General features: G+C 56.6%; 107 protein-coding genes and 1 pseudogene (2 of these 108 only partly in view). 15 read left to right on the forward strand and 93 right to left on the reverse strand.

Annotated features, from left to right (window positions below; genetic code table 11):
• Positions 1-24, reverse strand: partial view of an aminotransferase-like domain-containing protein gene (locus tag ACTJJ1_RS08440; protein WP_006325985.1) — the 5' end (the start) only. The gene continues 1,395 nt to the left of window position 1, outside the view; the window shows 24 of its 1,419 coding nt (coding positions 1-24); its start codon is at positions 22-24; its stop codon lies off the left edge, out of view.
• A 144-nt stretch (positions 25-168) separates the two neighbouring features.
• Between ACTJJ1_RS08440 and ACTJJ1_RS08445 the strand changes: the two genes are divergently transcribed.
• Genes ACTJJ1_RS08445 through ACTJJ1_RS08455 form a run of 3 tightly spaced genes read left to right on the forward strand, consistent with a single transcriptional unit; the run spans position 169 to position 2,743 of the window.
• Positions 169-1,569, forward strand: a complete 1,401-nt coding sequence (locus ACTJJ1_RS08445) for a cytochrome ubiquinol oxidase subunit I (protein WP_440833105.1) — start codon at positions 169-171, stop codon at positions 1,567-1,569.
• A gap of 2 nt (positions 1,570-1,571) precedes the next feature.
• Positions 1,572-2,579, forward strand: coding sequence for a cytochrome d ubiquinol oxidase subunit II (gene cydB / locus ACTJJ1_RS08450; RefSeq protein ID WP_004945747.1), 1,008 nt, complete (start codon positions 1,572-1,574; stop codon positions 2,577-2,579).
• A gap of 14 nt (positions 2,580-2,593) precedes the next feature.
• Positions 2,594-2,743 (forward strand): DUF2474 domain-containing protein, encoded by a 150-nt coding sequence (locus tag ACTJJ1_RS08455; RefSeq protein ID WP_071824724.1) that lies wholly within the window; start codon positions 2,594-2,596, stop codon positions 2,741-2,743.
• A 10-nt stretch (positions 2,744-2,753) separates the two neighbouring features.
• Here the strand turns inward: ACTJJ1_RS08455 and ACTJJ1_RS08460 are convergent.
• The 29 genes and pseudogenes from ACTJJ1_RS08460 to ACTJJ1_RS08600 all read right to left on the reverse strand — a co-directional run bounded on the left by ACTJJ1_RS08460 (position 2,754) and on the right by ACTJJ1_RS08600 (position 37,681).
• Positions 2,754-3,021 (reverse strand): annotated as a pseudogene (locus tag ACTJJ1_RS08460) (hypothetical protein).
• Entirely contained in the window at positions 3,018-3,242 is a 225-nt protein-coding gene (locus ACTJJ1_RS08465; protein WP_004945754.1) for a hypothetical protein, read from the reverse strand. Before ACTJJ1_RS08465 ends, ACTJJ1_RS08460 begins: the two are co-directional and overlap by 4 nt.
• A 122-nt stretch (positions 3,243-3,364) precedes the next feature.
• The gene (locus tag ACTJJ1_RS08470) at positions 3,365-4,456 is read right to left on the reverse strand and encodes a fatty acid desaturase family protein (protein WP_409442707.1); all 1,092 of its coding nucleotides are present in this window, start codon (positions 4,454-4,456) and stop codon (positions 3,365-3,367) included.
• Positions 4,453-5,535, reverse strand: coding sequence for an acyl-CoA desaturase (locus ACTJJ1_RS08475; protein ID WP_440833108.1), 1,083 nt, complete (start codon positions 5,533-5,535; stop codon positions 4,453-4,455). The genes ACTJJ1_RS08470 and ACTJJ1_RS08475 overlap by 4 nt, the downstream gene beginning before the upstream one ends.
• Positions 5,528-6,661, reverse strand: coding sequence for a sterol desaturase family protein (locus tag ACTJJ1_RS08480; RefSeq protein ID WP_440833110.1), 1,134 nt, complete (start codon positions 6,659-6,661; stop codon positions 5,528-5,530). The genes ACTJJ1_RS08475 and ACTJJ1_RS08480 overlap by 8 nt, the downstream gene beginning before the upstream one ends.
• Positions 6,658-7,275, reverse strand: a complete 618-nt coding sequence (locus ACTJJ1_RS08485) for a phosphatase PAP2 family protein (protein ID WP_440833112.1) — start codon at positions 7,273-7,275, stop codon at positions 6,658-6,660. The genes ACTJJ1_RS08480 and ACTJJ1_RS08485 overlap by 4 nt, the downstream gene beginning before the upstream one ends.
• Positions 7,272-8,558 carry a F390 synthetase-related protein gene (locus ACTJJ1_RS08490; protein ID WP_421412774.1) on the reverse strand — a complete coding sequence of 429 codons (1,287 nt, stop codon included), beginning with the start codon at positions 8,556-8,558 and terminating at the stop codon, positions 7,272-7,274. Before ACTJJ1_RS08490 ends, ACTJJ1_RS08485 begins: the two co-directional genes overlap by 4 nt.
• Positions 8,555-9,361, reverse strand: coding sequence for an MBL fold metallo-hydrolase (locus tag ACTJJ1_RS08495; RefSeq protein WP_440833114.1), 807 nt, complete (start codon positions 9,359-9,361; stop codon positions 8,555-8,557). Before ACTJJ1_RS08495 ends, ACTJJ1_RS08490 begins: the two co-directional genes overlap by 4 nt.
• A complete protein-coding gene (locus tag ACTJJ1_RS08500) occupies positions 9,354-10,370 on the reverse strand; it encodes an NAD-dependent epimerase/dehydratase family protein (protein WP_440833116.1) in 1,017 nt (338 codons plus the stop codon). Before ACTJJ1_RS08500 ends, ACTJJ1_RS08495 begins: the two co-directional genes overlap by 8 nt.
• Complete coding sequence (locus ACTJJ1_RS08505) at positions 10,367-11,374, reverse strand: 3-oxoacyl-[acyl-carrier-protein] synthase III C-terminal domain-containing protein (RefSeq protein WP_440833118.1); 1,008 nt, start codon at positions 11,372-11,374, stop codon at positions 10,367-10,369. Before ACTJJ1_RS08505 ends, ACTJJ1_RS08500 begins: the two co-directional genes overlap by 4 nt.
• Before the next feature lie 283 nt (positions 11,375-11,657).
• The gene (gene narI, locus ACTJJ1_RS08510; RefSeq protein ID WP_440833120.1) at positions 11,658-12,335 is read right to left on the reverse strand and encodes a respiratory nitrate reductase subunit gamma; all 678 of its coding nucleotides are present in this window, start codon (positions 12,333-12,335) and stop codon (positions 11,658-11,660) included.
• A gap of 2 nt (positions 12,336-12,337) precedes the next feature.
• On the reverse strand, positions 12,338-13,075 hold the full coding sequence (gene narJ / locus ACTJJ1_RS08515; RefSeq protein ID WP_440833122.1) for a nitrate reductase molybdenum cofactor assembly chaperone: 738 nt from the start codon (positions 13,073-13,075) through the stop codon (positions 12,338-12,340).
• On the reverse strand, positions 13,072-14,616 hold the full coding sequence (narH, locus tag ACTJJ1_RS08520) for a nitrate reductase subunit beta (protein WP_004945784.1): 1,545 nt from the start codon (positions 14,614-14,616) through the stop codon (positions 13,072-13,074). The genes narJ and narH overlap by 4 nt, the downstream gene beginning before the upstream one ends.
• A complete protein-coding gene (locus ACTJJ1_RS08525; RefSeq protein ID WP_409442711.1) occupies positions 14,613-18,380 on the reverse strand; it encodes a nitrate reductase subunit alpha in 3,768 nt (1,255 codons plus the stop codon). Before ACTJJ1_RS08525 ends, narH begins: the two co-directional genes overlap by 4 nt.
• Before the next feature lie 336 nt (positions 18,381-18,716).
• Positions 18,717-19,970 (reverse strand): EpsG family protein, encoded by a 1,254-nt coding sequence (locus ACTJJ1_RS08530; protein WP_110605841.1) that lies wholly within the window; start codon positions 19,968-19,970, stop codon positions 18,717-18,719.
• A 50-nt stretch (positions 19,971-20,020) separates the two neighbouring features.
• Positions 20,021-20,923, reverse strand: a complete 903-nt coding sequence (locus tag ACTJJ1_RS08535; protein WP_440833125.1) for a glycosyltransferase family 2 protein — start codon at positions 20,921-20,923, stop codon at positions 20,021-20,023.
• Between the two features lie 102 nt (positions 20,924-21,025).
• Entirely contained in the window at positions 21,026-22,012 is a 987-nt protein-coding gene (locus tag ACTJJ1_RS08540) for a glycosyltransferase family 2 protein (RefSeq protein WP_440833127.1), read from the reverse strand.
• A gap of 6 nt (positions 22,013-22,018) precedes the next feature.
• Entirely contained in the window at positions 22,019-23,905 is a 1,887-nt protein-coding gene (locus ACTJJ1_RS08545) for a carbohydrate-binding protein CenC (RefSeq protein ID WP_440833129.1), read from the reverse strand.
• Positions 23,902-24,645 (reverse strand): glycosyltransferase family 2 protein, encoded by a 744-nt coding sequence (locus ACTJJ1_RS08550; protein ID WP_004945805.1) that lies wholly within the window; start codon positions 24,643-24,645, stop codon positions 23,902-23,904. Before ACTJJ1_RS08550 ends, ACTJJ1_RS08545 begins: the two co-directional genes overlap by 4 nt.
• Position 24,646: 1 nt before the next feature.
• Entirely contained in the window at positions 24,647-25,705 is a 1,059-nt protein-coding gene (locus tag ACTJJ1_RS08555; RefSeq protein WP_004945808.1) for a glycosyltransferase family 4 protein, read from the reverse strand.
• Between the two features lies 1 nt (position 25,706).
• Positions 25,707-26,612, reverse strand: coding sequence for a glycosyltransferase family 2 protein (locus ACTJJ1_RS08560; RefSeq protein WP_440833132.1), 906 nt, complete (start codon positions 26,610-26,612; stop codon positions 25,707-25,709).
• A gap of 141 nt (positions 26,613-26,753) precedes the next feature.
• Positions 26,754-27,602, reverse strand: a complete 849-nt coding sequence (locus tag ACTJJ1_RS08565) for an ATP-grasp fold amidoligase family protein (RefSeq protein WP_004945820.1) — start codon at positions 27,600-27,602, stop codon at positions 26,754-26,756.
• The gene (locus tag ACTJJ1_RS08570; RefSeq protein WP_004945822.1) at positions 27,592-28,881 is read right to left on the reverse strand and encodes a flippase; all 1,290 of its coding nucleotides are present in this window, start codon (positions 28,879-28,881) and stop codon (positions 27,592-27,594) included. The genes ACTJJ1_RS08565 and ACTJJ1_RS08570 overlap by 11 nt, the downstream gene beginning before the upstream one ends.
• 6 nt (positions 28,882-28,887) lie before the next feature.
• Entirely contained in the window at positions 28,888-31,065 is a 2,178-nt protein-coding gene (locus ACTJJ1_RS08575) for a polysaccharide biosynthesis tyrosine autokinase (RefSeq protein WP_440833135.1), read from the reverse strand.
• Between the two features lie 28 nt (positions 31,066-31,093).
• On the reverse strand, positions 31,094-32,227 hold the full coding sequence (locus ACTJJ1_RS08580; protein WP_020439216.1) for a polysaccharide export protein: 1,134 nt from the start codon (positions 32,225-32,227) through the stop codon (positions 31,094-31,096).
• A 46-nt stretch (positions 32,228-32,273) separates the two neighbouring features.
• The gene (gene wecA / locus ACTJJ1_RS08585) at positions 32,274-33,323 is read right to left on the reverse strand and encodes a UDP-N-acetylglucosamine--undecaprenyl-phosphate N-acetylglucosaminephosphotransferase (protein ID WP_004945831.1); all 1,050 of its coding nucleotides are present in this window, start codon (positions 33,321-33,323) and stop codon (positions 32,274-32,276) included.
• A 167-nt stretch (positions 33,324-33,490) separates the two neighbouring features.
• Positions 33,491-34,447, reverse strand: coding sequence for an NAD-dependent epimerase/dehydratase family protein (locus ACTJJ1_RS08590; RefSeq protein WP_004945832.1), 957 nt, complete (start codon positions 34,445-34,447; stop codon positions 33,491-33,493).
• Positions 34,448-34,629: 182 nt separating this feature from the next.
• The gene (locus tag ACTJJ1_RS08595) at positions 34,630-35,535 is read right to left on the reverse strand and encodes a transcriptional regulator (protein WP_202290972.1); all 906 of its coding nucleotides are present in this window, start codon (positions 35,533-35,535) and stop codon (positions 34,630-34,632) included.
• A gap of 751 nt (positions 35,536-36,286) precedes the next feature.
• Positions 36,287-37,681 carry a NarK family nitrate/nitrite MFS transporter gene (locus tag ACTJJ1_RS08600; protein ID WP_020439220.1) on the reverse strand — a complete coding sequence of 465 codons (1,395 nt, stop codon included), beginning with the start codon at positions 37,679-37,681 and terminating at the stop codon, positions 36,287-36,289.
• A gap of 363 nt (positions 37,682-38,044) precedes the next feature.
• Here ACTJJ1_RS08600 and narX point away from each other — a divergent pair, with 363 nt between their 5' ends.
• Positions 38,045-39,829, forward strand: coding sequence for a nitrate/nitrite two-component system sensor histidine kinase NarX (narX, locus tag ACTJJ1_RS08605; protein ID WP_440833139.1), 1,785 nt, complete (start codon positions 38,045-38,047; stop codon positions 39,827-39,829).
• 11 nt (positions 39,830-39,840) lie between these two features.
• Complete coding sequence (narL, locus tag ACTJJ1_RS08610) at positions 39,841-40,491, forward strand: two-component system response regulator NarL (RefSeq protein WP_006326049.1); 651 nt, start codon at positions 39,841-39,843, stop codon at positions 40,489-40,491.
• Here the strand turns inward: narL and ACTJJ1_RS08615 are convergent.
• Positions 40,488-42,002, reverse strand: a complete 1,515-nt coding sequence (locus ACTJJ1_RS08615; protein WP_440833141.1) for a YchO/YchP family invasin — start codon at positions 42,000-42,002, stop codon at positions 40,488-40,490. The two genes, narL and ACTJJ1_RS08615, sit on opposite strands and share 4 nt — an antisense overlap.
• A 526-nt stretch (positions 42,003-42,528) precedes the next feature.
• Here ACTJJ1_RS08615 and ACTJJ1_RS08620 point away from each other — a divergent pair.
• Positions 42,529-43,236, forward strand: coding sequence for a prepilin peptidase (locus ACTJJ1_RS08620; protein ID WP_122289644.1), 708 nt, complete (start codon positions 42,529-42,531; stop codon positions 43,234-43,236).
• 130 nt (positions 43,237-43,366) lie between these two features.
• Entirely contained in the window at positions 43,367-43,933 is a 567-nt protein-coding gene (locus ACTJJ1_RS08625; protein ID WP_064798946.1) for a YbhB/YbcL family Raf kinase inhibitor-like protein, read from the forward strand.
• A gap of 4 nt (positions 43,934-43,937) precedes the next feature.
• On the opposite strand, the gene cobA is transcribed toward ACTJJ1_RS08625, so the two are convergent.
• The 16 genes from cobA to chaB form a co-directional block, all read right to left on the reverse strand.
• A complete protein-coding gene (gene cobA, locus ACTJJ1_RS08630) occupies positions 43,938-44,762 on the reverse strand; it encodes a uroporphyrinogen-III C-methyltransferase (RefSeq protein WP_440833143.1) in 825 nt (274 codons plus the stop codon).
• Between the two features lie 13 nt (positions 44,763-44,775).
• Positions 44,776-47,427, reverse strand: a complete 2,652-nt coding sequence (locus ACTJJ1_RS08635) for a nitrate reductase (RefSeq protein WP_440833145.1) — start codon at positions 47,425-47,427, stop codon at positions 44,776-44,778.
• The gene (gene nirB, locus ACTJJ1_RS08640; protein ID WP_440833624.1) at positions 47,424-51,569 is read right to left on the reverse strand and encodes a nitrite reductase large subunit NirB; all 4,146 of its coding nucleotides are present in this window, start codon (positions 51,567-51,569) and stop codon (positions 47,424-47,426) included. The genes ACTJJ1_RS08635 and nirB overlap by 4 nt, the downstream gene beginning before the upstream one ends.
• Positions 51,570-51,579: 10 nt before the next feature.
• The gene (locus tag ACTJJ1_RS08645; RefSeq protein ID WP_006326063.1) at positions 51,580-52,368 is read right to left on the reverse strand and encodes an ABC transporter ATP-binding protein; all 789 of its coding nucleotides are present in this window, start codon (positions 52,366-52,368) and stop codon (positions 51,580-51,582) included.
• A 10-nt stretch (positions 52,369-52,378) separates the two neighbouring features.
• Entirely contained in the window at positions 52,379-53,263 is an 885-nt protein-coding gene (gene ntrB / locus ACTJJ1_RS08650) for a nitrate ABC transporter permease (RefSeq protein ID WP_440833148.1), read from the reverse strand.
• Positions 53,264-53,271: 8 nt separating this feature from the next.
• The gene (locus ACTJJ1_RS08655) at positions 53,272-54,531 is read right to left on the reverse strand and encodes a CmpA/NrtA family ABC transporter substrate-binding protein (protein ID WP_004945856.1); all 1,260 of its coding nucleotides are present in this window, start codon (positions 54,529-54,531) and stop codon (positions 53,272-53,274) included.
• Between the two features lie 328 nt (positions 54,532-54,859).
• Positions 54,860-56,140: a nitrate regulatory protein gene (locus ACTJJ1_RS08660; RefSeq protein WP_004945858.1), complete on the reverse strand. Its 1,281-nt coding sequence runs from the start codon at positions 56,138-56,140 to the stop codon at positions 54,860-54,862.
• Positions 56,141-56,195: 55 nt separating this feature from the next.
• A complete protein-coding gene (locus tag ACTJJ1_RS08665) occupies positions 56,196-57,770 on the reverse strand; it encodes an ABC transporter substrate-binding protein (RefSeq protein WP_421412801.1) in 1,575 nt (524 codons plus the stop codon).
• Between the two features lie 136 nt (positions 57,771-57,906).
• Entirely contained in the window at positions 57,907-58,578 is a 672-nt protein-coding gene (locus tag ACTJJ1_RS08670) for an ABC transporter ATP-binding protein (RefSeq protein ID WP_004945867.1), read from the reverse strand.
• Positions 58,575-59,417 (reverse strand): ABC transporter ATP-binding protein, encoded by an 843-nt coding sequence (locus ACTJJ1_RS08675; RefSeq protein WP_006326077.1) that lies wholly within the window; start codon positions 59,415-59,417, stop codon positions 58,575-58,577. The genes ACTJJ1_RS08670 and ACTJJ1_RS08675 overlap by 4 nt, the downstream gene beginning before the upstream one ends.
• On the reverse strand, positions 59,407-60,276 hold the full coding sequence (locus tag ACTJJ1_RS08680) for an ABC transporter permease (protein ID WP_004945872.1): 870 nt from the start codon (positions 60,274-60,276) through the stop codon (positions 59,407-59,409). The genes ACTJJ1_RS08675 and ACTJJ1_RS08680 overlap by 11 nt, the downstream gene beginning before the upstream one ends.
• Complete coding sequence (locus ACTJJ1_RS08685; protein ID WP_004945876.1) at positions 60,273-61,325, reverse strand: ABC transporter permease; 1,053 nt, start codon at positions 61,323-61,325, stop codon at positions 60,273-60,275. Before ACTJJ1_RS08685 ends, ACTJJ1_RS08680 begins: the two co-directional genes overlap by 4 nt.
• Positions 61,325-62,893 (reverse strand): ABC transporter substrate-binding protein, encoded by a 1,569-nt coding sequence (locus tag ACTJJ1_RS08690; protein WP_440833153.1) that lies wholly within the window; start codon positions 62,891-62,893, stop codon positions 61,325-61,327. Before ACTJJ1_RS08690 ends, ACTJJ1_RS08685 begins: the two co-directional genes overlap by 1 nt.
• Positions 62,894-63,284: 391 nt before the next feature.
• Positions 63,285-64,238 (reverse strand): HTH-type transcriptional regulator Cbl, encoded by a 954-nt coding sequence (cbl, locus tag ACTJJ1_RS08695; protein ID WP_004945885.1) that lies wholly within the window; start codon positions 64,236-64,238, stop codon positions 63,285-63,287.
• Between the two features lie 301 nt (positions 64,239-64,539).
• A complete protein-coding gene (locus ACTJJ1_RS08700; RefSeq protein ID WP_006321352.1) occupies positions 64,540-65,235 on the reverse strand; it encodes a gamma-glutamylcyclotransferase in 696 nt (231 codons plus the stop codon).
• Between the two features lie 260 nt (positions 65,236-65,495).
• Positions 65,496-65,723, reverse strand: coding sequence for a putative cation transport regulator ChaB (gene chaB, locus ACTJJ1_RS08705; protein WP_020439232.1), 228 nt, complete (start codon positions 65,721-65,723; stop codon positions 65,496-65,498).
• Positions 65,724-65,853: 130 nt separating this feature from the next.
• Here chaB and ACTJJ1_RS08710 point away from each other — a divergent pair, with 130 nt between their 5' ends.
• Both ACTJJ1_RS08710 and chaA read left to right on the forward strand, forming a co-directional pair.
• A complete protein-coding gene (locus tag ACTJJ1_RS08710; RefSeq protein WP_020439233.1) occupies positions 65,854-66,672 on the forward strand; it encodes a siderophore-interacting protein in 819 nt (272 codons plus the stop codon).
• A 372-nt stretch (positions 66,673-67,044) separates the two neighbouring features.
• On the forward strand, positions 67,045-68,145 hold the full coding sequence (gene chaA, locus ACTJJ1_RS08715) for a sodium-potassium/proton antiporter ChaA (RefSeq protein ID WP_004945895.1): 1,101 nt from the start codon (positions 67,045-67,047) through the stop codon (positions 68,143-68,145).
• A gap of 57 nt (positions 68,146-68,202) precedes the next feature.
• Here chaA and lpxO read toward each other — a convergent pair whose 3' ends face one another.
• From lpxO to ACTJJ1_RS08855, 28 genes are all read right to left on the reverse strand, one after another.
• Positions 68,203-69,105, reverse strand: a complete 903-nt coding sequence (lpxO, locus tag ACTJJ1_RS08720) for a lipid A hydroxylase LpxO (protein ID WP_004945898.1) — start codon at positions 69,103-69,105, stop codon at positions 68,203-68,205.
• Positions 69,106-69,431: 326 nt separating this feature from the next.
• Positions 69,432-69,650 (reverse strand): DNA-binding transcriptional regulator, encoded by a 219-nt coding sequence (locus ACTJJ1_RS08725; RefSeq protein WP_440833157.1) that lies wholly within the window; start codon positions 69,648-69,650, stop codon positions 69,432-69,434.
• Between the two features lie 79 nt (positions 69,651-69,729).
• On the reverse strand, positions 69,730-70,899 hold the full coding sequence (locus tag ACTJJ1_RS08730; RefSeq protein ID WP_440833159.1) for a phage late control D family protein: 1,170 nt from the start codon (positions 70,897-70,899) through the stop codon (positions 69,730-69,732).
• Positions 70,896-71,381 (reverse strand): phage tail protein, encoded by a 486-nt coding sequence (locus ACTJJ1_RS08735; protein ID WP_262245071.1) that lies wholly within the window; start codon positions 71,379-71,381, stop codon positions 70,896-70,898. Before ACTJJ1_RS08735 ends, ACTJJ1_RS08730 begins: the two co-directional genes overlap by 4 nt.
• 14 nt (positions 71,382-71,395) lie before the next feature.
• Positions 71,396-73,843 carry a phage tail tape measure protein gene (locus ACTJJ1_RS08740; RefSeq protein ID WP_440833161.1) on the reverse strand — a complete coding sequence of 816 codons (2,448 nt, stop codon included), beginning with the start codon at positions 73,841-73,843 and terminating at the stop codon, positions 71,396-71,398.
• A complete protein-coding gene (locus tag ACTJJ1_RS08745; protein ID WP_126501581.1) occupies positions 73,836-73,955 on the reverse strand; it encodes a GpE family phage tail protein in 120 nt (39 codons plus the stop codon). Before ACTJJ1_RS08745 ends, ACTJJ1_RS08740 begins: the two co-directional genes overlap by 8 nt.
• 32 nt (positions 73,956-73,987) lie before the next feature.
• Positions 73,988-74,284: a phage tail assembly protein gene (locus tag ACTJJ1_RS08750; RefSeq protein WP_440833163.1), complete on the reverse strand. Its 297-nt coding sequence runs from the start codon at positions 74,282-74,284 to the stop codon at positions 73,988-73,990.
• 57 nt (positions 74,285-74,341) lie between these two features.
• A complete protein-coding gene (locus ACTJJ1_RS08755; protein ID WP_151416101.1) occupies positions 74,342-74,860 on the reverse strand; it encodes a phage major tail tube protein in 519 nt (172 codons plus the stop codon).
• A 16-nt stretch (positions 74,861-74,876) separates the two neighbouring features.
• Positions 74,877-76,046, reverse strand: a complete 1,170-nt coding sequence (locus ACTJJ1_RS08760; RefSeq protein ID WP_440833165.1) for a phage tail sheath protein — start codon at positions 76,044-76,046, stop codon at positions 74,877-74,879.
• Positions 76,047-76,320: 274 nt separating this feature from the next.
• The gene (locus ACTJJ1_RS08765) at positions 76,321-77,484 is read right to left on the reverse strand and encodes a phage tail protein (RefSeq protein ID WP_440833167.1); all 1,164 of its coding nucleotides are present in this window, start codon (positions 77,482-77,484) and stop codon (positions 76,321-76,323) included.
• A gap of 45 nt (positions 77,485-77,529) precedes the next feature.
• A complete protein-coding gene (locus ACTJJ1_RS08770) occupies positions 77,530-78,300 on the reverse strand; it encodes a hypothetical protein (RefSeq protein ID WP_440833169.1) in 771 nt (256 codons plus the stop codon).
• Between the two features lie 11 nt (positions 78,301-78,311).
• Complete coding sequence (locus ACTJJ1_RS08775) at positions 78,312-80,039, reverse strand: SGNH/GDSL hydrolase family protein (protein ID WP_440833171.1); 1,728 nt, start codon at positions 80,037-80,039, stop codon at positions 78,312-78,314.
• 1 nt (position 80,040) lies between these two features.
• Complete coding sequence (locus ACTJJ1_RS08780; RefSeq protein WP_440833173.1) at positions 80,041-80,640, reverse strand: phage tail protein I; 600 nt, start codon at positions 80,638-80,640, stop codon at positions 80,041-80,043.
• Positions 80,633-81,541 carry a baseplate assembly protein gene (locus ACTJJ1_RS08785; protein ID WP_440833175.1) on the reverse strand — a complete coding sequence of 303 codons (909 nt, stop codon included), beginning with the start codon at positions 81,539-81,541 and terminating at the stop codon, positions 80,633-80,635. The genes ACTJJ1_RS08780 and ACTJJ1_RS08785 overlap by 8 nt, the downstream gene beginning before the upstream one ends.
• 4 nt (positions 81,542-81,545) lie before the next feature.
• Positions 81,546-81,896, reverse strand: a complete 351-nt coding sequence (locus ACTJJ1_RS08790; protein ID WP_440833177.1) for a GPW/gp25 family protein — start codon at positions 81,894-81,896, stop codon at positions 81,546-81,548.
• Positions 81,893-82,534: a phage baseplate assembly protein V gene (locus tag ACTJJ1_RS08795; RefSeq protein WP_440833179.1), complete on the reverse strand. Its 642-nt coding sequence runs from the start codon at positions 82,532-82,534 to the stop codon at positions 81,893-81,895. The genes ACTJJ1_RS08790 and ACTJJ1_RS08795 overlap by 4 nt, the downstream gene beginning before the upstream one ends.
• A gap of 86 nt (positions 82,535-82,620) precedes the next feature.
• Positions 82,621-83,652, reverse strand: a complete 1,032-nt coding sequence (locus tag ACTJJ1_RS08800; protein WP_440833181.1) for a hypothetical protein — start codon at positions 83,650-83,652, stop codon at positions 82,621-82,623.
• Between the two features lie 35 nt (positions 83,653-83,687).
• Positions 83,688-84,137 (reverse strand): phage virion morphogenesis protein, encoded by a 450-nt coding sequence (locus ACTJJ1_RS08805; protein ID WP_440833183.1) that lies wholly within the window; start codon positions 84,135-84,137, stop codon positions 83,688-83,690.
• A complete protein-coding gene (locus tag ACTJJ1_RS08810; protein ID WP_440833185.1) occupies positions 84,130-84,597 on the reverse strand; it encodes a phage tail protein in 468 nt (155 codons plus the stop codon). The genes ACTJJ1_RS08805 and ACTJJ1_RS08810 overlap by 8 nt, the downstream gene beginning before the upstream one ends.
• Entirely contained in the window at positions 84,560-84,805 is a 246-nt protein-coding gene (lysC, locus tag ACTJJ1_RS08815; RefSeq protein WP_440833187.1) for an Rz1-like lysis system protein LysC, read from the reverse strand. Before lysC ends, ACTJJ1_RS08810 begins: the two co-directional genes overlap by 38 nt.
• Positions 84,687-85,118: an Rz-like lysis system protein LysB gene (gene lysB / locus ACTJJ1_RS08820; RefSeq protein WP_440833189.1), complete on the reverse strand. Its 432-nt coding sequence runs from the start codon at positions 85,116-85,118 to the stop codon at positions 84,687-84,689. Before lysB ends, lysC begins: the two co-directional genes overlap by 119 nt.
• Complete coding sequence (locus ACTJJ1_RS08825) at positions 85,115-85,624, reverse strand: lysozyme (RefSeq protein WP_440833191.1); 510 nt, start codon at positions 85,622-85,624, stop codon at positions 85,115-85,117. The genes lysB and ACTJJ1_RS08825 overlap by 4 nt, the downstream gene beginning before the upstream one ends.
• A complete protein-coding gene (locus tag ACTJJ1_RS08830) occupies positions 85,608-85,817 on the reverse strand; it encodes an HP1 family phage holin (RefSeq protein ID WP_202291096.1) in 210 nt (69 codons plus the stop codon). Before ACTJJ1_RS08830 ends, ACTJJ1_RS08825 begins: the two co-directional genes overlap by 17 nt.
• Positions 85,818-85,819: 2 nt before the next feature.
• Positions 85,820-86,023, reverse strand: coding sequence for a tail protein X (locus ACTJJ1_RS08835; RefSeq protein WP_099061768.1), 204 nt, complete (start codon positions 86,021-86,023; stop codon positions 85,820-85,822).
• Positions 86,023-86,529, reverse strand: a complete 507-nt coding sequence (locus ACTJJ1_RS08840; RefSeq protein WP_440833193.1) for a head completion/stabilization protein — start codon at positions 86,527-86,529, stop codon at positions 86,023-86,025. Before ACTJJ1_RS08840 ends, ACTJJ1_RS08835 begins: the two co-directional genes overlap by 1 nt.
• Positions 86,530-86,623: 94 nt before the next feature.
• Positions 86,624-87,370: a phage terminase small subunit gene (gene gpM / locus ACTJJ1_RS08845; RefSeq protein WP_440833195.1), complete on the reverse strand. Its 747-nt coding sequence runs from the start codon at positions 87,368-87,370 to the stop codon at positions 86,624-86,626.
• A gap of 3 nt (positions 87,371-87,373) precedes the next feature.
• The gene (locus ACTJJ1_RS08850) at positions 87,374-88,579 is read right to left on the reverse strand and encodes a phage major capsid protein, P2 family (RefSeq protein ID WP_440833197.1); all 1,206 of its coding nucleotides are present in this window, start codon (positions 88,577-88,579) and stop codon (positions 87,374-87,376) included.
• 70 nt (positions 88,580-88,649) lie between these two features.
• Entirely contained in the window at positions 88,650-89,495 is an 846-nt protein-coding gene (locus ACTJJ1_RS08855; RefSeq protein ID WP_440833199.1) for a GPO family capsid scaffolding protein, read from the reverse strand.
• Positions 89,496-89,655: 160 nt separating this feature from the next.
• Here ACTJJ1_RS08855 and ACTJJ1_RS08860 point away from each other — a divergent pair, with 160 nt between their 5' ends.
• From ACTJJ1_RS08860 to ACTJJ1_RS08870, 3 genes are all read left to right on the forward strand, one after another.
• Complete coding sequence (locus ACTJJ1_RS08860) at positions 89,656-91,428, forward strand: terminase ATPase subunit family protein (protein WP_440833201.1); 1,773 nt, start codon at positions 89,656-89,658, stop codon at positions 91,426-91,428.
• Positions 91,425-92,456: a phage portal protein gene (locus ACTJJ1_RS08865; RefSeq protein WP_440833203.1), complete on the forward strand. Its 1,032-nt coding sequence runs from the start codon at positions 91,425-91,427 to the stop codon at positions 92,454-92,456. The genes ACTJJ1_RS08860 and ACTJJ1_RS08865 overlap by 4 nt, the downstream gene beginning before the upstream one ends.
• A 420-nt stretch (positions 92,457-92,876) precedes the next feature.
• The gene (locus ACTJJ1_RS08870; protein WP_440833205.1) at positions 92,877-93,572 is read left to right on the forward strand and encodes a hypothetical protein; all 696 of its coding nucleotides are present in this window, start codon (positions 92,877-92,879) and stop codon (positions 93,570-93,572) included.
• 79 nt (positions 93,573-93,651) lie between these two features.
• Here the strand turns inward: ACTJJ1_RS08870 and ACTJJ1_RS08875 are convergent, their stop codons facing one another.
• From ACTJJ1_RS08875 to ACTJJ1_RS08925, 11 genes are all read right to left on the reverse strand, one after another.
• A complete protein-coding gene (locus tag ACTJJ1_RS08875; protein ID WP_440833207.1) occupies positions 93,652-94,287 on the reverse strand; it encodes a hypothetical protein in 636 nt (211 codons plus the stop codon).
• A 159-nt stretch (positions 94,288-94,446) separates the two neighbouring features.
• Positions 94,447-95,175, reverse strand: a complete 729-nt coding sequence (locus ACTJJ1_RS08880) for a hypothetical protein (protein WP_440833209.1) — start codon at positions 95,173-95,175, stop codon at positions 94,447-94,449.
• A gap of 89 nt (positions 95,176-95,264) precedes the next feature.
• The gene (locus ACTJJ1_RS08885; RefSeq protein ID WP_440833211.1) at positions 95,265-97,553 is read right to left on the reverse strand and encodes a replication endonuclease; all 2,289 of its coding nucleotides are present in this window, start codon (positions 97,551-97,553) and stop codon (positions 95,265-95,267) included.
• The gene (locus ACTJJ1_RS08890) at positions 97,550-97,753 is read right to left on the reverse strand and encodes a hypothetical protein (RefSeq protein ID WP_099784753.1); all 204 of its coding nucleotides are present in this window, start codon (positions 97,751-97,753) and stop codon (positions 97,550-97,552) included. Before ACTJJ1_RS08890 ends, ACTJJ1_RS08885 begins: the two co-directional genes overlap by 4 nt.
• Positions 97,753-98,034 carry a DUF5405 family protein gene (locus ACTJJ1_RS08895; protein WP_440833213.1) on the reverse strand — a complete coding sequence of 94 codons (282 nt, stop codon included), beginning with the start codon at positions 98,032-98,034 and terminating at the stop codon, positions 97,753-97,755. The genes ACTJJ1_RS08890 and ACTJJ1_RS08895 overlap by 1 nt, the downstream gene beginning before the upstream one ends.
• A 2-nt stretch (positions 98,035-98,036) precedes the next feature.
• Positions 98,037-98,252 carry a TraR/DksA C4-type zinc finger protein gene (locus ACTJJ1_RS08900; protein ID WP_440833215.1) on the reverse strand — a complete coding sequence of 72 codons (216 nt, stop codon included), beginning with the start codon at positions 98,250-98,252 and terminating at the stop codon, positions 98,037-98,039.
• Between the two features lie 2 nt (positions 98,253-98,254).
• Positions 98,255-98,554: a DUF5405 family protein gene (locus tag ACTJJ1_RS08905; RefSeq protein ID WP_440833217.1), complete on the reverse strand. Its 300-nt coding sequence runs from the start codon at positions 98,552-98,554 to the stop codon at positions 98,255-98,257.
• Positions 98,547-98,798, reverse strand: a complete 252-nt coding sequence (locus ACTJJ1_RS08910) for a DUF2732 family protein (protein WP_237402040.1) — start codon at positions 98,796-98,798, stop codon at positions 98,547-98,549. Before ACTJJ1_RS08910 ends, ACTJJ1_RS08905 begins: the two co-directional genes overlap by 8 nt.
• A 69-nt stretch (positions 98,799-98,867) precedes the next feature.
• Positions 98,868-99,368, reverse strand: a complete 501-nt coding sequence (locus ACTJJ1_RS08915; protein WP_262245132.1) for a replication protein B — start codon at positions 99,366-99,368, stop codon at positions 98,868-98,870.
• Positions 99,365-99,535 carry a hypothetical protein gene (locus ACTJJ1_RS08920; RefSeq protein ID WP_440833220.1) on the reverse strand — a complete coding sequence of 57 codons (171 nt, stop codon included), beginning with the start codon at positions 99,533-99,535 and terminating at the stop codon, positions 99,365-99,367. Before ACTJJ1_RS08920 ends, ACTJJ1_RS08915 begins: the two co-directional genes overlap by 4 nt.
• A gap of 24 nt (positions 99,536-99,559) precedes the next feature.
• Positions 99,560-99,835: a Cox family DNA-binding protein gene (locus ACTJJ1_RS08925; RefSeq protein WP_126501523.1), complete on the reverse strand. Its 276-nt coding sequence runs from the start codon at positions 99,833-99,835 to the stop codon at positions 99,560-99,562.
• 125 nt (positions 99,836-99,960) lie between these two features.
• Between ACTJJ1_RS08925 and ACTJJ1_RS08930 the strand changes: the two genes are divergently transcribed.
• Both ACTJJ1_RS08930 and ACTJJ1_RS08935 read left to right on the forward strand, forming a co-directional pair.
• The gene (locus ACTJJ1_RS08930; protein WP_072071899.1) at positions 99,961-100,260 is read left to right on the forward strand and encodes a helix-turn-helix domain-containing protein; all 300 of its coding nucleotides are present in this window, start codon (positions 99,961-99,963) and stop codon (positions 100,258-100,260) included.
• Positions 100,261-100,347: 87 nt separating this feature from the next.
• The gene (locus ACTJJ1_RS08935; protein ID WP_440833223.1) at positions 100,348-101,331 is read left to right on the forward strand and encodes a phage integrase; all 984 of its coding nucleotides are present in this window, start codon (positions 100,348-100,350) and stop codon (positions 101,329-101,331) included.
• Positions 101,332-101,474: 143 nt separating this feature from the next.
• Here the strand turns inward: ACTJJ1_RS08935 and phoH are convergent, their stop codons facing one another.
• The 7 genes from phoH to ACTJJ1_RS08970 all read right to left on the reverse strand — a co-directional run bounded on the left by phoH (position 101,475) and on the right by ACTJJ1_RS08970 (position 110,832).
• Entirely contained in the window at positions 101,475-102,260 is a 786-nt protein-coding gene (phoH, locus tag ACTJJ1_RS08940) for a phosphate starvation-inducible protein PhoH (RefSeq protein ID WP_004945903.1), read from the reverse strand.
• A 718-nt stretch (positions 102,261-102,978) separates the two neighbouring features.
• Entirely contained in the window at positions 102,979-105,126 is a 2,148-nt protein-coding gene (gene pqqU / locus ACTJJ1_RS08945) for a TonB-dependent receptor PqqU (protein WP_440833225.1), read from the reverse strand.
• Positions 105,127-105,339: 213 nt separating this feature from the next.
• Positions 105,340-106,638, reverse strand: a complete 1,299-nt coding sequence (gene efeB, locus ACTJJ1_RS08950) for an iron uptake transporter deferrochelatase/peroxidase subunit (RefSeq protein ID WP_020453875.1) — start codon at positions 106,636-106,638, stop codon at positions 105,340-105,342.
• 10 nt (positions 106,639-106,648) lie between these two features.
• Positions 106,649-107,779 (reverse strand): iron uptake system protein EfeO, encoded by a 1,131-nt coding sequence (efeO, locus tag ACTJJ1_RS08955; RefSeq protein WP_004945914.1) that lies wholly within the window; start codon positions 107,777-107,779, stop codon positions 106,649-106,651.
• A 19-nt stretch (positions 107,780-107,798) separates the two neighbouring features.
• The gene (gene efeU, locus ACTJJ1_RS08960) at positions 107,799-108,644 is read right to left on the reverse strand and encodes an iron uptake transporter permease EfeU (protein WP_004945916.1); all 846 of its coding nucleotides are present in this window, start codon (positions 108,642-108,644) and stop codon (positions 107,799-107,801) included.
• A gap of 249 nt (positions 108,645-108,893) precedes the next feature.
• The gene (gene putP, locus ACTJJ1_RS08965) at positions 108,894-110,378 is read right to left on the reverse strand and encodes a sodium/proline symporter PutP (protein WP_004945919.1); all 1,485 of its coding nucleotides are present in this window, start codon (positions 110,376-110,378) and stop codon (positions 108,894-108,896) included.
• A 193-nt stretch (positions 110,379-110,571) separates the two neighbouring features.
• A complete protein-coding gene (locus ACTJJ1_RS08970; RefSeq protein ID WP_145917155.1) occupies positions 110,572-110,832 on the reverse strand; it encodes a hypothetical protein in 261 nt (86 codons plus the stop codon).
• Between the two features lie 102 nt (positions 110,833-110,934).
• Between ACTJJ1_RS08970 and putA the strand changes: the two genes are divergently transcribed.
• Positions 110,935-114,160, forward strand: partial view of a trifunctional transcriptional regulator/proline dehydrogenase/L-glutamate gamma-semialdehyde dehydrogenase gene (gene putA, locus ACTJJ1_RS08975; RefSeq protein ID WP_440833229.1) — the 5' portion only. The gene runs 746 nt beyond the window's last position; the window shows 3,226 of its 3,972 coding nt (coding positions 1-3,226); it begins with the start codon at positions 110,935-110,937; the stop codon falls past the right edge of the window.

The raw sequence follows: 114,160 nt of genomic DNA on the forward strand, positions 1-114,160 counted from the left end.
CGCAAGCTGTTCGTATCTGGTCATAAGCCCTAACTGTTATATAAAAAAGTGAAATAACTGTCACTATTATAGTTACTGTACTCCGTGCTTAACTTGACGCCAAGCTTTCCACAAAAAAATTACAGCTATACTGAAGAGGTTACTTTATGTCCAACCCAAGGAGGCGCCATGCTGGGTCTTGATGCACTGGAACTTGCCAGAATACAGTTCGCCTTCACCGTGTCTTTCCATATCATTTTTCCTGCGATTACCATCGGCCTGGCCAGTTATCTGGCCGTGCTGGAAGGAATGTGGCTGAAAACACGCAATGAAGCCTATCGCGACCTGTACCATTTCTGGTCCAAAATTTTCGCCGTCAACTTCGGCATGGGCGTGGTTTCCGGTCTGGTGATGGCCTACCAGTTCGGCACCAACTGGAGTTTCTTCTCCGAGTTCGCCGGCAGCATAACCGGCCCGCTGCTGACCTACGAAGTGCTGACCGCCTTCTTCCTCGAGGCCGGTTTCCTGGGGGTAATGTTGTTCGGCTGGAACCGCGTCGGCCCTGGCCTGCACTTCTTCGCTACCTGCATGGTGGCCCTCGGCACGCTGATTTCCACCTTCTGGATCCTGGCGTCCAACAGCTGGATGCAAACCCCGCAGGGGCACGAAATCATCAACGGCCAGGTGGTGCCGGTCGACTGGCTGAAGGTGATCTTCAATCCGTCATTCCCGTACCGTTTGCTGCACATGTCGACCGCCGCTTTCCTGTCCTCTGCCTTCTTCGTCGGCGCTTCCGCCGCCTGGCACCTGCTGCGCGGGCGCGACACGCCGGCAATGCGCAAAATGCTGTCGATGGCGATGTGGATGGCGCTGATCGTCGCACCGGTGCAGGCAATAATCGGTGACGCCCACGGCCTGAATACGCTGAAACATCAGCCGGCGAAGATAGCCGCCATCGAAGGCCACTGGGAAAACCCTCCGGGCGAGGCCACACCGCTGATCCTGTTCGGTTGGCCGGATATGCAGCGCGAAGAAACGCGTTTCAAGTTGGAAGTGCCCTATCTCGGTAGCCTGATCCTGACCCACAGCCTGACCGAACAGGTGCCGGCACTGAAATCCTTCCCGCCGGAGGACCGCCCGAACTCCACCGTGGTGTTCTGGTCGTTCCGCATCATGGTGGCGCTCGGGATGCTGATGATCCTCGCCGGGGTATGGAGCCTGTGGCTGCGCTGGCGCGGCGGGCTGTATCAGTCACGGCCATTCCTCTATTTCATCCTGTGGATGGGGCCTTCCGGGCTGCTGGCACTGCTGGCAGGTTGGTTCACCACCGAAATCGGCCGGCAGCCGTGGGTGGTGTATGGTCTGTTGCGCACCAAGGACGCCGTTTCTGCGCACGGCGACCTGCACATGAGCATCAGCCTGCTGGCGTTTATCGTCGTTTACTGTTCGGTGTTCGGCGTGGGGTATTCCTACATGATGCGCTTGATCCGTAAAGGACCGCAGCAGCATGAGCATAAAGAAGATGACACCGAAGGCCGGCCGGCGCGTCCGCTGTCTGCGGTGAAAGAAACTCTGGATGACAGGAGCTGAGCATGGGCATCGATCTTCCGCTGATTTGGTTTGTGATCATCGTGTTCAGCACCATGATGTACGTGGTAATGGACGGCTTTGATTTGGGTATCGGCATCCTGTTCCCGTGGGTTAAGGACAGCGGTGACCGCGATGTGATGATGAATACCGTCGCCCCGGTCTGGGACGGCAACGAAACCTGGCTGGTGTTGGGCGGCGCGGCGCTGTTCGGTGCCTTCCCGCTGGCTTACGCGGTGATCCTCGACGCGCTGGCGATCCCCCTGACGCTGATGCTGTTCGGGCTGATCTTCCGCGGCGTGGCCTTTGAGTTCCGCTTCAAAGCCAAAGAAGAAAAGCGCCATATCTGGGACAAGGCGTTTATTTGGGGTTCGATCTTCGCCACCTTCAGCCAGGGGGTCGTGGTGGGTGCCATCATCAACGGTTTCCCGGTCAGCGGCCGCAGCTATGCAGGGGGTGCGCTCGACTGGCTGACGCCTTTCGCGCTGTTCTGCGGGCTGGGGTTGGTGGTGACCTATGCCCTGCTCGGCTGCACCTGGCTGGTGATGAAAACCGCCGGTGACCTGCAAGCGCGCATGTACCGGCTGGCGACGCCGCTGCTGGCAACCCTGCTGCTGGTGCTGGCGGTGGTCAGTATCTGGACGCCGATTGCCCACCCGGAAATCGCCGGCCGCTGGTTTACCTTGCCAAACCTGTTCGTGCTGCTGCCGGTGCCGGTACTGGTGCTGCTCAGCGCCTGGGGCATCCAGCGCGGGGTAACACGCGGCGCGCACTATTCGCCGTTTATGCTGACCCTGTTGCTGGTATTCCTCGGCCTGAGCGGATTGGGCATCAGCATCTGGCCGCTGTTGATCCCGCCGTCCATCACACTGTGGGATGCCGCTGCCCCGCCGCAAAGCCTTGGCTTTATGCTGGTTGGCGCGCTGTTTATCATCCCGATTATTTTGGTTTACACCTTCTGGAGCTACTACGTGTTCCGGGGCAAGGTCAGCCATGAACATGGCTATCACTGATGAGGGAGGAGAGCATGAACGATAAAACCGCAACCGCATCCACCCCTTGGTGGAAACGCGTCGGCTGGCTGGTGATCATCTGGAGCGCCAGCGTGCTGGGGTTATTCCTGGTCGCTTCAATATTCCGCCTGCTGATGACGGCGGCGGGCATGAAGTCGCACTGACCGATAGGGTTTATCGAGTCGCGCTGTCAGGAAAGTAAAAGGAAATCACCAGCGCGACCAAAGGCAAGGCGCCGATCTTCAACAACTCGAACACTTGCCTGATAGGCTCGCTTTGATCCCAATAAGCGTGGGCAATAAAAACGCCCACGCTTATCACAAAAATCCCGCACAACACCTGTGCGCGCCAACCGCAGGCGCTCCATTTCGTCAAACACCAACACCTGTTCCAGGTAAACTCTGCCGGCCTCATCTCGCAGATTTGTGTCTTCGACGCTCATGGGAAGATCCCCACGACTTGCCCCACGGCCTCCAACTGTTCGCCCTTCTCTCGCACGATGCCAAGGGACGTCCCATCCTGTTTCATCCAGTGCTTATCGGCAATGGCGATCAGCGCAAAAGCCATCTTGATCACCTCGGTTTTCTCCATCCCATGACGGCGGGCTATATCGTTTAGATCATCATCAATCTTATTTGATAAACGAATCGGCAAACTACGCATGCGCCACCTCCTGTGGCTGTCTGTCAGTGATATGGAGTCTACTTTACCGGCCCGCATCGTTCAATTAGTGAACTGCGTAACGTCTCGCAAATTCAGCAGGTTGCGACAGCATAATCCCTCAATCATGACTGCGGCGGTTTTCGCCCCATCTCGCTGAGAAAACGCTGCTGTAACCGCAGCAACTCCCCCAGTTCAAGCACCCGATAGTCGATACCATAGCGTGGCGCCACCTCGGCAATGATGCGGCTCAACGCGGGATAATGCCGGTGGCTCCAGTGCGGGAACAGGTGATGCGTCAGATGCAGGTTCGCCCCGCCCAGCCAATACCCCAGCCAGCGCGGCCGGGTGCGCCAGTCAAAGGTGGTGGCGAACACGTGGCGATATCTGCCGTGCGGCAACGCCCCCTGCTCCGGCGCCTGATAAAATTTCGCCTTGGCCCAGTGGGTACCGATGATCAACATCACGAACAGCAGCGAAGAGAGCATCTGGCTCAACAGATACACCAGCAGGATCTCGCCGATGCCGATCTCCGGTGGCAGCAGATAACCCGGGATCGCCAGCGCCAGAAGAAAATGCGCCGCTTTGCCGGCCAGAAAAATGCCCCAGCCGCGCGCCCCTTGCTGCGCCATCCGTGCCGCCACCCGGGTTCTTCCCGCCCGATCCAGCCAGTCGAACAGCCAGATGTAGTACGGGAAAGTCATGGCCGCCACCAACGGCCAGTAATATCGCTGTGCGCGCATAAAGGGTTTCCAGCGCTGGAACGGCGTCTGCCGCAGCACGCCGTTGGCGTCGATATCGGGATCGTAGTGTTCGATATTGTTATGCGCATGATGAAAAATAACGTGCCGCACCCGCCAGCAATCAGAGTCCAGCCCGAGCGGGATACTGACCAGGCCGTTCAACCAGCGGTTGGCCCAGGGCCGTTTGAAAAACGCGTTGTGCGAGGCATCGTGCACCACGTTTACCGTCAGAAACATGCCGATAAAGATAAAGCCGAAATAGCAGGCGAAATAGGTCCAGACGTTCCGCTGCTGCAGGCCAGCAACATAACAGAGCGCGCACAGCGCCAGCAGCACCGCCACCTTCGCCAACATGCCGACATCGGCGAAGCGGTGGTCGCGATTGCCCGCCAGATAGTCATGGGCCGCCTGCATCAATGCACGATGCAGCCCGGTATCATCGCGCCGAAAAGCCAGCGGACGCAGCGGCTTCATGGCTGCCCCATGCGGCGTAAAAACTGCTGTTGTTGCGCCAGCAGCTCGCGATAGCCGATACAGCGGTATTCCATGCCGTGCTGTGCGGCCAACTGCGCCACAATGTTGGCCAGCGCCGGATAATGGCGATGATTCCAGCCGGGGAACAGATGGTGGGTCAGGTGATAATTCAGCCCACCGGTCAAATGCTGCAGCCAGCGCGGGGACGTCAGCCAGTCGCAGGCGGTGGCGAAGTTGTGACGATACCAACCGTGCGGCATGCTCGTCCCCTCAGGCGCAGGGTAAAACTCGGCCTGCGCCCAGTGGGTGCCCAGTAACAAGAACACCACCAACAGCGAGGCGCACATCTGGCTGAGCGTGTAGGTCAGCAATATCCACGGCCAGCCAATGCCATTGTGCTGGCACAGCACCAGCGGCACGCCCAGCACCAACAACAGATGTCCAATCTTGCACAGGATAAACATCGCCCAACCGCCACGCCCCGGTAAAATGTTCTTTTCATGCAGCGGGGTTTTGCCCAGGCGATCCGACCAATCAAAAATCCAGGCGATATAAGGCAAGGAGAGCGCGGCGATCAGCGGCCAGTAAAGATGCTGATAACGCATATGCTTGCGCCAGCGCTGGAACGGCGTCTGGCGGAAGAAACCGTTCTCCTCGGTGTCCAGATCGTAATGTTCAACGTTGGCGTAAACGTGGTGATACTCCACATGGCGTACCCGCCAGTAATCCGGATCCACTCCCAATGGCAGCGTCACCAGCCGCCCCACCAGACGGTTCGCCCAGGGCGCGCGCAGAAAAGCATTGTGCGAGGCGTCGTGATTCACATTCACGTTAAGCAGCATCCCCATCATCACAAACAGGAAATAGCAGCCGAAAAACGCCCACGCCTGCAGCTGCATCAGCGCCAAGGCATAAAAACCGCCGCACAACGCCAGCAGCAGTGCCGCCAACGCCAGCCGCCCAGCGTCGGCGTAGCGATGGTCATCCGCCAGATAAGCATGCGCCGCACGCTTAAGCGCGCGATGAAACGCCTGTTCCCCGGCGGCGGGGAAACTCAGCGGCGAAAGCGTGTCAGCCATCGGGTTCTTCCTCCGGTGCAGGCGCCGCTTTCCGCCCCCAGCCCAGTGCCACGCAAAGGGCATGCAGCGCGGTAGCCGCCATGGTGATGTGCCAATAGCGTTGCGGCCAGCCAAGGTACCCCATAAACAGCAGCACAATTCCCAGCGTCACCAGCAGCCAGGCGACAATCGCCCAGCCGCGCCCTTCCGACATGCCGCCCAACGCGACCGACCCCAGCGCCAGCAACGCCAGCAGCGCCATTTGCGGCCAATGAATGTCGGCGTAGCCGTAGCCATACTGGTAGACATAGCCAATCACCAGGGTAAATAACAGCATCGCGCCGCTGAACAGGCTGAATGCCGAGCAGCGGAAACGATCGTTCGCCGTGGCCGGGCGCCGCGCAAGGCGGAAATAACGCAGGAACGGCAGGTTACTGGCCCAAAACGGGTTGGCGGAGGCTTTATCCCCACCGACACCATAGGCAAACGGCGTTTCAGGCAGGCTCGGGCAAAAAGTGCCGAACAGCTTGTCCCAGAAAATAAAACTGCCGCCGAAGTTCTTGTTCGAATAGGCCGGGTCTTTGACATGATGTACCCGGTGGTGGGCCGGAGTGACCAGAATTTTCTCCAGCACGCCAAGCCGGGGCGTCAGAGCATTGTGGTTAAACAGCTGGATGCTGTAATGCAGGATCGAGACCGTGACGAACACCGTCAGCGGCACGCCCACCAGCGCCAGCAGTAAAAAGAACGGTATCGAGGTCAGCGACGAATACCAGGAGTTACGGACCCCCAGCGACAGATTGAAATGCTCGCCCTGGTGGTGCACCACGTGTACCGCCCACAGCACCCGCAGATAATGGTGCAAGCGGTGCAGCCAGTAAAAACCGAAATCCCATGCCAGCAACGCAAACAACCCCATCAACAGCGGCGGCCAGGCATCCAGCAGGCCCAAGCTGAAATGCGCGGCCACATAGCCGTAGCAGGTGATCTCCAGCCCGCGAAACAGCCACAGCATGATATGACCGGAATTCAAATTGAACACCACGTCATGCCAGTTGACCCGCTGGCGTTGCACCCACTGCAATATCCCGGCTTCGCCGACGACGACAAACAGCATGAACACTATCGGCATGGCTAAATCGCTCATCCTGCCTCTCCTTTTACCCTATCTCGCCGGGCGCCTTTAATGTGCAGGGCCAGCCAACCGGCCAGCAACGCCAATAGCGCCCCGCTCGCCAGATCGACAAACAAATGACGGCGCAGTTGCAAAATTGAAACGGCGATCGCCGCCGCCCAAACCAGCAAAAGCACCGTCCTCACCTTACGCTGCCGGTCGCTGAGCGCCCACACCGCCAGCACCGTCAGCGCCATATGCAGCGAAGGCAGGCAATTTTGCGGTGAGTCTACCCCAATCAGGGCCGCCAGCACCTCGGAGCTTAAACCGGTGCCGTGATCCACCGGATATGCCATCGTGGTCGGCCACAGCAGGTATATGGCGCCGGCCCCCAGAGCGGTCAGTTGCATGGCCGTTGCCAGCCATTTGACCCGATGAGCCGGTGCCAGCAAATACCCCAGCGGAATGAGGATAAAGAAAGACAGATACAGCCAAACGGCAGCCGGGCTGAAAGGGATCCAGCAGTCAATCGCCGCAGGCGATATCAGGTGCCCCGCCCCTTGCCACCGATCGGCGCTGGAATAAATGACCCCAACAAATCCCCAGCCCAACAACATTTGCCATAGCCGAAACAGGATTATTTTCATGCCATCCCCGCCAACCGGATGATCCGCCGTCTTTTTCTGTCAAATTCCGGCATCACCGCCTGTACCGTTAATTGCCACTCCAGCAGGTCGGTAGCAATACCCTGTTGGCCAAGCACCTCGACCAGGTGCGCCTGACAATGCGCCAACTCAGCCTGGGTGCCATCGGCAATCAATTGCAAACGCCGTGGCGCGTGTTGAATCAGCCGATAGTCGCTGGTCAGCGGCAGCGCATTGGCGATCGCCCGGCTGCACAAGTCGGCAAAGACCACCTGGGCTTGCCGCTGCCTATCCGGCAGAATCAGTTGATCGTCCCTGCGCCCTTCAATACGGGCAAGCGCCATCGTCGGCTGCCCGCACGGGCAGGCTTCGGGCCGCCTGACCAGCACGTCATCCAGCCGATAACGCACTATCGGCTGGGTGCTGCGGGTAAAGTCGGTGATTAAGGGGGTAAAACGGTGCTCATCGATCCACTGCGGTTCAATATGCAAAAACTCTTCGTTCAGATGCAGCGTACCGTGCGCGCAGGTGGCGGCCAGGAACCCCTCGGTGGCCTGATACACTTCGCCCACCGCCGGAAAAACCTGTGCCAGCAAGCGGCGATCTTGTTCCTCCAACACCTCCGCCACCGAAATCACTTTTTTCACGTTGAGGACGATCTGTTTTTTCAGCACAGCCAGCGCCAACGCGCGCAGTACCTGAGCCGGCGCCACAATCAGAGTCGGTGCTTGCTGCTCCAGGCGCGGCAACTGCGCGGAAAACGGGGCAAACAGATCGTAGAACGCCAGGCTCAACCAGCGATTATTGACGCTCTGATAGAGGTTATTGTCCGCCCGCAGAAACAGCGCGACGCGTTCGCGGGCAAACACCCCTTCCGGCAGCATCTTCGCCAACATGCCGCCCGCCCAGACTTGCTGCTCGCGCGGGCTGACGACAAATAGACCGCGCTGCCCAGAGGTGCCGGAAGACAACCCAACGCTGTATTGACCGATTTTTGGCGTGAAATCCCGCTCCGCCTCGCTGCGCTGCGCACAGGCAAGCAACGTGTCACGCTGCAATCCGGCGGTATTCATTTGGTCGAACTGCGCCATCATCAGTGCCTTGTCCATCCGCGGCCAGGCGGCGATCGGTTGCCGGCTGAAGCGCCTGAAGTAAGGGCTTCTCGCCAGCACTCGGCGGGCGAAGACCTTAAGCCGTTTAGCCTGGTGCGCCTCCAGTGCCGCGCGATCGGCAAACATTAAGCGCCGGGCGCGGAAATAGTGCCACAGCGTCATTAACGGCATCATAGATCCCCCTCGTGGCACAGAAGAATGTTCACGTTGCCGCCCGCCCACAGTTGGTTCAGCCGTTCCAGCGTGCGGTAATAGCCTTTGGGATCGTCCATCACCAGATTGGCCAGCACTGACGGCCCTCGCAGTTGCTGATAGCTCAAGGGCGACCAGGCGGCATCGCTGGCCAACAGCGTCCAGCCGCTCTCGGTGAGAATAAATGCGCCGATATGGCCCGCCGCATGACCGGGTAACGACACCAGCAGGATCTGTCCTTTGCTGCCCGGCAGCACATATCCCCGCTCAAAAGGTGCCAGCAGCGCAGGCAGACTCACCTGCGGAAAGCCCTCGATAAAGTGCAGGCCACTCTCGAAATCGTCGGGGATCAACCCGGGGATAAAAGCGCGTTTTAACGCAGCGAAGCCACGCAGCGAGCGGGTTTTCTGCCAGCCTTCACCGGAACAGATAAACTCGAGTTGGCTAAAATCGCGCAACCCGGCAATGTGGTCGGCGTGAAAGTGCGAAACAATCAGCCCCTGAATATCGTCGGCGGCATAGCCGGCGGCGCGCAACTGTTGCGCCAGCGACTCTGCGGGATCGAAATAGACCGGCGTCATATGGCGGTAAAGGCGAAAAATGCCCGACTGCGTTTGCTGCTGGAAATAGCGCGCATAGCCGGTATCCCACAGCCAGCGGCGGTTCCCCACCTCTAGCAGGTAGGCGCGCGCCGGGAATTTACACACCCGAAATCCCGCCCCGCGCAGCGCCATACAGCCAATGTGGGTGCAGTAGCCCACTTCAAAGACCCTGACCTTAGCCATGGTTCACCCCCTGCGGGTTTTTGAGCCACTCGCCGGTCAGGCGGATCCCCTCGTCCATCGAATAGCGCGGCCGATAGCCCAGCTCTTCAACGGCGCGGGCTTGGCTCAGCGTCATATCGAAATGCACCGCCGCCACGCTGTAGCGCGTCAGCAACGGTTCTTTGCCGGTAAAGCGAGCCAACAGTTCAAGCCCGCCGGCCAAGGCATAGAGTAACGGGTACGGCACCGCTTGCAGTCGGTAATTCAGCCCCAACTGCTGGTGCAACAAGGCGTGCAGCATGTCAGCCAGCCGCTGCGGCTGGTGATTGGTGATGTTGTAAATCGCGCCGGATGCCAACCGGGGCCGGCAACTGGCCAGGTCCATCGCATGCACCACGTTCAACACAAACGTCAGATCCAGCATCGCCCGCCCACCGCCGGGCAAGCGCAACACGCCGCCATCGCGTTCGAGCTGTTGCAACAACCTCGGCACAATCACCCGGTCATGCGGCCCAAACAGGCCCCTGGGGCGCAGAATAACGTAGGTAGTTTGCGGGTAGCGCGGTACCAGCGCCTGCAACCGCTGCTCGGCGGCATACTTGCTGCCTGCGTAATGGTTAGCGAAGCGTCGGGCACGGTAACCCTCATCAACATCCTGATGCGGGTGGAAATCGAAGTAAATCGCCGGGGTGGAAATATGAATAAAACGCCGGATGCCGCACTGGCCGGCCGCCTCCGCCAGTTTTTCCGTCGCGGTAGCATTGGCCTGATAGAACTCGTTTTTGGCGCCCCAGGGTGACGATTTTGCCGCGCAGTGCCAGACCCAATCGCAGTCGGCCATCAGTTGTCGGCACTGCTCCAACGTAGCCTGCGCCAAATCCAGCGGGACAAATTCGGCGCCCATCTGACGCAATTTCTGTCCAGCCTGGCTGTCGCGACCGGTGGCGCGCACCTGATGACCCGCCTCAAGCAACCACTGCGCCGCATTGCGTCCCAGGCCGCTGGTGGCCCCGGTAACCAGCACCTTCATGGCAGCAACACCATGCCGGCCAGCGACAGCCCGGCGGCGGTGCCGATCAGCATCACCGGCTTGCCGGGGTTAAAGCGGTCTTGAGTGACGGCAGCGTGCAGCGCCGTAGGAATGGATGCCGCGACCTGATTGCCGTGGTAGGGATAAATATCCACCAACACCTCGTTGGAAACGTGCAGGCGCTTGCGCATGTGTTCGAGAGAAAGATGGCTCGCCTGATGCGGCACCACGGTGGCGATTTGCGCCAGTGTCAGCCCGCTGGCCGCCAGCAAACGGGCAAGATAGCTTTCGATCAATGCCGAAGCCTGCCTGAACAGCTGTTTGCCCTGCATATGGAACAGGAAATCGCTGGCGGTCATACCGGCACGCGGGTTGCGGCGGGTACCGCCCGCGCGGATCTCGCACAGCTCGCTGCCCTCCGGATAGGTTTCCACCAGGCTCGCCAGAATGCCGCTGGCGCCGTCGCCGCGTTCGACAATGGCGCAGGCCGCGCCGTCGCCAAAGATCAGCGAGGATTCCTCGTGCTCCCAGTCGATGCCACGCGAAGCTAAATCCGCCGACACTATGGCAATGCGCCGATAGGTGCCGGCATTCAGCAGCCCGGCGGCCACCTGCAGGGCGGAGATAAAGCTCACGCAACTGCTGTTGATGTCAAAACCTGGGGTGCCTGGCGCCAGCACGGCCACCTTGAGAATGTGCGCAGCGGTGCAAGGTAGCGCCTGGACAGAAATCGCCGAGGCGGAAATCAGCAGGTCAATCGAGTGTGCGTGAAGCGAGTGGCGGGCCAAGGCGTCATGCAATGCGGCAGCGGCCAGTTCGGCCTGGCTGGCGTCGTCGGTGGCGTGAAAACGGTGAACAATCCCCGAGCGTTTTTCAACATAGCCGGCCGGTTTGCCCAACAGGCTATCGAGCGCGGAGGACGCTATACAGTTTGGCGGCAAAGCCACGCCGGTGGCGATGACTTTGAGAGGTAACAAAGCGGGTGAACCAGAGTGTATTGTCATTATTATTAATAAGTAACCTGAATATCCATAAAGCGACCTCCCGGTGCTGTCGGCATGGCGACGGCGGCAGGTCATCCCCGGTTTTAAATTTCCCAAATGCCCCTTGTTCTGGGCTAGCGATCGTAGTTATGCGGTGCAAGCAACCGGTATCCACCGGCGCAGCCATCGTAACCATACTGAGATATTGACGTCAGGGCAAGACAGCAAAAATGCACCGATTAAGGTGCATTTGTGTTGAGGGCAAGAAGGGGATCTCGCCGTGTTGATTCTGGTGTTGCGATGCTTAGCGGCGGTTGCGCACCAGTTGGTAACGGCGAGTCAGGTATTCCACCGGCACGCTCCAGATATGCACCAGGCGGCAGAACGGGAACAGCACGAACAGCGTCATGCCCAGCACCATATGCAGTTTAAAGATCGGCGCAACGCCCGCCAGGTAGTGCGACGCTCCGGCATGGAAAGTCACCACCGCCTGCGCCCAGGCCACCAGCTTCATCATTTCGCTGCCGTCCATATGTTGGGCGGAGAACGGAATAGTCAGCAGACCGAGGCATACCTGCACCACCAGCAACGTCAGGATCATGATATCGGCAAAGCTGCTGGTGGCGCGCACCCGCGGATTGGTCAGACGGCGTTTCAGCAGCAACGCGCCGCCGATCAGCGTCATCACCCCGCAGGCACCGCCGGCGATCATCGCCAGTTTCTGCTTCACATCGATAGGCAGGAAGGCTTCATACATCCAGTGCGGCGTCAGCATGCCGAGAAAGTGCCCGACGAAGATGCCCAGGATACCGATGTGAAACAGATTGGAGGCCAGACGCACGCCTTTTTTGTCCAACATCTGGCTGGAACCGGCGCGCCAGCTGTATTGCCCGTAATCGTAGCGCAGCCAACTGCCGATCAAAAAAATCGCCCCCGCCAGATAAGGGTAAATATCGAAGAAGAACAGATTCAAAAATTGCATGGTTAGCGTCCTTTGGTTCCGGTTAGCGCCGCTGTCAGGTCCAGGTACTGTGGTGCCACGGCGCCGGCAAAGCGCCGCTGGTGCGCCGTCTGCTGTGCCGAAGCGCAGCCCTGCTCGCCCAGACTGCCCTGCGAAATAAATCGCACCTGTTCCTCTTCCCACACCGCGTCCAGCGCCTGCGGCGTATCGTCCCTGGCCTCACCCGCCACCTGGCTCTCCAGGCTGGCGCTATCGACGCCGCTGCCGGACAGCGTCAGCAACAGATCAAACAGCACCGCATACGGGCTTTCGCGCTGCTGCAACCGGGCGCCGAGCAGCGCCAGAATCGGGGCGATGTCCTGCAACCCTTCAGCGGCCTGCGCCTGGCTGCGGCTGGCGAGATACTCCAGATACAACGGCAGAAAATCCGGCAGTTCGCGGCTGTCGATCTCCAGCCCGGCGGTGCGGTATTGCGCCATCAGATCGACCATCGCCTGGCCGCGATCGCGCGATTCGCCGTGCACGTGTTCAAACAGCAGCAGCGAGGTGGCGCGGCCCCGATCGAACAGCTCGCAGTATTCGGCCTGCACGTCCAGCAGCGGACGGGCGCAGAAGCGGCGAATAAACAAAATCAGCTGCGCGCTGCGGTGCAAATCCAGCTCGTTGGCCGGCTCCAGCGCCTCGATCAGCGCCTTCTGGTGGTCAAACAAAGCCTGCTCCGGGTAATCCAGCAGGCGAGCAATCACTTTCAGGCTAATCATGAGATATCCTTCTGACGGCCGGTTTTCTGCGTCACATCGATAGCGTCGATGCGGCGGCTGTTGAACAGGTTGAATTTACCGTCGCTGCCGTGGCAACCGTCGCCAAAGCTGAAACCGCAGCCTTTGCTTTCCGGGAAGGCTTCTCGCGCCAGTTCGCGGTGGCTGGACGGGATAACGAAACGGTCCTCGTAGTTGGCGATCGCCAGATAGCGATACATTTCCTGCGCCTGCGCTTCGCTCAGCCCCACCTGCTCCAGCGCGCTGGTGTCCACCACGCCGTCCACGGTTTCCGCGCGCTTGTAGTGGCGCATCGCCAGCATGCGTTTCAGCGCCAACAGCACTGGCGCGGTATCACCGGCGGTCAGCAAATTCGCCAGATATTGCACCGGGATACGCAGGCTCTCCACGTCCGGCAGGACGCCGCTGTGCGCCAGCTCGCCGGCATCTGCGGCGGATTGAATCGGCGACAACGGCGGCACGTACCACACCATCGGCAAGGTGCGGTATTCCGGGTGCAGCGGCAGAGCCAGCTTCCAGTCCATCGCCATTTTGTATACCGGCGACTGCCGGGCGGCCTCAATCACCCCTTGCGGAACGCCATCCTTCAGCGCCTGAGCAATCACCGCCGGGTCATGCGGATCGAGGAAGATGTCCAGCTGGCTCTGGTAGAGGTCTTTCTCATGCTCAACGGCGGCCGCCTGTTCAATGCGATCGGCGTCATACAACAGGACGCCCAGATAACGGATACGGCCGACGCAGGTTTCCGAACAGACCGTCGGCTGGCCGGACTCAATACGCGGATAACAGAAGATGCACTTCTCGGACTTGCCGCTCTTCCAGTTGAAATAGATTTTCTTGTACGGGCAGCCGGTCAGGCACATGCGCCAACCGCGGCATTTATCCTGATCGATCAGCACAATGCCGTCTTCGCCGCGCTTGTAGATCGCCCCGCTCGGGCAGGTGGCGACGCAGGCCGGGTTGAGGCAGTGTTCGCACAGGCGCGGCAGATACATCATGAAGGTGTTTTCGAACTGGCCGTACATCGCCTTCTGCATGTTGTCGAAGTTTTTGTCCTGAGCGCGTTTTTCGAATTCGCCGCCGAGGATCTCCTCCCAGTTCGGGCCGTTTTCGATCTTCTTCATGCGCTGGCCGGTGATCAGCGAACGCGGCCGTGCGATCGGCTGATGCTTGCCCTGCGGCGCGGTATGCAGATTCTGGTAGTCGTAGTCGAACGGCTCGTAATAGTCGTCCAGCGCCGGCACGTCCGGGTTGGCGAAAATCTTCGACAGCAGGCCAACGCGGCTGCCCATGCGCGGTTCCAGCTTGCCGTTGATTTTACGGATCCAGCCGCCCTTCCATTTGTCCTGATCTTCCCAGGCGTGCGGATAGCCGACGCCCGGTTTGCTTTCCACGTTGTTGAACCAGGCGTATTCCATGCCCTCACGGCTGGTCCAGACGTTCTTGCAGGTCACCGAGCAGGTGTGGCAACCGATGCATTTGTCCAGGTTCAGCACCATGCCGACTTGCGAACGAATTTTCATTTTGCTTTCTCCTGCTGGCTGCCCTGCGAGTCGTCGTTGCCTTCACCGTCTAACCAGTCGATCCGGTTCATTTTGCGCACCACCACGAACTCGTCGCGGTTGGAACCGACGGTGCCGTAATAGTTAAAGCCGTAGGCCAACTGCGCATAACCGCCGATCATGTGGGTCGGTTTCGGGCAAACGCGGGTCACCGAATTGTGGATGCCGCCGCGCTGGCTGGTGATTTCCGAACCGGGAATATTCACGATGCGCTCCTGCGCGTGGTACATCATGGTCATGCCCGCCGGAATGCGCTGGCTGACCACCGCTCGTGCGGTCAGCGCGCCGTTGGCGTTAAAGGCCTCGATCCAGTCGTTGTCCTTGATGCCCAGATCCTGGGCGTCGTCTTCACTCATCCAGACAATCGGCCCGCCGCGCGACAGAGTCAGCATCAGCAGGTTGTCGCTGTAGGTGGAGTGAATGCCCCATTTCTGGTGCGGTGTCAGGAAATTCAGCGCCTTCTCTTTATTGCCGTTCGGCTTCCGGTTCAGCAGTGGCTGCGCGGCGCGGGTGTCGATCGGCGGGCGATACACCAGCAGGCTTTCGCCAAAGGCGCGCATCCATTCGTGATCCTGATACAGCTGCTGGCGACCGCTGAGGGTGCGCCAAGGGATCAGCTCATGCACGTTGGTGTAACAGGCGTTATACGACACATGCTCATCTTCCAACCCTGACCAGGTAGGGCTGGAGATGATTTTGCGCGGCTGGGCCTGGATATCGCGGAAGCGGATCTTTTCGTCTTCCTTGTTCAGCGCCAGATGGCGGTGATCGCGGCCGGTAATGTTGCCCAACGCTTCCCACGCCTTGACCGCCACCTGCCCGTTGGTTTCCGGCGCCAGCGACAAAATCACCTCTGCGGCGTCGATCGCGCTTTCAATCTTCGGCCGGCCCACCGCCGGGCCTTCGGTTTTCACGTAGTTGAGCTTTTTCAGGAAATCGACTTCGGTCTGGGTATTCCAGGTGATGCCTTTGCCGCCGTTGCCCAGCTTGTCCAGCAACGGCCCCAGCGAGGTAAAACGCTCGTAGGTGGCCGGGTAGTCACGCTCCACCACCAAGATGTGCGGCGCGGTTTTACCGGGGATCAGCTCGCATTCGCCCTTCTTCCAGTCTTTCACCCCATAAGGTTGCGCCAGTTCTGCCGGGGAGTCGTGCTGGATAGGCAGCGTCACCACGTCGGTTTCCTGCGCCAAATGCCCTACGCACACCTCGGAGAAGGCTTTGGCGATGCCCTTGTAGATCTCCCAGTCGCTCTTGGAATCCCAGGCCGGATCGACCGCCGCCGACAGCGGGTGAATGAACGGATGCATGTCCGAGGTATTCATGTCGTCTTTTTCGTACCAGGTGGCGGTCGGCAGCACGATGTCAGAGTAAAGGCAGGTGCTGGACATGCGGAAATCGAGCGTCACCACCAGATCCAGCTTGCCTTCACCGCCGTTATCCCGCCATTCCACTTCCTGCGGCTTGGCAGCGCCCTGTTGGCCCAGATCCTTGCCCTGAATGCCGTTTTCAGTGCCCAGCAGGTATTTGAGCATGTACTCATGGCCCTTGCCGGAGGAGCCCAGGAGGTTGGAACGCCAGACGAACAGGTTACGCGGGAAGTTCTGCGGGTTGTCCGGTTGTTCGGCGGCGAAGCCAAGCCGCCCCGTCTTCAGCGCGTCGACGGTGAAATCTACCGGCGTCTGCCCGGCGGCTTTCGCTTGCGCCGCCAGATGCAGCGGGTTAACGCCCAGCTGTGGCGCAGAGGGCAACCACCCCATGCGTTCGGCACGCACGTTGAGATCGATCAGGCTGCCGCCAAAGCGCGACTTGTCCGCCAGCGGCGACAACAGCTCTTCGGTTGCGACGGTTTCATAGCGCCATTGGCTGGAGTGGTTATAGAAGAACGAGGTGCTGTTCATATGGCGCGGCGGACGTTGCCAGTCGAGACCGAACGCCAGCGGCAGCCAACCGGTTTGCGGCCGCAGTTTTTCCTGGCCGACATAGTGTGCCCAGCCGCCGCCGCTTTGGCCGACGCAACCGCAGAAGATCAGCATGTTGATCAGGCCGCGGTAGGTCATGTCCATGTGGTACCAGTGGTTGACGCCGGCACCCACGATAATCATTGAGCGGCCACGGGTTTTCTCGGCGTTGTCGGCGAATTCGCGGGCGATGCGGATAATATTGTGGCGCGATACGCCGGTGATCTGCTCGGCCCAGGCCGGCGTGTAAGCTTTGACGTCGTCGTAATTCGCGGCGCAGTTGGCGTCGTCCAGGCCACGTTCCAACCCGTAGTTGGCCAGCGTCAGATCGTAGACGCTGGTGACCAAAGCTTCGCTGCCGTCCGCCAGGCGCAGACGTTTTACCGGCAGCTTGTGCAGCAGGATCTCGTCCAGCGCCACGCTGTTAAAGTGCTCGCCCTCGGTTTTTATGCCGCCAAAATACGGGAAGCCCACCTCGGCTATTTCGTCATGAACGCCCATCAGGCTGAGCTGCAGCTCCACATCCTGCTGGCCCTTGCCTTCACGTTGTTCCAGGTTCCATTTGCCCTGCTCGCCCCAACGGAAACCGATGGACCCTTGCGGCGCCACCAGTTCACCGCTGCGCTGGTCGATAGCAACGGTTTTCCACTCCGGATTGTTTTCCTGCCCCAGGCCGTCCACCAGATCGGCGGCGCGCAGCAGGCGGCCGGCGGCGTAATAACCTGCTTCACGCGGCTCCAGCACGACCAACATCGGCATATCGGTGTAGCGGCGCACATAGTCGCGGAAATAACCGACCTCGCGATCCAGGTGGAATTCTTTCAACATCACGTGGCCCATCGCCAGCGCCATAGCGCTGTCGGTCCCCTGCTTGGGGTTCAACCATTGGTCGCACAGCTTGGCCACTTCGGCGTAGTCCGGCGTCACCGCCACGGTTTTGGTGCCTTTGTAGCGCACTTCGGTGAAGAAATGGGCATCCGGGGTGCGAGTCTGCGGCACGTTAGAGCCCCAGGCGATGATATAGGAGGAATTGTACCAGTCGGCAGATTCCGGCACATCGGTCTGCTCGCCCCAGGTCATCGGCGAAGCCGGTGGCAGATCGCAATACCAATCGTAGAAGCTCAGGCAGGTACCGCCGATCAGTGACAGATAACGGGCGCCGGCGGCGTAGGACACCATGGACATCGCCGGGATCGGCGAGAAACCGATGATGCGGTCCGGGCCGAAGGTTTTGGCGGTATAAACGTTGGAGGCGGCGATCAGTTCGTTCACCTCCTGCCAGCTGGAGCGCACAAAGCCGCCGCGGCCGCGGGCTACCTTATAGCTCTTTGACTTTTCGGGGTCGGAGACGATAGAGCCCCAGGCATCGACCGGATCGCTGTGCAGTGCCTTCGCCTCACGCCACAGTGCGATCAGACGTTTACGCATCAGCGGATATTTCAGTCGGTTGGCGCTGTACAGATACCAGGAATAGCTGGCGCCGCGTGGGCAGCCGCGCGGTTCATGGTTGGGCAGATCGGGGCGGGTGCGCGGGTAATCGGTCTGCTGGGTTTCCCAGGTCACCAGGCCGTTTTTGACGTAAATCTTCCAACTGCAAGAGCCGGTGCAGTTCACTCCGTGGGTCGAGCGCACAATCTTGTCGTGCTGCCAGCGGCTGCGGTAGCCGTCTTCCCAGTCGCGGTTGGTGTTCAGCGTCTGGCCATGATCGCCAGAAAAAGGTTCCGCCAGTTGCTTAAAATAGCGGAAACGGTCTAGAAACTTGCTCATCCGGAGTTCTCCTGAAGGCTTTTAATATTTTTACCCTATGGATTTCAAGTGCGGGTAACAGCGCTGCGGCTTGAAATACGGCGGGCAAATGACATTGCTCAATCTGCCGCCAGCCTACTGAGGCGACAAAGGCGGCAAATTGATTGCGATCAAGGGAATAGAGGGAGATAAACGGGGAAGCAAGCGTGACTACCCCTAAAGTATAATCAGGAGAAGAAAGGCTAGTTTATTGAAAATAAAAGCAAAAAATGAGGGATTGCGTTTAATGGGAGGGGTAACAAAACAAGCTGGGGTATTTGGGGGTAGGATGCGGGGCGGCCCCCGCATCCGGCAACATTAACCGAGATCCATTTCGTGCCCTATCCACTCGCCGCTGTCGCGGTTGATAAAGCGCAGATACTGCTCGTACTCTTCTTCGCCGTAGAACAGGTTCAGCAATGGCGTTTTGTAGAACGACTGCCACATTTCCCCCAGCAGGATGGGGCGACGCGGGACATAAATATTCTCGATAAGGTTGTAGCCGGTGGCCATCAGCATGAAACACAAGAAGAAATAATTAAACCGGCCGCGCAGGAAAGAACCCTGGTGGGCAACGTAGTAAAACAGCAGGAACACCGACGCCACGCTCGCATAGCGGCTCGCCGCCTGCAATGAGCTGGAACACAGGAAGACAAACACCACCAGCCATGCCGCAGCGTTTTTGATATCCCCGGCCTGGTTGCGCATCGGATTGCCCAGCATATACCCGCCGAGGAACAGCGCCGGGAACAGGATAATCAGGAAATTAATCATCCCGTTGGCGTTACCGCTGGTCAGATAGTCGCTGGCATACATGCCCGAGGTATAGACGTCCGAGTAGCTATTGATGCCGGAAATCGTAATATGCGACAGGATAAACGGCAGTGCGAACTTGGCGGTCACCAGCGCAATGACGCTGAACAATACCGTCAGCGGGCGGTTCAGACGCATCAGCCTGCTGCACAGGAAAACGCCGACCAGCAGCATGCTGGAAAAGTGGGTCAGCATGGCGAACAACATCAAGCAGATGGCAAGCGTTTGATTTTTCTTATGGCAAAACAGCGTCATGGCGAGTGTCATCACGGCCATAGAGAAACCAAAGCGCAGCCCCATGGCGATGATAAAGGGGTTGATCAAAAACAGCACCGCCAGATGCAGCAGGACAAACTGCCGGGAGGAAAACGTCTTGCCGGAGTGCAACATGACAATATTCAGCGCGGTGAGATAACAGTAGACCGACAGCGCGGTGTAAAGCCCCGGAATGACGAAAAAGGGAATGCCCAGCGTTTTGAAAATGTAAAAGTTGGCATAAAGAACGATGTCCACCTTACCCTGAATCACATCTGTCAGCGTGGTGGCCGAGGTGATGGCCGCGTAATTGGCAAAGTGGCGATAGAGATCCGCCAGCGGCGGGATCTTGATGAAAAAGAAAAAAAAGCACAGCGCTATCAGCAGATAGGCCATCGAATTTTTCTTTCCTGGACGCAGCGTGGCGATACTCTGTATCAAAGCAAATAGCGGCACCGTCAACAACAGCACGCTGCCGATCACCGTAGAACGTTCAAAGCGCATAATCTTCCTCTGGATGGGTTCGCCCTTCACCGCACATCACACATGGCCCTTCAGAAGGGGACGCCACGGAAAAACAGGTTGCGGATAATATTTTTCATGTAAACCCCGGCCATCAGGCCGCTGTTTACGTAGACAATGCCCTTCAGACCGTACGCTACGCCCGCCAACCGGCTCTTGCCGTCGGTAATGATGCGCGAATCAATACAGGTGTGGCGCAGACGCATAACCTTGCGCGCCCGGGGCGATATCTGCGGCATCAGCCGCCTTTCGAACTGCATTTTGTTGCGATACCCGATAATGCCTTTCGGGCTGGAGGTAATGCGTTCGCCGTCATGGTCGTTATGTACCGCCAGGCGTTCATGCAGCGTACCGATGCGCGCCCCGGCCGCCAGCAGCCGATACAGGAAAATATGGTCCTGGTAGCGCGGGGTGTTGAAAAAGCCGCGCACCGCAATCGCCGCGCTGCGCCGCATCATGATCATCGGCGTATAGGCTACGCCGGCCAACATAAAGTCCTCCAGACCGTCGCAACGGGCGCGGTAATAATGGTCTGCGTTAATCTGGCCGTTTTTCAGAATATCCATATCGCACAGGCTGACGTCATAATCGCTCTGGCGCATAAACGCCAGTTGGTGGGCAATCTTCTGCGGATGGTAGTAATCGTCGTCATCCAGAAAAGTGATGTACTCCCCGCTTGAACGCAGGATCCCGCTGTTGCGCGCCAGCGCGCCGCCGCCGTTGTGCCGGCGCGGATAATAGATAACCTGCCCCTTATCAATATAGCCTGCCAGGCATTCGCGGGTCGCCAGGCGGTGCGCATTGCCTTGCGGGTTGTCGTCCACCACGATGATTTCCAACGCGCGGTGGGTTTGCGCCAGCACGCTGTCAATGGCGCGCGTCAGCAACTCGCTGCGGCCATAGGTGGGTATGATAACGCTGACTTTGATGTCCATGGTCTTATTCTGCCTGTAGGGGGCGAATGTATTCGCCCCGTTTAACATGGGCGCCGCATGCGGCGCCCCTACTCGATCCGGGAATGGGTGAAGACAGCGCCGCTATCCGCGCAGGCTATAAAGCCGGGCCATCAGGTAGTAGGCCAGCGGACTGCGATAGAACAACCGGTTCTTGCGGCTCAGCAGCTTGCGTTCCTCTGCGCGCAAACCGGAATAGCGGCGTTTCAGTTCGCCGGTTTCCCGCAACGCGTCGCGCAGCCCGAAAAAATCCAGCCCCACCAGCAAACGCGCCTTGAGCGTGGTGACATAAAGGATCGAATACAGCCCATTCCCCATTCCCAGGAGCCGCCCGCTGTCGGCGCCGGCGATCGCATAATCCAGGTCATCCAGATCGCGCCTCTTGGGCGCACGCGTAATGCCGTTCGGGTTGGTGCGGTATCCCACCAGCGGCGTATCGCACATCACGATGCGTTCCGCTTTCAGGTACAGCTGCGGGATGAGCTGAATATCCTCAAAATTGCGCCCCTGCGGGAAACGCATCTCGTCGAATAACGTTTTGCGGTAAATACGCGCCCAGGCAAACCACATGCTGCGATTGAAACTGTCCGCCAGCAGCGCCATATGCGCGTCACGCTCCTGCGGTGCGGCATTGCCGGGCACGATGGCCAGGGTGCAGTCCGGCTGGATTTGGCCGTTGTTCATCACGGAAAATCGCTGGGCATTGAAAGCCACGATGTCCGCCAACGGGTTATCCGCCAACAGCCTGCCCAGAATGCTGAAATACCCTTCCAGCAGCACATCGTCGGAATCCAGGAAACCGACATGTTGCCCCTCGGCATGCACAATGCCGCTGTTGCGCGCCTCGCTCAGCCCCTGGTTATGCTGCCGCAGAATGCTGACCTGCGGTTTCAGTTGCGGGTAACGGCACAACACCTCTTCGGCAATGTCGATGGAATCGTCCGGGCTGCCGTCGTCCACAATGATCACCTCCGCCCAATCAGGCAGCTGTTGCAGTACCGAGCAAAGGCACGCCTCAATGTAAGCCTCGACCTTATAGACCGGGATAATCAGGCTCAGGGTGGTTTTCATGATCGGTTATCCTTTCTTTTCTGTTTGACGTTGCACCTCTACCGCGCTGCTGCCCATCGACGACAACTGCGCGTCGATCTGCGTCTTCCCTTGCGCTCGCCAGCCCGCAGGCAGATCGAAACGCGCCGACATAGGCCGATAGTAAGGGTTGGCGATCAACACCAGACCGCGCTCGCCGTTGATAAACAGCCGCGCCGGGATGGCGGTATTGTTGCCCTGCAGCAAGACGCTTTCGCCAGACAGCAGGTAGGGGTTAAAGCTGACAATCTGCTGCGCTACGCTGGCCACGCCTCGCCAGACCGCATCGAACTCCCGCTGGCTGAAGCCGCCGCGTTGGCGCTTGTAGAACAAGTCGGTATAGGAATAAAACAAGATGCCCTTCGCACCGCCAATCAAGCCCAGCCAGGCCTGATTGCGCATCTCCGCCTCGGTGGGCTGGCGCGGTTTGCGTTTTGGCGCGTAAGCGGCGTGATCCATGATCTGCATCACCAGCCAGGCGCCCTTGACCTGGCGCGCCACCTGGCTGGTGATACGCGTGTATTCCAGGGTTCGCGTCAGATCGGCATCTCTGCCGACCGGGTAAGGATCGCTGGCCAGCACGTCCGAACTGTTGAAATAGGCGTTGAGCGTGCCGGTCTTGTCCAGCACCTGGAACGTCAGGTGATCCGGATCCAGCCGTTTCACCTGCAGGTGTTTTTCTTCAATCTGCGGCACATACTCCGGCCCCAGCTCATCGTTGATGTACCAGGCCAGCAGGTTCGGTTCATGTTTGAACTTTTCGACGTAATTCGCCGTCAGTTGCGGGTAACTCAGTTTGGTTTGCGGCGCGAATCGAGTGCCGGGATACAGGTCTTTCAGCGAGAAAATCACCTGCAAACCATACTGCTGCGTTTTGCGGAAATAACGGTTCGGATCGCCCACGGTGCCGTAGTTGTAATTAAGCAGCGTGTTGAAACCGGCATCGCGGATACGTGCCAGGTGCTCATCCGTCGCCATCTCGCCGTACATGTAAATGCCGAGCGGGAAGAAACGCTTCCCCTGTTTCAGGGTATAGCCCTGCGCATCCAGCGCCACTTTCGGTTGCGGGCGGCCGACGCTGATCGGCATCTCGCTGCGCTGGCTGCGCTGAGTCGCCACGTCCGTCACCTGCTGCTGCAGGCGGTATTCCCCGGCGGCCAGCCCGGCCGGCAGCGTAAACTCTACCTGCTGTTTCCCTTCTATGCGGTAACGGCGGCTGTCGCTTTTCACGGCGGCACTTTTTCCGTCGACCAGCGTGCTGTCCACTTGTACCTGCTGCGGATCCACGACCTCGATCAGGCTTGATGCCGCGCCGTTGCCTGCGCGCATCTGGTACAGCGCCGGCGCAACCGGCTGCCGACAGGCGTAAACGTCGTCAAACCAGGCGCTGCCGGTCGTACCGCGGCGCAGATAAACCCCCAGTACCACCTTTACCGCCCGCGCCGGCACCCTGAAATCGCCGGTGACCGGTTGCCAGCCGCTGGTGCCCAGCACGCCCTGCGGGTAGCTGCCCGCCAGGAAGCGCCCCTGATCGTCGTAGCTTTCGACAAACACCGTCGCGCCCTGGTTGTCGCCCTTGCCCTTCAGGTTCTCGCCGCGCACCCAGGCGCCGAAAGCCAGCTGTTGGCCCGCTTTGACCGACAGCGTCTGCAACATGTTGTGATAGTTGGCCGGATTGTGGTTTTGATAAAACAGGCTGGCCTGGCCGGTATGGCCGCCGGACACCACCTCTGCGGAAGCCAGCGACCAGCCCGCACCGCCTTGCTCAAAGCCGGGGTTAGCCAACAGGTTGTCGCCGCAAGGCGCGGCATGGACCTGCACGGCCAGCCCGACGCCCGCCAACAGGCAGGCGAAAGAGAGCTTGCTGATATTCATTGGCGTTTCATCACTGCGCTGTACAGGTAGGAGAAGAACAGGTAGCAGGACTTCTGGTAGGACAGCCCCAAATGGCGACGATAGATTTGCCACTGCCAGTCCGCCGCCTTGATTTTGTTGCCCGACAACGACTGGGCGGAAAGACGGTAAAAAGCCAGCGGTTCAGGAATGCAGTACGCCAGACGGTTGCGCGCTTTTTCCAGCACCGACAGCCACATCACATAATCCTCATGCCCTACCTTGCTCTGGTAGATCTTGCCCACCCGGCGCTGGTTGTACATGCCGGTCAGGTTGCCGATCCAGTTGCTTTTCAGCATGTCCTTGTAGGCGATAATCTCGCCTGCGCCACGGTAGTTTTTCACCAGCGCCGGATCATTTTCGAAGGTGTAATAATGCGAACACACCACGTCGTAGCGGTTGGTCTTCAGGACGCCGACCTGGCGCGCCAGCTTGTTTTCGCGCCAGACGTCGTCGCTGTCGCAGAAAGCGATATAGTCGCCGCGCGCCGCCTCAATGGCGATGTTGCGGGTTTCGGCCACGCCCTGGTTGGTGTTGTTGCGAATGTAGGTCAGACGATCGTGGATGAAGGGTTTAACCACGTCTGCGGTGTTGTCCGTCGAAGCATCGTCGATCACATACAAATGGTAATCCTGATAAGTCTGGTTCAACACACCCAGGATCGACTCTTTGATAAAACCGGCGGCGTTGTACGCCGGCATGATTACTGACACCTTTTCCATCTTAACCTCCAGCGATAAGCTGTTGCCATTGGGGATATATACGTTCAGGGATGTACTGTTGCGCCCGCTCCAGCGAATGCAGGGAGAAGCGCTTACGCAACTCGCCGTCAGCGATCAGCGCCAGGGTGCGTTGACTAAAGGCAGCGATATCGCCTTCCGGCACCAGATAACCGTTGCCGCCATCGTCAATCAGCTCGGCGGGGCCGGTCTGACAGTCAAACGCCACCAGCGGCAGGCCAAAGCTCATCGCTTCAATCAGCACCATCGGCAGCCCTTCATAGCGGGACGTCATCAACAACATTCCGGCATGCCGGTAGTGACTGGCGATATCCGGAGTCGCCGGCAACAACTTCACCTGTTCGCCAAGGCCGGCTGCATCGATTTGCCGCTGCAATGCGGCGCGATCCGGGCCGTCGCCGACGATATGCAACTGCCAGCCCGCCGCTTGTTGCGCCGTCCGCTGCCAGGCCGCAATCAAGCGGTCAAAGCCTTTCTGGTAACACAGCCGCCCCACCGCCAACGCCACCGGCTGCGGCTCCTGCTGCGGCGGCCGTATCGGGAACGGCGAGACGTTTTCGATCACCCGGCATTTATGCTCGGGCACCCAGCGGCTGATGGTGGCCAGATCTTTCTTGGTCAGCAGCACGGTGTGGTCGCCCAGCCGGTAGACCAACACCTTCAGCCACTTCATCGGCCAGGCATACTGATGGAAACTGACGTGTTCGCTCAGCAGCAGGCGGCTATGCGGGCACAACAACCGCAGATACGGCACCATGATCGACGAGAGCTTGCCCATAGATACGGTGACTATCACGTCATAGCGCCCACGCCGCAGAAACCGCGCCAGCCGCCAGGGCCACAGCGCTGATCTGCCGGACATGAAGCGCAACTTCACTCCGGGCTCGAGCGGGTAAAACGCCCGATCACCGCTGATCGACACCAGATCCACCTGATGGCCCAAACGCGCGGACAGCGCATTGGCCAGGCTGCTGGCTACCCGCTCGGTACCGCCTTTTTCGGCGATGTTCTCAATCACGATCGCTACTTTCCGTTGCTGCATGTCATCTCCGAAACCCCTCACGGGCTGTGCGCAACAGGCGTCCCCCTAACGGAAACAGCCCCAGTCTGGCCAGGCAGTCGCCGTACAGTTTGATCGCCTTGAACTTGCTGCTCAGAGCGTGGTGCTCCGCGCGCGATGAGTAATAGTTGAACGCCTGCAGATTCTCGCTGTACAACGAAGCCAACAGGTGTTTGCTGGCAAACCCGCTGATATAGCGGCCGCTGGCGTTCAGGTAAGCGTCAATAAACTGTTCACTGGCGTCGATGTTCATCCGGCTGCGATCCGTCGCGGTATCGCCGCAACGGATGAACACCCCCAACCCCTCGTCGAAGGCCACCCTGGCGCCCAGATTGGTGGCATTGACCAAAAACCCCCAGTCCTGGTATTTGTAAAGAAACTCGGGAAACAAAAAACGCCGGTCATCTTTTTTACGCAGGCTGATGGCGGAAGTGCGAATATCGCCCATATCGAGAAATAAAAAATCCGCCCCAGTCGCCCCCTCTTTGTAATCAAATCTATAGCTGCGGATATTCTTGTCATTCACCGTGCTGTAATTGCCGAAAACAATGTCCAGTCGGGTATCCTGGTGGCGTTTCAGCCGGCGAATAATATAATTGGTGCTGAAGAAATCCTCCGGTTCCAGAAAGAAAACCACCTCTGCACGCGCCAGGCGGAAGCCGGTATTACAGGACGCCGCCGTGTTGCTGCGCACTTTATTTTCATGCAGGCGCGCCCGACGGTTAGCGGCCAATAAACTGCGCATTTTTTCCAACTCTTCTGGTTCTGATGCATCATCAACCACAATAATTTCATAATCGAACCCGAAACAGGCGTTGGTCATACGGACTAATGTTGCGGCCAGACTGGCTGAATTATTAAAAGCGGGCATGACAATTGATAAGTCCATTTACTACCTCAACAATATATTATCATCTGGCAAAACAGTGGTAATGCCAGCGGAATAGTTTGTTATCCCAGCATATCCTTGCCCGGTTATTTCCCCCCATCCTGCAGCGATTAAAATACGCGCAGCCTACCGGTCATTTAATTAATCCTGAAAATAACTGCCCCACTCCTGTTCAATGGTTTCTGGCATCAGCCTTTGCAACCCGGCCCCCGGGGTAAACGTCAGTTCGCCAAAATAGATACGCTCTTGCACCTGATAAAAATCCACGCGCACATAAGAGAACTGCTCCGCCACCTGCCGTGCCAGGAGCAGCATTTTCTCCAGCCTGCAGGGTTTATCCATGGGCACTTCACTGTTTGGCACGCCCATGCGGATCTCGGTGCGGTTCCAGTCGGCGTCAAAAAAATCTCGCCGATGATCGATAAAGCGCTGATAATCTATCTGGATGAAAAACCGAATGTCTCCCCCCTGATTAAAGCAGTGGATCTTGATATCATTCGGCGTTTTTCCCTCTTCCAGCAGCATTCTCTCGACCATGATGCACGGCGGGATATCCTTATAATGACGTTCGCGATAAACCTGATAAAAACTCTGCCGCAGCCAGCTGTTGGTTAACACCCGTAACTCATTGAAGCTGGTTTGGCTTTTATCGAACACCAGTTTGTTATAACCGCTGCCGTGGTTTGCCTTGATCACGAAGGCGTCAGGTAATGCCTGATACATTTCCTCGGTTAATTGATTGCCGTGCGCATAAAGATCGATCAGGTATTCTTTCCCCCACAGCTTTTCAATATAGTCGCGCACCCGATATTTGTCGGACAGTTGAGTATATATCGCCAGAGGATAGACCTTTCTGCGCATTAATTTTTCGCTATACCTTTTCGGCTGAGCCAAATGCGGTATTTTCCGAAAAAACAGGGCGTATTTTAACTGATGATATAACGCGTCGGGCATATTACGGTAAAAACCCTTCACCAGATTATTTAACATAGATTTCTCGCACCTTCCCTATTAACTGAGGTAAACAACGGTAGCAGGTCAACTGCAATCTCGTAATTTGTCCTCTTCTGAAGAAGCCATTAAGTACAAAGAATGAAATAAACTCCGTTATCAGGGTTGAAACCGCCGCGCCTACTATGCCGTAACGCGGTATCAACGCCAGATTCATCAGCACGTTGGCCAACGCGGCCAGCGGCATTTTTATCGCTATAAATCGATAGCCCCCAAACAGCACTATCGCCCGATAGGACACGGTGCCCATCACCGAGAACAGCGACGTCACCGAACACAGCGCCAAGATGGTGGCGGTTTCGCGGTAGCTGTCGCCAAACATCAGCGCCACGATCGGGCCTGGGAACAACGACAGCAGCAAGATCACCGGCATGGAGAGCGACAACACCACCAGATACAGCAACCGGATACGTCCTTCCTGTTCGGCCAATGAGCGGGCATTCGCCACGCCCGGCATCATTGAGGTGATCAAGGCAATGGGGACGAATATCCATCCCTGGCTCAGGGTAATCGCCGCGCTGTACAAGCCGACGCTGTGCTCGCCCAGTACGTTGCCGATCATGATCTGATCGATACGCGTGTAGACGACGATCGACAACCCGGAGACCGCCAGCGGCAAACCTACCTTTAACAGATAACGACCATAGCGCCGCTTGTGACGCCCGCTGATCGCCCGCATACCGCCCTGCTCGCGGCGAAACAGCACCCAACGCACGGCGTACGGGATCAGGCTGCTCACAACATAGGGCACGGCAAACCATTCCAACGGCAATTTGGCATGCACCAGCGCCAACCGCAGAATGATTGACAACAACAGAGCCAGGTTGTTGATCAGCGTGTTCAGCTTCGATTTCAACAGCGCGTCGTAATAAATCTTGTAGACGTCCTGAATAGAGAAATACGCGCTGGCGAGCATCAACAACATCATGATCTGACTGGTACGATCCTGCGTCAGCACAGCCCAGGCCATCAGCGGCACGGCGATCAGCGCAAAAAGCTGGCGCCGCAAACGCATCGAGGCCATCATCAGCCGAATACCGCTGCGCCGCCGCTTGGCGACGCGGTTGAACAACACCGCATCCGCCCCCAGTTGTACCAGCGGCACGGCAATGGCGATCACCGACAGCAGATAGTTAATCAGACCGTATTGCGCCGGCCCCAGATAACGCGCTACGTACACCGAAACGAAAATCCCCGAAAGGCTCAGCGATATCCGTTCCAACATCAGCCACAGGGAGTTCATCAGCATCGCTTTCATGCGCGATTACACCTTTTCCTGATGACTGGGGTAAGCAAAGGCGTAGTAGCCGGCGTCGGTGGCGGTTTTTTTCACCATGCCGTTCAGGATCACCCCTTTAATCGCCACGCCGTTCTGCTCGAAACGACGAATGCTGGTTTCGATCTGCCGGACGGTGTCGACCTCAAAACGCACCACCATCAGCGCGGTGCCGACATGGTGACCCACGATGGCGGCGTCGGTCACCGCCAGTACCGGCGGCGTGTCGATCAGCACCAAATCGTAGTTCTGCCTCGCCCACTGCAGGAAGTCGGCGAAACGCTGATGCATCAGCAGTTCGGACGGGTTCGGCGGCACCTGGCCACGCGGCACAAAATCCAGATTGGCGATAGCGGTTTTCTTCACCGACTGATCTGGCGCAATCAACCCGGACAGCATGTCCGACAACCCGCCCCTGGCGCTGTTGTTGAACCAACGGTGCAGGAATCCCTTGCGCATGTCTGCGTCGATCAGCAGCACCCGTTGGCCCGCCTCGGCGATCACCACCGCCAGATTGGTGCTGGTGAAACTTTTCCCGCTGGCGGGGCTGGCGCCGGAGACCATCAGGATATTGTTTTTGGCCTCCATCATGGCGAAGTGCAAACTGGTGCGCAGGCTGCGGATGGCTTCGACGGACAAATCCCCCGGCTCTTCCTTGGCCAGGATCGGCAGCTTGTCACCGCCGTTTTTGACCAGTAGCTGCTGCTGGGTGCGGTTACGTTTTTGCTGCCACGGCGACAGCGGGACCGTGGCATACACATTGATACCGCGCTTTTCCAACGCCTCGGTGTCACTGACGCCCCGTTGGAGCGCCGCGCGCAATACCACGATAGAAGCCGACAGCACGCCCCCCATCAACAGCGCGAAGAGCACGATCATCGCTTTTTGCGGTTTTACCGGCCGCAGACCGCTTTCCGCCTCATCGATAATGCGGATATTGCCCACGGTGCCCGCTTTGCTGATGCTCAATTCCTGCTGCTTGTTCATCAGTTGCATGTATACCTGCTGATCCACCTGCACATCACGGGTCAGACGCAGAATTTCCTGCTGCGTTTTCGGCAACGTCTGCACCTGCTTGCCGAGCCGCGCCTTTTCCGCCTCCAGCGTGGCGCGTTTTTCCAGCAGTGCGCGATAGGCCGGATGCTCGCGGGTATAGAGCTTGGAGATTTCCGCTTCTTTGAAGGTCAGCTCATTCAACTGGGCCTCCAACTGAACCTGAGTATCCAGCACCGATTTGGCTTCCAGCGTCAGGTCCACCGAATCGTTCTGCTGACGGAACTGGTTGAGCTGATTCTCGGCGTTGTTGAGCGACGTCTGGGTGCGCGGCAGCTGTTCGTGCAGGAAAGCCAGCATGCGCTGCGCTTCCTCGGTTTTGCGATCCACATTCTGTTGCAGGTAGTTATCGGTAATGCTTTTGAGCACCGCTTCGGCGCGCTGCGGATCCTCACCGGCCAGGTTGAACGTCATAATGCCGCTTTCCTTGCCGCCAGGGGCAACGTCAAGCAGGTTGCGAAGATCGTCCACCGCCTGCTGGCGCGGCACGTTGACCACGCTAAACTCGGTGCCCGGCAATGCCTCCAGCGCAGTGACGTTCATCGCCCAAGCGCCCTGCTTCAGCGGTTGCCCCACGGTGCCGCTGAACAAGTTCTTCCCATCATGGCTCAGGCTATAACGTTGCTTATCCTGCACGGTCAGGGTCAGTTCCTGGCCCTGCATCGCCGCCGGCACCGTCATCCCTGAGATGAGCAGTACCGGTGGCAGTTCGCCGCTCAGGCGGGCCAGCCCCTTGCCGAACAGCGGAAAGTAATCCGGGCTGATGCGCACCGTCAAACCGAGATCGTCCACGGTTTTGCCAATCACGTAACGTGATTTCGCCAGCGAAACCTCATCTTGCGTCGCCGAATTCTGCCCCATCGAACCCATCGAGTTGTCCAGCGTCTCGCGCAGCAGCGAATCGCCCGAAAGCTGTTTTTCCACCTGTACCAGCGCGGTTGCCTGATAGATCGGCGTCGCCATCAAGGCATAGGCGCAGCCCAGGACACCGGCGACGCCGGTCACCAGCAAAATGCGCCAGCGATTATCCCACAGCGGGCCAATCAGCCGTTCCCAGTCCAGTTTCTCGTCCTGCTCGGCCATCACAATCGGCATTGCATTATTTTTCATCATCGGTGTTCCTTAAGTCAGCGTGGCGGGGTTACCAGTTACGCACCCGCAACGTGGCCTCGCTGAGGTCGTTAAAGCTGGAAATCGTCGGTACCAGCTGGCTTATCAAGCGGTTCCAGCGCGCAATCGGCGCTGCGGTGACGTACACCACGTCGTAAGGTTCCAACTGAAATTCTGTACCCATCGCCAATGCAGCGGCATCAGACAGGTCGAACTGGTACAAAGACGCCAGCCGCTGCGGCTGTTTGCCGCCGTTCGGGCGGATCACGAACACGCCGGTGGCATCGGCCACCGTCTGGCTGATGCCCTCTGAACTGCCCAACGCCTCCGTCAAGGTCATGCCGCTGCGGTCCATTTTCAGCGTCGCCTGTTTACCGACCTCACCCATCACAAACACCTTCAACTCGTCATTGCGCGGCACATACAGAATGTCGCCCGGCTGCAGCAGTTGGTTCTGGCCGGTATCGCCGCGCTGCATCAGCGCCTGCAGGGAGATGGGCTGTTCCTTGCCCTGGTGAGTCAGCACCACGTTGCGCCAGTCGGCGTTGTCCGTCAGGCCGCCGGCGGCGTTAATCGCATCGAGAATGGTCAGCGGCACGTTGGTCACCGCCTGCTGCCCTGAGGTTTTCACTTCGCCGGTCACATACACTTTCTGCGAGCGGAAAGCGGCAATGCTGACGTCCACCTGCGGGCTTTCCACATAGCGCGCCAGCCGGTTGGCGATCTGATTGCGTACTTCGGTGACGGTTTTTCCCACCACCTGCACCCGGCCGATATAGGGGTAGAAGATCGCCCCGTCGGCATGCACCCAGTTGCCGGTATCGCTGGCGCTGCGGTATTGGCCGGCAGGCGTGGTCAGTTCCGGATGGTCCCAAACGGTGACGTTAAGCACGTCGCCGACGCCGATGCGGTATTGGTAACTCTGCAAGCGCTGGTCCAGCGCCGGGTTTGGCCGGGCCACCGGCTCCACCCGGCGCATTTTTTCCAGCAGCATCGGCGTTACGCGGTACACCTGGACCTGCTTATCCAAATCGAAGTCTTCATCCTGCTGGGTGACTTTGGCTTTCCCTTGAGTAGGCAGGTGCGAACCTGGAAATGTCGTGCAGCCGCTAAGCAACGCGGTGGACAACACCAGCGGCATCAAATGAGGTAAGTGAAGGTTCATGACAGTACCGTGAAAAAACGGGCCGCCGTTGCGGCCCGTGGGAGGATTAACGATCGGCGGTAGGGTTATCGGTAAAAATCGGTGCCTGACGCGGTTCATGCAACATGACAAAGTAACCGAAGAAGCAAAGTACAAAGGCCACCAGCATCTGGTAGTCCGGCAGTTGCAGGACCTCGCTGCAGATACCGACGCAGGCCAGCGTCACCGCCAGCATGCAGCTCATCGCCAACGCCTGGCGCGCATTGAGACCACGCCGCATCAGGATGTGATGCAGATGGTCGCGACCGGCCTTGAACGGGCTCTGACGGCGCAGCAGTCGGCGCACCATGACCGTCACCATGTCCATCAATGGGATAGCGATCAACCACAGCGCGGTCACTGGCCGTATGACAGCGTCCTGCCCCTGGGTGGCGACGATCAGCAACCACAGCACGCTGAAACCAATCACCATGCTGCCGGCATCGCCCATGAAAATCTTGTTGCGCGGACCGAACATGCCGAGGTTAAACAACAGGTAAGCTGCCAAGGCCGCGATCAGGCTCAGGCACCACATCGCCAGTTTTTCTTGTCCCGCCAGACCAAACAGAATCGCCAGTGCGATAAAAGTGACGCAAGACAGCGCGCCAAGCTGGCCGTCGATGCCGTCAACCATGTTATAGGCGTTAATCGCCCCCCAGACCGCCAGCGGCGTGATCAGCAAGGCTATGTAACCCAGCATCAGCTCCTGATGCCCCCACAGATAGCCGAAGGAAGTAAGTTGCATCCCTGCCGCCAGCATCATCGCCAGCGCGATCCCTCCCTGCACGATGACGCGCGGCGCCACCGGCAGATCAAAACGGTCATCAAGCACACCCAACACCACTAACGCCGTGACGCATAACAGGTAGATATTGCTGTGCGGCAACCATTCCGGTTGCCAAAACGTCACCAGCATGAGGGTGAGATAAATGGCTATTCCGCCAACCAGCGGTATATGCCCCTGATGACGCTTGCGGGCATTGGGTTTATCCACTAATCCCACCGCCAGCGCAGCACGGCGTGCAATAACCACCAGCGTCAGCGCCAAAATAAATATTATGCTCAGTTGATATAACATTGTTCCTCCAGCGAATAAGCACGCTACCGCCCTTGAGTTACAGCTCCCAATGCGCTATTAACAAAAACAAAATTGACATCGCCAGGATATAAGTCAGCATAAGCTCATCCTGTTAACTACAGATTCATCCGAAAAATAAAAGGCGTTAGCGCATGAGAAATATATCTCTAGGAAAACTCATGCTTAATGGTTCTTTCGATTGCCAAATTAAGTTCAACCGGCGCCTCGAAATTGTTTTGCACATTGCTTTTAAATTGTGTTCTGGCGCAGAATTTTTGTACTCTCACGCGGCTAATAGGGAATTTACGGTGACTTATTTTACTCACCACATCCAATGCCGCAGCGCCGCAGATCCCGAATATATAAGGAATCCGAATGGTTTTATTCTCTCTGCCCAATGAAGACGAAATAACGTCGACCAGTTGGTTCATGGTGAAATCCGGTTTATCAACATAATTGCTGACCTGATAACTGGCCTGCTGATCCAGCGCATACTCCAGCCTGGCTGCAATATTCTCGACATAAGCCATGGATTTCATATTATTGCCGCTGCCAATCATTACGAAACGGCCGCTGGCGATCTGACGGAACAGGTTATAAACGTTGCCGCGATTATTTTCGCCGAATACCACGGTCGGACGGATAATGGTCAACTTATTGTCACCGTCGGCCTTGCGCCAGGCTTCGTAGACATACTCCGCTTCCAGCTTGGATTTACCGTAATGGTTAAAGGGTTCAAAACGCCCTTCTTCGCCGGTTTCCTGGGTAACGAACCCGTAGACCGCCACGGATGAGGTAAAGATAATCTGTCTGATGTTCAGCGAAGAGGCCGTCATGCAAACATTACGCGCACCCTCGACATTAACCTGATAATACAGCGAGATCGGATCGACATTATCCTGATGCTCTGCCGCAAGATTAATCACGGCATCACACCCCGCCAGTGGCTGCAGCAAGGTCTGCGGCTGGGTTACATCGCCAAACTGATAGAGCTCCGGAAAATGTTCGCTTTGTTTCTTGTCTACAATCGTCAAAATCAGATCGCTACGCGCACTCAGGCGCTTAACCAAACGCGTTCCGATAAAACCGGAACCCCCGATGATAGCTACTTTACGCTTATCCATATTTGTCACTCAGCCAAGTTTTCCATTAATTCCCACCGCAGAATTGAGGCGAGACGCTTAATACGCGTTAGTTCATGGAAACCAGACTGGACAAATCGGCCCAAGCTTTCAAATAACAAATAATGAAATAACAATATTTGCCGAATGTAAAATTATGGGGAAAAATGAAATGTCGGTGTAGACTAATTTTTAACTTCGTAAGCAACCTGATATTGAATGGTTTTATTCGGCAGAATAAGATTAATCTTACCTTTACCCTTGGCCTCTGAAATTTCGTATTTCACCGGCTGTTTAAACTTCCCCTGTTTGGGATCGATGCACTCGATGGTCGCCTGCTCCAGGCTTTCGCCCTGATAAAGGCAAAGCAGCGTTTGCGGGCCGTTAGATTGGGGATTGTTCAGCGTCAAGGTAAGCACCACGCGGGTGTTGTTTTGTATATCATTGATAATCGGTGGACGAGTTTGGTTCCCCAGCACATAGGAAAAATGTGAAATAATCAGCAGTGAGACAAACACCGACAGGTACTTCACCACTCTGACGGCAGGAACGGAGAAAAAACCCGCCGATGCAGTCATTTTATTTCTTATTGTTGTATTTTTCAGCGGTACGGATACCACAGCAACGGGTGGCCCGGAACTCGTAATCGCTTCCTCATGCGTGTCTATTTTCTCGGCGCTAATTTCATCGTCTTTATTTCCACTTTCAGATATTTCCGCTTGAAAATCTTCGTTAATATTCCCAGAAACTTTCCATATTTCATCAACACCATATTCATCCTCCTCCGATATAAAGTGAAAAGCGGCCTTGTTTTCCACCTTATAGCCCAGGCGTGGAATCGTTCTGATAAGCGTATGTTCAACATCACCTATTTTCTGACGAATTGATTTAATTGTTTGATTTATCGTCGAATCTGAACAATAAGTTCCTTTCCATATATTTTCTATAATTTCCGTACGACTAACCAGTTCAGGGGATCTGGCGACCAGAAGTGAAAGTATCTGATACTCCTTCCAACGCAGGCGGAATTTTTCCCGGGAAGGTGTCAGAACATCTAGATTCCTAATCTTTATTCTTTTATCAAGATTCACTTTTAATTTCCTTAACGTGCCTGTCCTGCACACTTTGTATAGAAATATGAAAAAATGTTCAAGAAATTAAATGTAAACTCAACAGGTTGTATTCATTGGATGTTTATTTTTATAAAAATTCGCTGATTTCATTTTTTACATCACCTCGAATACCAAAGATCCGATTCTAAGAATGTTCTCTTTTTCCCTGTTGGCAACATGGTTTCTTTTCATGTTTACCGGCAATAAAAATCAGCCAACAGACTGATTTAAAACAAAAAGCCCATATATGTTATAACTTTGTTGATTAAGTGAAATTGTGAAATTCACCCAAAAGCCTGCAAGTATCACCTGTTTTTCCACCTAATCCGATTGCCAGATAGCCTACAAAAAGCCAGCAAAAACAGAATGAGAGTTATCTGATTTAATCACTTCATGAAACAAAGCACCAAATACAAAGACATATTTTCAATTTGGCTACACAACCTTCAAATAATGAAGATCTCTGTCACTCACCATAACAGGCTATGTCACCAGCATGCTTTATTTCTGTAAAAATTTAGACAAGAAAATGAAAATCACGCTAACAATAATATTGTGGAGTATTCTTCATTGAAAAACATGAAGTGAGAGATGCGCCTATAAGAAAAGAGAAATTCAGCATGGGGAAATAAGAATATTACCTAAAGGCGGGGAATTTCACTGCGGAAAAACAAACTACGCGGAGAGTAAAAGAAACAGTCCCTCCCCTGTCGGGGAGGAACAAATCGCATCAGGCCGTTTTTTTACGACCGTACACAGCCCAGGTGATCACCACACACAACAGGTAGAACACCAGGAAAATTTTCATCGCGCCCGCCGGAGAACCGGTCAGCGCCAGGGAAGTGCCAAAGGCTTTCGGAATAAAGAAACCGCCGATGGCGCCAATCGCCGAGATAAACCCCAGAGCGGCTGCGGAATCGGTTACCGCTTCGCGCTGTGCGCTTTCGTCGCTCCCGCCTCGAGCCTTAACGCGCTCGAGGGTAATTTTACGGAAGATCACGGCGATCATCTGGAAGGTCGAGCCGCTGCCCAAACCGGCGGTAAGAAACAGCAGCATAAAGACGCCGTAAAACGCAATAAAGGACCCCGCATGCCCAGCCCCCGGTAAGGTCAGGAACAACAGTGCGGCAAACACCGCCATCAACACAAAGTTAATCAGCGTAACGCGAATACCGCCAAACCGATCGGAAAGCGCACCGCCAACCGGCCGTGCCAGGGCGCCGAGGAACGGGCCGAAGAAGGCATAATGCAGGATCACCACGTCCGGAAACTGCGTCTTCGACAACATGGCGAAACCGGCGGAAAAACCGATGAAGGATCCGAAAGTGGCAAGATACAGCAGACTCAGCATCCACAGATGGCCACGCTTGAGCACCGGCAACTGTTGTCTGAGCGAGGCCTTCGAAGCCGCCAGGTCGTTCATGCCGAACCAGGCCGCCAGCGTGGCGATCAACAGGAACGGCACCCAGATCCACGCGGCGTTCTCCAGCCACAGTTGACTGCCGTCCGGCTGAACCTGGCCCGTGCCGCCAAAAACGCCGAACATGGCGATGGAGATCGCCAACGGGGCCACCAATTGCATCACGCTGACGCCCAGATTACCCAACCCACCGTTCAAACCTAATGCGCCGCCCTGCCTGGCCTTTGGAAAGAAGAAACTGATGTTGGCCATGCTGGAGGCAAAGTTGGCGCCGGCGAAGCCGCACAGCAGAGAGATGATGACAAAAACGCCATAGGCAGTAGAGGTATCCTGAACCGCAAACCCCAGCCACAGGCAGGGGACCAGCAGTAAACAGGTGCTGATTGCCGTCCAGCGGCGGCCGCCGAACATCGGGATCACGAACGAATAAGGCACGCGCAGGATGGCGCCCGAAACGGAAGGCAGCGCGGTGAGCAAAAAAAGCTGGTCGGTAGTGAAATTAAAACCGACCTTGTTCAGATTGACCGCAACCGCGCTGAACAGCATCCAGACGCAGAAAGCCAATAGCAGGCAAGGAACGGAAATCCACAGGTTGCGACTGGCAATCGCCTGACCACGCTGTTGCCAGAACTCGGTGTCCTCAGGTTGCCAGTTCTGAATAACCGCACCTGTTTTTTTTGATGATGACATTGCAGATTGCGACATAAAAACCTCAGAGACAGGGTGATAACTCCGCACACCCTAGGTGGCGGCCCCCAGGTCAAAGTTGATGTAAATCAATCGGAGTGCAGGTAGTCATGCGCGGCAAACGAACCGACATCCCTTTGTGAGTAAGCGGCCATTATTTATAATGTTATTTAAAATCAATTATTTGTATTTTATTTTCCGCCACTGCTACCCGCCTGTAGCGGCACGCGGAAACTAAGAGGTACTTCGTTAGAGGTATGGGGTTGCCTGCAAGTATGGTGAAAAATAACGCCAAATCGTTACCGCCTTCGCTGGCACAGCCTGCTTTCGCCCTCTGGTTTCCAGCCGTCGCCACACTCTACCTCCGGGGATCCAAGCAACATGAAACGCCTGTTAGCTCCACTTTCCATCGTTAATCAGGTAGCCATGCTGATGATGCTGCTAGGCATATTGGGCATCGCCGGAATGGGCATTTCCGCCTGGATGTCGCAAAGCATTCAGGGCAACGCGCATGCCATCAATAAGGCCGGCTCGTTGCGTATGCAGAGTTATCGCCTGCTGTCGCAGGTTCCGCTGGATGCTCGCAGCGAAGCGCTGGTTCGCGAACTGGATCAGGCTCAAGACAGCCCTGATCTTCAGCGTTCGCTGGAACAAGAAGAGATGACTGAACAATTTCAGGCGCTGCATGATTATTGGCAACTAACCCTGCTGCCGCAGTTGCGTCAGGCTCGGCACCCGGCCGACGCTGCGCCGCAGGTCGCGCATTTCGTCACCCTGCTGGATAAGCTGGTGTCCGACATCGACCGCCAGACCGAACGGCGGCTGTTGATGGTGACGCTGGTACAGGCGGTATTTATCGCTCTGACGCTGTTCTTGTTGGTCGGCACTATCTGTTACCTGCGCCGTCGCCTGCTGCATCCGTGGCGGCAACTGGTGGCGATGGCGCTGTCGGCGGGCCGTGGCGATTTCAGCCGGCGTTTCGCCCAACGCGGCCACCAGGATGAAATGGCCTCGCTCGGTGGCGCGTTAAACACCATGTCCGACGAACTTTCCGCCATGTACAGCGGGCTGGAGCAACGGGTGGCGGAAAAAACCGCCGACCTGCAACAAAAAAACCAGGTGCTGAGCTTCCTTTATAAAGCCAGCCGCCAGTTGCACGGCAATGAGCCTATGTGCAGCCGCCTGACGCCGATACTCAATCAACTGCAAAGCCTGACACCACTGCGGGCCATTCAGGTTCGCCTGTACGAGAACAACAGTCAGGAACAATTCGTACAATTGAGCGGCAACCTGCCGCTACGGCCGGAATACTGCACCAACCCGGTCTGCAGCGCCTGCCTGAACGACGATGGCCAACAACATGCCCATCACCCTTTCCTGAGCTGGAGTTTAAGCGACAAACTGGGGGATTACGGGGTGATCGTCGCGCAGCACCTACCGCAACAGCCGCTAAATGACGATCATCACCAGTTGGTTAACACGTTGGTAGAACAACTGACCAGCGTGTTGGCGATTGAACGCCAGGTCGATCATCAGCAACAGCTGATGTTGATGGAAGAGCGCGCAACGATTGCGCGTGAGTTGCATGACTCCATTGCTCAGTCGCTGTCGTGCCTGAAAATGCAGACCAGTTGCCTGCAAATGCAGGGCGCGGAGCTCTCGCCCGCCAACCTGGCGCTGGTGCGACAAATGCGTGAAGAACTGAACATCGCTTACCGCCAATTGCGCGAGCTGTTGACCACGTTCCGCCTGCGCCTGACCGAACCGGGGCTGCTGGCGGCGCTGCAGTCAACGGTACAGGAATTTAGCCAGCGGCTCGGCGTTGCCATCGATCTCGATTACCAGTTGACGCCACGCACGGTGCCTTCTTATCAGGCTATTCACCTGTTGCAGATCGCCCGCGAAGCCTTAAGCAACATCAATAAACATGCCCAGGCCAGCCGGGTAAGCATTCAGGTGGTCAATCGACGAGGCGAAGTTACCCTGAGCGTCTGCGATAACGGACGCGGGCTGCCGGAAGAGACCGCCCGCCCCGATCACTATGGCCTGATAATTATGCGCGATCGCGCCAAAAGCCTGCACGGCCACTGCGAGATTTTACCCTGCAGCGGCGGCGGCACTGAAGTCCGGGTGGTATTCAAACCGGACAACCACGCCATCGATTAATGAGAGAAACCATGACGACTGAAACCGCTGCCACCATTTTACTGATTGATGACCATCCGATGCTGCGTAATGGCGTAAAGCAGCTGATCGCTATGGACCCACGCCTGCAGGTGATTGCCGAAGCCGGCAATGGCGAACAGGGCGTCGCGCTGGCCGAAGAGCACGATCCTGATCTGATCCTGCTCGACCTGAACATGCCGGGCATCAACGGCCTGGAGACGCTGGATCGCCTGCGCATGACCGCGCTATCGGGCCGCATCGTGGTGTTTAGCGTCTCAAATCACGAAGATGACGTGGTCAGTGCTCTGAAACGCGGCGCCGACGGCTACCTGCTGAAAGACATGGAGCCGGAGGATCTGCTGAAGGCCATGCATCAGGCGGCAGCCGGCCAGATGGTGTTAAGCGAAGCCCTGACACCGGTCCTGGCCGCCAGCCTGCGTGAGAACCGCCCCAGCGCCGAACGTGATATCCAGCAACTGACGCCGCGTGAGCGCGATATTCTGAAACTGATCGCCCAGGGCCTGCCGAACAAAATGATCGCCCGCAGGCTGACGATCACCGAGAGTACCGTCAAGGTGCACGTCAAACACCTGCTGAAAAAAATGAAGCTGAAATCGCGCGTCGAAGCCGCCGTCTGGGTGTTGCAGGGGAAAAACGGTTAATCCGCGCCGTTCAGTGGCCCGGTCTGTGCCGGTATCGCCGGCGTTTGCAAGGTTTTCGCCGGCGGCAACCCCTCGTCGGTGCCGGAAGACAGCGTCAGGGGCTGCGTCACTTGCAGTTGGATCCAGTTGGATGTCACTAACTGGTGTTTATCGTCTTCCAGCGTAACCGATAAAGAGTAACTGTTGCTTGCGCCCGGAGAGGCATCCCACTCAGGCACAATCAGGCTCCAGCCGTGCGGATCGTTACCGTTTTGCGGCGGCGTCAGGCTCAGAGCCTGGGTATCCCCCTGCCAACTGACGCGGGCGATTTTGTTGGCCGCTTTAATTTCAAGCACCAGCGGCAACGTTTCCCCTTCCTTCAGGCTCCACGGCGGCGTAGCCAAAAACACCTGCAGCGTTTTGCGTTGTCGGAACGCCAACACCGGGACATTTTTGCGTTCGATATTGTCATAGCGGCTACCGCGCAGCGACTTGGCCTGCGCAACGTACTCCGGCGATATCTGTTTCACCAGGGGCACACCAAGACGGTAACTCAGCGCCAGTTCGATCTGATCCTGGCTCGCCCCGCCTTCGCCCATCTTGTGCAGCGCTTTCACCGTCACCAGCGGCACCGGCGTGTAATTCACCCCAAACTGCATGGCACGCGGATCGCTTTGCTTTTTACCGCTGCCGAACAGATCGACATTCTCCCCCCAGTACTGCTCATAGCTGAGAGAACCGCCAATCTGACGGTAGAATGGCAGGTAGCCTTGAGTAGTAATGTCATAACCGTTCGCCGGTCGGCTGAGGAACACCGCGTCATTTTTCTGCTGCGCCAGCGCCGACAACGGATAGTAATAATTGGCGGAAAAACGCAGGAAATCGCCCCAGGCTTCGGCGCCCACGCTGGCACGGTTGTGCCGGCGCTCAAAATCGCTGTCGAGCACCGTGTTGTACCCCAGCAGCCAATCCCCGGCGACCCAGCGTTGCCCAATCCCCAGGTTGCCCAGCGAACCGTCGTTTTGCTGCAAAAGACCGAGCTGGCTGTAAGTCAGCAAGCCGTTGACGTCATACAGCGGGCTGAACAGTTGGCCGCTGCTGCCGGCAAAATCCCCCTGATTGGACACCGCCAGCGACAGTTTGGCGGTGCCCAGCGGCGATAACAGCTCCTGCGCTTGCTGTTGCAACACGTCGTTTGCCTGGCCCAACACATAGTTCTCGGCGCGGGTACGCACCTGCTGGCCGGAAACGTTATTCAAATTACGTTCCCCCAGCTGTTTGGCCATGGTGGCCCACTCTTTCTCACGCGCAGCGTCGTCCTGAGCATTACCGCCAAGCTCGGGCAAATCATTGCCCGACGAATGAGCGAGAGAATCGGGTGCCGGCGGGGATTCAGCCTGGGCGGGCAACGCGCCGCAAAACCAGGCAAGTGGCCACACCAGCAGCGCCGCCGGTAAACTGCCGGTCAGGCGAGGGAGAAAATGAACGGCTTTTTTCACTCTGCAGCGTGTTTTTTGTCTAACGTCAGTCATTACTCTGTCGCCATCCCCTCATCCGGAGAGCAAGGCGCATCAATCCTGTTTTTGCTGCGGCCACTCCAGGCGGCAGACAACTCAACCTTCGCACACTGGTAACACAGGGCATTTATCCCCTTTCGAGGGCCCGGCGCCACAGCGCATCATGAATACTCAAGCCTAGTGGATTTGTGATGAGAAACCATCGGATAAACCTCAGTTATTCATGTGACAACGTAACAAAATCACCACCACAGAGGCGATGGCATCAAACCATAAAATGCCCGGTTCCGAGCCGCCAAAAGGAGTGAATTCACTTTATTTCACCTGAAATTTTGCCGAAAAAAACCTCAGCCGGAAATCAACATGACCAATAACGGCTTGATTATGCGCAGCAATACGCAATTCTTTGCTATCCCTCTTTTGGCTGAACAATGCTTTGCGGCCAGGCTCGCAATGCCAATCATCGATGGCGTCATTTTTCCCAATCAACCGTATTTTGCCGCTATTTTGAACGCTGATTTCAGCTCGGTAAGGACGTTTTATGCTCGACGACGCGCAACACGATCTCTGGCATCGCTGCCTGTTTATCCCGGCACTGCTGCTTGCTGCAGCCATCGCTACGCGGTTGATTCACTGCGTATCGGCAAGCCTGTCGAGGCCCTCGCCAAAGCAAACTCGCTGGGTGATGGGAGCTGCCCTTTGCGCCGGGCTGGCGGCATTGCCTTTCGGCATGCCGCTCCTGCACCGCGTGGTGTTGCTGCCGGTGGCGGCGGTATTGATCGCGTTGGCGTTTATCGATTGGCGGCACCGCTTGTTGCCGGATCGCCTGACACTGCCGCTGCTATGGGCCGGGCTGCTGGTGAACCAGCAAGGCTATTTCACTTCGCTGGCGGAGGCGGTGTCAGGGGCCGTCGTCGGTTATCTGTCGCTGTGGCTACTCAACGCGGCCTATCGCCGCCGTCATCAACGGGATGGCATTGGGCAAGGGGATTTTAAACTGTTGGCGGCATTAGGCGCCTGGGTCGGCTGGCCCGCCCTGCCGATGTTGGTCACCGGTGCGGCGGCAACGGGATTATGCGCAGTGGCCATTGCCTGTCTGATGCGCAAACCCGGCTGGCAAGCCCCGCTGCCGTTTGGCCTGTACCTGGCGGCTGCCGCCTGGCCGTTGCTGCTATCGGCGGCCGGCGGGGAATTCCCGCCGTCAACGGGGTATAACGCTAAATTTCACCTTATTTCACTCTGGCGGTAAATGGGCACAGGGCCATTTTACCGCTGTTATAGCCTGCTGTCGGTACGGCTGTTATGGCGACGCTTCATCTGCCCCGCTATCCTTTGGCTAAGCCCAAACGGGGTTTTGCCTAAATCAATACGGGAGTTATATGATCGGTCATGGTTTATCCGCACTCGCGCTCGGCGCGGCGTTACTGACGGGGTCACTGTCATTCGCAGCACAGGCGGCCGGCACCTTTACCCTCACCTCGCCGGCGTTTCAGGATGGCGGAATGCTGGCGCAAAAATATGCCGGCGCGACGCCGGGCAATGCCAGTTGCACCGGCGATAACGTTTCACCGCCGCTGAACTGGGCCAACCCACCGGCAGGCACCCAAAGTTTCGCTCTGCTGCTGTCCGATCCCGAAGGGCGCAGCGGCCTTGGCGTCAGCCATTTGGTGGCCTATGGCATTCCCGTCTCGGCCAGCGGCTTCGCCGAGGGCGATCTCACCCTGGGCAAAGGTTTTATTGGCGGCAAAAACTCGCCGGGCACTGCGGTTTATCACGGCCCTTGCCCCCCGGCCGGATCAGGGTTACACCACTATACTTTCGTGTTGATCGCCACCGATCTCGCGCCCCATGCACTTGGCCCGGGTTTGACGCGCGAACAACTCCTGGAAAAGCTGCAAGGCCACGCCAAGGGCGGCGCGGGCATTATCGGCCGCTTTGGCCAATAGCCGTTCAGGCCGTCAACGCCTCTGCCGGGGTCTCTGGGGTCTCTGGGGTCACCGCCGCAGCGCGGTACAGGTTGACCACCTCACCGATCACCAGCAGGCTGGGCGAAACCGGCCGCTGTCGGGCCATGATCGCCGGCAGTTCGCCCAGGGTGCCGATCAATACCCGCTGCTGCGGCTGGGTACCGCGTTCAATGATCGCCAACGGCATCTCCGCCGCCATACCATGGCGCAACAACTGTGCGGCAATGGTTTCACTCAAGGCCAGCCCCATATAAAACACCAGCGTTTGCCCCGAGCTGACCAATCCAGGCCAGTCCAGATCCACATCGCCGTTACGGCTGTGGCCGGTAACAAAACGCACCGACTGCGCGTAATCCCGGTGGGTTAACGGAATGCCGCTTGCCGCCGCACAGCCACTGGCGGCGGTAATGCCCGGCACCACATGGCAGGCCACGCCATGACGCTGCAACCAGGCCATCTCCTCGCCGCCACGACCAAAAATAAAAGGGTCACCCCCCTTCAACCGCACCACCCGATTGCCGGCCTGCGCCAGCTCTACCAGCAGTTGTTCGATCTCCGATTGCGCCAACGTGTGGCAGCGCAGGGATTTACCCACGTCGATACGCAACGCCTCCACAGGCAGCAACGCCATCACCGCCGGGGAAACCAGGCGATCAAACACCACCACGTCCGCCTGCTGGAGAACCCGCAGCGCCTTCAACGTCAGCAGCTCGGCATCCCCAGGCCCGGCACCGACCAACCACACTTCACCCCGGCGCACCGGCTGGCGACGATCCCCAGCCAACATCAGCATTTCAAGTTCCTTCATTGCATCACCTCCGCTATGCCACCCGTTGGGCCGCATGCTGTTGAATCAACTTTTTCAGTTCCGGCAAACAAGAGCCGCAGTTGGTGCCGCATTGCAGACGATCGCCCAGTTCACTGGCACTGTGGCAGCCCGCCTGAATCGCCGCAATAATGCGGTTCTCGCCCACGCCGAAGCAGCTGCAAATCGTCGTCCCGCCCGCCGGCTCCCCCGCAGCCCCTCGCCCCGCTAACAACGCCAAGCGCTGCGATCCACCGACCGGCGGTTGTGCAAAAGCGCTCAGAATTGCCGGTCGATCGAGCATCGGAGCCTGTTGGCGAACATAAAACGCCAGTTGCACCTCGTTCTGACGCCAGCCAATAACGTGCAAACCGCGCTGAGCCAGCTGTGCGGTCTGCAGCGTCAGCCCCGCCAAGGGGAAGTGCCGCCGCAACCAGTCCTGCCAGTCTTCGACCGGCCGTTGCCCGGCCATGATGTAGTGGGTCAGGCCCTCCTGCGCTACCCGGCTCCAGTAAATGCCCGCCGGTGGCGCCACCTCGGCGCGCAGGAAAATCTCAGCCTGCCAGCTCGTTGGCCACAAGCTGACCCGTACCGGCGCATGTTTGCTTTCCGGTTGGCCGGAATGAGCATCGACCACCGGCGGGATCAGGCTGTCGACCCGGCCCTGAGCGGTAAACTGACCATTCCAGTGCATAGGCGCGAATACGCTGCCGCGCCGCTGCCCCGGATGGCACTGGGCTCGCGCCAGCATCCAGCCATGGGGCGAACTGAGCCGCACCAGGGCGTTATCGGCAATGCCCAACGCCGCAGCATCCTGCGGGTGCATTTCACAAAACGGCTCGCTGAGATGGCGCATCAGACGCGCCGCTTTGCCGGTGCGCGTCATTGTGTGCCACTGATCGCGGATACGGCCGGTGTTCAGCACCATCGGGTAACGCGGCGATACCGCATTTTGCGGCAGGCGCGGCGTCACCGGCAGCAGTCGCGCTTTGCCGTCCGCATGGAAAAAGCGGCCATCGCTGAACAGACGCCGGCACCCGCCAGGGTGCTGGGTATTGACCGGCCACTGCACCGGCGCCATACGCGACCACTGCTCCCGATCCCCCTGCGCCAGCAGGCTGATGTCGAACGCGCGCGTTCCGTTATTCTCAAACCCTGACAACGCGGCGTGCTCACTGAAAATCTCCGAAGGGTGCCGGTAGCCGAACGCCGCCCCATAGCCCATGCGCCGTGCCACCTGGCTGAGGATCCACCAGTCGGCCCGCGCCTCTCCCGGCTGTGGCAAAAACGCGCGCTGGCGGGATATGCAGCGTTCGGAGTTGGTGACGCTGCCCTCTTTTTCGCCCCAGGCCAGCGCTGGCAGGCGGATGTGCGCCAGTTCTGCGGTATCGGTCACCGCCATCACTTCCGACACCACCACCAGCGGGCACTGTTTCAACGCCTGTCGCACCGCGTCCGCATCCGGCAGCGACACCGCCGGGTTGGTGCCCATGATCCACACCGCCTTCACCTGCCCGGCGGCCATCGCCTGGAACAGTTCGACCGCGTTCAGGCCGGGTTGCCTGGCAATGCCCGGCGACTGCCAGAAACGCTGCACCCGGTCGGTATCCTCGTCGCTAAACCCCATATGCGCCGCCAACTGATTAGCCAGCCCGCCCACTTCACGCCCGCCCATCGCATTCGGCTGGCCGGTAATAGAAAACGGACCGCTGCCCGGCCGGCCAATGCGCCCGCCCGCCAGGTGCAGGTTGATGATTGCATTGCATTTATCCGCACCGCTTGAAGACTGGTTGATGCCCATGGAATAGAGCGTCACCCAGTCGCGCGATGTTTTCAGCAAGGCAAAAAAGGCCAGTACGGCGCTGAGCGGCAGTTCGCAAAAATCCGCTACCCGTTCCGGTGCCCAGTCGGCCACCGCCGCCAGCGTTTCCTCCACGCCGTTGGCATGCTGATGCAAAAAGGCGTTATCCAGGCCGTCGTGCTGCGCCAGCCAGCGCAGCGCTCCGGTAAACAGAGCGGCGTCGCTGCCGGGGCGCAGCGGCAGGTGCAGATCGGCAATATCGCAGGTCGCCGTCTCTCGCGGATCAATCACCACCACGCGCATCTGCGGCCGCTGCTGACGCGCCTTCACCAGCCGCTGATACACCACCGGGTGCGCCCAGGCGGTGTTGGAACCGGTCAGGATCACCAGATCCGCCTGTTCGATGTCCTCATAACAGCAAGGCACCGCATCGCCACCGAACGCCCGCTTGTAACCCACCACCGCCGATGCCATGCACAGCCGGGAGTTGGTGTCGATATTGGCCGCGCCGATAAAGCCCTTCATCAGCTTATTGGCGACGTAATAGTCCTCGGTCAGCAACTGGCCGGAAGCGTAAAATGCCACCGCCTGCGGGCCGTGTTGCTCGATCACGCGGCTAAAACGCAGCGCCACCTGCTCCAGCGCGTCGTCCCAGCCCACCGTTTGGCCGTCAACCTGCGGTTGCAGCAAGCGGCCCGCCAAATCCAGGGTTTCTCCCAACGCGCTGCCTTTCACGCACAGTCGCCCCTGATTTGCCGGGTGGGCGACATCACCGCTGACTGCCACCGCACCGTCGCTGCGCTTTTCGACGGCGACGCCGCAGCCAACGCCGCAGTAAGGACAGGTGGTGCAGTGTGCGGCTGTCATGATGCGGCACCCGTCGCTTCCGGCATGGCGGCCTGCACCGCCAGCGGCTGGCTGCACACCCAGACTCTGCCCGCCGTCACCCGTACCGGCCAGGCGGTAACACCAGATTGCGCATTATCCACACAGCTGCCGTCGCTCAGGCGGAAACGCTGCTTGTACAACGGGGAGATCACCACAGGCACACCGGCTACGTCTCCCAGCAACCCGCGCGCCAGCACGTTGGCCTCGCTGTCCGGCTCCTGATTCGCCAGCGCATAAACGCCGCTGCCCGGCAGATGGAACAGCGCAATCTGCCGCGGCCCCAGACGTGCGGCAATGCCGGCGTTGACGGGAATGTCCGCCAGCGCGCAGACATCCAGCCACTGCTCGCCTGCGGCCGGGGCCGGTTGCACGTCGATAACCTGCCCGCGTTCCTCTCCGCTGGCCGGGCGGCGCTGCCCGCGCTCCGGCTGCCAGACAATGGCTTCGTCCGGCCGATCGCTGTTCACAAAGGCGCGGAACAGCTTAAGACGATCCGGGCTGGCGAGCGTGGTCTGCCATTCGCACTGATAGCTGCCGACCACCGCCTGCATGTCGTTCTCCAGATCGGCGGCGATGCCCAGGCTATCCTCCAGCACCACCTCACGCAGGTAATCCAGCCCGCCCTCGAGGTTATCCATCCAGGTACTGGTGCGCTGCAGGCGATCGGCGGTACGGACATAAAACATCAGGAAACGATCGACCATGCGGATCAGCGTGGTGGTGTCGAGATCGCTGGCGAACAAATCCGCGTGACGGGGTTTCATGCCGCCGTTGCCGCACAGATACAGGTTCCAGCCTTTGTCGGTGGCGATCACCCCAACGTCCTTGCTTTGCGCTTCTGCGCATTCGCGCGTGCAGCCGGAAACCGCCATCTTGATTTTGTGCGGCGCTCGCAATCCCTTGTAACGGTGCTCCAGTTCAATCGCCAGCGCGGTCGAATCTTGCACGCCATAACGGCACCAGCTTGAGCCGACGCAGGATTTCACCGTACGCAGCGACTTGCCGTAGGCATGGCCGGTTTCAAACCCGGCGTCGACCAGTTGCTGCCAGATTTCCGGCAGTTGCTCCAGGCGTGCGCCAAACAGGTCGACCCGCTGGCCGCCGGTGATTTTGGTGTACAGTTGATAACGCTGGGCGATTTGGCCGATGGCGATCAGCCCTGCCGGGGTAATTTCACCGGCCGGCACGCGCGGCACCACCGAATAGGTGCCGTCTTTTTGGATATTGGCGAAGAAACGATCGTTGGTGTCTTGCAACGGCAGGTGCTGCGGCTTGAGCAGGTATTCGTTCCAGCACGACGCCAGAATCGATCCCGCCAGCGGTTTGCAAACTTCGCAGCCGTGCCCATGGCCATGTCGAGCCAGCAGATCGTCGAAGGTGCGGATATTGCCGACCCGCACCAGGTGATACAGCTCCTGGCGCGAGTAGGCGAAATGCTCGCAAACGTCCTTTTTCACCACCACGCCGCGTTGCTGCAGTTCGTGCTCCATCACCTGTTTCACCAGGGCGGCGCAACCGCCACAGCCGGTGCCGGCTTTGGTGCAGGCTTTCACCGCCGCCAAATCGCCGCAGCCCTGGTCCACCGCACAGCTGATATCGCCTTTACTGACGTTGTGACAGGAGCAAATCTGCGCCGTGGCCGGTAACGCCGATACGCCCAGCGCTTTTGGCGCGCCGCCGGCCGAGGCCGGTAGAATCAGGCTTTCCGGTGCGGCGGGCAGCGGCAGATCATTGAGCATCATTTGTTGCAGCGTACTGTATTCGCTGCTGTCCCCGACCAATACCGCCCCCAGCAGCCGTTTGCCGCCGGCATCAACCACCAGCTTTTTATACACTTCCGCCGGGCCGTCGACCCAGCTGTAGCTTTGGCTGCCGGGCGTATGGCCGTGCGCATCCCCGATCGACGCCACCTCGACACCCAGCAGTTTCAGCTTGGTGCTCATGTCTGCGCCGCAGAACGCGTTTTCCCGCCCGGCCAGCAGATCCGCCAGCGTGCGCGCCATTTGATACCCCGGTGCCACCAGCCCGAAAATTTGGCCGTTCCATAACGCGCATTCGCCGATGGCGTAAATGGCGTCATCACTGGTGCGGCACTGGCTGTCAATCACGATGCCGCCGCGGGGGCCCACCTCCAGTTCAGCGGCGCGGGCGAGCTGGTCACGCGGCCGGATACCGGCGGAAAACAGAATCAAATCAGCATCCAGGGTTTCACCGTCGGCGAAATTCATACTGTGACGGTGTAACGAACCCTCGATAATCGCCTGTGTTTGCTTGCCTGTGTGTACGCTCACGCCCAGCGCCTCAATCTTTTTGCGCAGCATCGCCGCGCCGCCGTCATCCAGTTGCACCCCCATCAGGCGCGGCGCAAACTCCACCACGTGGGTTTTCAGCCCAAGCTGCTGCAAGGCGTTGGCGGCCTCCAACCCCAACAGACCGCCGCCGACCACCACGCCCACGCTGGCGCTGGCGGCGCATTCGGCAATCGCCGCCAGATCCTCCAGCGTGCGGTAAACCAGGCAGCCGGGGCGATCGTTGCCGGGGATCGGCGGGACAAACGGATAAGAGCCGGTCGCCAGCACCAGGTGGTCGTAGGCCGTTTCGCGCCCCTCGGCGTCGATCACGCATTTGCGCCGGCGATCGATGGCGCAAACCGCCTGCCCCAGCCGCAGCTCAATCCCGGAACGTTCGAAGAAACCCGCTTCCACCATCGACAACGAGTCGGCACTGCGGCCGGAGAAAAATTCCGACAGATGGACCCGGTCATACGCCGCCACCGGCTCTTCGCCAAAGACCACGATGTGATACTGCTGATGCAGTTCGCGAGCGACCAGTTGTTCCAGGAAGTGATGACCGACCATGCCGTGTCCGGCAACCAGCAAAACGGGCTTATGCATATCCGATGTCCTCTCGTCAGACGCCTGCGGCGCCTCGGGTTCGCTACTGCCAAACAGCAGGGCTTCCGGCTGATTCACCGGCTGACCGAGCTGTTGCAGATAAAAAGGGCTGTCCTGGGCGTCGCCATACAGCAACACGCCCTGTAATCGGCCGTCGCGCACCAGCAGGCGGCGGTAATGCTGCGCCAGTGGGTCTTCGGCGTGGTGAAGCTCGGTTTGCGCGTCGGCGATCATTTCGCCGGCGCTGAACATCTCGATGCCGCTGACCTTCAGGCGGGTATGCAGCGGCGCCGGTCGGTAGCCCGGCACCTGCTCACCGCTCAACCGCCGCGCCAACAACTCCGCCTGTTGCCAGCAAGGTGCCACCAGACCGAAGGTGGTGGCGTCGAGCTGGGCGCATTCGCCGATGGCGAAGATCGCCGGATCCTCAGTCTGCATCCGATCGTCGATCAAAATGCCGCGCTCACAGCCCAGCCCGGCGGCCTGCGCCAGGCTGATTTCGGGCCGCACCCCGGCGGCAATCACCACCAGATCGCAATCGCACCGCTCGCCATTACTCAACGTGGCAGCCTTAACCTGCTCTGTGCCGTGGAACCGGCTGGCCTCACAGGCCAGCCGACATTCGATACCGCGTTGCAACAGATTGTGTTGCAGCATCCGCCCGGCGCGGGCATCCAGTTGCCGCTCCATCAGGTGTGTGCCACGGTGCACCACGGTGGCGGTCATGCCGCGCTGCGTCAGGGCGGCGGCCGCCTCGATCCCCAACACACCGCCCCCTACCACCAGCGCATGCCGCCCTGGCCGGCAGCGGCCAAGCATGGCTTCAACGTCGTCCAGCGTGCGAAAACCGTAAATGCCGTTCAGCGTCACGCCGGGCAGTTGCGGCATCAGCGGACGCGAACCGGTGGCGAACACCAGCAGGTCATAAGGCACCTCGTGCCCGGCCGTCATCACCCGCTTGTGCCGCCGATCCACCGCCAGCGCCGGTTCACCGGCCAGCAGCCGCACGTCGTGCCGGTGATACCAGTCAAGATCGTGCAACAGGGTCTCGCTGAACGCCTTTTCCCCCGCCAGCACCGGCGATAACAGAATGCGGTTGTAGTTGCCGCGCGGCTCCTCGCCAATCACCGTGATGGCATAGCGCGCGGGTGCCAGCCGGCAGAGCGTCTCCACCAGCCGCATCCCGGCCATGCCGTTGCCAATCACCACTAATTGGGTTTTGTCCATCATTCGGCTCTCATGCCGCTTTCGCGTGCTTCTCGTAGAGGAACTTCAACACCTGGCGACGGTAATGGTGATAATCCGGGTCGTCCGCCAGCGCTACCCGTGAACGCGGACGCGGCAACTTCACCTCGAGAATTTCACCGACAGTGGCCGCCGGGCCGTTGGTCATCATCATCACCCGATCGGACAGCAGCACCGCTTCATCGACGTCATGGGTGATCAGCACAATGGTGGTGTTCAGCCGTTGCTGGATTTCCATCACCGCATCCTGCAGATGGGCGCGGGTCAGCGCATCCAGCGCGCCAAAGGGCTCGTCCATCAGCAACACCTTGGGCTTCATCGCCAGCGCGCGGGCGATGCCGACGCGCTGTTTCATGCCGCCGGAGATTTCATGCGGCCGCTTGTGCAACGCGTGGCTCATATGCACCAGCTCCAGGTTGTGCTCGATCCACTCGCGCATTTCGCCGCGCGTCATTTCGCGCCGGAATACCTGATGCACCGCCAAGGCCACGTTTTCGTAGGTGGTCAGCCACGGCAGCAGCGAATGGTTCTGGAACACCACGCCGCGTTCTGGCCCTGGCCCGGTGATTTGCCGGTTATCGCACAACAGCACGCCGTCGCTGGGCAGAGTCAGCCCGGCGATCAAATTCAGCAGCGTCGACTTGCCGCAGCCGGAATGGCCGATCAGGCTAACGGTTTCCCCCGCCTGGATATCGAAACTCACCCGATCCAACGCGATAAACTCCCCCTGCGGGGTGGCAAAGCGCTGGCTGACGTTCTGGACCTGAATAATCGGTTTCATGGCGCACTCCTTAACGGTTCTGATAGCTAAAACGTTTTGCCAGTAACATCAGCCCCTGCTCGAGCAGCAGCCCCACCACGCCGATCACGATGATGGCGATGATGATGTTTTCGACGTTGAGGTTGTTCCATTCATTCCAAATCCAAAAACCGATGCCGACGCCGCCGGTCAGCATTTCCGCCGCCACGATCACCAGCCAGGCGATGCCGATGGACAGACGCACGCCGGTCAGCACATACGGCAGTACGGCCGGGAACAGGATTTTGCGCATCACCGTCCATTCGGACAGCTTCAGCACCCGCGCCACGTTGAGGTAGTCCTGCGGAATACGCGCGACGCCTTCTGCGGTGTTGAGGATCATCGGCCAGATGGAGCAGATGAAAATGGTCCAGGTTGATGCCGGCTCCGCACGCTGGAACAGCAGCAGGCCAATCGGCAGCCAGGCCAGCGGGCTGACCGGGCGCAACAGCGAAATAATCGGGTTGAGCATGTTCGCCAGAAAGGCAAAGCGCCCCAGCAGGAACCCGGCCGGAATACCGACCAACGCCGCCAGCCCAAAACCTGTGGCTACGCGCTGCAACGAGGCCAGCACGTTCCAGCCGATCCCCTGATCGTTCGGCCCGGCGGAATAAAACGGATCGGCAAACAGCGTCAGCGCCGCTTGCCAGGTCGCCACCGGCGTCGGGAAACCTTTGCTGTTGAGCGCGGCGATCTGCCAGACAACCAGGATCAACACCAGCCCCAACACCGCGGGCACCGCACGGCGAAAAGCGTTCTGTAAAGGCCAACTCCAGCGCGCTTTGGGTCGCGGCTTCGGGGGGGCCGGGATTTTCAACGGCACGACTTCCGCACGGGTCGGCGTTGGCATATCAATACGTTCAGCGAGATTTTTCATCGGTTACCTCAGCGCTTTAAAGAGAAACTGTTGGCGTATTCCGCCGGATTGCTGCCGTCCCAACGTTTACCGTCAAACAGCGTGCTGGCGCGCATGTCGCTGCCGGGAAGATTCACCCCGCCCACCGCGCTTGCCGCCTGTTTGTAGATCTCGATGCGGTTGATTTTTTGCGCGACGGCCAGGTAGTCCGGCTCGGCGTTCAACAGGCCCCAGCGGCGATGCTGGGTCAGGAACCACATGCCGTCAGACAGATACGGGTAGTTCACCTCGCCATCGTGGAAAAAGCGCATCGCATGAGCGTCCTGCCAGGATTTGCCCAGACCGTTTTGGTATTGACCCAGCATGCGGCCGGTGATCACTTCCGGTTTGGTATTGATGTAGGCGCGGCCTGCCACCACCTGGGCGGTCTCCTCGCGGTTGGCGTCGGAGCTGTCTATCCAGCGTGCGGCGTCCAGCACGGCGGCGGTCAGCGCACGGGCGCCGTTCGGGTTGGCCGCCACCCAGTTCCCCGTGGTGCCCAGCACTTTTTCCGGGTGATCGGGCCAGATTTCCTGGGTGGTGACGGCGGTAAAACCGATGTTTTCGGCGATGGCGCGCTGGTTCCACGGCTCCCCGACGCAGAAACCGCTCATGTTGCCGATCTTCATGTTCATTACCATCTGCGGCGGCGGCACCACCACGTTGCGCACGTCGTCAAACGGATGAATGCCGGCGTTCGCCAGCCAGTAATAGAGCCACATGGCGTGAGTGCCGGTCGGGAAGGTTTGGGCGAAGGTGTAAGTGCCCTTGGCGCTGGCGTCGACGTGTTTTTTCAGCGCGCCCGCATCGGTGACGCCGGCCTGCTTCAACTGGTTGGAAAGCGTGATCGCCTGACCGTTGTTGTTGAGCGTCATCAGCACCGCCATGTCGTGCTGCGGCCCGGCTACACCCAATTGCAGGCCATAAACCATGCCGTACAGCACGTGCGCCGCATCCAGTTCGCCGGACAGCAACTTGTCGCGCACCGCCGCCCAACTGGCTTCTTTGCTGGGAATGATTTTGATGCCGTATTTCTCGTCAAACTTTTTCACCGCCGCCATCACCACCGAGGCGCAGTCGGTGAGCGGAATAAAGCCCACGCGGATCTCTTTTTTCTCCGGTGCGTCAGAGCCTGCCGCCCAGGCCGTATTCATCAGGCCAGGCAGCAACATGCTGCCGCCCAGCGCCGCGCTGCCGGCCAAAAAGCGGCGGCGCGTCAACTCAAGCCCAGGGTGTTTGGTGTGCGTCATCAGCAAGTCCTTCAATCAGGCGATAAAAATAAAAAAGGCGTCCCATCAGCACATTCCACCATTGGGGTGAACATGCTGAAAGGACGCCTTTATCCAAATTCTTGTTGGCAATCCGGCCGCCATTGGCCGGGTTACGTTTTAGTTAATGCAGCTTGCGTGCCAAATCTGTCGATAATCCCAGCCGGCCCCTGCCAGACAGGCACGCTGCACTCCGCACCCGCATAATTCGGGCCGAATATATTCGTCCCCTACTGCCGATGGGCGGTACACAGGACATCGTTTGCACAACGGCAAGGCATTAACTGCACTGACTGTGTGCATATACTCCTTAAGGAGTATCTCCGGTGGCCGGTAAAATATCCGCCACCGCCAGCATGGCATTGGCGATATCAATCAGCCGCTTGTTTTGGTTCATGGCCATCCTGAGCAACAAGCGGTGGGCGTCCTCCTCGGTCAACCCGCGATGCCGGATCAGCAACCCTTTGGCGCGTTCGATTTGCTTGCGTTCATGCAGCGTCGCCCGCGCCGTCGCCAACTCCTCTGACAGCACCTGCAACCGCTGCGACTGCTGCTGAATCAACTCCATCATGGAACGGCCCAGACGCGGATTGATGCCGTCCCCCATCAGCGGCGACGCCTCCCCCAGCGGGGTGGCCACAAACACCGCGTAGCTTTCTCTCGCCTGTTGCGGCACATAATCGACATAATCCAGCGCCAGCGAGCGCTGGGCCTCGGCCAGGCTGTGGCGGCAACTGGCCATCAGCGCCTCTTCCAGCCGATCCTCTATCTGTTTCATCAGGTCGATGCGCGCACTGGTGATCTCGAACCAGCGCAGGCTGGTGTCGGCACGATCGCTCAGCTGCAATTGGGTACAGGCAATGCGACGCAGGCGTTCAAACTCGCGGTCATCCTGCTGCTGTATGCGCCGCCACTGGGCCAGCGACTGTTCGTCGGCGAACTCGCTGAAGGTTTGAAAACAGCGCTCCTGACCTTCGATCAGCATCAGTAACTGCTGATGGGAGGCGTGACTGAAATGCATGGCGGCAAAACCGGCCGAACCTATTGCCCGCTCTTGCCCGGCCAGTTCCTTGCCTTGCATAAAGCTGAACATGGCGATCAACGCACGCGTCATGGCGGGCTCAACGCAGGCATCCGCCGCCTCGAATACCAGCGCCAGCAGGCTGTGAATGATGTTATTGAAGGTATCCATGGCCGCAGGCTGCGAGACCTGCTGCTGCTGTACTTGCCGGCGCAGCGCGGGCAAAGCGGTGAGGTTGTGCAACGCACAGGCAATGCGGCTGAACAGGCGGCTGGCGCTGGCCAGAGGTGCCGTGGCGGCATCCAGCTGCGCCAGTTGCCGCTGCACCGCCAGTTCGGCCTGCTCCACGTCCTGCGTTCTGCCGGGCAGCCGTTCGCCGAACAGCGCCCCCTGCGAACACAGATAAATATTGACGGTGCCGCGCTCCCGCTGAAGCACGTGGATCAATTGGCTCACCCGGCCAACCAACTGGCCCATTTGCAGCAGCTGTTGCAGCACGGTGATTTCGCAGCGTTTGGACGCCAGCAGAAAATCGCCGGCGCTGGGCGGGAAAGCGCTATTACGGCTCATGACAGGATCCCCGTTACGGTAAATAGGCAGATCTTGCAAAAGCCGTGCCGTAGCCTTACTTACTCACGCGATCCAGATAAAGCATGCTGTTGGCGATATTCAGCGTGGCGCCCTTGATGTTGTCGCGCAGCGCCACCAGCGTTTGCCCTTGCAACGCGACGACGTACGGCGAGCTGGCCTGCACTTCATGCTGCAAGGCTGCGTAGCGCGCGGCGCGTTTTACCCCATCGCTTTCTGCCGCCGCCGCACGGGTTTCCGCACTCAGCGCCGGTATCGTCCATTGGGTGCGCCAGGCCAGGGTTTTCGGGCCGTTCGGCACGTTGTAAGCAAAGGTGCTGGCGTTGGTGTTCGGGTCCAGATAGTCGGCGCCCCAATAGGTGAAGATCGCCTGGAAATCGCGACCGCGCATCTTGCCCCACAGATCGCTTTCTACCACCGGGTGAATATCGAGTTGCAAACCGGCCTTGGCGAAGCTGGCCTGCAGCGCCTGGGCGATATCGGTATACGGCGGTTGGTTAATGACGATCAAATCGATGCGCGTGCCTTCAGCGATACCGGCGTCATGCAAAATCTGCCTGGCCTTTGCCACGTCAAGTTTGAACGGCTGGTCCGAGACGGCGCCGTCCAGGCCGACCGGCAGAAAAGCCTGATGAACGCGGTATTGCCCTTTCAGCAGATCTTTCGCGATGGATTGGTAATCGACCAGCCAGCGCGCCGCCTGCCATAGCGCCGGATTGCTCAGCGCCGGTTGCTGTTTGTTGCCGGTATTGAAACCGAGGTAATACACCTTTGCCGAATCATGCTGCTCAATACGCACGCCCTTTTCATTGCGCAACGAGTTGAACTGATCGGCCCCCAAATCATAGGCCACGTCGGCGTCGCCTTTCAGCAGCAGCAGGCGGCGGGTGCCGGCGTCGCTGACGTTCTTCAGCAACACCGTTTTCAACTGCGCTTTGGGTTGGGCGTAATCGTTACGGCTGAACAACAGCGCCTCGTGCGGCACATAGTTGCTGACCCGGTAAGGGCCGGCACCGGCGGAGTTCGAACGCAGCCAGGCATTGCCGAAATCCCCCGCCTGGCTGTGTTCGCTCAGCAGCTTCTCATCGACAATCGACGCCACCGGTGCGGTCAGCAACCGCAACGCCAGTTCGCTGCCGATATTCGCCGGCCAGCTCAGTTGCAACTGGTTGTCGTTGAGTTTTTTCAACTGGCTTTCGACGTTGTCCGGCGTCCAGCCGAATTCGCCGAGAATAAACGACGGCGCCTTGTTCAGTTTCACCGCACGCACCAGCGAGAAGATCACGTCTTCCGGCCGTACCGGATTGCCGGAGGCAAAGCGCTGGTTATCATGCAGGGTAAAAATCAGGCTGTGACCGTCCGCCCCCGCCTGCCAGCCGCTGGCCAGTTCCGGTGCCAGCTTTTCCGGCGTTTCACGATCGGGTGCCAGCAGGCGCTGGTACAGATTGACCAGGTTGGCCGAGCTGACGGTTTCAAAACTCTCGGCCGGATCGAGGCTGATGATCCCTTCGAGCGAACTGACCACGACCAGCGTATCTTGCGGAGTGGCGGCCTGCGCGCCGAGGCTTGCTGCCAGGGCGCTGAACACTAAGGTTGGGATGAGACGTTTCATTGCTGCACTCTCCATCAATCACGCGGATGCGTTATTTTTCGAGTGTAGGGGGATGAACTTATAAGAAGAACAACTAAAAATTGCTTTATTTATTACATAGATGAATATACCCGCCGGAGCCACGGCGGGTATTGCTTCAATTCACCAGCCGGCCGTGCGCCATCGCCACCGAGCGATCGCACATATGGTCGATGACGTCGGCATCGTGGCTGACCAGGATCATGGTCAGATCACCCGCCTGCTTCAGGTCGTTGAGCAGGTTGAGGATTTCAGCCTGTACCGACATGTCCAGCGCCGACGTCGGCTCGTCCAACAGCAGCAGTTTCGGTTTTAGCAGCAGCGCCCGCACTATCGCTACCCGCTGGCGCTGGCCGCCGGAAAGCTGGTGCGGATAGCGATCCAGCAAGCGAGGGTCTAACCCTACCTGCCGAAAACCGGCGCTGATTTTCTGCTCGATATCGCGCTCTTTCAGCAACTTCAACGGCTCCGCCAGCGTGCGCAACAGCCGGTGCTTGGGGTGCAACGACGCATAAGGGTCCTGAAACACCATCTGCACCTCACGCCGCAGCGTGCCGGTGAACGGCCGGCCGGGCTTCAGCTCCTGGCCCAGCAGCCGGAAACCGCCGCTCCAGTTCTCGTTCAACCCGGCCAGCACCCACAGCAACGAGGATTTACCGCAGCCCGAGGGGCCGACCAGCCCGAAGCATTCACCTTGTTCGATATGCAGATTGACGTCATGCACCACCCTGCGCAATTCATGGCCCTGACGGTGACTGACGTTGAGATTTTCCAAAGTAATCAGGCTCATTTCAGCGCCTCCAGCAGCGCGCGATCCAATACCGGCAGGGGTTTGCCGTGAGTTTCCCGGCTCGGCCGGCACGACCATAGCGTGCGGGTGTAAGGATGCGTCGCCGCGGCCAACTGGTCGGCCGGCAGTTGATCCAGCAGTTCGCCCTTGTACATCACCAGTACCCGTTCGCAGTAGTGCGCCACCTGCTGCAAATCGTGACTAATCAGAATCAGCCCCATATTGCGCTGCTCCACCAGATTTTCGATCAGTTGCAGCACCTGATCGCGCATCTGGTGATCCAGTGCGGAAGTCGGTTCATCGGCAATCAGCAACTGCGGATCGTTAATCAGCGCAATCGCCAGCATCACCCGCTGCCCCATGCCGCCGGAAAGCTGATGCGGGTAGCGCTGACGCAACGCCGTCGGGTCAGGCAAGCCTACCGCCGCCAGCATGTCCAGCACCTTTTCCCGCCGTTCGGCCCGGCCCAGGCGAGTGTGCAGCAACAGCGGTTCCTCCACCTGCTTGCCAATCGGCTGAGTGGGGTTCAGCGCATGCTTGGGATCCTGCATCACCATCGCCACTTTTGTGCCACGCAGGCGGTTCCACTGACGCTCGTTCAGTTGCGTCAGTTCATCCCCGCCTAACGTCAGGCGCTGCGCCCGCACTTGCAGAGGCGGGGGCAATAGCCCCATCAGCGCCCGGGCGGTCAAGGATTTGCCGGAACCGGATTCGCCGACCAGCGCCAGCCGCTCCTGCCCCATGCTGAAAGAAATCTCTTTTACCAGCGCAACCGGCTGTGGCGCCGGCAGCAGCACCGACAGCCGGTCGGCGATTAATAAGCGGTTATCAATGCCCATGACGAGGATCCATTTTATCGCGCAGGCCATCGCCCAGCAGGTTAAAAGCCAGGCTGGCGAACAGGATCGCCCCGCCCGGCACGGCGGCCACCCACCACTGATCGAAAATCACTTTACTGCCCTCGGCCACCATGGACCCCCATTCGGCGGTTGGCGGCGCAACGCCCATGCCGAGAAAACCCAAACCGGCGGCGGACAGGATAATCCCGCCCAGGCTCAGCGCAGCGCGAACGACCGCGCTCGGCAGACACAGCGGCAAAATATGGCCGGCCATCAGCCGCAGGCCGCCAATGCCCTGCATGCGTGCCGCCGCCAGATAGTCACTGCGACGCAACGCCAGGGTTTCCGCCCGCGCCTGACGGGCGAAAGAAGGCCAACTGGTCAACGCCAGCGCCAGCGCGCCGTTCATCAACCCGGGGCCAAGCACCGCGACAAACGCCAGCGCAATCACCAGGCTGGGCAGCGACAGAAAAATATCGGTCACGCGCATCAAAATACGCTCCGCCCAACCGCCGAGATAACCGGCGCTGATGCCCACCAGCAGGCCAATAGGAATGGTCAGCAACAGGATCAGGGACACCAGAATCAGCGTCGGGCGGGCACCGTAAATCACCCGCGACAGCAAGTCGCGGCCAAAACCGTCGGTGCCCAGCCAATGGCCGGAGGAAGGCGGCAGCAGGCGCAACTCAATGTGTTGCAGATTGGGGTCGAAGGGTGCCAGCCACGGGGCCAACAGCGCGGTCAGGATCAAGATCGCCACCAGCGTCGCGCCAATCGTCAACGTCGTCAGGCGACGGCGGGCGCGGTAGCCGGTCGCCGGTGCGCCCTGGGGCTCATGTTCGGAAAGGTATTGGCTCATCGGGTTCGCGGGTCCACTAAATAAGTCAGTGCGTCGGCCAGTGCGTTAAGCACCACGAAACAGGTGCCGATCAGCAGCGTAGCGCCAAGAATGGCCGGCGTATCGGCGGCAAACAGCGCGGTGGTCAGGTAACGTCCGACGCCCGGCCAGGCGAACACCGTTTCGGTCAGTACCGCGCCTTCGAGCAGGCTGGCGTAGGAAAGCGACAAAACGGTGATCAGCGTGCCGAGCACGTTGGGAAACACGTGACGCAACAGAATGCGCACGCGGCTGGCGCCTTTGGAACGCGCCAGAGTGACGTACTCTTTGTTGCACTCTTCCAGCATCGCCGCGCGCAGCAGCCGGGTGATGCCCGCCATCGACAACAGCGCCAACGCCACCACCGGCAGCCACAGGTGGCTGATGGCGTTGTAAAACATCTCGCGATCGCCGGACAGCCAGCTATCAATCAGCACAAATCCGCTGCGCGGCTCCATGCTGTAAAGGTAGATATCATCCAGCCGTCCCGGCCCCGCCGACCAATGCAGCGTGGCGTAAAACAGCAGCAGGCCCAGCAGGCTGAGCCAGAAGATCGGTACCGAATAGCCTATCAGCGACAGCAGCCGCGCCGCGTTATCCAGCCAACTGCCCGGTTTGAGCACCGCCAGAAACGCCAGCGTAATGCCGCCGAGGGCGCCGAGGATAATGGCGCAAGTGGCCAGTTCTACCGTGGCCGGGAAGGTGCGCAACAGATCGCTCAGCACCGGCTGCGAGGTGATGCGGGATATTCCCATGTCGCCGTGCGCCAGATGCACCAGATAGCGCCAGAACTGCACCGGCAGCGGCTGATCCAGCCCCAAATCGTGGCGCACCTGGGCGTAAGTGGCTTCGCTGGCGTGATCGCCGGCAATTTGCAACGTGGGGTCGATCGGCGCCAGGTGAGAGAGCATAAAGGTGAACAGCAACAGGCCAAGCAGCGTCAGCGCCAGGGACAGCACGCCGGTCAACAGCCTGCGGCCCCAGCGCCAGCTGTGCCGGGCGAACCCGGCAGAGGAAGAACGGGTTGTCATTACTTGCTGACCTTGCTGTAGAACACCATGTCGGGGTTGATGCCCTGCACGTAGCCTTTCAGATTGTCACGCACGGCGATCAGGCTGCGCGCCTGCAAGCCGATAACAAATGGCGAGCTTTGCTGAACGGATTTCTGCAACTGTTGGTAATCCGCCACCCGTTTGGCGGTGTCATTCTCCGCCGTGGCCGCCAGCGTCAGCTTATTCAGCGCGGGAATTTGCCAGTTGGCGCGCCAGGCCAGGGTTTTGCTGCCGTCTTCCGGGTTATAAGCGAAAGCAGCGGCGTTGGTGTTCGGGTCAAAATAATCAGGCCCCCACGAGGTCAGAACCGCGTCATAGTTCAGGGTTTTGACCTTGGTGGACACCTGAGCGCTAAGCCCCGGCACCAGATCCACTTTCACGCCACCCTGGGCGAAACTGGCCTGCAGCGCCTGGGCGATATCCAGGTACGGCGGCTGGTTGTTGACGTCCAGCTTAAAGCTGACGTTTTTCAGGCCGGCTTTCGCCAGGATTTCTTTGGCTTTTTGCGGATTAAAACTGTACGGCCGGTCCTTCAACGCCCCCAGATACCCTTCCGGCAGGAAAGCCTGATGGTTCTGGAACTGGCCTTTCAGCAGATCGTTGGCAATGCCGTTATAGTCGAACAGCCAGCGCGCCGCTTCCCAGAACGCCGGATTGCTCAGTGCCGGTGATGCCTTGGCGTTGAACTGCAGGAAGTAGAGTGACGCGTAAGGGATGGCCAGCGGTTTTACGCCCGGCTTGTCTTTCAGCGCCGCCATCTGATCTGCGCCCAGGTTGCGCGCAATATCGGCGTCGCCCTGCTCCAGCAGCAAGCGGCGCGCAGCAGGATCCGGCACGTTCTTGATCAAGACGGTTTTCAGCGTTGGCGCGCCTTCCGGTGAGGTCGGATTGGCATCCAGCACCACCACTTCATGCGGCACATAGGTGCGGATTTTATACGGGCCGCTGCCGGCGGAATGGCTGTTCAGCCACTGATGCCCCAAATCATCGCCCTGCTGGTGCGCCAGCGCTTCTTTGGCATCGACAATCGACGATACCGGCGCCGACAGCAGGCTGAGCACGAACGCCGGGCTGACGTTTTCGCTCCAGCTTATTTTCACCTTGTGGTCGTCCACCTTGCTCAGGTGCTGGTCGACGTTTTTAGCGTTCCAACCCAGTTGGGTGAGGATAAATGACGGTTCCAGGTTCAGCTTCACCACCCTTGATAGCGAGAAGATCACGTCCTCCGGGCGCAACGGGTTGCCACTGGAGAATTTGGCGTCCGGCCGCAGGCTGAAGGTTAGGCTGCGGTTATCGCTGCCCGCCTGCCATTCGCTGGCCAGCGTAGGCTGGAGGTCGATAGGGTTCTGCGGATCCGACTGGATCAAACGCTGATACAGGCTGTTGAACGATTGCACCGTGGTTAATTCAAAACCCTGGGCAGGGTCAAAGCTGACAACGTCATCGATTGACTGGGCAATCACCAACGTATTCGCCGGGGTCGCCGCCTGCGTGTTGAAACTGGCCGCTACGGCCAAAAATAGCAAAGAAGGAACGAACGCTTTCATCAGAAACTCTCCAACCGGATGGAATTTATAGTAATTTCGCGAGTGTAAGTGAGTGCATTCGGCAGGCGAAGGTACTTAAATAACTATAGATATTCTTTTTATATCTATAGATGAGGTTTTGATTATTAAGCAGGCTAAGTTCTGCGCCGTTGCCCGCAATGGCATGCGCAAATTTTGTCGCTAATGACTTCTCTTGCGTGAGGATACGCCTATGCAAAAACAACGTTTTGCGTTGCCCTTTGCCTGCGATTAGCGTGCGGCCAGTCAAGGCCGGGGATGATCAAATGGGAGAAGGTAAACGCCGTCTGGCCAGCAAGTTATTGAAAAAGCCGCTTTAGGGTCCTCTATTATCGCCGGGCAATCTGCCCGGCTTTTTATGTTCATCGCCAGGTTAAATCTGGTAATCGATCACCGCATCCAACTGTGAGGAGAATACCTTGTCCTTGATTTCGGTCAGCGACAGCGTCGGGTTGCACAGCTGGATAAATCGCCAGGCATAGTTACGTTGTAACTGGCTGCGTTTCAACCCCAGCCACACGGTATTGGGTTCGAACAGATGCTCGGCATTGAGGCTGACCAGGCCGTGGTCGCGCTCTTTCTCGTACGACATATCCGCCAATACGCCGACCCCCAGCCCCAACTCGACATAAGTTTTAATCACGTCGGAATCCTGCGCGCTCAGAGCGATATCCGGCGTCAGGCCGGCGGCCTTGAAAGCGGCGTCCAGCCTTGAGCGGCCGGTAATGCCCTGCCGGTAAGTGATCAGCGGCAACGTGCTGAGCATCTCCAGCGTGACCTGCGGCTGGCGGGTCAGTTCATGCCCTTCCGGCACCAGTATGGTGTGATGCCAGCGGTAGTAGGGAAATGCCGCCAGCGATTCGTCGCTCATCAAGCGTTCGCTGGCAATACCGATATCGGCTTCGCCGGAAGCCAGCATGGCGACAATTTCCTCCGGGCTGCCCTGGTTCAGCACCACTCTCACCCGCGGATATAACGCGCGAAACTCTTTAATCACCCCCGGCAGGCTGTAACGTGCCTGAGTATGAGTCGTAGCGATATGCAGTTGGCCGGAGTCGTTGCTGCTGAATACGTCTGCCAGGCGGCGGATATTATTGGCATCATTCAGGATACGTTCAGCCACCACCAGCAATTCTTTACCCGGTTCGGTCATGCCCAATAAACGCTTCCCGCGGCGGATAAATATCTCAATGCCCAGTTCTTCTTCCAACTCACGAATATGACGGCTAACCCCAGATTGCGAGGTAAATAACGTGTTGGCGACCTCGGTCAGGTTGTAGTTGCAACGCGCCGATTCACGAATAATTTTTAGTTGTTGAAAGTTCATCCCTTCCCCCTGTCGAGCAATAGTGTTAACGACAGTGATACTGAGTCTGGCGGGAGGGAACAAATAAGAAATAACCTTTACTTATGCATTTTAATGCTAAGTGGATTTTTCACGGCCGTGAATTAACTGTTTCTTCGAGATAAAATAACGAAAAGCTTTAAAATTAACGACATATAAAACCACTTAATTATTATGGATTAAATATTCCGGCGAAATAAAGTTATTAAATATAGGCATTGGTTATATATAAAAAGGCCCTGCACGCAGAGCCCGTTTGGAAAGGATGTTTCGGCTGAAAGAATCAGGCGGTCGCTTCACCGCCAATAGGGCCAGACGTGTTCTGCTGCAACCACTGCTGCACATAGTTGACCAAATCGCCGATGCAGTCGTCCTTCATGCCGTGGTTTTTCAGCTCGTTATCCAGTGCAAACAGGTATTGGGCATTAGTGCCCAACGGCCCGCTGGCGCTGGCTATCAGAGGCGCTATCACCTGATGGCTGGTGTCTTCTTCAAACAGCGGGTGTTGCGGATTCATCACGAATACCAGCGCGGTGACCACTTCGCCATCGGCAAGCTGGAGATCGCACCAGGTCGGCAGGTAACAGCCGGTCACCATTTCGCGTTTCCACAGCAGTTCCAGCTCTTCGCGCAGCTTCTCTTCCGGCAAGCGGAACGCCAGCCCGGTAGTATGGCCGCCCTCTTTCAGCGCCAGCATGCGCCCCGGCTGATGCAAGGTGCCGCGCCCGGCGGTTAACCGCAGGCAAAACGCACGGTGCCACCCCTGCAGCGTGGCCGGACGCACCTCTTCGGATTCGAATACCGGGTTCCACATCAGCGAGCCATAACCGAATACCCACACCGGGCTGTTATCCGGACGACGGGATAAAGTACAATTCAGCGAGGCCGCACGCTGCTCTGATGTCAGTAACAGCGACTCCTCAATTGTGCCGAATGCTGTTTTGCAATCTGCCTTTTGCAGAAAATCTCGCGTTAACACCTTAACAACCTCCTGGGAATAGGCGACTCATACTCCCTGCCACTGCGATCTCTGGAATTTTTATTTATTGGATGCGGAATTTTATTAATTCAATAGTCACTCCACGATAATAATGACCTTATTCTTTTCTCGATCCGCAATCAAGTTTCAAAACGTAGATAAAGTGAAAAAGTATTTGTACGCGAGAGCAATAATATTAATTGCATGCTTAGCTATGCAGATATTGTGATTTTCCCGGCACCCGCAGCCGGGTTTTAAGGTTACTTTTTGTGCCAACGGTCGTCGTCGCCTTTGCGGTAGGTCTGCTTCACCGCCGCCCAGGCGACTTTATGCGCCGTTTCTTCACGGCTGTCATCGCCGCGACGGTCATCAGGGTCCCGATATTGATCCCAGGCGCTATTAAACGCTTCTTTATAGATCTCTTGTGCATGATCCGGCAGCACATTTTTCACATTGTCGGGTAAGGCGCTTTTGCTGTTATAGGGCATCATTTCTCTCCCGTAACGACGTATTAATCTCTAAGCCTAGTCAATACCGCCTGCCGCCTCAACCAGCAAACGATTCTCATTATCAAATGACATGATATACTCGGCGCCAAACGAACATAAGGAGATCACCGTGAATACCGATGCCCCCCGCTCACGCGCGCCTTACCTGATTGAAGTCGCCGCTGTCCGTGACATTACGCCGCACCTGCGTCGCATCACCTTTAGCGCGCCAGACCTGCGCTATTACCCGGCGCAAGCCGCTGCCGCGCACATCAAGGTTTTCCTGCCGCTCGCAGGCCAACGGCAACCGGACCTCCCAACCTTGACCGCTAACGGCCCGGTTTGGGCAGCGGACGCGGTACGCCCGATTATTCGCACCTATTCGGTGCGCGCCGTACGCCCGGAACTGGCCGAAATCGACATCGAATTCGCCATCCACGACCATAGCGGCCCGGCGGTAAACTTTGCGCGCCAGGCTAAAGCGGGCGATAAAATTGGCATCAGCAACCCTGGCGGCCCCAAACCGATGCTGCCGCCGGCCGATTTCTACTGCCTGGCCGGCGATCCTTCATCTTTACCCGCGCTGGCGGCGTTATTGGAACAGCTGCCGGCGAGCAGCGAAGGCCATGCTTTTATCCGCGTGGATACTGCCGCCGACGTTATCAGCCTGAAAAAACCTGCCGGCGTCGAGCTGAATTGGATTATCGGCGGCACCGAAAAAACGCCGGAGCTGATAACCCAATTTTGCGCATTGCCCTTGCCGCAGGCCGCCACCCAGTTCTGGCTGGCGGGTGAAGATCGCCTGGTGGTCGAACTGCGCCGCTACCTGCGCCGCGATCGTCAATGTGACCGTAATCAGCTTTATGCCGTACCTTACTGGCGTGAAGGGTTAAATGAAGAGGGTTATCATAATAAACGGCATGAAATCATGGATAACATTGACGACTAATCGGAATTTTTCCCTTTATTAACCATACAATGCGTGTATAAATGCAATTTATGCGCCATTGATGCGAAAAATTAATCCCACTACGTAAAAGTAAGTAAATAAAACCGCATCCGATGCGGTTTTTTTGTTAACCTTGTCACACAAAGCAAGCAATTGCTTTTTCGAGTAACACAACATCACATCATTACCCGACACAAGACACCGGGTGTATCCTATTATTATTAAATATAAATATGCCCAATGGATTTCAAACTGCGGCCAACAATGCAGCAGCGCGAAAGGCGGCGGGTAAACATTCTGGATACGCGAGTTGCCGTACTGCGGCAGTCAGCGATGACGGGTCCACGCTATTTGAGAAGGAGTACCATCAAAATGAAGTCGCAACACGATCCTGGCCGATCCAAATCCCGCCACACCGAGTACTCGCTGATTTTCCCGATCGCCGCCCTGGTAGTCCTGAATCTGTGGGGCAGCACCAGCAACTTTCCCTTGATCGTCGGCATTAACATCATCGCCCTGATAGGTATTCTCAGCAGCGCCTTTAGCGTGGTGCGCCATGCGGACGTGCTGGCTCATCGTTTGGGGGAACCCTACGGCTCGCTGATCCTCAGCCTGTCGGTGGTTATTCTGGAAGTGAGCCTGATTTCAGCGCTGATGGCGACCGGCGACGCGGCCCCAGCGCTGATGCGCGATACGCTTTATTCCATCATCATGATCGTCACCGCCGGCCTGGTAGGCGTTGCGCTGCTGCTCGGCGGGCGCAAATTCGCTACCCAGTACGTTAACCTCGGCGGCATCAAACAGTATTTGATGGCGATTTTCCCGCTGGCGATCATCGTTCTGGTGTTCCCGAGTGCGCTGCCGGGGGGTAACTTCAGCACCGGTCAGGCACTGTTGGTCGCAGTGATTTCTGCCGCCATGTATGGCGTGTTCCTGGTGATCCAGACCAAAACCCACCAGAGCCTGTTCGTGTACGAGCATGAAGATGACGACGGCGACCCGCACCACGGCAAGCCTTCCTCACACAGCAGTGCCTGGCATGCGGGCTGGCTGGTCGTGCATCTGATTGCGGTGATCGCGGTGACCAAATTCAACGCCAACCCGTTGGAAGGTTTGCTGACCAAAGTGAATGCCCCGGCGCAGTTTACCGGCTTCCTGGTGGCGCTGCTGATCCTGTCGCCGGAAGGTCTGGGCGCCCTGCGCGCCGTGTTGAACAATCAGGTTCAGCGCGCCATGAACCTGTTCTTCGGCTCGGTATTGGCGACCATTTCCCTGACGGTGCCGGCGGTAACCATCATCGCCACCCTCACCGGCCAGACGCTGATCTTCGGCCTGCAGACGCCGCATATCGTGGTGATGTTGACGGTATTGCTGCTGTGCCAGCTGTCGTTCTCCACCGGGCGCACCAACGTGCTGAACGGTACCGCGCATCTGGCGCTGTTTGCCGCCTACATGATGACCATCTTTTCCTGAATGACCGAGGGGCGCACTCTGCGCCCCTCTTCTTATACCGCCTTGTACCGCCAGGATTTATACCGCGAAGAAAATGCCCGCCGCGATCCCGCCAAACAGAATCCATTTAATGATGTAATAACCGGTGCGGTTCCACGCCTTTAGCCGTTTCCCCACTTTGCGCACCGCATAAATGTACTTGAACAGCTTGTTAACGCCGCCGGTGCGATCGCCCTCTTCGTTTGGCGCAGTGGCCGCGCTCATCAGATTACGCCCCAGCCAGTGGTTGACGCTCTGCGCCCAGCGATAACGCATCGGCCGCTCAATATCGCAAAACAGAATCAACCGGTTTTGCCCGCTCTGGTTTTCGGCGTAATGCAGATAGGTTTCATCAAACATCACCCCTTCTCCGTCACGCCAGCTGTAACGTTCGCCGTCGACTTCAATAAAACAGCGATCGTCATTGGGCGTAATCAACCCCAGATGGTAACGCAGCGAACCGGCGTAGGGGTCACGGTGGCGCGGCAGGCGGCTGCCGTCCGGCAGTTCGGCAAACATCGCCGCCTTGACCGAAGGCAGGCTGCGCAGCAGCGCGGTGGTCTGTGGGCACAGGCTCATCGCCGATGGATGGTTGTCTTCATACCATTTCAAATAAAAACGCTTCCAACCGGTTTTGAAAAACGAGTTGAAGCCGGCATCGTTGAATTGATCCGAAGCTTTAATTTGCTGGATCGCCATCAACTGCTGCCCTTCGTCGCGAATGGTTTGCCAATTATCCCGCAGTACCGCCAGTTCGGGAAATTGCTCCGGTTGCAGATAAGGCGTTATCGGCGCGCGCGAGAACAAGTACATAAAAACGTTCAGTGGCGCGGTGAAAGTGGAATGATCGGAAAGCTGCCGCCAGAAGGTATAACGCACCCGGCCGCGATAATGGATATAGACCACACATAAAATAAATAAAATTAAAATAATATATTTCATGACTGAACCGCTGTGAGAAGCCCAACACCTGTGCGCCAAACCGGCGCACAACGCAACTACTTCCGTTTGCCAGGTAAAGGCTGGCGCCAATTTGGAACACCATTAATCATTAACGCTAACGCAACGAAAATCCATACAAAACCCTACAATAATTTACATACAGAATTGGCGGGCGGGGATTAGCGGCAGAAATGAAAAAAGGCCGCCGAAGCGGCCTAGCAAAGATACTTTAGTCATTTGAAATAAAAGGATTTATTTCTAAGCGTGTCCACGCATTGACCACACTTCGAAAAAAGCCCCGGATTTCCGGGGCTTCTGCGATTTAACTACATCAACATACTTTGCTGGCCGTAGTGATTTGGATGCGGCATTACCGGCACCACATGGCCGGGCTTCATAATTGTGCGTTCAATGGTTTCCATGGTGACGAATGTATGACTGCAATTGATGTTCTGGCACTGGTGGTAACGTTCCTTGGTATTCTCGCTGAGATAACGGCTTGAACGAGCATGTGCAGCAGTTCCGCAGATATTGCAATGAAACATAATTTATCACCTCCACCATTCAATATTGATAAAGTGATTTTAGACTTTTTTCCTTTAATATCAATTAATTATTACCAATTCATTCCTGCGCAATTTCCTCCTCGTACTCTACATTGGAAAGCTTCACCTCAAGCTCTAGCGTCGTCGTGTAGCCGCCATCACTGAGCAAATGGGTCACCTTAGTGATTGTCCATTCCTGCTCGTCTATGACGCGCTTAAACCCTTTCACCTTAACCGGCGTTTCCGGGTATAAATCCGCGCGCCCCATCGCGAGGGTGATTGAAAACTCAGCAACACCGCGTTGCAACTTATCCCACTTCGCCAGCGCAGCACGCATCGCCTGTGCCCTACTGGCGTAAATCGTGGTGATAGCAAACACATTATCAGCCTCGCCGGTCATGTATTCCCCTTCGCGTTCCTCTTTCGGCTTGGCTGCGGCTTCCTTGACAGCAACCGGCTTAGCCTTTGGATGTTGCAGCGCACGCAGATGCTGCGGCTTCGGTTTACGCTTGAGTTTTACCTGCTGTTTTTGCGGCTTCGGGTCTTTGGTATGCAGCCATTTCGCCGTAACGCCGGTATATGCTGCCCGGTCTGCAATGGCAAACTGATGCCGGTCACCGTCACGCCGCTCAATGGTCATCTGTGGGATAGGCTTGCCGCTGGCGGTCACACCATTCCCGGCCCTGATAAATAACAACCGTCCGGCTTTTATCGATACTTCCGCCCCGTTACGTGTGGCGAGGCGTGTCAGGAACTTGACGTCAGACTCCTGCGACTGGTCAATATGCGGGACTTTAATCTCCGCCAGCCCTTTCGCTACGCTGGCGGTCAGTTTGTTCCTCTCGGCAATTTTGCCAATCACAGCGCCGAGCATGGTGTCATGATAAGACTCTTCACGTCGGGAATTGAGCGACCCTCGAAAATCAGCGGAGCGGGCGCGAATGGTCAGCATGTCCGGCGCGCCCCGGTGCTCAATCTCATCAACAGTAAAACTGCCCTTGTTGAACAATGGCGCACCCTGCCAGCCAAGGTGGAGCGTCAGCACTGCGCCCCGATTTGGCATCATGACCTGACCGTCGGCGTCATCAAGCTCAATATCCAACTGGTCAGCTTCAAATCCGCGGTTGTCCGACAGCGTCAGGGAGTGCAGGCGGTCACTGATGTTGTGAGTGATATCCTTATCACCCATTTTGAGCATAAACGCCGGGGCGATGGTTGCCCCGGCATCCAATGTCATCCCGGTAATCATTGGAACAGTCCTCCCACGGCGTTCCCGGCCTTGGCCGATAGCTCGCTCATCTGACCGAGCATCCCCTCAGCCTGTGCCTGCAAATCGCCATACATCGCAGTAAATGACTCATCCACGCGGGTAAGCGTGAGCGTGAACTCTATGCGCCTGGCGCTACCAGTGGAGAAAAATTCCGTGCGGGTTTCACTGACGCTGTTCACGACAAACATCCCGTAAATGGTGCCAGTGCCTTCCAGCAACGGCCACGCTTTACCCTCGGCGGCCATCGCATCAAGCAGTTGCATCGAGATTTTACCGCCGGTAATTTCAGGCAGCAGGACGCCGGATAGCGTTATTTTCTCCTCATTGACGCCGAGAAATTGCAGGGCCGGCCGCTGGCCGACGCGGCTGTTTGACGGCCAGCGATAATCCACCGAGCGTGCCAGTGTTTGATACGGCACGGTCTGCAACTGGAACACAAACAGCCCAAGAATTAGCATCATCAGCACACCCTCCTTTAATCCGTCGCCATATTTGAGCGCTGCGCTGCACGGCGTTTACGCTCCCGTTCTTCCACCACTTCCAGCAACATCCGCTTGGTTTCTGCCCCGCTGACACCGCCGGGATGGTTACTGCCGACGTGGAAATTGTTGACGCTGTTATCAACATAGGACTTGCCACCCCCGGCCGTAACCGGGGCATAACCACCTGTCAGCAAACCACCGGAGGGGGAATAACCGCGCCCGTTCGCGCCGTTGGCATAGTCATTGGCCTTCTGCACTTTTTTGTCGAGGTCGCTGGATTCGGAATTGATGACGCCAAGCTTTTCCAGCACCCAATCAATGCCCTGTCGCAGTTTATTGAATGCTTTTAGTGGTAGACCGAGCACATCAGCCAACCCCCGGCCAAAAGCCAGCCCCGCGTTTTTGCAGCTATCGAGGGTCTCTTTGGTGGACTCCACTGGCTGGATTAAATCCTTAAACCACTGCCAGACGGCCTTTAGCTTATCGCCGAGCCAGTCGAAAACAGGTTTCAACGGCTTAAACAGCTCACCAACCGGCGCGAACGCCTCCATAACCCCCTGAATCACCCCACTGAAAAAGGCGCTAATAGGTTGCCAGTATTTGCGAATCAACAGCACCCCGGCCACAACGGCCAAGCCAATCGCCACAATCGGCCACGTTAGCGCGCCTAACGCCGTCATGATGGCACCGCCCGCTACACTGAAAGCGGTACCCATAAAACCGGCTACCGCAATGATTCCGTTAATCCCCATGATGACCGGCCACGACGCCAAGCCAATCGCCCCCAAAATGCCGACAACGGCAAGGCCACCGAGGGCAATCTTCCCCAGAGTCCCAGCCAGCTCTTTGTTGTCCTTGATCCAAAGGTCAATTTTCAGCAGGAACTTTGTTGCGCGGTTTGTCAGCTCACGGAAAGGCGTTTCAAGTTGGTCATACAGGTCGATACCGATGGCCTCATATGCTGACTGAAGCTCTTTCAAGTCCCCGCCGAGGTTGTCCTGCATGATTTTGACCAGCGCCTCGGTCTTACCGTCAGACTCTTGGAGCAACGTGGTCAAGCGGTCAAGCTTGCCGGAAGCTGCATCGCCCATCAGCACAGCAGCGGCCGACGAAGCCTCTTCCCCGAAGATAACTTTCATGTATTCCGCGCGCTGAGCGGTGCCGAGCTTGTTTTTATCGAAGCTCTTTTGCATTTCCTTCAGGATGGTAAATAACGGCCGCATATTGCCTTTACGGTCAGATGTTCTGACGCCCAACTCCCCGAGCGCATCCTTGGCTTGCCCCATCGGAGCTTGCAGCCGGGTTATCACCGCACGGCTCCCCGTACCGGCCATAGAGCCGGTGATTTTGGCATCGGCCAACGCACCGGCAATTGCTGCCGTCTGTTCAACACTGATACCGGCATTTTTCGCCACTGGTGCGGCATAGGTCAGGGTGTCGCTGAGGCCCTCAAAGTCAGCCGCGCTCTTGTTCATGGTCTGGGAAATCACGTCACCAATGTGCGCAACCTTGTCGTTTGTCAGACCGAAAGCCGACTTTACCCCCATCAGCAGGGTGGCGTTTTCCTCCATTGTTTTACGGTTCGCCAGCGCCATATTGAGCGTGACCGGCGTCGCTGCGGTGATTGCGTCTTTGTCGCCGCCTGCTTTGGCAATGATGATTTGCGCCCCGGCTGCGTCATCGGCTGACGCGGCCGTGTTATCACCAAGCTGTCGCGCCTGCGTGCGAAGCGCCACCATATCGGCGGAGTCTTTTGCCACACCGAGCACGGCCTGCAACTCAGAGTTTTTTTGCGCAAAATCATACCCCGGCGTAAGGAGTTTACTTGCAGCAAAACCCCCGACTGTCGCCGCACCAACGCCAGCAGCACCGGCCCCGGCCACACTGCCCGCCAATTGCTTCCCGGCCTGATGACGCTGGGACACGGCGCTGAGTTTGGCCTGCTGCTGGCTGACGCGCGATAACGCCTCCCGCTGCCGGTTGAGCTGCGCGGTAGTGTCACTGAGGGAGGATTTCAGGCGGCGCTCGTCGGCGGCCAGGGTACGCGTGTTAATCCCGGCCTGCGCCAGCTCTTGGCGCTGACGCTGCACCGACTGACGCAGCCCGTTATATTTGAGTTGCAGCTCAGCCGCTGAGCGTTTGGCTGCATCCATCAATTGCGCCTGTGCGCGGGTCGGCTTCTCGGTATTTTTAAACTGCACCGCCAACGCGGCGGCTTCCTGCTTAGCTTTTGCCAGCGCCTGACCGGTGACAGCAAGCTGCGCGCTCGATTTGCGGAACCCCTCAACGCGCCCGGCCTGCGCATTCAATTCTTTCAGGTTCTGCCGGGTGTCGCGGATTTCCGCAGACAGCGATTTACTCGCTGTCTGGATGCTTTTAAACGGGCGTGTCGCTTGGTCAACGGCTTTGAGTAGCACCTGCAACTTGACGTTGTTACTCATTCGTTTGTCCGCTTCGTTGGAGCGCTTTGTCGCGCCAGTTGAGGAGTTCTTGCGGTGTCATCGGGTAAAGCTCTGACGGCGGCCAATGGAAAATCGTCGCGATATCCGCCATCAGGTCATCAACCGACAAGCCTGCCGGGAAATCTACAGTGCCGAACTCGGTGCCAAAAAACCGATAACCTTCCCGGCCAGTGCCACAAGGTCAGGCAAGTCCAGCGCTGTAACTTCGCTCTCGGTCAGCGATGGGTACGTCATGCGCGGCAGCACCTTAATCAACGCATCAACTTCGGAGTTCGCCAACGAAGCTAGCCCTACGCCGCGCAACGTGCCCGCATTGGGCTTAATCAGCGTGACCATATCGATAAAGGTCTCACCGCGCTTGACGGGGGTATCCAATTTCACAAAGTTCGGGTTTTCGGTGGCGGTGTTTTTGTTTTTCATGGTGTTCTCTCAATTCAGTATGGGGAATGGCGGCCAGCGTCGCTGACCGCCCGGTGATTACAGGCCGATGTTGCGGCGGTGCTGTTCCAGCATGTCGACGCCGTTCACGCGCTCAATCATGTTGACGGTGTCGACCTCGATGCGCTCTTTGCCGTCGACTGTCAGCTTGAAATAGGTGCATTGGGTCGAGATTTTTGTCTCGGTGTCCTCGCCCTGTTTCTGGTCGCCGAAATCAAATTCCTTGTGACGGCCACGCAGCACAATCTCCACCGCCGTAATGTCGCCGGTGTCATCGCGCTGATAAGAACCGCAAAAACGCAGCGGCACGGCCGTCGAGCTTGAGGCGGCGTATTGTGCCCAGAGCTGGTCATCTGGCAGACCGCCGATAGTCCACTCGACGCTCAACGCGTCATCGTCCAGCCCCATATCCACCGGGGCAGCGCCGTTCATACCGCCGCCGCGATAGTTCTCCAGCTTGCGGGTCAGTTTCGGCAGAGTCACTGAGCTGACCACGCCCATATAGCTCAGGCCGTCGTTAAACAGGTTGAGGTACTTCAGTTTGCGCGGGAGTGCCATGGTTTAACGTGTCCTTTTAGCTGTTGACGCCAGCGGCCAGATTCACCAGATATTTATCGGTGATACGCTGGCGCAGGGTCAGGTCTTCCAGTGGGGGAACCGGGGTGTAGTCGTAATCGATATACAGTTTCCCGGCCTTCAGGGTCTCTTTGTCGTTGGCCGATTCGTCGTACCAGCAATCGGCGTCGATGATGTAGCCATTAGATTTCAGCTCACGGAATTTGGCTTTAATGCCTTCGACAATGTCGCGGATAAGCGTGGCGGTGACCGGCTTATCCACCGCCCACATGTGCGCTTCGGCCATGGTGTCAGCCAATACCTGCGCGGTGCGGGTGTAGTTCTCAAACAAGAACAGCGGGTCATCAGAACAGGAGCGGTTGCCCCAGAAGCGGAAACCATCTTTGCGCACCAGCGTCGTGACCCCGGCCTCATTGAGCAAGTCGGCATCGGTGCCGGGTGCCTGTAAATCCCAGAACACGCTGGCGGAAATGCCGGTCACGCCGTTGACGCCGACGTTAGACAGGGTCTTATGCCAGCCGGTTTCCGTGTCGATTTTTGCGCGCAGGCCCAGCGCGCGGGCCGTGGCATAAGCAGTGGCACTGACGTTGCCGGTGGTATCCCACGCGAGGAAATCCGGCCAGATGAGCATCAGCTCGCGCTGACTGAAATTGTCGCGGTAGGCGATGGCCTCGGAAATGGTTTTGCAGCCATACGCACTGATATAACCAAAGGCGCGCAACTGCTGACAGATACCGGCCAGCGCCGTCGCCACCTCCAGCGTATCCAGTCCCGGCACGCCCAGAATGCGCGGTTTTACACCGGTGACGGCCTGCGCAGTAAGCAGGGCTTTCATGCCGGTATAGCGGCCGTTTTCATCCGCGCCGCCGATGATATTGGACGTTGTTGCCGCTGCGTCTTTGCCCTCTTCGACGCGCACAACCACCGTTACAGGCTTGCACTGGTCGCCGATGGCCGCCAAGGCATTCGCCAGCGTGCCGGACTTTCCGGCCTTACCGGCAGCGGCAATCACATCGGTAATCAATACCGGGGTATTGAGCGGGAAAACTTTGGGGTCGGCATCTTTGCCGGTGCAGACCATGCCGACGACAGCCGTCGATACGGTAGAAATGACGCGCGTACCGTCGTTAATTTCGACGACGCGCACGCCGTGGTGATAATCACCCATATTGTGACTCCGGTTGTTGGTGGTGTGCCTAGCTTGCCGCCGGGCTTGCGCAGGCGCACGCGATGGCCGGTGGATGGCCTACCAGACAACGGAGTAAAAAGACGGGAGGGAGAGAAAAAACAAGACGATCGATTTGGCCGATCAATATCGACGCATTGATCTATGTAATCGATTGGACGGAATTTAGCCGGAGCGGTTAGGGTGGCGTTATCTATCCGGCAACATCAGGGAAATGCCGCAGGTAGACAACGGCCCGCACATGCGGGCCATTTTTTTATGCGATGCGGTGCCAACACATTTGCAGTACGTGGCTCTCGACAATGCTGACAGCCTGCCCACTCCCTAGCGCATCAGTTTCCCCCGTAACATTATGGCCATGTGGACCGAGATCCATTTCGTGGTCATGTTCACCAGCCTCATCCGTATCACCTTCAGCATACGGGTCAAAGAAGACACGGTTATTCCCGCCCAGCTCATAATTGCTATTACGCTGTGGCGTGCCATGGTGAACGTGCGCCCCGGCCGCCTTGGTTCTCTTGGTGCCGAGGTCGGTATCGTGGGCCGTGCCATTTACGCTAATTTTTTCTGCGGGCAAATTTGCGCGGCTGATTGTCGTGGTATCACTGCCGCCGGTTTGCCCCACATTGGAGCCGTCCCGCTTGGCAATGCGCACCGTCCTCCCCTCGCCGGTATACTCCCACTTTGACCACGGCCAGCGGGCGTTAGGGTCGACGTTGGCAAAAAAGAAATGACTGATGCCAACGGGGTTAGATAATTCCCAGCTCTCGCGTACAGCGGCCGCAATGGCCTTTTTAATCGCTGCCGGAGTGGCGGCCAGCGCCTCGCTATCGCTATCCGTTGCACTGCTAAGCTGCGTAAACCCCTTTTCTTTCAGCGTAGCATCAGGATGATTGCGCGACCTTTCATGCTGACCAAGTTGCTCATCTGAATAGTCTTTTGCTGCATCTTCTGCCGCTTTGACAGCTTCGCTTGTTGCCAGCACCACCGATGGATCAGCAAGCATTTCTACTAATGCCGCATTGCTGACTTGCAACTGCATCCTAATAACTTGATAACGTCCAGAACCTTCAGAAAGTAAAGGTTTATACGTATCAGGCATATTACCAACCGCAATGCACCCACCGTCTGCATCATAGAGTGCGACCTCACGCAACCAAAATCCGCCAATCTGTGGAGGCATAATCATTTCAGCCTCAATGACCTCAGCACTCTGGTCAGAAATTGAAAGGCGATTTAATTCGGCACGATACCGCTCGTTTATCAGTCCGGTTTGCTCTGGTGCAGGCTGTGGTAACTGCCCATTTCCATCCCCCACCGCCATCATTTCTATATTCAACGGTACGCCGGATACAGCAGCGGCGGCTAGCTTGCTGTTACCCAGATGTGTCGTTAAAACAATAAATTTTTTGCTACCCACGCCCGCACCTCTTCATGCTGTTTGTATTATTTTTAACCGGGTCATTTACGACAAGATTACCCCAGCCCCCGGACCCCATTTCAGGCGTAAATAGTCCGTATTCTGTTTTATTTCGTCGTCAGAGAGTGTTTTTAAAAATACAGCAACAAGAGAAACACGGCGCAGCCCAGTAAGAATTCCAGTGCGGTAATGACCGCCAATTTTCAACGTGCGAGCAGGAGAGGCGACACGCTGTCTTTCAGACATATCGACGGCAATCGAAGTTATCTGACCCGTAACCGCATTAATTTTTTTGTATGTCGGATGGTCATTAAATACCCCCGCATAAACCTGAAATTGCGTCTCAGCCGGATATGACGTATTTACCGACTTAATCGAAAGATTTTCCCCACTTTTGACGTTTGCATACAATGTTATGTTCGTACCGTTGTTATTTGCCCCAAGGCTATCACCGGACAATATGTCCCCATCGGCTCCATAGTTGGAAAGATCAAGGCCGCCGTCGGCAGTCTTATTGTTGCCGATGGATGAAATAACAATTGCCGTCCAGTCTTTTGGGAGAATAATTCCGGTATCGTAATGGTTTGCCAGATTCACCCATGAAAAATTATCAGCAGCATTAGGGCTACCGAACATTGTCAACGGCTTGGTTTCATCCGCATAGTTTTTTAATTTGTTAGGGCCATCGTGAAGATAATAAAGCCCTGCCAATTCATCCACAATTGGAAGCTCTGGTGTTTGGTCGATAAAGCTGCCAAATTTCGGGAAACCATATTGCACCTGAGAAGGCCCGACGAGTTTAAGCGTAGAAAACATCTATTGCCCCCTTAGAGCAGTTTGTCTTTAACAATGTTAAATAAGAATTGCGCCCCGGCATTACTCATGTGTAATGAGTCCTCCCACATGCCAAGGCCTCGACCAACAGACCATTTAGGCATCATCGCGTGCAGGTCAATAAATTCGACACCAGCTTGTACTGCAAACTTGCGCGCAGCCGCGATAAAGTCCGACAACGGAGCGTTTACCGAATAACCGTCCGTGTCTGCCGGCGCAACCAGAATGATACCGACATCTGAATGAGCTGCCCTGTAAGCTGCGATGATTGAAGCTATTCCGTCGATATAGTTCGCCGTGTTGCTGTTTGCGTGCCTGTAATCATTCGTGCCCAAAATGATGACAACTACGTCCGGATCAATGTCGGTTGCATAAGGCTTAATGTATGGACTGACTTGGTACATGTAATGCAACCCGCGTGCGCCAGCGTGCCCAACCTTCAATACTTCAATTCCTTTTTTCCCCGGACTGTGGGGACGAAATGCATAGATAGCCACTTCGGAGGTATTGCCCGCCGTATCAATATCGACGGAGTGCACCCCATCAGAAAGGCCGGTAATTGACGTTTTAACTGTCTTGCTGGTTTCACTTGTCGTTACGATATTCCATGCGCCACCATCAACGCGATACCGGAATGTTCCCGAGTCGCGGTGGTAGATATCAATTTGTGTACCTTCAGCGCCGCTCAAGGTGGCAGAGCAGCTTGATAGGCTGGTGTGCATACAATAACCGTCAGGGCCGCCACCAAACTGAGGAGGAGTGGTTTCTGGACTACCAATACTCCAGTTCACCCAGCCTGCACTGCGTGTTAACCCCATATCGTTCATGTACATTTTCCGCTGCGCATTGTTACCCGCGACACTGGCCCAGCCATCAGAGGATTTTCCATATTTTGCATATAATGCATTGGCAAATTGTTGGGGTATGGTGCTGAAATCCGTCCAGCTATCACCGGTAAATGCTATTTTCGCCGTCACATTTCCGCCATTTTCCAACGTTGCGCATTTAGCCTTCCAGCGAAAGAGTGATTCGCCACTGCTGTAAGTTGGCAAAAACCTTTTCGTTGTCTGCGGGCTTAATGCGTCAGGGCCTTCTAGTTGCAAGTCCATTGTACAAAAACGCCCATTTTCCAACCATGCCACAACCTCATCGCCAATTTGGATTAAAGGTATTCGTCCATTATCGGCAAGGTTAACGTCCTCATTAATTATTAATGTACGCGGCCCAAGGCTACTAATTAAATTATCACCGAGGAACAATGACTCCAGTCTGCCATCAACAAGCCACAACACCACCTCATCATTTATTGCAATTAAAGGGATTCGACCAACAAGTTTTGCATCTACTTTTGGAATTCTTTTTTCAACGTCTTCCACATAGGCCATATTAGGCATTCGTTCCCCTGTTGCCGTCGCCACTCCGTTTATATTTTCAAAGCGCTCGGCCCACGTCATACCAACACCTTTAACCGGGAAGTACCTTCTTTTCTCCGCACCGTCATTAATGGCGCTTTGTGCTTTTTCTTTTGAATCATAAACACGCATTTCAGCCATCACCATTGACTGAGTTACATCGACCTCCTGCCGTAGAAATGAAGTGCGATTTGCGAGCTGCAACGGCTGAATATTAGCAACGCCGTCACGCCCGCCTGTTAACTCATCTTCTCGCTTGATTTGATAAATATCCTCTTCCCAGCGAGCATACTCACTAATTCTTGTCATATCATTCCCCGGAATAGCGATACCAGCCGCCATAATTCGGCAAACCGTTGTATCTTGTTTTCAACTGTGGCTCATAGCCTGATGGATAAATCGTTACGATATCGCCATCAAATGCGGATGCGACGGAATATATATTTCCGCTGGTTTGTGTAGAAATAGACAGATGAGCCATATGGCGGCTTACCGCCTTGGCCTCACCAATTAACCGCTCAAGTTCATTAACAAGCTCTTCAGTGATGCCAAAATCATTCACATCAATAGTCAGGCGAAACGTCCCGGCAGGGTCGGCCACCTCCCACCATTCCGCGATGCTCATGCTATAGCCGATGTTTTCGATCACACGCCGAATAGCTGAAACGGTGCCCTTGCGGCGGTGAATGTAAAACGCATCATTGACAGCACGGCGCTTTTCCGCCTCCGGCCAATCCTCATCCCACCTGTCGACAGAAAACGCCCATGCCAGATAGGGCAAGAATTTGACCGGGCATTTCTCCGGGTTCCACAGGTCGCGCAGGGGCACATTTAAATCCATACCCACCGCACAAGCTTCAGCCGCCCGACGTTCCAGCGCAGATGACCCCGGCGGGAGCACGCTACTCATCAGAGCCGCCGATAATAATTTGATAGTCGGTGCAATTGGCGGCCTGCGTCTTGTCCAGCACAACATCAGATTGCGGGGCCGCCAGCTCGACGCGCTGCACGCCGCTCACATGCAGCGCGGCATAGATGGCCGAGCGGCGAATGTCACGGCCAAGGCGTCGCTGCGCGTTGATATAGGCTTTTAGACGCTGTTCAGCGGCGGCGCGAATAGGCTCAACGGCCGGGTCAGGCAAGACGAACAGCGTGGCGTTAATCTGGTAATCAACAATCCTCGCCGATGCCACTGTCACCCGGTCAGCCACCGGGCGCACGCTCTCGTCATTCAGGGCCTTGGCAACCACTGCGAGCAGCTCATCGGGCGCGGTGCCGTCGCCATCGCGCGCCAGCACGCTGACCGATACCTCCGCCGGGGCCGGGCTAAACACTGAGGCATCAGCGACACGGCCGTCAGCGCTAAGGGCGTGAAACTCATACGCTCCCACCGGCCCCGCGACTGACATACCCTCAAAGGCCGCAGGGATGCGAGGCCGAAAATCCTCGTCTGATTCCATAACGGCGGCGACAGGCGGGATAGCAGTATCATCAGCCGGGGCAATGGTCAGTCGCGGGGTATTGTTGTTCGCCCCGAGCTGGTCGAGGTCAGCGCCGCCCGCATAGGCCACCATTACCGCCTGCGCCGCCTCATTGACGCGCTGGCGCAAGATAACCTCACGATAGGCGTTCTCCTGCAAGAGCTTGACGATAGGCTCGGACTCCAGCGACAACGTGCGGGCAATGGCCTCCTGCTGGTCTGCCGGATACAAAGAAATCAGCGTCGCCTTGCGCTCGGCAAGCAGGGTTTCATAATCCAGCGGTTCAACGACATTTGGCGCGGGTAGCTGGCTTAAATCGATAGTTGCCATGGTGTCAGCTCAGTGGAACGGTTAACGAAAATGTGCCGCCGGTGGTGTCTTGGCGCACGCCGGTAATATCAACGAACATCTGACCGTTAAAGGTTTTCTCAAAGGTGATGGACGTCAGCCTGACACGCGGCTCCCATTTGAGGATTGCCATGTAGCAGGCGGCCATCACCTGCCCGTTAACGGCTGGACTTTGCGGCTGGTCAATCAAGGCCGACAACAGCGAGCCATACTCCCGGCGCATCAGCCTTGAACCGACGGGCGTGATAAGGATATCGCGCACACTCTGGCTGATATGCTCGCTGTCCGTCAGGGTCTGGCCGGTTTCCCGGTTCATGCCGGTGTATCTCACGGTCATCGGGTTCCCTCCGTCCAGTCTCCGCCACGTTGCACACCACCGTGGCCGTGTTTATCCACCTGTACGCCGTTGGATTTAAAAGTACCCCCGCCGTGATCGATATTCCCCGACATTTTCCCGCCCTTTTTCAGCTCCAGCGTGTCGGCGGTCAGCTTGTTGGTGCAGACCACCTCCGGTGTATCAAGCGTGATTTTTTGACTGGCGATAATCGTCACCTTCGGCGCAGAAACGTCGACGGCCACTTGCGCACTGATATTGGCCGTTTTTATGCCGGTAACGCTCAGCGTGCCGGTTTTGGGCTCATATTCGATGACCGCACCATCGGGAAAACTAGTGTGATATGCCTCCGGCGACACTGACGGAGCCGGAAAATCGTCGGAGTTGATAGCAGGCAGCACAAAGGCGGTATCCAGCTCGCCACCCAGCGCCAGTACCACCACCTGCTCACCGATGGAGGGTGCCCACCATGTGCGCGCACCTCCGGCGCGGCAGGCCAGCCACTGCAACCAGTCCGTCGTATTGCCACCCAATTGAACGCGGCAGCGCGGCGGAGTGTACTGAACGTCTACGATGACGCCTATGCGAATGAGGTCGCGCACAGCGCGAGCGAGTTCTGAAATCGATTCGAGTGTGTTCATAGGGAAAGGATGCCGCTGAAGAGATCCAGCGGCAATATGAAGGCATTCGTTAGGCTATTACACAACGAGCATGTGAATAATTAGAATTAATGTAATTTTTTCATGCCGTCATCATCTTTAGGCAGTATGATATATTCAAAGAATTTACCATCTGGTTTCGCGTACTTAACTATTTTATCTTTAGATATATGTATTTTTTTATCCGTTGAGAAATGAATTAAAACTGATTTCAGCTTCATTCCCCGCTGTACAACTTCAACCTTCTCCGCTCTATCAATACTAGACTGAGGACGCCCCATCCTCCTCAGAATCTCTCGCATGTTAATATTTTGCCAGCCACTACCAAGGAGAAACATCTGAGAACCATAAAGGTCAACTGTCGAGGTAATTGAACCATTTGAGGTTATGAGTTCTTTATCATAATTCACTCGCGAAACAATCATTACTTTTTTACTCTCGACATCATACTCCAAGGTATTTTTTTCTGGAGCAATAGAGCTCACACACCAGTCATAGGTACTAAAATCTCCTGAAACCATATAAAATGACTCAGGAGGAATTGATTTTAGTTTTAAACAAACTCCTAACGAGTAACCAAGCAAAAGAGAGTTAAGCACAGGGAATTTTTTATGTGGTATATAGGAACTACCTAGTTCAACATAATAATTCAATGGTTTCCCATCAATTCCGGAGGCGCTGGAGTGAATATCTGCTTTTTTTACCATATAGAGCGCCCCTCTAGCCCCTTTGGTTTTGTTTATATAATTTTCAATCACTCTTTTAAACTCAATAACCTCAGGTTCAGAATCTGGCAACTCAGACCAATACATCAAACTGACATTTTCAATAGGGTGTTTCATCCTAAGAACTTCACCAAGCAATTTTTTATTATACTTATCGCTCTCTTCCTTTGTTTTGTTAGAACCTACCTTTTCCATGTATCCGATATACAACCCACCAAAAGTAGACACAACAATCATCCCTATAGCCAATTTCCCCCAGTGGGTTAACTTACCATTGGTGGTTTTGAATACATTCATCACACCCAACACCCCAAGGATACCAGCCAAAACAGCTAGAAAAGATTTCACTCCTCCTAGCAATGCATCATTGTCCATTAACCATCACCTTTATATTACTTTAAATTTATATATTATCTCTGAATACAAGAGATGACTATAGACTCAACGTACTGGATATCCTTTAATGAAAAACCTAATAACGGCCGCGCGTCATATTGAACGTCCCTGCTATGGCGGCTCGGGCGGTCACGCAAGCCCTCTTGGTGCACCCGCGCGATACGCTGCACGCGCCCGGCAAACTCGACCAGCGCCTCATCAGCCGTGCCTTTGGCTTTCATGTAGCGATTAGTGCGCAGCTTGGCGAACATCTCACGCTTAACCCGTCCTTTCTTGCTGCGAATCGGCTGGCGCTTGCGGTCAGCATAGGGCGCGCCGTCCGGTGCCTGCTGGCGCTTAATCCGGCTTTGCTGACTGGCACGCAGGCGCTTCGCAATCTCGGCGGCCATCTGCCGACGGCTGGAGGCGGACAACCCCGCAATCAGCCCGGCGAGCTTGTCATCAAACGGCGTTAACTCACTCATGCCAGTGACTCACCAACTCGCCATTAGCATAAAGGTGCGTCGGGCTTTCCACCGGCATCGGTAAGGGCGGCTCCGGCGCGTGGGAAACATGTAGCGCCCGGTCAACCTCTTTCACCAGCGTGCGCTCGGTCAGTTTCAGGTAGATACTGACATCAATGCTGTCGTCGTTGTTGATGTCGACCTCGTAGGTGAAACCCTTTTTCTTGCCCTCGTCCGTGGTCATGATATCGGGCTGATTTTCCCGCAACCATGCTCCAATTGGCACCAGCAGCAAATCAATATCATCCGGGTAGTCGGTGACTGTCACGTTGAGGGTGTAGCGATTTTCAAAGGACAGGGACGCGGCCAGCGTTGCGCCGATGACACCGCTATCGATAAAAATACGCAGCATATCCGGGTTCGCCTTGAGTTTCGGCACTGCATCATAGAGCGCCTTGCGCAAACTTTTCGGTTTTAACATCGTGTTCCTCCTGACATTTTTTCACGGTCTCAACCTGTAGCGCGCAGCTCACCAGCGCACGCTCAAGATTGAAAATATCCGCGCTTAAATCACCGTTGGTTGTCGGGTTGCTGCCGGGCAGCGGGCAACTGCTGACCCTCGGACAACCAGCGTAAATAATCATCGGGGGTGGCAAAGTCGGGGCGGGTGTGCAGCCGGATAACGTCATCAGGCAAAGCAGACTGATACCAGCGGCGCAGAACTTCATTTTCATTGAGCAGCCTCGTAATGGTGTTATTTCGGCGGTTCGCCAACAGGTCAGCGGCGGTAATGCGCTGGCGCAAAATGACCTGTTCTCGCTCATTGCGCCGGGCGGTGGTCTGCAATGCACTCAGCGCCTGATACACGGCCGAGAGTTCATTCTTTTGCTGGCTAACAGTCCGAGTGGACTCGGAAAGGGCACGGGTCAACCGGAGGTTGTCCCATTTCACCCAACCCGCCACGACCAGCGCCAGCACAAGGAAAGCGACTAATGTTTTCATTGCGCCCCCGTCATGCATAACGCCACTTCCCGCCCCCGGCGATTCTCCAGCCCGGCAGACCTGACTCCTTTGACAAACACCCAGCGGGGAAGCTGATTACATGCGGCCGGCCACTGCTTTTTATTGATGAAATACGCCAGTGTCGACGAGCACGCCGCGCCCGTGCCCACGTTAAACGCAAAGCTGACCACGGCGTCATAGACCGGCTGCGGCATGGTCACCGGCATGCACTGCGCGAGCCGCTTCTCGACCTGCATGACGTCGGCCACAAGATTGACCGCAGCCTCACGCTCGGTAATGGCTCGCCCTGGGTTAACCCCGGCCGTGTGACCAATGCCACTTGTCCAGACGCCCGCGCTGCACTGGTACGGACTCAGGCGGCATCCTTCCAGATTGGCAATAAGCTCAAGGCCCGCCATCGACGAATGCAGCCGGGCAAAGTCCGGCAGCAGAGCCGCCAGCGCCAGCACGACGGCGACGCTGCAACGTTTAACGATTGATTTCATCGAAAACCTCCCGAGGGATACCGACATTTTTCAGCAGCAGATAGCTTTTGCGGCGGTAATACCAGTTGGTGACAAATGTGCCAACGCCGACCACCGCGCCGACAATCAGCGCGATATCCTGCGCGGAATACTTCCCGGCCCACGCCAGCAGCACCGCAACGACGTAGGCAATAAACGAGGTGACTTTCTCCATGGTTAATCCCATAGCTGAACGGTTTCGGATGCCGGGGCGGTATCAATCACTGGAAGCGTGACCACCGTGCCATGCGGCAAGATGACCCCCAATTCAGCAAGCCCCGGATTAGCCAGCAGCACCGCCTCGACCACACCCTCGGTGCGGCCGTAGGCGCGATAACACAGCGCGTCGAGCGTGTCCCCCTGAAGCGCGATGACATTCATCAGATTTGCCCGACAATGCTGCGCGGCTTACCCTGCAACCGGGCGATTGACCAGCGCATATCCCGCCAATGCTCATCAATGGACACCTCGACGCTGTCGGCTTTTTTGTCCCCCTTCGCGCTGGCATCCACGCCCCGATAACGCTCGTACAGCGTCGCGGTAGTCATTGCGCAAACCGCACTCAGGTAGTGAAAACACTTCTCGCTTTCGCCGTCGATTTCATCGGCAGGAACCTCAGTCAGCGTTTTGAACCCGGCGGCGATTTGCTTCTCGCGGTAGAGATACAGCTCCGCATTCGTCTCCGAAATGCCGCTGCGAATGGCAAAACGTAGGCGTTCCGGTGTGACCGTGTACTCCAGCCGCATCAGTTCACGAATGCGCTTCGGGTCAACGTCCGGGAAAAAGAAGGTGTTTTTAATCACCGGCTCCGGCTCATCCGGCTGCGGGATAATGGCCGTCGGCTCGTCCTTCGGCTCAACCGGGTTACGCATAATCACTGTCGTCATGACAACCTCAAAATAGGTGGGCGGTGGACGATGGCGTTGATAAGTCAAAAGACACTCGCGGCCATCGTGCCGCCCGGCACGGGGGTGCGTTCTGTTAACCGGCGGTTTTTACCGCCTTGCGTGGTCGCCCGCGTTTGGCCGGAGTAGCGGCGGCCTTACGCGTGCGCGTGGTTGTTCTTTTGGCGGCGGGCGCGGGCTTCGGCTTGAGTGCGCTCTCGCATTTTTGGATCTCTTTTCTCACCCCGGCATTGCTGTCGAGCTGCGTCGCGCGCGCGAGGTACTCCAGCGCCTGCGCAGGGTCACCGCTGTCACTCAACATGAGACCGGCAACCTTGTAGAGCTTGGCCTTGACCATGTCGGGCATATCCTCGGCGGCGGTCATTTCAATGGCGGTGCGCAGGTCATCAATGCTGGCCGGGTTGCCTGCCTTGCGGCTGCGTTCTGCCGACAACGCCAACTCTTCGGCAAACAAATACGCGACCGGGCGCTTGTTATTCGGCACTTTGAGGCGGTATTTCAGGGCATAGGGTGCAATTTCCAGTGCGCCGGGAATGTCATCGGCGTCGAGCTTCCACTGCATGACCGTCATCAGAATGTCATCCTGTGCGCCCCGGCCTTCTGCTAAGATACCCGCTACCCATGGCGCGTATAACGGCAGCATGGCGCGTTTGTGCTCAGCCTTTCTCTCAACGGAATGGATAAGTTTTAGCTTGGTGCGGTCTGCGGCCAGCTTGACGAGCATTTGCTCGTAGGCGGTGGCATGACGCAGCGGATTATCCACCCGCTGCGCAGCCTCCACGGCCGAGACCCGCATCATGTGACGCTGTGCGGGACTCGTCATGGTTTACTCGCCGCCTTCTGTCTGGGTTTCTGTCGTGGTTTCCGGGGTTGCTGCCGGTTGAGCCACTGCGCCTTTAACAGCCAGCACAATCGCGTCAGCCAGTGCGCCAATGTCGGCACCGGATGACTGCTGGATCACGTTGGATACCAGAGCAGCCGATTTTTCTGTCGACGCTGGCAGCAGCTCGATGTTCTCAATCAGGCAACCGGCCGCATAGTCTTCGACCACATAGTCAATTTTCATCGACTCGTAGTTCTCGACTCGGTCACGCTTGGCGTTCTCTTCAATGTGCCGACGGTGGCTGTCATCCATGATGTAGATCGACAGATTGGCGAGCGTGGTGATAAAGATGGCGTTCGCCGGGAAGAATGGCACGCGCACCGCAGGCAGATTACCGATGCGCTTCTGGCTGACAATCACGTCGGCGGCCAGTGCCTCGGTATTGGGCTGCACTTGGTTGACCAGCGGGAAATATTTATCGGCCAGCAGCTTACGGCCGCAAATCACCACAAGGTCAGGCGATTCCTGATGCCATGGCGCAATCAGGTTGTTGGTCGCGTCCATCACCACCGCGTCGAGGTTGGCATAATCGCCGTCCTTCCCAATGCGAATCACCGGCGAAATCACTGCGCCATCCTCGCCCGTGATGTTGCTCATCACGCGTGATGCGGCTTCTTTACGGTATTTTTCCAGCCAGCCCTCGGCGACATCCTGCAACATCGGGTTTTTGGCACGGTCAGAAGTCGCCGCGCGATGGGTGCCATTGAACCCGGCCATGATGAAATCCAGCGCCTGACGCTTGGCGATGGCGTTGCGGATACGCAACTGGAAATCCTGATAACGCGCCCACAGGTCGAGCTGGTTATAGCGCAGATGAAAATCAAAGTTCACCTGCTGGCATTCGTATTTATTGGACTCCAGCGAGGTGAAGTCGGCGGTCTGGCGCTCTTTGCCGCCGTCAGTGTCAGCGGTGCTGGCAATCGAGCCGTTGACGCCCACGCCCACCTTTTCACCCTTCAGCTCGACAACCGGGGTCATGTTGATGCGGGTCAGGAACTCGGAGGACTCCTGCACGACGTTCATCAGCGATTGCGTCACTGACGGCTCTACGCTGAATTTTTTAGAGATATCGCTAACGTCCGTGATGCCGTTTAGCTTGGCAACCTGTTGCAAATAGGCATTAAATTGAAAGCGGGTCTTTGTCTTCATTACATTATCCTGATTCTATTAATTCGGGTTACTTCACAGCGGCGCGCAACGCGCCCCGCTAGAGCTGCTATCAGCAGTTGGTCAACAGGCTGTCTTCACCGTTGCCGCCGGGCGCTTTCGGGCGGCGCTGCTGGCTCAAGTTCTCGGTGGTGTCGAGCGTGGCCTGAAGCGCGGAAAACTGCTCCTGACCGGCCGTTACTTCACCTTTCAACCCGGCAATTTCCTGCTCAAGCTGTGCAAAGCGTGTTTCGGTGCTGGCGCCGTTGGTTTGCACCTGCTCGGCAATAACAGTGACCGCGTCATGCACATCGCTGAATCGCGCGTCATCGCTGACCTGTTTGCGGCTGAACATGCCTTTTACACGGTCGGTCAGATTGGTTAGCAGGCTGTCAGGCAGCTCCTCAAACTCCAGCAGCACCTCTGTCGCCACCGAGAACAAATCGCCCGGCTCGGCTTTTTTACCGGCCAGCGGGTTTGTCTTGGCGCGTGCGCAGAATTCGAGGTATTCGGTGCCGAGGCTGGCCGGGTCATCAGTGACCGCCAGACCGACGAGGTAGCATTTGCCGGTGTTGGCAAAGTTCGGGCGGACTTCCATGGAGGTGTAAACCTTCTGGCTCGCCGCCACCATGGCGACCAGTTCGTCGGTCGGGGTCATTTTGGCAAACAGCGCCCACTTGCCGTTAAGGATGGAGTCGTCATCAATCTTCTCGGCTTTCAGCTCGACCACGTCGCCGAGGCGTTTAAAGTCGCCGTTGGGAAACAGCCCTTTGATGTGCTCCAGATTGATACGGCAGCCATAAACACGCGGGTCAAAACCGGCCGCCATTTCCTGAATATCGTTACCGTCAATTACGCGGCCGTCACAAGTGTCACCCTCGACACCGATGCGGAACCATTTAGATACTTTCTTTGCCATGAGCCATTGTCCTGAGTGGTTAAGGTCGGGGCTAGTTTCCCGACTGACCACGCTCACGGCCAGCGACTGCCGACGGACTATCCCCCAGACAACAGCACCTTAGCGCGCGGCCGTCGTGGCTTGCGTAGCCTTGCCCTCGTCATCCACATGAGGGCATATCATGCAAATCCAGACCGACACCTCGTTACTCAGCGACCCGCGCCGACAGGCTGCGTTGCTGTACTGGCAAGGTTTCTCCGTGAAGCAAATCGCGGAGATGTTGAAGCAGAAAGCGCCCACGGTGCAGAGCTGGAAACAGCGGGAAAAATGGGACGATATCGCGCCGATTTCCCGCGTTGAATCCAGCATCGAGGCGCGAATGGTGCAGCTCGTTCTCAAGACAAAAAAAGAGGGCAGCGACTACAAAGAAATTGACCTGTTAGGCCGCCAGATTGAGCGCCTTGCGCGCGTCAGCCGCTACATGAATTCCGGCAACGAAGCCGACCTCAATCCCAACGTTGCCAACCGCAACAAAGGCGAGCGCAAAAAGCCGACAAAGAACTATTTCAGTGATGAAGCTATTGCGAAGCTGGAAGAGATTTTTTATGACGAGTCTTTCGATTATCAGCTCGGCTGGCACAAGGCCGGACTGGCCCACCGCATCCGCGATATTTTGAAATCGCGCCAGATTGGGGCGACCTTCTATTTTTCCCGCGAGTCACTGCTGCACGCGCTTAAAACCGGCCACAACCAGATATTTTTATCCGCGAGCAAAACGCAGGCGTATGTCTTCCGCGAGTACATAATTCAGTTCGCCCGGCTGGTTGATGTTGAGCTGACCGGTGACCCGATTGTGCTCGGCAACAACGGTGCAAAGCTGATTTTTCTCGGCACCAATTCCAACACCGCACAGAGCCATAACGGTGACCTGCTGGTCGATGAAATCTTTTGGATCCCCAACTTCCAGAAGCTGCGCAAAGTCGCCTCCGGCATGGCCTCGCAGAAGCACCTCCGTTCAACCTACTTTTCTACCCCGTCAACACTGGGGCATGGCGCGTTTCCGTTCTGGTCTGGGGAACTGTTCAATAAGGGACGCAAAAACCCCAGCGAGCACGTCGAGATCGATATCAGCCACAGCGCATTAGCAGCCGGGAAGCTGTGCGATGACGGCCAGTGGCGGCAAATCGTCACAATTGAGGACGCCCTGCGCGGCGGCTGCAACCTGTTCGACCTCGATGTGCTAAAGCGTGAGAACAGCGCCGAGGATTTCCGCAACCTGTTCATGTGCGAGTTTGTCGACGATAGCGCGTCAGTGTTCCCGTTTGAGGAGTTGCAAGGCTGCATGGTCGACAGTCTGGTCGAGTGGACTGACGTTAACCCCTACGCAGACCGGCCATTCGGTGACCGTCCGGTCTGGGTCGGCTATGACCCGGCACACTCCGGCGACAGCGCCGGGTGCGTGGTGCTGGCTCCACCAATGGTGACGGGTGGCAAATTCCGCATACTGGAGCGCCACCAGTGGAAAGGCATGGACTTTGCCACGCAGGCCGAATCCATCCGCAAGCTGACCGGAAAATATAACGTGGAATATATCGGCATCGATGCCACCGGCATCGGGCAAGGCGTTTTCCAGTTGGTGCGCGCCTTCTACCCGGCCGCCCGCGAAATCCGCTACAGCGCCGAGGTGAAGACCGCCATGGTACTGAAGGCAAAAGACACTATCGGTAGTGGCCGGCTGGAATACGACACCGCGTACACCGATATCACAAAATCGTTTATGGCCATTCGCAAAACCATGACCGCCAGCGGCCGAGGCATGACCTACGAGGCGAGCCGCAGCGAGGAAGCCAGTCACGCCGACGTCGCGTGGGCGACCATGCACGCCCTGCTTAATGAACCCCTGACCGCCGCCAACGGCCAGCCGTCTAAATCTATTCTGGATATCAACCGATGAGCAAACGCAACCGCCGCAAGGCAAAAGAGAATCTGGCTGTCACTGAGCCAGACCAGAAAATGCAGGCGTTTACCTTTGGCGAACCATCGGCCGTACTCGATCGCCGCGATATTCTGGATTACACGGAATGCGTCGGTAACGGCAAATGGATTGAGCCGCCTATCAGCTTCTCCGGGCTGGCAAAAAGCCTGCGCGCCGCCGTACACCACAGCTCGCCGATTTATGTGAAGCGCAACATTTTGGCAAGCACCTACATCCCGCACCCGCTGTTATCACAGCAGGATTTCAGCCGGTTTGTGTTGGATTATCTGGTGTTCGGTAACGCCTTTTTAGAAAAGCGTTTTAGCGTTACCGGCAAGCTGTTGAAGCTGGAAACCTCCCCGGCCAAATACACCCGGCGCGGCGTTGAACCCGGCGTCTACTGGTTTGTGCAATCGTTCGTGGAGCCGCACCCGTTCGCGCCTGACAGCGTGTTTCATCTGCTGGAGCCGGATATCAATCAAGAGCTGTATGGGATGCCAGAATATCTGTCGGCGCTTAATTCAGCCTGGCTGAATGAGTCCGCCACGCTGTTCCGCCGCAAGTATTACCAGAACGGCGCACACGCAGGCTACATCATGTATGTGACCGACGCCGCGCAGAACAATACCGATGTTGAAGCGCTGCGCGATGCGATGAGCGACTCGAAAGGCATGGGGAATTTTAAAAATCTGTTCTTCTACGCGCCGAACGGAAAGCCCGACGGTATCAAGATTGTGCCGCTCAGCGAAGTGGCAACGAAGGATGATTTCTTTAACATCAAAAAGGTCAGCGCCGCCGACCTGCTGGACGCCCACCGAATCCCCTATCAACTGATGGGGGGAAAGCCGGAGAATGTCGGGTCAGTGGGCGACGTGGAGAAGGCCGCGCGGGTATTTGTTCGCAATGAACTGACACCGCTACAGCAGCGTATCAAAGAGGTTAATGATTGGGTCGGCGTGGAGGTCATCAGGTTTAAAAAGTACAGCCTCGAAAACGATGATGAATGATAATTCGGCCGCCTGATTGGCGGCCTTTTCATACCCATCCGCAAACGCCCTCAGATGCCCACCACGGCACGCGCCACCGCACGCACCCGCGAATCAAATCAAAGACCCGCAACGCCATCACGACGCGCTGACGCCGTCAATTCTGATAATTAAATACGTGCCTGCGCGCAATGCTATCCCCGCCACGCCTGCCCACTTCATGGGTCGGTTTTAATGCAACTGCATTTTGATTTTATAACTAGGCGGGCCTTGCTTTGAAAGCTACACGAAGGCTACAAGATCTACATGCATACCGATGCAAAATCATGCATTATAAAGAAAACTCTTTTGTTGCAACTATTCGGGATTTTTATGCCTGCTACAACTAATCATCCATGTTTCAAACAGCCACAGAGTTTAGAGACCAAACTCTGGAGGTATATGGACTTTACTAAATTTGTATCTTTAATTTCGTCCAAAGAGCTATTTCTTTGTCGTTCTGATTTATTTAAAGACCCATACGAAGGCTCACTTACCAAAGCAAATAAAACCCAAACAGATTTAGTCCCTCCATTCATTCATGAAAGCTATCGAAACAAGTTTATTATGGATCACTTTGACTTAGCAAATTGGTCAAGGAAATGGACTTATATAAGCTGTTGGCATGCGAATGAATTCGAATCAGCCGCAATGTGGGACTTATATGCAAAAACAGATGAAGCGATTGCGATAGAAACCACTTACGAAAAGCTAAAAAATGTTTTAACAAATAAATTCTTCCTTGGTCTTGTGGAATACATAGACTATGATAGTCAAGCCATCCCACTAAACAACTCTTTCTATCCTTTCGTTTTTAAGAGAAAGTCATTCGAACATGAAAAAGAGGTTAGAGTTGTATACCAAGACACACCAGTGGCTACTGATAGTGATGGTAAAAACCCTCATTTAGATCGAGGTAAAGTTAACACAAATACAGGTGTAAACACCCCTGTTGAGTTAAATAAATTAATAAATAGAATTTTTGTTTCCCCTACGGCCTCAGACTGGCTTACAAAATTAGTTTCCGATGTAGCTAGAAAATATGACATCGATGCTGAAGTTATCAAATCAGATCTATACTCAGGCCCTGTAACATAAATTACCTCGTCACTTTTAAAGCAGCCTTTCAATATTTAAGGTGGTTAATGTTAACCACCTTAAATATAATACACCTGTATTATAGCTTCTTTTTTTTGCTCTCACCGGCCTCCCTTAATATTTTTTTAAAAAACTCGCCCTTACGTTCCATGCAATAGCTTTCTATTTCCTTAATATCATCGTCAACAGCAGGTAACATCGCGGATACTTTGAACCCTGAACCAAGTACCCACTCGTCATCTTTATTCGTATCAAATGTCATTACTTTTTTTGAAGAGTTATAATCAGTTAATTTCAATTTTGCAAGATACTCATGTCGCCCATCATGAAGAAAGCTAACATAAAAATATCTACTTGAGAATAAATCAAGCCAACTAGGCGCAGGGCTTTCTAAATAGAAAGAGTCCGTCAATGGGTTAAAATCGCAAAGACTTTTCTTATAAATAACCCCAGACATAGAACCATCATCATTTGTTTTAATCATCATTACAACTTTAGAACCATCTCCATAATCCAATCCTAGCTCAACACCATCCGCAATATATTCTGAATTATTGGACCATGTGGAATCATAAATTTCAGGCGTATACAAATACTGAGTTTTAAACTTATTATACGCTGGCCCAAGCTCTATCAGATTTGTTAACGTACTTGAAGAGCTGCTTAGGAACCAACCAATTGCCGCTCCAGCCAAATACTTCCACTTATCTTTCATACCCATCCAAATTTAATTGTAATTTCTTCACCCGTAAAATTAACTCAATGAGCAATTATCTATACAGAATACACCAATCATAGAAAACACTCATTACGAAAAGAAACCTTATCACCTACGCAGAGCCGAAACTCTGCGGGTTATTATCGCATCATTAGCTCATTCTTCGATAATCCTTACCACATTACCAGTTTTAATATCAACACGTGCAGTCACAGTTTGTGTCACAATACCACCATATGCGTTCGTTCCCTTAAATCTGGTTTTAACCACTGCGTGAGGGTCTTTCCCTAGGACAAGATGTGACATCGTTTCGACATGTTTGTACGATGAATCATCATTCATACTTTGCTTAATCAGCTTCTCAAGCGGGCGGTACGAGCCATCCCAGCCGCTGAAATTCGCCTGAAACGCGTCAAGGTTGGTATATTCCGCCATCGATTTCGGGTCTTTTTGATAACCGGCATCACACCATCCAAGGACTTCACCGAGAGGTAACTCTTCAGACTTAGTGATGCTGTACTGACTTAAGCACGCGTAGAATCCATCGCCATCACTCGCCGGTATCCCTTTAAACTTAACGTAATCGCTGACGATTTCGTGACGATCCGCCTGCGGCTTCCGACGGTACTCAACCAGCTTTAAACCCGCCTGTTCAAATACTGCCGGGGCTTTCGGAGCCTCGACTTTAGGCTCATTCTCAGCTACTGAGCTTTTTTTCTCTGTCGGATATAAAGCCGCCCCTAACATTGAAGCGCAAATAAAAATGATGCCATAAATAACACTAGACCCCATCCTGCTTGGCATGCGTACCCATTGAGGCTTTATCAAACCAATGAAAAAAGCCACAGCAGAAGCAAGGGCGACAAATACAATTAATCCTTCCAAAATAATCCCTCTAATAAATTATTTATCATGCATTTAACGTGTGTAATCGTCATACGCATGATAGCAAAGCATTCATTAGCTGATGATGATTATTGACTGAATCCCGGCCATTCATCCCGATGTTGATACGAGAACGTCAGGTCACCAAATGTTACCTTTGCCCCTCGCGCCAGCGCTTTCAATTCCCACCGCTCCGGGGTGATGCCCTTCTGTGACAGCTCTAGCCGTATTTGCGGAATTCTTGCCCGTTCCGCCGGTGTCAGACGTGCCGAAGGCGCATCATTTCTGGATTTGTTCCGATTCTTGGTGATTTCTTGGCGATTACTCTTTGGTGACTGCTGCCGTATAGCGTCTCCAATCGTCTTGGCGACGTCGGCGTCATCCCAGCTAACATCCCCGCTCTCAATCAAATCCATCACCGCCGTGACATACTCAGGCGTTGCTACCTGCATATCTGGGTCAGGTTCTCGCTGAACCTCCCCACAGTTATTGACAGGACTCCGAGGCGCGCCAGAGGCGCTTTTTAAAGTCAAAGGATTAACATCAACGTCAACGGCCTTGCGGACAATGCGCCATTCTGTTGTCCGGGTTTCGTGGATATGGCCCGCGCCAAGGTGCGGCGCAAAAATGCCGACAACCTTTTGCACCTCTTCGTCATAAGCGTTCGGCTCATCAGCCACCTTGCGGGCCACACGAACGGTCTGCACATCACGCGGGACATTTGCGCCACCCTGCCCGACCATGTAGGCGGCAAAGTTTCCGGCGCTGGCCGCTTCACGCACGGCTTCGACTCGTTCATCAAATGAATCAGCCAGACTGATGTGACGAAGGCAGGCGGCGCGGCATTCACGGTAAGCGCCCATGGTGGGAATTCCGATAGGCTTAAACTGAGGGATTCGCCATGTTGACGCCCAGGAGGTCACCGCCGCAGCCATATCGCGTAACGGCTTGCCGGTATCGTGGTCAATCTGGCCGTCGAGCGCATAACCGTCGATATTTTTAGCGATGTATTTAGCGATATACCCCGCCGCACCGCCCTTGTTCATGTGCTTGGCTTCAAACCGGTTCTTTGCTGCACCGCGCTCGTCACCGTCTTCCTTCAGCGCATAGCGGCGCATGATGTCGATTATCTGCTGGCGCTGCTTACGCTCGCAGAACAGCATCATATGCCAGTGCGGCGTTCCGTCATGGTGTGGCTCAACGACGCGCATACCGTAAACACTCAGGCGATTATCTTTAAACGCGGTGCGCATTTTTTGCCAGATGCTAACAAGATAGCGCTGGCCGTCTTTCGGCGAAAAAGCCTCTAAATCCCAGTTGTGGTTAAACTGGACTTTTTCGGCCCCTTCTTTGCCAACAACACGGGTCGGGTGGTATTTCGACGGGGTGGTGATGGTGATAAACATGCCGACATGCTTCTCGCTGGCGGCATACTTCTCTATCCCCGCGATGGTGCTCATCAGCTCCATGCGGCGGATTTCCGGGTTAGAAATGCTCGCCATCACTTTATCAATCAGGTCGACGCGTTCGCCGGTGGCAACGTTCTCCAGTTCACACCCTTTCAGGTAATCCATATTGGCAAGCCGTCGGGCCTGCACTTCACGGATAGCCTGTTTACTCGCATAGGGGTATTTTTTCAGGTTCACTTCACCGGCCGCAATCAGCAACGCTTCACACCAGCGGGTTCGCTGTGCCTTCAATTGGCGTTCCCACCACTCGGAGTTAACCAGCCGTTGCAGACTGCGAATCGCTGATGTCGCGTCCAGCTTGTCTTTGAGATACTTGCGCCAGTGCATCGGAGTGACGTTAAACGCCCGCGCCATATGCGCGATACGGCCATAGAATTCAGCCTGTACACTGTCGCTAATGAGCTGTGAATTATCCCCGTTATTTTCAGCGATAAATTCCTCACAATAGCGGTCATAATTTTGCAGCAACTGCCCGGCGATGCGGTCAGCAAAGCGCCGCAGCCCCTTGTCATCCATACCCGGCAGGCTCGCATAGTTGTCTACCTCCGCCATAAAGCACGGCGACGAGCAAAGTCTCATCGCATTTTTATCGTTAACGATTTCGATGCGCGGCCAGATACGACGCTGGAACTGGAGCACCAGCCATTTATTGGCGGCGTGGATCCCCTGCTCTTTCAGCAGATAGGTATGACGGCCCAGAAAAATAAGGCTGAGGAAATGCGGCAAGGATTGGATATTACGCAAAACAGCTTGCCCCTGAGCGTGTTGCTCACGGGTAAGCGGTCTTTCTTTGCCAATGGCAGACTTTGGAGCGTTCCATGCATGAACGCCGACGAACGGTTCACGGGAATCGGTAGAGAATGGCGGGGGTGGTGAGGGGGCTACACGCCCCCGGACTAATGCAGTCATTTAACCAGTTTCGCTACGACCTGCACTATCACCGCAATCACGAATAACGCGGCACCGATTAAAAGGATGGCAGCAGGCACAGCCCATAATGGTGCGGTTACCGCCCACCAAGACCACGCAGCAAGAAACCCCGTCAACTTCAACGTGATGAAAATTAGCGCCAATACACAGGTGAAAAAATTTAACGGATTGAATTTCATTATTTGCCCTCTTTGTTTATTGCGGAAAATGCCCCTTGGCAAAGCTTGCCGATGCGCTCAATCTCAGCGGCCAAACCGGCGATGCTGGTGACGGTTGAGTCGCGAACGTGGTGATGCGCCAGCCCGGAAACCAACTGCGAGACAGTCGGGTAATAGCCAACAGCGTCGAGCCATACCTCACCCGCCTTGCCGCCGGTTTTAACTAGCTTCTTTTGGTTCAAAATGAACTGATGGGCGTCACTGGTGATAACCCAGTCCTTACCGACAGGAATGCGCAGCATAATTACCCCCTGAAATGCTTGGTTTGTTGTTCGTGGATGGTCTGGCAGGACACGCAACGGGTCACACCGGGAGAAGCTGCACGACGCGCGGCCGGGATAGCTTGGTCACACTCCTCACAAATTGACGCCGATACTCCGCCCTTAATACGCGCCGCATTAATTTGGTCGGCGAGTGTTTCCTGCTGGCGCTGCTGCACCAAATCCATTAAATCCGGCATCGTTATTGCTCCGACATGCTGTTTAGTTGATTGAGCACCTGCTGAGCTAATTCCGCGATGCGATGCGACTCCTTCATCAGCTCGCTAATACTGGTGATTGTTTTAAGAAAAACACCGCGCTTTACCGACAGATTAATAAGGTCAGCAACCAGCTTTAACTCATTCGAGTAGATAGCTCGGGTCGGGTAATATTTTTCGTTTGTCTCTTTATCTATTTTCACTTCTGCCAAAATGAAATCGCCCTCATCCATTTTGACGATGGCGAATACGTTATTAATTTCTACATATTGACGCTCAGCCATGGCTCAAACCCTGCTTATGCGCCCGGCCTTCATGGTCAAACTTCTCTGATTCCTGTCGCAGTAGTTCGATAATCTCAACGCTGGACAGGTGATTGACGGCGGCATGCGTCGCAATGCGGTCAAGGCGAGATGAAAAGCTAACAGCCGCGTCGGCCTTTGCTTCATTGCGCGCATTGTTCAACATTAAGTTACGCGATGCCGCATCTGCCTTATTTCGCATATCTTGGCCGACGGTTTTATACATGTGCATAGAGAACTCCAGATAAAAGAATGCCCGACGCAATCAAGCGCCTTTAAATTTAAAGCAAGTTAATTAATGGAAATACGCTTCGGGTTTAACCGAGGTTAATATAGTGGGTGCATATTCGAATAAATTAAACAGCTCGCGCAATGCTCTAAATAAAGCCTCGCGCCATGCGCACACTTCATCATCAATACGCCAATAGGGCTGATTAAACTCAGCATCAGTTAACCCGGCATGCAGAAATAAAGTGCGCCGCTGACTTATTGTCAAACGACCAATAAAACCAGATTTGCTAATACCATGTTTGCGGTAGGTAGCGAAGGCGCTGCGAAGCTCATCAATGGCGCAAACAAGTCGCTCACGTTCGCTGTCATTCATTTCTTCCAGCTTCAACACTATATGGCGCTGTTTCAACTGCGCATGGAAACAGATGGTCTGGCGTTCGCGTTCCATCATCTGGTTGTAGAAATCGCAGGTGCTTTTCCAGCGAGGGGCGGCGAGGCGTTCCCCAACCAAAGCACGCAGCCCGGCGGGCTGATTACGAACAATACCGGCGGTGATAGCTGTCATTGCGAAAAACCCCGCATTGCTGATTTGATGGAGGAGATCCAACGACTGGCCCGGCGGGTACGAATGACAATACCTTTCCGACCTTTGCCGTGGGTGATTGTGATATCAAGCTTACGCCCGGTCTGGTGGTTCCAGAGCAACGGGGCGACTGAGATAGGTTGTTGCATGTTCTTACTCCTGTTCTACTGGAATCAAGACAATGGCTCACCGAGTCCTAGCCACAGAAGCCACCCGTCACGAATCTCTTTCGGTCTACGCTCATAGGCTAATTTCATTCCCGCATTCCACGCAGGAAGGTAAACCCAATGCTCTGCGCGCGCCGTTGGCGTCTCAGGATTACGCATCTCAACCGTTGGCAACTTGCCCTTATCAATCATCCCTTTCACGGCTTCCGGGGTTTTGCCGATCACTTTGGCAAATTCTTGATACGGCAATGCATCAGAAAGCCTTACTACTTGCTTTTCCATCTGGTAACCTCTCCGATTGTAGTAATCAGTTGCTTATAGGGACTTATAGTCACTTACAGAGCCTTTATTACTACGATAAACGCCTTGTTACTACGATTTGCAAATAATCACGCAAAGGGAGTCCCATGTCAATAGACATAGCAGAGAAGTTAAAGTTGATTAGAGAGTCAGAAAGACTGAATAGGAAGGAATTCAGTGAGTTAACTGGCGTTCCATACAGTTCACTATCTAGTTATGAAACAAGATCTAAAGGGATGGGATTAGATGCCGCGATGAAAATTCTAAGTCACCCACGGTTCGAAAAATACACATTGTGGTTTATGAGTGATCGAATATCCCCAGAATCCGGGCAAATAGCACCGGCACTCGCACACTTTGGGCAAGATGCAACAACCTCGCAGCACTCAGACCAAAAGATTGGTTAAGCATTCACCTAAGTTATTTATTTAACACTTTTAGGGTAAGGGCTTGCTGCATACCTGAAAGTAGAATCTTCCTTGGAGGGCTTCGCGATGGCGATTAAGAAGCTCGAAGATGGTCGATATGAAGTGGACATTAGGCCGAACGGGCGCAACGGAAAGCGCATCCGTCGGAAATTTGATAGGAAACATGAAGCACAAGCTTTTGAGAAGTACATAACTGTCAGCTATCACGACAAAGAATGGCTCTCAAAGCCTACGGATAAAAGGTCATTATCTGAGCTGGTTAAATTGTGGTGGAACTACCATGGCAAGAACAATGACCACGGGCAGTCCTACCTAAGAAAACTGGAGCGCATTACGCGAATGATGGACAACCCAGCCGCATTTCAGATTGATAAATCTCGCATTACAGCTTATCGATCGGCGCGGTTAGCCGAAGGCATTAAAGCATCCAGCATTAATCGCGAAATGACAGCGATAAGCGGGATGTTTACCGACCTTGTCGACTCGGGGCTTTACTGTGGTGAGCATCCGATTCGCGGCAGCGGCAAGCTCAAAGAAGCCAATACGGAAATGACTTATCTTGCCCGCGATGAGATAAGCGCATTGCTACTGGCGTTAGATGGCGATAACCGCCGGGTGGCCGTTTTGTGTCTTAGCACTGGCGCACGTTGGGGAGAGGCCATCAAACTCAAAGCTGAGCATGTCATTCACAACCGTGTGACCTTTGTGCAGACGAAAAACGGGAAACGGCGCAGCGTCCCTATTTCTCAGGAAGTCTCTGACGAGATCGTATCCCAAAAATCTGGGTTATTGTTTCCACAAGCCTCTTACAGCAATTTCCGAGAGATTCTTAAGGCAACCAAACCCAACCTACCCCACGGGCAAGCATCCCATTCGTTACGTCATACATTCGCCACTCATTTCATGATGAACGGGGGCAATATCATCACGCTCCAGCGAATACTTGGCCATGCGCGGATTGAGCAAACAATGAACTACGCTCACTTTGCACCTGATTTTCTTCAGGATGCAATTTCCTATAATCCGCTGGGAGGAAAAATCCATGTTTAGCGTCCACATCGCGTCCACACATAGATAGTTTTCTGGTGGTTGTAGTTGTCTGTAGTGCAACTTAACCACCTGTTTTATATAGACAGCACTGTTATTCAAGGCAAGAAAAAGGCCGCCGAAGCGGCCTCGTCATAGCAGGCAGGTTAACTGTAGGCGTTGAGCGTGCGCTGGCACAAGGCGGAGCGGACGCAGTCTTGTTTATCAAAGCGGATGATGCCGATCATTTCATCCTCTTCGAAGCGCTCCATCGCATCGCTGAGGCCGGACTTCACGCCGCGCGGTAAATCGCACTGGGTTACGTCACCATTGACGATTACCGTTACGTTCTCACCCAAACGGGTCAGGAACATCTTCATCTGGCTGGCGGTGACGTTCTGGGCTTCATCCAGGATAACGACCGCATTTTCGAAGGTACGCCCGCGCATGTAGGCGAAAGGCGCGATCTCTACCTTGCCGATTTCCGGGCGCAGGCAGTATTGCATAAAGGACGATCCCAAGCGGCGCACCAGAATGTCATACACCGGGCGGAAATAAGGGGCGAACTTCTCAGAAATATCCCCGGGCAAGAAACCGAGGTCTTCATCCGCCTGTAAAACCGGACGCGTAACAATAATCCGATCCACTTCTTTATGTATAAGGGCTTCTGCCGCCTTCGCGGCGCTGATGAATGTTTTGCCGCAACCGGCTTCGCCGGTGGCAAATATCAACTGCTTTTTATCTATGGCGATTAAGTAATGACCCTGAGCTTCGGTTCTAGCCTCGATGGGAGAGCTATCGCGCTTGTCTCGCGCCATGCCGATAGACTCAACTCCACCCATTTGTACCAGCGAGGTTACGGACTCTTCTTCCAGCTGGCGATGACTACGAGCGTCACGACGAATAACGCGTTTCGCTTCACGACGTGCTTTGATCACTGCTTTTTGTCTCATAGTGGCACCTTACAGTTTGTTTCACCTACCGCAGCGGCCTGGCCGCGCGATTATGTTTCACACACGGATTAGGTTTTGGCTTCCTTCAGAGCCAATAAAAGCCAATAGACGAAGTGAATACGCGGGCGTTGTAGCGCACCGTTTTTTCACGGGAGAACGCGGTTGCGTAATTAATTGTGGAGTAAAAAGTGACAAGAATTTGTCATGCCAAGAATGCGGAGTTGCCGGGAAAAGAGAGTCGGAGAGAGAACCCTCGTTACAACGAGAAATCAGAGAAGGTGTATTGTTTTTTCTTTCCAGCCCAACCAAGGACTTTACCATTAGCGATCCCCGCAGTGTTATTTACAGCTTCCGCTGTGCACCTTGTGAAAACTACCGCCAGATGATTACAGTATAATGACATTCAAACCCAGCGCGTTACTAAAATGTAAAAAATTTTAATCTTTTTTGTTTTCAGATAGCGCCAGAACACTATATCACGCTGTTTACGCCATTCCAGAGAAATTTTATCACCCAGTCAGATCAAATAGTTATGATTAAAAGTGCCGGATGACATTTTGGTTTCCTGATTAAATTTCGCACAAACAAAAACGCGGTTTTATCCGCAATGTCAGCGGCACGCCTTCCCCCTGGCGCCGTACTTCATTAATAAAAAAGGCGGGAAATCTCCCGCCCTGAAGTACCAGGTATACGCGCCCAAGGTGGGCCGAAAGTGCTTTTACTCGAAGGAGTAAGAGACGCTCACGCCGCCACCCCAGTTCCTGCCCGGCGCCGGTTCGTAATAACGGCCGTTGCCTTCATTGACGATGACCGAGCCAACATATTGGCGGTCAAACAGGTTGTCCACGCGACCGAAAACGTTAAGCATCCAGTTCCCCACCGGATAGCGGTAGCCGGTATTCAACCCCACGGTGGTATAGGACGGTGCCTGTTCGGTGTTTTCATCATTCACCTGGATGTCGCTCATGTAGCGCACCTCCGCACCGGCATACCAGCCTTCCGGCGGGGCCCAGGCGAAGGAAGCGAACCCCATATTGCGTGCGATGCCCGGCATGCGGTTGCCGCTTGGCACTTTATTGGCCTCCGTACACTGGCTGTCGCCGCACACGTCATCCCGGTAGCGCGCATCCAGCAGCGTCCAGGCCAATTGCAGCCGCCAATCGTAGGCAAACTGCTGGTCCAGCGCCAACTCCAGCCCGCGCCGACGGGTTTGCCCGGCGTTTTTGTAGCTGGTGCGCCCGTTGCTGCTCTCATCGACGACAATTTCATTCTTGGTGTCGGTCTGGAAAACGGCGGCGGTCAACAACCCGTTGCCGATACGCGTTTTGCTGCCAAACTCCACCGTATCGCTGGTTGCCGGTTTCAGGCCGAAATTGAGCCCGCTTTGGTCGCCGGGGCGATAGGACAACTCGTTGATGGTCGGGGTTTCGAAACCGCGACCGGCGGAAAGATACAGGTTCCAGCCGCGGCTGACGGCATAATTGAGTGAGCCGGCCGGCAACCACTGATGGTAGCTGGCGCTGCCGCTGTCATCGCCATTGCTGCCGGTGACGTAGTGATCGTTGGAATCAAAATTGACGGTGCTGTAACGCGCACCGGCATCCAGCGTCAGTTGCGGGGTCAGTTTCCATGAAGTTTGCAGATAAGGGTCCACATTCCACATCAGGTTGCGTTCGTTGCGGCGCAGCGCGCCCTGGGTGCCCAATTCGGTCACGCCGTTGGACTGGGTAAAGTTTTCATACCCTTTACGCTGTTCGGTCATGGTTGCATAGTCCAGACCGCCGGTCAGAGTGTAAGGCACCGCCACCAGTTCGCCACGGTGGGTCCAGCGCGTATCAATCCCCTGATAATGACGCGTCAGGTCAATCACCCCGCCCGGGTGCTGTGCGCTGCGCTGCTGTACCGCGACCGGGATCGACTGGTACTGAGTGGTTTCGCGTTCGCCGGCGTACATCATCACGCTCAGGTCATCATTGACGCCCATCTGGCGTTCATAGTGCAATCCGGCCTGGGTCTGCGAGGTGGTTTTGCGCGTATTGTATTGATCGGCTCGCGGTGCCTGCCGTGGGTTGTCGTGCCATTCGGCAGACGTCAGGCCGCCGGGATCGTTGGCGTTGATATCCACGCTGTTGAACAGCAGCGTAAGCGTGCTGACATCGTCGATACGCACGCCCAGCTTGGCGTTGCCGAGGTTCTTTTGCGCACCGCTGTGGTCGCGGAATCCTTGAGTGGTAAACCGCGTGCCGGAAATGCTGTAGTTAACGTCGCCGGCATGGCTGCCATCCCCGGTTGCCCCGGAGGCTTTGACGCCATTGCGCCAGGTGCCGTAGCTGCCAAAATAACTGCCCGCCTCAATGCGGTTGGGCTGTTGGCCGGTTTCGGTTTCCACATTCACCATGCCACCGGAGGAGTTGCCGTAAAGCGCGGAAAACGGCCCTCGCAGCACTTCCACCTTGTCGACCGAGTTCAGGTCGATATTCGAGGTTTGCCCCTGCCCATCCGGCATGGTGGCCGGAATGCCGTCCACATAGATCCGCACGCCGCGCACGCCATACATAGAACGTGCGCCAAAACCCCGCACCGATAACTGCAAATCTTGCGCATAGTTCTGGCGGTTTTGAATTTGCAGGCCAGGCACGCTGCCCAGGCTTTCAGACAGGTTGATCTGAGGCTTGGCGTCACGGATTTGATCGCCATTCACCACGCTGACGGCGGCGGGCGTCGAGAGTTCGGAAAGGCCGCTGCGTTTGGCGGTCACCACCATGGTCTGTTCACTCTCGCTGTCTTGCGCATAGCACAATGAAAGGGGCAGTAAGGCGGGAATGACGATGGCGGACGCCAGCGTATTTTTACGGGTGTTTTTCATCAAGAGAATGCCGTTAAAGGGATCGGGAAATCTGAACCGTCTGGAACAAAATGGCTGGCATGTTAATACTTTTAACAAACAAATGAAAACAGTTAGCCATAATTAAAAACCCGGATTCCCGGTTGCGCAAGGCCATGGAATATTTAAATAAGATCGGTTCGCTGCGGAGGGCCGATGAAAAAAGGCGGGATGAACCCGCCAGATTGAATATGACTAGGCTTTCAGCAAACCGCTGCCAAGGTAATCATTGCCGTCTTTCACCCCCGGCAGCGCAAAGAAGTACCCGCCGCCAATCGGCTTCACGTACTCTTCCAACGCCTCGCCGTTCAGGCGTTTTTGCACCGTCAGGAAGCCTTTCTCCAGATCGGCCTGATAGCAGACGAACAGCAGCCCCATTTCCAGTTGGCCGGAATTGGACACGCCGATCGAATAGCTGTAACCGCGGCGCAGTAACAGATTGCTCTGGGTTTGCGGTGTGCGCGGGTTCGCCAGGCGGATATGCGCATCCATCGGAATGGTTTTACCCTCGGGATCTTTCGCGTAGTCCGGCTCGTCGTGCTCATGCTTCATGCCGAGCGGCGCGCCGCTGTGCTTTTCACGGCCGAAGATGGTCTGCTGCTCCTGCAACGGCGTGCGGTCCCAGAACTCGACGTGGAAACGGATAATCCGCAGCGCCTGATAGCTGCCTCCTACCGCCCAGGCCGGCTCCCCGGCGTTGTCCGCCACCCACACCACCTGATCCATCAACGGCTTGTCGCCGGTTTTCGGGTTGGCGGTGCCGTCTTTAAAGCCCAGCAGGTTGATCGGCGTTTCTTTGCCTTTGCTGCGCGCGGCGTGAGCGGAAATAAAGCCTTCCCGCTTCCAGCGCACGCTGAGCAAGTCCGGGGAATGCTTGATGATATCGCGCAGCGCGTGGATAACCGTTTCATTGGTGTTGGCGCAAATTTGCAACACCAGATCGCCATGACACAGGCTGGCGTCCAGCGAGTCGTTGGGGAAACGCGTCATCTTTTGCAGCCGCAGCGGTTTTTGCCCCTGCAGGCCAAAACGTTCGTCAAACAGCGAAGTCCCCACCGACACGGTGATGGTCAGGTTGTCCGGATAGATCTCCGGCCCCATGATGCCCGAGTCGAGCGGCGGCAACTTGGGATCAACCTCCGGCGCCTTGCCGCCGCTGGTCAGAAACGCAATGCGGGCAGTCAGCAACCGGAACAGACGCTCCAGATCCTGCTTGTTGCTTGCCAGCACGTCAAAGGCCACCAACATCATTGCGGCCTGCTGCGCGGTGAGGATCCCGCCCTGATGCGCGCCATAGAACGGCTGTTTCTGCCAGCGCTCGTCCTGCGATGCCGCCAGCGGTTCGGCGCCCTTCTCTGCGGCCTGCGTCAAACGGCTGCCGCCCAGCGCCAGAACACCCAGCCCCAGCCCCTGCAGCAAACGACGGCGTGACGGTGACGCCGCGCCTGTTGATTGCGGATGCGGCCCGTTGCCCGGGCCGATCTTGTTACTCATAGTGCTTGCCTCAATCCAGACCCAGTACGCCACGCAGTTGTGACAGGTCTTCCGCCAGGGTAGTGATCGGCCCTTTCATTGCGTTACGATCGGCGTCGGTCAGCTTCTCGTAAGACTCATAGCCGTCTTTGGTTTTGTATTTTGACAAAATGCCATCAACGGTTTTGAAGTTGGCGTCAATCTTGTCAAGCAAGGGTTTGTTGGCCTTAACCAGCAGCGGACGCAGCAGGTTAACGATTTTTTGCGCACCGTCGACGTTGGCCTGGAAATCCCACAGGTCGGTACGGCTGTAACGGTCTTCTTCACCGCTGATCTTGCTCGCCGCCACTTCCTCGATCAGGCCGGCCGCACCACCCACCACCTTGCTTGGCGGGAAGGTCAAATCGCTCACGCGCTTTTGCAATTCAACAGTGTCGTTGTACAGGCGATCGGCATATTTGCTCATGTCCTTGGTGGTGTTGTCGGCAAACAGCGCTTTCTCCAGACGGTGGAAACCGGTGAAATTCGGATCTTCGGCTTTCTTCTCGTAGTCGTCTTCGCGGGCGTCAATGCTGCCGTCCAGATCGGAGAACAGCTCTGCGATCGGCTCGATACGCTCGTAGTGCTGGCGGGTCGGCGCATACAGTTTGCGCGCTTGCGCGACATTGCCGGCTTTTATCGCGTCGGTGAACAGCTTGGTCTGCTTGACCAGCCCTTCCACTTCTTTAGTGACGTAAACCTTGTACTCGGCAATCGGCCCAACCAGATCCAGAGCGTTAGGTTTGCCGTCGGTAGCCGCACCCGCCGTAACGATCAGTTTGCCTTTCGGGTTGCTGAGCAGCCCGCAGGTCATATCGTATTCGCCCGCTTCCAGATTGGCGGTCATCTTCTGGGTGAAACCCGGCGCAATGTTTTCGCGCTCTTCCACCACCATCACCCCTTTCAGGATTTCCCATTCCACGTTTTTCTGGCTGGTGTTGTGCACCACAAACTGGGTTTTTCCGGCCGGCACGGTCAGTTGCATCGGCTCGCACTGCTTGTCGTTAACGGTAATCTTCACCTGCGGCACGTCCGCCGCCAGGGCATCGATGCTCAGCGCGAACGCCGGGATAGCCAGTAATGCTGCGTGCAACGCCTTGCGGCGGAATAACGGAGTAGACATACAAGATTCCCTATTAAAATTAATGATTGATTTTACGTTGCGCCGAAACCGCTGCCGGCTCCACACGCTGCGGCAGGAAAAAGAAAATCAGCGCCGGGATCAGATACAGGAAATAGACCGCCACTTCGCTCACCGTCGGCGCTTCCTGGTAACCGAAGATGCCTTCAAGCAGGGTGCCAAACAGCGAATGGGTGGACAGATGGTTGCTGAGATCAAACGCGATATCCTGGAAATGGTTCCACAGCCCGGCTTCGTGGAAAGCGCGGATCGCCCCGGCGGCCAGGCCGGCGGCAACGAACAGGATAAACAGGCTGGTCCATTTGAAGAATTTGGCCAGGTGCAGCTTCACGCCGCCCCAATAGAGAGCCATGCCGAGCACGATGGCGGCGACCAGGCCGAGCACCGCGCCAATCGGCGCTTCGATGCCGACGTCCTGCTGGAAGGCCGCCAGCAGGAAAAATACCGACTCCAGCCCTTCGCGGGCCACGGCGAAGAATACCATCGCCACCAGCGCCCAGCCCTGGCCTTTGCCGGAATTGAGCGCGCTGTCGATGGCGCCTTCCAGATGCACCTTGACCGATTTGGAGACCTTACGCATCCAAAACACCATATAGGTGAGGATCAACACCGCAATCACCGCGACGATGCCTTCGAACAGCTCCTGCTGTTTCTGCGGGAATTCGCCGGTGGTTTCATTAATGAAAATGCCGAGCGCCAGGCACAGGGCAGCGGCGACAATCACCCCTATCCACACCACGCCTAGCCATTGACCGCGCTGGGTGCGTTTCAGGTAGCTGGCGATCAGGCTGACGATCAGCGCAGCCTCCAGCCCCTCACGGAACATGATAAGGAAGGGAACAAACATAAGTAATAACCCCTAAAAAGGCTTCTGCCGCGAAGCGTCCGCACGCCAGGAATGGCCGCAGCGCTAATGTAAAGAAAAGTAAAACACAACGATAGTGATTATCATTCTGCCAAGAAGAAATACAAGGGGAGCAAGGGTGATTTTTTCTAATCAAATGTCGCGAGGTGTTTCCGGCGGAGGACAGAAACGACGAAGTGAAAATGACAAAGGGCGCATTAAGCGCCCTTCGATACCCGTACTGCGAGAGGGTTAAACCGTTTTGAACTCAGCTTCCGCCTTGTCGAAACGTTCGGTCATGGTGGCCGAAGGCTGGCGGCCCATCAGGCTCACCACCACAATGGCGATGCAGCCGAACAGGAAGCCCGGGATGATTTCATACAGATCCAGCCAGGCGAAGTGTTTCCAGACAATCACCGTCGCGGCACCCACCAGCATGCCGGCCAATGCGCCGTTGCGGGTCATGCGTGACCACATCACCGAGATCAAGACTACCGGACCAAAGGCGGCGCCGAAGCCGGCCCAGGCATAGCTTACCAGGCCCAGCACGCGGTTTTCCGGGTTGGCGGCCAACGCGATCGCCACCAGCGCCACGACCAGCACCATGATGCGGCCGACCCATACCAGCTCACGTTGGCTGGCACCTTTACGCAGGAAGGCCTTGTACAGGTCTTCGGTAATCGCGCTTGAACACACCAGTAACTGGCAGCTCAGGGTACTCATCACCGCCGCCAGGATCGCCGACAGCAGAATGCCCGCCACCCACGGGTTGAACAAAATCATCGCCAGCTCGATAAACACGCGCTCGCCGTTTTGCGACACGTTGCCCGCCTGATCCGGGTTGTTGGCGAAGTAGGCAATACCGAAGAAACCGACGGCAATGGTGCCCGCCAGGCACAGGATCATCCAGGTCATACTGATGCGACGTGCGCTGCGGATGGTGCGGTGGGAATCCGCCGCCATGAAGCGCGCCAGGATGTGCGGCTGGCCGAAGTAACCCAATCCCCAACCCAGCAGCGAAAGGATAGCCACAAAGTTCAGGCCTTTCAGCATGTCGATGTTGGCCGGGCTCTTCGCTTCAATCACCAGCATTGAAGTATCGATACCGCCTACCGCCAGGATCACGAATACCGGTGTCAGGATCAGCGCGAAAATCATCAGGCTGGCCTGCACGGTATCGGTCCAGCTCACCGCCAGGAATCCGCCGATAAAGGTATAAATGATCGTGGCTGCCGCACCGGCCCACAGCGCCGTGCCGTAACTCATGCCAAAGGTGCTTTCAAACAAGCGCGCGCCGGCCACGATGCCGGATGCACAGTAGATGGTGAAGAACACCAGGATAACAATGGCGGAGATCACCCGCAGCAACTTGCTCTTGTCTTCAAAGCGGCTGGTGAAATAATCCGGCAGCGTCAGGGCGTTATTGTTGGCTTCGGTATGCACGCGCAGCCGCCCCGCCACCAGTTTCCAGTTGAGGTAAGCGCCAATCGTCAGGCCAATGGCAATCCAGCTTTCCGAGATGCCGGACAGGAAGATGGCGCCCGGCAGGCCCATCAGCAACCAACCGCTCATATCCGATGCGCCGGCGGAGAGCGCGGTCACTACGCTGCCCAGGCTGCGGCCACCCAGAATATAGTCGTCGAAGTTATTGGTTGCCCGGTAGGCAAGTAAGCCGATTAACACCATCCCGAAGATATACACCAGGAAGGTCACCAGCATAGGTGTGCTCATTGTCATGAAATTCTCCACTCTCATTATTATTTCGCGCTGTATTGCGATATTTGCTACTTGCCGATCCGCCGGAACGAGGCGAAATGGCGAACAGGCTGCGAGTGAAAATAGTTTCCTCCCGCAATTGTCTGACCGCCGGCTATCCTAGATGACCTGTTCGTTATCCAACAAGACATTTAACAACAAAGTTACACAAAGTTTACCCTGCGTCACATTTAACCGTTTTTACGGTTGCACCATTCACCCTCAAATCAAGTTGCACCTCCAGCAACCCTGCACTTACCCCTTGTATTGCTGGGGACAATGAACTCAAACAGCCAACTGCAGCCTCTATGGCAGAGAACCCAGCAAGAATCGTGCCGGTTGCCGATGTTAAAAAATCGATGAAACTCACACTTCGTTCATCGTCCTGATTTAACACGGTTGCACAAAGTTGCAACATGCTGGATATTGTCTGCATTATTCGCACCGCATAACGTACGAACCTATCCCAACAGCCTATGTGGCCCGTAGTTTGTATAGCCTGATGGGATAGGTTCTTTAACACAGGAGTTGGATTGGCATGGGCACTACCACAATGGGCGTGAAGCTCGACGAAGCAACACGCGACCGGATTAAAGACGCGGCACAGCGTATCGACCGCACGCCGCACTGGCTCATCAAGCAGGCCATTTTCAATTACCTCGAGCGTCTCGAGAACGGTTCCGATATTCCTGAAATTCCAGCACTTGCCGCCGCGGCCCAGGCCGAAGCGGACGACATTATGCCGCAAGCGCTGGAAGAGTCCCACCAGCCATTCCTTGAATTTGCAGAACAAATTTTGCCGCAGTCGGTCAACCGGGCCGCCATTACCGCCGCTTATCGCCGCCCGGAGACCGAAGCGGTGCCGATGTTGCTCGAACAGGCGCGATTACCTGCCGATCTTGCCAAAGCTACCCATAAGATGGCTTACGACATCGCCGAGAAGCTGCGTAACCAAAAGAGTGCAAACGGCCGCGCCGGCATGGTGCAAGGTCTGCTGCAAGAGTTCTCGCTTTCCTCGCAGGAAGGCGTGGCGCTGATGTGCCTGGCGGAAGCCCTGTTGCGCATTCCGGACAAGCCAACTCGCGATGCGCTGATCCGCGACAAAATCAGCAACGGCAACTGGCATTCCCACCTCGGCCGCAGCCCGTCGCTGTTCGTTAACGCCGCCACCTGGGGCCTGCTGTTCACCGGCAAGCTGGTCTCGACCCATAACGAAGCCAATCTGTCCCTTTCGCTGAACCGCATCATCGGCAAAAGCGGCGAACCGCTGATTCGCAAAGGCGTGGATATGGCGATGCGCCTGATGGGCGAGCAGTTCGTGACCGGCGAAACCATCGCCGAAGCGCTGGCCAACGCACGCAAACTCGAAGACAAAGGCTTCCGCTATTCCTACGACATGTTGGGTGAAGCCGCGCTGACCGAAACCGACGCGCAGGCCTATCTGGTATCCTACCAGCAGGCTATCCACGCTATCGGCAAAGCCTCTAACGGCCGCGGTATCTATGAAGGCCCGGGCATTTCGATCAAACTCTCCGCCCTGCACCCGCGTTACAGCCGCGCGCAGTACGAGCGCGTAATGGAAGAGCTTTACCCGCGCCTGCTGTCGCTGACCTTGCAGGCCCGGCAGTATGACATCGGCATTAACATCGACGCCGAAGAAGCTGACCGTCTGGAGATCTCGCTCGATCTGCTGGAGAAGCTGTGCTTTGAACCGCAACTGGCCGGTTGGAATGGCATTGGCTTCGTGATCCAGGCATATCAAAAACGCTGCCCGTTCGCCATCGACGCGGTTATCGACATGGCGCAACGCAGCCGCCGCCGCCTGATGATCCGCCTGGTGAAAGGCGCCTATTGGGACAGCGAGATCAAACGCGCCCAAATGGACGGGCTGGAAGGCTATCCGGTATACACCCGCAAGGTCTACACCGACGTGTCTTACCTGGCCTGCGCCCGCAAACTGCTGGCGGTGCCAAACCTGATTTACCCGCAGTTCGCCACCCATAACGCCCACACATTGAGCGCGATTTATCATCTGGCGGGCAACAACTATTATCCGGGTCAGTATGAGTTCCAATGCCTGCACGGCATGGGCGAACCGCTGTATGAGCAAGTGGTGGGCAAAGTGGCCGACGGCAAACTGAACCGCCCTTGCCGCATCTATGCGCCGGTCGGCACCCATGAAACGCTGCTGGCGTATCTGGTGCGCCGCCTGCTGGAAAACGGCGCCAACACCTCGTTCGTTAACCGCATTGCCGACGCCACGTTGCCGCTCGACGAACTGGTCGCCGATCCGGTCACCGCAGTCGAGGCCCTGGCCGCAAGCGAAGGCCAGATTGGCCTGCCGCACCCGCGCATTCCGCTGCCGCGTGAGCTGTATGGCGATAAGCGCACCAACTCCAGCGGCCTGGATCTGTCCAACGAACAGCGTCTGGCCTCGCTGTCCAGCGCACTGTTGACCAGCGCCACCCAGCCATGGCGTGCAGAACCCATTATCGACGCCGAGCTGGATCAGGGCGTGGAACAGCCGGTGATTAACCCGGCCGAGCCGGGCGATGTGGTCGGTTACGTGCGTGAAGCCACCGAAGCGGAAGTCAGCCGGGCGCTCGACGCCGCCGCCGCCGCCGGCCCAATCTGGTTCGCTACCCCGCCTTCCGAACGCGCCGCCATTCTTGAGCGCGCCGCAGAACTGATGGAAGGCCAGTTGCAAAGCCTGCTGGGCATCCTGGTGCGCGAAGCGGGTAAAACCTTTAACAACGCCATCGCCGAAGTGCGCGAAGCGGTCGATTTCCTGCATTACTACGCCGGCCAGGTGCGCGACGACTTCGCCAACGACAGCCATCGCCCGCTGGGCCCAGTGGTCTGTATCAGCCCGTGGAACTTCCCGCTGGCGATCTTCACCGGCCAGATTGCCGCGGCATTGGCGGCAGGCAACAGCGTGCTGGCCAAACCGGCCGAGCAAACTCCGCTGATTGCCGCACAGGCGGTGCGTATTCTGCTGGAAGCCGGTATTCCCCAAGGCGTGCTGCAACTGCTGCCGGGCCAGGGTGAGAGCGTCGGTTCGGTGCTGGTCAACGACGCCCGCGTGCGCGGCGTGATGTTTACCGGATCCACCGACGTCGCAGGCATCCTGCAACGCAGCATCGCCGGTCGCCTGGATCCGCAGGGCCGCCCAACGCCATTGATCGCCGAAACCGGTGGCCTGAACGCCATGATCGTCGACTCTTCCGCTCTGACCGAACAGGTGGTGACGGACGTGGTCGCCTCGGCCTTCGACAGCGCCGGTCAGCGCTGTTCCGCACTGCGTATCCTGTGCATTCAGGAAGACGTGGCGGAACATACGCTGCAAATGCTGCGCGGCGCGATGGCCGAATGCCGCATGGGTAACCCGGAACGCCTGTCTACCGACATCGGCCCGGTGATCGACGCCGAAGCCAAAACCGGCATCGAACGTCATATCCAGGCGATGCGCGCCAAGGGCCGCAAGGTCTATCAGGCGGCGAAAGGCAATGCGCAGGATGAAAAAGAGTGGTCACGCGGCACCTTTATCAAGCCGACGCTGATCGAACTGGACAGCTTCGACGAGTTGCAAAAAGAGATCTTCGGCCCGGTGCTGCATGTGGTCCGCTTCCAGCGTACCAATCTGGAGTCGCTGGTCGATCAGATCAACGCCGCCGGCTATGGCCTGACGCTGGGCATTCACACCCGCATCGATGAAACCATCGCCCGCGTCACCGAACGCGCCAAAGTGGGTAACCTGTACGTTA

Source organism: Serratia sp. 22264 (assembly GCF_052045345.1).
In the GTDB taxonomy this organism is placed as follows: domain Bacteria; phylum Pseudomonadota; class Gammaproteobacteria; order Enterobacterales; family Enterobacteriaceae; genus Serratia; species Serratia plymuthica.

What these genes read in the sequence shown, in the direction of transcription:
- ACTJJ1_RS08475 (WP_440833108.1), bottom strand. Translation starts at nt 5,535, where the DNA reads ATGGCTGACACGCTTTCGCCGCTGAGTTTCCCCGCCGCCGGGGAACAG.
- ACTJJ1_RS08580 (WP_020439216.1), bottom strand. Translation starts at nt 32,227, where the DNA reads ATGAACCTTCACTTACCTCATTTGATGCCGCTGGTGTTGTCCACCGCG.
- ACTJJ1_RS08825 (WP_440833191.1), bottom strand. Translation starts at nt 85,624, where the DNA reads ATGAAATCAATCGTTAAACGTTGCAGCGTCGCCGTCGTGCTGGCGCTG.
- ACTJJ1_RS08550 (WP_004945805.1), bottom strand. Translation starts at nt 24,645, where the DNA reads ATGGAAAAGGTGTCAGTAATCATGCCGGCGTACAACGCCGCCGGTTTT.
- ACTJJ1_RS08850 (WP_440833197.1), bottom strand. Translation starts at nt 88,579, where the DNA reads ATGAAGACAAAGACCCGCTTTCAATTTAATGCCTATTTGCAACAGGTT.
- cbl (WP_004945885.1), bottom strand. Translation starts at nt 64,238, where the DNA reads ATGAACTTTCAACAACTAAAAATTATTCGTGAATCGGCGCGTTGCAAC.
- chaA (WP_004945895.1), top strand. Translation starts at nt 67,045, where the DNA reads ATGAAGTCGCAACACGATCCTGGCCGATCCAAATCCCGCCACACCGAG.
- ACTJJ1_RS08600 (WP_020439220.1), bottom strand. Translation starts at nt 37,681, where the DNA reads ATGTCGCAATCTGCAATGTCATCATCAAAAAAAACAGGTGCGGTTATT.
- ACTJJ1_RS08805 (WP_440833183.1), bottom strand. Translation starts at nt 84,137, where the DNA reads ATGAGTGAGTTAACGCCGTTTGATGACAAGCTCGCCGGGCTGATTGCG.
- ACTJJ1_RS08755 (WP_151416101.1), bottom strand. Translation starts at nt 74,860, where the DNA reads ATGGCACTCCCGCGCAAACTGAAGTACCTCAACCTGTTTAACGACGGC.
- ACTJJ1_RS08555 (WP_004945808.1), bottom strand. Translation starts at nt 25,705, where the DNA reads ATGCAGCAACGGAAAGTAGCGATCGTGATTGAGAACATCGCCGAAAAA.
- ACTJJ1_RS08780 (WP_440833173.1), bottom strand. Translation starts at nt 80,640, where the DNA reads ATGAGTAGCGTGCTCCCGCCGGGGTCATCTGCGCTGGAACGTCGGGCG.
- ACTJJ1_RS08740 (WP_440833161.1), bottom strand. Translation starts at nt 73,843, where the DNA reads ATGAGTAACAACGTCAAGTTGCAGGTGCTACTCAAAGCCGTTGACCAA.
- ACTJJ1_RS08455 (WP_071824724.1), top strand. Translation starts at nt 2,594, where the DNA reads ATGAACGATAAAACCGCAACCGCATCCACCCCTTGGTGGAAACGCGTC.
- ACTJJ1_RS08785 (WP_440833175.1), bottom strand. Translation starts at nt 81,541, where the DNA reads ATGGCAACTATCGATTTAAGCCAGCTACCCGCGCCAAATGTCGTTGAA.
- ACTJJ1_RS08790 (WP_440833177.1), bottom strand. Translation starts at nt 81,896, where the DNA reads ATGACCGTGAGATACACCGGCATGAACCGGGAAACCGGCCAGACCCTG.
- ACTJJ1_RS08685 (WP_004945876.1), bottom strand. Translation starts at nt 61,325, where the DNA reads ATGACAACCCGTTCTTCCTCTGCCGGGTTCGCCCGGCACAGCTGGCGC.
- ACTJJ1_RS08590 (WP_004945832.1), bottom strand. Translation starts at nt 34,447, where the DNA reads ATGGATAAGCGTAAAGTAGCTATCATCGGGGGTTCCGGTTTTATCGGA.
- ACTJJ1_RS08830 (WP_202291096.1), bottom strand. Translation starts at nt 85,817, where the DNA reads ATGGAGAAAGTCACCTCGTTTATTGCCTACGTCGTTGCGGTGCTGCTG.
- ACTJJ1_RS08800 (WP_440833181.1), bottom strand. Translation starts at nt 83,652, where the DNA reads ATGGACAATGATGCATTGCTAGGAGGAGTGAAATCTTTTCTAGCTGTT.
- ACTJJ1_RS08665 (WP_421412801.1), bottom strand. Translation starts at nt 57,770, where the DNA reads ATGAAACGTCTCATCCCAACCTTAGTGTTCAGCGCCCTGGCAGCAAGC.
- ACTJJ1_RS08900 (WP_440833215.1), bottom strand. Translation starts at nt 98,252, where the DNA reads ATGCCGGATTTAATGGATTTGGTGCAGCAGCGCCAGCAGGAAACACTC.
- ACTJJ1_RS08860 (WP_440833201.1), top strand. Translation starts at nt 89,656, where the DNA reads ATGCAAATCCAGACCGACACCTCGTTACTCAGCGACCCGCGCCGACAG.
- efeO (WP_004945914.1), bottom strand. Translation starts at nt 107,779, where the DNA reads ATGTCTACTCCGTTATTCCGCCGCAAGGCGTTGCACGCAGCATTACTG.
- ACTJJ1_RS08920 (WP_440833220.1), bottom strand. Translation starts at nt 99,535, where the DNA reads ATGCAACAACCTATCTCAGTCGCCCCGTTGCTCTGGAACCACCAGACC.
- lpxO (WP_004945898.1), bottom strand. Translation starts at nt 69,105, where the DNA reads ATGAAATATATTATTTTAATTTTATTTATTTTATGTGTGGTCTATATC.
- ACTJJ1_RS08930 (WP_072071899.1), top strand. Translation starts at nt 99,961, where the DNA reads ATGTCAATAGACATAGCAGAGAAGTTAAAGTTGATTAGAGAGTCAGAA.
- ACTJJ1_RS08905 (WP_440833217.1), bottom strand. Translation starts at nt 98,554, where the DNA reads ATGGCTGAGCGTCAATATGTAGAAATTAATAACGTATTCGCCATCGTC.
- ACTJJ1_RS08895 (WP_440833213.1), bottom strand. Translation starts at nt 98,034, where the DNA reads ATGCTGCGCATTCCTGTCGGTAAGGACTGGGTTATCACCAGTGACGCC.
- ACTJJ1_RS08970 (WP_145917155.1), bottom strand. Translation starts at nt 110,832, where the DNA reads ATGCAGACAATATCCAGCATGTTGCAACTTTGTGCAACCGTGTTAAAT.
- cydB (WP_004945747.1), top strand. Translation starts at nt 1,572, where the DNA reads ATGGGCATCGATCTTCCGCTGATTTGGTTTGTGATCATCGTGTTCAGC.
- ACTJJ1_RS08775 (WP_440833171.1), bottom strand. Translation starts at nt 80,039, where the DNA reads ATGACAAGAATTAGTGAGTATGCTCGCTGGGAAGAGGATATTTATCAA.
- ACTJJ1_RS08575 (WP_440833135.1), bottom strand. Translation starts at nt 31,065, where the DNA reads ATGATGAAAAATAATGCAATGCCGATTGTGATGGCCGAGCAGGACGAG.
- cobA (WP_440833143.1), bottom strand. Translation starts at nt 44,762, where the DNA reads ATGAAGGAACTTGAAATGCTGATGTTGGCTGGGGATCGTCGCCAGCCG.
- narX (WP_440833139.1), top strand. Translation starts at nt 38,045, where the DNA reads ATGAAACGCCTGTTAGCTCCACTTTCCATCGTTAATCAGGTAGCCATG.
- ACTJJ1_RS08535 (WP_440833125.1), bottom strand. Translation starts at nt 20,923, where the DNA reads ATGGACATCAAAGTCAGCGTTATCATACCCACCTATGGCCGCAGCGAG.
- ACTJJ1_RS08840 (WP_440833193.1), bottom strand. Translation starts at nt 86,529, where the DNA reads ATGACGACAGTGATTATGCGTAACCCGGTTGAGCCGAAGGACGAGCCG.
- efeU (WP_004945916.1), bottom strand. Translation starts at nt 108,644, where the DNA reads ATGTTTGTTCCCTTCCTTATCATGTTCCGTGAGGGGCTGGAGGCTGCG.
- ACTJJ1_RS08445 (WP_440833105.1), top strand. Translation starts at nt 169, where the DNA reads ATGCTGGGTCTTGATGCACTGGAACTTGCCAGAATACAGTTCGCCTTC.
- ACTJJ1_RS08760 (WP_440833165.1), bottom strand. Translation starts at nt 76,046, where the DNA reads ATGGGTGATTATCACCACGGCGTGCGCGTCGTCGAAATTAACGACGGT.
- narL (WP_006326049.1), top strand. Translation starts at nt 39,841, where the DNA reads ATGACGACTGAAACCGCTGCCACCATTTTACTGATTGATGACCATCCG.
- ACTJJ1_RS08910 (WP_237402040.1), bottom strand. Translation starts at nt 98,798, where the DNA reads ATGTATAAAACCGTCGGCCAAGATATGCGAAATAAGGCAGATGCGGCA.
- ACTJJ1_RS08690 (WP_440833153.1), bottom strand. Translation starts at nt 62,893, where the DNA reads ATGAAAGCGTTCGTTCCTTCTTTGCTATTTTTGGCCGTAGCGGCCAGT.
- ACTJJ1_RS08865 (WP_440833203.1), top strand. Translation starts at nt 91,425, where the DNA reads ATGAGCAAACGCAACCGCCGCAAGGCAAAAGAGAATCTGGCTGTCACT.
- ACTJJ1_RS08620 (WP_122289644.1), top strand. Translation starts at nt 42,529, where the DNA reads ATGCTCGACGACGCGCAACACGATCTCTGGCATCGCTGCCTGTTTATC.
- narJ (WP_440833122.1), bottom strand. Translation starts at nt 13,075, where the DNA reads ATGATTAGCCTGAAAGTGATTGCTCGCCTGCTGGATTACCCGGAGCAG.
- ACTJJ1_RS08615 (WP_440833141.1), bottom strand. Translation starts at nt 42,002, where the DNA reads ATGACTGACGTTAGACAAAAAACACGCTGCAGAGTGAAAAAAGCCGTT.
- ACTJJ1_RS08870 (WP_440833205.1), top strand. Translation starts at nt 92,877, where the DNA reads ATGGACTTTACTAAATTTGTATCTTTAATTTCGTCCAAAGAGCTATTT.
- ntrB (WP_440833148.1), bottom strand. Translation starts at nt 53,263, where the DNA reads ATGAAAAATCTCGCTGAACGTATTGATATGCCAACGCCGACCCGTGCG.
- gpM (WP_440833195.1), bottom strand. Translation starts at nt 87,370, where the DNA reads ATGACGAGTCCCGCACAGCGTCACATGATGCGGGTCTCGGCCGTGGAG.
- ACTJJ1_RS08625 (WP_064798946.1), top strand. Translation starts at nt 43,367, where the DNA reads ATGATCGGTCATGGTTTATCCGCACTCGCGCTCGGCGCGGCGTTACTG.
- ACTJJ1_RS08750 (WP_440833163.1), bottom strand. Translation starts at nt 74,284, where the DNA reads ATGAAAAACAAAAACACCGCCACCGAAAACCCGAACTTTGTGAAATTG.
- phoH (WP_004945903.1), bottom strand. Translation starts at nt 102,260, where the DNA reads ATGAGACAAAAAGCAGTGATCAAAGCACGTCGTGAAGCGAAACGCGTT.
- ACTJJ1_RS08530 (WP_110605841.1), bottom strand. Translation starts at nt 19,970, where the DNA reads ATGCGCTTTGAACGTTCTACGGTGATCGGCAGCGTGCTGTTGTTGACG.
- ACTJJ1_RS08540 (WP_440833127.1), bottom strand. Translation starts at nt 22,012, where the DNA reads ATGAAAACCACCCTGAGCCTGATTATCCCGGTCTATAAGGTCGAGGCT.
- ACTJJ1_RS08655 (WP_004945856.1), bottom strand. Translation starts at nt 54,531, where the DNA reads ATGACGCACACCAAACACCCTGGGCTTGAGTTGACGCGCCGCCGCTTT.
- ACTJJ1_RS08730 (WP_440833159.1), bottom strand. Translation starts at nt 70,899, where the DNA reads ATGATTACCGGGATGACATTGGATGCCGGGGCAACCATCGCCCCGGCG.
- ACTJJ1_RS08735 (WP_262245071.1), bottom strand. Translation starts at nt 71,381, where the DNA reads ATGATGCTAATTCTTGGGCTGTTTGTGTTCCAGTTGCAGACCGTGCCG.
- ACTJJ1_RS08490 (WP_421412774.1), bottom strand. Translation starts at nt 8,558, where the DNA reads ATGATGCCGTTAATGACGCTGTGGCACTATTTCCGCGCCCGGCGCTTA.
- ACTJJ1_RS08670 (WP_004945867.1), bottom strand. Translation starts at nt 58,578, where the DNA reads ATGAGCCTGATTACTTTGGAAAATCTCAACGTCAGTCACCGTCAGGGC.
- efeB (WP_020453875.1), bottom strand. Translation starts at nt 106,638, where the DNA reads ATGAGTAACAAGATCGGCCCGGGCAACGGGCCGCATCCGCAATCAACA.
- ACTJJ1_RS08525 (WP_409442711.1), bottom strand. Translation starts at nt 18,380, where the DNA reads ATGAGCAAGTTTCTAGACCGTTTCCGCTATTTTAAGCAACTGGCGGAA.
- chaB (WP_020439232.1), bottom strand. Translation starts at nt 65,723, where the DNA reads ATGCCCTATAACAGCAAAAGCGCCTTACCCGACAATGTGAAAAATGTG.
- ACTJJ1_RS08810 (WP_440833185.1), bottom strand. Translation starts at nt 84,597, where the DNA reads ATGTTAAAACCGAAAAGTTTGCGCAAGGCGCTCTATGATGCAGTGCCG.
- ACTJJ1_RS08680 (WP_004945872.1), bottom strand. Translation starts at nt 60,276, where the DNA reads ATGAGCCAATACCTTTCCGAACATGAGCCCCAGGGCGCACCGGCGACC.
- ACTJJ1_RS08465 (WP_004945754.1), bottom strand. Translation starts at nt 3,242, where the DNA reads ATGCGTAGTTTGCCGATTCGTTTATCAAATAAGATTGATGATGATCTA.
- ACTJJ1_RS08935 (WP_440833223.1), top strand. Translation starts at nt 100,348, where the DNA reads ATGGCGATTAAGAAGCTCGAAGATGGTCGATATGAAGTGGACATTAGG.
- ACTJJ1_RS08770 (WP_440833169.1), bottom strand. Translation starts at nt 78,300, where the DNA reads ATGTTTTCTACGCTTAAACTCGTCGGGCCTTCTCAGGTGCAATATGGT.
- ACTJJ1_RS08915 (WP_262245132.1), bottom strand. Translation starts at nt 99,368, where the DNA reads ATGACAGCTATCACCGCCGGTATTGTTCGTAATCAGCCCGCCGGGCTG.
- ACTJJ1_RS08925 (WP_126501523.1), bottom strand. Translation starts at nt 99,835, where the DNA reads ATGGAAAAGCAAGTAGTAAGGCTTTCTGATGCATTGCCGTATCAAGAA.
- ACTJJ1_RS08560 (WP_440833132.1), bottom strand. Translation starts at nt 26,612, where the DNA reads ATGGACTTATCAATTGTCATGCCCGCTTTTAATAATTCAGCCAGTCTG.
- ACTJJ1_RS08570 (WP_004945822.1), bottom strand. Translation starts at nt 28,881, where the DNA reads ATGAAAGCGATGCTGATGAACTCCCTGTGGCTGATGTTGGAACGGATA.
- ACTJJ1_RS08660 (WP_004945858.1), bottom strand. Translation starts at nt 56,140, where the DNA reads ATGAGCCGTAATAGCGCTTTCCCGCCCAGCGCCGGCGATTTTCTGCTG.
- ACTJJ1_RS08500 (WP_440833116.1), bottom strand. Translation starts at nt 10,370, where the DNA reads ATGAAGGTGCTGGTTACCGGGGCCACCAGCGGCCTGGGACGCAATGCG.
- ACTJJ1_RS08795 (WP_440833179.1), bottom strand. Translation starts at nt 82,534, where the DNA reads ATGAACACACTCGAATCGATTTCAGAACTCGCTCGCGCTGTGCGCGAC.
- ACTJJ1_RS08890 (WP_099784753.1), bottom strand. Translation starts at nt 97,753, where the DNA reads ATGAAATTCAATCCGTTAAATTTTTTCACCTGTGTATTGGCGCTAATT.
- lysB (WP_440833189.1), bottom strand. Translation starts at nt 85,118, where the DNA reads ATGAAAACATTAGTCGCTTTCCTTGTGCTGGCGCTGGTCGTGGCGGGT.
- ACTJJ1_RS08480 (WP_440833110.1), bottom strand. Translation starts at nt 6,661, where the DNA reads ATGAGCGATTTAGCCATGCCGATAGTGTTCATGCTGTTTGTCGTCGTC.
- wecA (WP_004945831.1), bottom strand. Translation starts at nt 33,323, where the DNA reads ATGTTATATCAACTGAGCATAATATTTATTTTGGCGCTGACGCTGGTG.
- ACTJJ1_RS08505 (WP_440833118.1), bottom strand. Translation starts at nt 11,374, where the DNA reads ATGACAATACACTCTGGTTCACCCGCTTTGTTACCTCTCAAAGTCATC.
- ACTJJ1_RS08565 (WP_004945820.1), bottom strand. Translation starts at nt 27,602, where the DNA reads ATGTTAAATAATCTGGTGAAGGGTTTTTACCGTAATATGCCCGACGCG.
- ACTJJ1_RS08855 (WP_440833199.1), bottom strand. Translation starts at nt 89,495, where the DNA reads ATGGCAAAGAAAGTATCTAAATGGTTCCGCATCGGTGTCGAGGGTGAC.
- narI (WP_440833120.1), bottom strand. Translation starts at nt 12,335, where the DNA reads ATGCAATTTTTGAATCTGTTCTTCTTCGATATTTACCCTTATCTGGCG.
- ACTJJ1_RS08875 (WP_440833207.1), bottom strand. Translation starts at nt 94,287, where the DNA reads ATGAAAGATAAGTGGAAGTATTTGGCTGGAGCGGCAATTGGTTGGTTC.
- nirB (WP_440833624.1), bottom strand. Translation starts at nt 51,569, where the DNA reads ATGGACAAAACCCAATTAGTGGTGATTGGCAACGGCATGGCCGGGATG.
- ACTJJ1_RS08495 (WP_440833114.1), bottom strand. Translation starts at nt 9,361, where the DNA reads ATGGCTAAGGTCAGGGTCTTTGAAGTGGGCTACTGCACCCACATTGGC.
- ACTJJ1_RS08545 (WP_440833129.1), bottom strand. Translation starts at nt 23,905, where the DNA reads ATGAATATCAGCAAGCTCTCTTTCGCCTGCCTGTTGGCGGGCGTCGGG.
- ACTJJ1_RS08745 (WP_126501581.1), bottom strand. Translation starts at nt 73,955, where the DNA reads ATGGCGGATATCGCGACGATTTTCCATTGGCCGCCGTCAGAGCTTTAC.
- lysC (WP_440833187.1), bottom strand. Translation starts at nt 84,805, where the DNA reads ATGACGTTATCCGGCTGCACACCCGCCCCGACTTTGCCACCCCCGATG.
- ACTJJ1_RS08645 (WP_006326063.1), bottom strand. Translation starts at nt 52,368, where the DNA reads ATGAAACCGATTATTCAGGTCCAGAACGTCAGCCAGCGCTTTGCCACC.
- ACTJJ1_RS08725 (WP_440833157.1), bottom strand. Translation starts at nt 69,650, where the DNA reads ATGTTTCATTGCAATATCTGCGGAACTGCTGCACATGCTCGTTCAAGC.
- ACTJJ1_RS08470 (WP_409442707.1), bottom strand. Translation starts at nt 4,456, where the DNA reads ATGAAGCCGCTGCGTCCGCTGGCTTTTCGGCGCGATGATACCGGGCTG.
- ACTJJ1_RS08485 (WP_440833112.1), bottom strand. Translation starts at nt 7,275, where the DNA reads ATGAAAATAATCCTGTTTCGGCTATGGCAAATGTTGTTGGGCTGGGGA.
- ACTJJ1_RS08675 (WP_006326077.1), bottom strand. Translation starts at nt 59,417, where the DNA reads ATGGGCATTGATAACCGCTTATTAATCGCCGACCGGCTGTCGGTGCTG.
- ACTJJ1_RS08885 (WP_440833211.1), bottom strand. Translation starts at nt 97,553, where the DNA reads ATGACTGCATTAGTCCGGGGGCGTGTAGCCCCCTCACCACCCCCGCCA.
- putP (WP_004945919.1), bottom strand. Translation starts at nt 110,378, where the DNA reads ATGACAATGAGCACACCTATGCTGGTGACCTTCCTGGTGTATATCTTC.
- pqqU (WP_440833225.1), bottom strand. Translation starts at nt 105,126, where the DNA reads ATGAAAAACACCCGTAAAAATACGCTGGCGTCCGCCATCGTCATTCCC.
- narH (WP_004945784.1), bottom strand. Translation starts at nt 14,616, where the DNA reads ATGAAAATTCGTTCGCAAGTCGGCATGGTGCTGAACCTGGACAAATGC.
- ACTJJ1_RS08635 (WP_440833145.1), bottom strand. Translation starts at nt 47,427, where the DNA reads ATGACAGCCGCACACTGCACCACCTGTCCTTACTGCGGCGTTGGCTGC.
- ACTJJ1_RS08835 (WP_099061768.1), bottom strand. Translation starts at nt 86,023, where the DNA reads ATGAATGTCATCGCGCTTCAGGGGGACACGCTCGACGCGCTGTGTTAT.